The organism is Massilia sp. HP4, from assembly GCF_005222695.1.
In the GTDB taxonomy this organism is placed as follows: Bacteria; Pseudomonadota; Gammaproteobacteria; order Burkholderiales; family Burkholderiaceae_D; genus Telluria.
Map to the genome: position 1 here is coordinate 1 of NZ_STGG01000003.1, position 105,269 is coordinate 105,269.

The 105,269-nt window shown below is 65.6% G+C and carries 79 protein-coding genes, 2 tRNA genes, 1 pseudogene and 1 riboswitch; of the genes and pseudogenes, 46 read left to right on the plus strand and 36 right to left on the minus strand.

Going from position 1 to position 105,269, the window contains the following annotated elements; translation table 11 throughout:
• Positions 1-133: 133 nt before the first annotated feature.
• On the minus strand, positions 134-1,420 hold the full coding sequence (locus E8M83_RS00565; protein ID WP_137171453.1) for an MFS transporter: 1,287 nt from the start codon (positions 1,418-1,420) through the stop codon (positions 134-136).
• 246 nt (positions 1,421-1,666) lie between these two features.
• Between E8M83_RS00565 and E8M83_RS00570 the strand changes: the two genes are divergently transcribed.
• The gene (locus E8M83_RS00570; RefSeq protein ID WP_137171454.1) at positions 1,667-2,104 is read left to right on the plus strand and encodes a hypothetical protein; all 438 of its coding nucleotides are present in this window, start codon (positions 1,667-1,669) and stop codon (positions 2,102-2,104) included.
• A 75-nt stretch (positions 2,105-2,179) separates the two neighbouring features.
• The gene (locus E8M83_RS00575; protein ID WP_137171455.1) at positions 2,180-2,929 is read left to right on the plus strand and encodes an HNH endonuclease signature motif containing protein; all 750 of its coding nucleotides are present in this window, start codon (positions 2,180-2,182) and stop codon (positions 2,927-2,929) included.
• 59 nt (positions 2,930-2,988) lie between these two features.
• On the opposite strand, the gene E8M83_RS00580 is transcribed toward E8M83_RS00575, so the two are convergent.
• Entirely contained in the window at positions 2,989-3,510 is a 522-nt protein-coding gene (locus E8M83_RS00580; RefSeq protein ID WP_137171526.1) for a nuclear transport factor 2 family protein, read from the minus strand.
• A gap of 144 nt (positions 3,511-3,654) precedes the next feature.
• Positions 3,655-4,773 (minus strand): hypothetical protein, encoded by a 1,119-nt coding sequence (locus E8M83_RS00585; protein ID WP_137171456.1) that lies wholly within the window; start codon positions 4,771-4,773, stop codon positions 3,655-3,657.
• Positions 4,774-5,338: 565 nt separating this feature from the next.
• On the opposite strand from E8M83_RS00585, the gene leuA reads away from it, so the two are divergent.
• The gene (gene leuA / locus E8M83_RS00590) at positions 5,339-7,021 is read left to right on the plus strand and encodes a 2-isopropylmalate synthase (RefSeq protein ID WP_137171457.1); all 1,683 of its coding nucleotides are present in this window, start codon (positions 5,339-5,341) and stop codon (positions 7,019-7,021) included.
• Positions 7,022-7,067: 46 nt separating this feature from the next.
• Here leuA and infA read toward each other — a convergent pair whose 3' ends face one another.
• Together infA and E8M83_RS00600 are read right to left on the minus strand one after the other, a co-directional pair.
• Complete coding sequence (gene infA / locus E8M83_RS00595; RefSeq protein WP_005664553.1) at positions 7,068-7,334, minus strand: translation initiation factor IF-1; 267 nt, start codon at positions 7,332-7,334, stop codon at positions 7,068-7,070.
• A gap of 393 nt (positions 7,335-7,727) precedes the next feature.
• Positions 7,728-9,365 carry an ATP-binding domain-containing protein gene (locus E8M83_RS00600; RefSeq protein ID WP_137171458.1) on the minus strand — a complete coding sequence of 546 codons (1,638 nt, stop codon included), beginning with the start codon at positions 9,363-9,365 and terminating at the stop codon, positions 7,728-7,730.
• A gap of 189 nt (positions 9,366-9,554) precedes the next feature.
• Between E8M83_RS00600 and E8M83_RS00605 the strand changes: the two genes are divergently transcribed.
• The 6 genes from E8M83_RS00605 (at position 9,555) to E8M83_RS00630 (ending at position 15,982) form a co-directional block, all read left to right on the plus strand.
• Positions 9,555-12,623 carry a DUF6701 domain-containing protein gene (locus E8M83_RS00605; RefSeq protein WP_137171459.1) on the plus strand — a complete coding sequence of 1,023 codons (3,069 nt, stop codon included), beginning with the start codon at positions 9,555-9,557 and terminating at the stop codon, positions 12,621-12,623.
• Positions 12,620-13,114 (plus strand): Tfp pilus assembly protein FimT/FimU, encoded by a 495-nt coding sequence (locus tag E8M83_RS00610; protein ID WP_267874152.1) that lies wholly within the window; start codon positions 12,620-12,622, stop codon positions 13,112-13,114. The genes E8M83_RS00605 and E8M83_RS00610 overlap by 4 nt, the downstream gene beginning before the upstream one ends.
• The gene (locus E8M83_RS00615; RefSeq protein ID WP_137171461.1) at positions 13,104-13,553 is read left to right on the plus strand and encodes a prepilin-type N-terminal cleavage/methylation domain-containing protein; all 450 of its coding nucleotides are present in this window, start codon (positions 13,104-13,106) and stop codon (positions 13,551-13,553) included. Before E8M83_RS00610 ends, E8M83_RS00615 begins: the two co-directional genes overlap by 11 nt.
• Positions 13,550-14,443 carry a type II secretion system protein J gene (locus E8M83_RS00620; RefSeq protein WP_137171462.1) on the plus strand — a complete coding sequence of 298 codons (894 nt, stop codon included), beginning with the start codon at positions 13,550-13,552 and terminating at the stop codon, positions 14,441-14,443. Before E8M83_RS00615 ends, E8M83_RS00620 begins: the two co-directional genes overlap by 4 nt.
• Positions 14,440-14,964 (plus strand): hypothetical protein, encoded by a 525-nt coding sequence (locus E8M83_RS00625; protein WP_137171463.1) that lies wholly within the window; start codon positions 14,440-14,442, stop codon positions 14,962-14,964. The genes E8M83_RS00620 and E8M83_RS00625 overlap by 4 nt, the downstream gene beginning before the upstream one ends.
• 88 nt (positions 14,965-15,052) lie before the next feature.
• Entirely contained in the window at positions 15,053-15,982 is a 930-nt protein-coding gene (locus E8M83_RS00630) for an AraC family transcriptional regulator (RefSeq protein ID WP_137171464.1), read from the plus strand.
• On the opposite strand, the gene E8M83_RS00635 is transcribed toward E8M83_RS00630, so the two are convergent.
• The gene (locus E8M83_RS00635) at positions 15,979-18,519 is read right to left on the minus strand and encodes a chemotaxis protein CheW (RefSeq protein ID WP_137171465.1); all 2,541 of its coding nucleotides are present in this window, start codon (positions 18,517-18,519) and stop codon (positions 15,979-15,981) included. The two genes, E8M83_RS00630 and E8M83_RS00635, sit on opposite strands and share 4 nt — an antisense overlap.
• Before the next feature lie 127 nt (positions 18,520-18,646).
• On the opposite strand from E8M83_RS00635, the gene E8M83_RS00640 reads away from it, so the two are divergent.
• Positions 18,647-19,282: an HAD hydrolase-like protein gene (locus tag E8M83_RS00640; RefSeq protein WP_137171466.1), complete on the plus strand. Its 636-nt coding sequence runs from the start codon at positions 18,647-18,649 to the stop codon at positions 19,280-19,282.
• 6 nt (positions 19,283-19,288) lie between these two features.
• On the opposite strand, the gene E8M83_RS00645 is transcribed toward E8M83_RS00640, so the two are convergent.
• Positions 19,289-20,527: an RtcB family protein gene (locus E8M83_RS00645; RefSeq protein ID WP_137171527.1), complete on the minus strand. Its 1,239-nt coding sequence runs from the start codon at positions 20,525-20,527 to the stop codon at positions 19,289-19,291.
• Positions 20,528-20,638: 111 nt separating this feature from the next.
• Here E8M83_RS00645 and E8M83_RS00650 point away from each other — a divergent pair, with 111 nt between their 5' ends.
• The gene (locus E8M83_RS00650) at positions 20,639-21,070 is read left to right on the plus strand and encodes a hypothetical protein (protein WP_137171467.1); all 432 of its coding nucleotides are present in this window, start codon (positions 20,639-20,641) and stop codon (positions 21,068-21,070) included.
• Between the two features lie 15 nt (positions 21,071-21,085).
• Here E8M83_RS00650 and E8M83_RS00655 read toward each other — a convergent pair whose 3' ends face one another.
• The 3 genes and pseudogenes from E8M83_RS00655 to folE all read right to left on the minus strand — a co-directional run bounded on the left by E8M83_RS00655 (position 21,086) and on the right by folE (position 22,782).
• Complete coding sequence (locus tag E8M83_RS00655; RefSeq protein WP_137171468.1) at positions 21,086-21,694, minus strand: phosphatase PAP2 family protein; 609 nt, start codon at positions 21,692-21,694, stop codon at positions 21,086-21,088.
• Between the two features lie 165 nt (positions 21,695-21,859).
• Positions 21,860-22,135 (minus strand): annotated as a pseudogene (locus E8M83_RS00660) (transposase); the annotation flags it as partial.
• An 80-nt stretch (positions 22,136-22,215) separates the two neighbouring features.
• On the minus strand, positions 22,216-22,782 hold the full coding sequence (gene folE, locus E8M83_RS00665) for a GTP cyclohydrolase I FolE (RefSeq protein ID WP_137171470.1): 567 nt from the start codon (positions 22,780-22,782) through the stop codon (positions 22,216-22,218).
• A gap of 143 nt (positions 22,783-22,925) precedes the next feature.
• On the opposite strand from folE, the gene E8M83_RS00670 reads away from it, so the two are divergent.
• Positions 22,926-23,846, plus strand: a complete 921-nt coding sequence (locus E8M83_RS00670) for a hypothetical protein (RefSeq protein ID WP_137171471.1) — start codon at positions 22,926-22,928, stop codon at positions 23,844-23,846.
• Here E8M83_RS00670 and nudC read toward each other — a convergent pair.
• The gene (gene nudC / locus E8M83_RS00675; protein ID WP_137171472.1) at positions 23,843-24,664 is read right to left on the minus strand and encodes an NAD(+) diphosphatase; all 822 of its coding nucleotides are present in this window, start codon (positions 24,662-24,664) and stop codon (positions 23,843-23,845) included. The genes E8M83_RS00670 and nudC overlap by 4 nt on opposite strands.
• Positions 24,665-24,878: 214 nt before the next feature.
• Between nudC and E8M83_RS00680 the strand changes: the two genes are divergently transcribed.
• The 3 genes from E8M83_RS00680 to E8M83_RS00690 all read left to right on the plus strand — a co-directional run bounded on the left by E8M83_RS00680 (position 24,879) and on the right by E8M83_RS00690 (position 28,902).
• Positions 24,879-26,510: a carbamoyltransferase C-terminal domain-containing protein gene (locus E8M83_RS00680; RefSeq protein ID WP_137171473.1), complete on the plus strand. Its 1,632-nt coding sequence runs from the start codon at positions 24,879-24,881 to the stop codon at positions 26,508-26,510.
• A 231-nt stretch (positions 26,511-26,741) separates the two neighbouring features.
• The gene (locus E8M83_RS00685; RefSeq protein WP_229491370.1) at positions 26,742-27,719 is read left to right on the plus strand and encodes a glycosyltransferase family 9 protein; all 978 of its coding nucleotides are present in this window, start codon (positions 26,742-26,744) and stop codon (positions 27,717-27,719) included.
• Between the two features lie 358 nt (positions 27,720-28,077).
• Positions 28,078-28,902, plus strand: a complete 825-nt coding sequence (locus E8M83_RS00690; RefSeq protein ID WP_137171475.1) for an AraC family transcriptional regulator — start codon at positions 28,078-28,080, stop codon at positions 28,900-28,902.
• Between the two features lie 90 nt (positions 28,903-28,992).
• Here E8M83_RS00690 and E8M83_RS00695 read toward each other — a convergent pair whose 3' ends face one another.
• From E8M83_RS00695 to E8M83_RS00710, 4 genes are all read right to left on the minus strand, one after another.
• Positions 28,993-30,162, minus strand: a complete 1,170-nt coding sequence (locus E8M83_RS00695) for an MFS transporter (RefSeq protein WP_137171476.1) — start codon at positions 30,160-30,162, stop codon at positions 28,993-28,995.
• Positions 30,163-30,738: 576 nt separating this feature from the next.
• Complete coding sequence (locus E8M83_RS00700) at positions 30,739-31,764, minus strand: alpha/beta hydrolase (RefSeq protein ID WP_137171477.1); 1,026 nt, start codon at positions 31,762-31,764, stop codon at positions 30,739-30,741.
• A gap of 212 nt (positions 31,765-31,976) precedes the next feature.
• The gene (locus E8M83_RS00705; RefSeq protein ID WP_137171478.1) at positions 31,977-32,402 is read right to left on the minus strand and encodes an organic hydroperoxide resistance protein; all 426 of its coding nucleotides are present in this window, start codon (positions 32,400-32,402) and stop codon (positions 31,977-31,979) included.
• 215 nt (positions 32,403-32,617) lie between these two features.
• Positions 32,618-33,628, minus strand: a complete 1,011-nt coding sequence (locus tag E8M83_RS00710; RefSeq protein ID WP_137171479.1) for a LacI family DNA-binding transcriptional regulator — start codon at positions 33,626-33,628, stop codon at positions 32,618-32,620.
• A 276-nt stretch (positions 33,629-33,904) separates the two neighbouring features.
• Between E8M83_RS00710 and E8M83_RS00715 the strand changes: the two genes are divergently transcribed.
• The 6 genes from E8M83_RS00715 to E8M83_RS00740 all read left to right on the plus strand — a co-directional run bounded on the left by E8M83_RS00715 (position 33,905) and on the right by E8M83_RS00740 (position 43,322).
• A complete protein-coding gene (locus E8M83_RS00715; RefSeq protein ID WP_137171480.1) occupies positions 33,905-36,328 on the plus strand; it encodes a TonB-dependent receptor in 2,424 nt (807 codons plus the stop codon).
• Between the two features lie 92 nt (positions 36,329-36,420).
• Entirely contained in the window at positions 36,421-37,764 is a 1,344-nt protein-coding gene (locus E8M83_RS00720; RefSeq protein WP_137171481.1) for a GH1 family beta-glucosidase, read from the plus strand.
• A gap of 33 nt (positions 37,765-37,797) precedes the next feature.
• A complete protein-coding gene (locus E8M83_RS00725; protein ID WP_137171482.1) occupies positions 37,798-38,832 on the plus strand; it encodes a glucokinase in 1,035 nt (344 codons plus the stop codon).
• Positions 38,825-40,165 carry an MFS transporter gene (locus E8M83_RS00730; protein ID WP_137171483.1) on the plus strand — a complete coding sequence of 447 codons (1,341 nt, stop codon included), beginning with the start codon at positions 38,825-38,827 and terminating at the stop codon, positions 40,163-40,165. The genes E8M83_RS00725 and E8M83_RS00730 overlap by 8 nt, the downstream gene beginning before the upstream one ends.
• Positions 40,162-42,339 (plus strand): heme-degrading domain-containing protein, encoded by a 2,178-nt coding sequence (locus tag E8M83_RS00735; protein WP_137171484.1) that lies wholly within the window; start codon positions 40,162-40,164, stop codon positions 42,337-42,339. Before E8M83_RS00730 ends, E8M83_RS00735 begins: the two co-directional genes overlap by 4 nt.
• A complete protein-coding gene (locus tag E8M83_RS00740) occupies positions 42,336-43,322 on the plus strand; it encodes a Gfo/Idh/MocA family protein (protein ID WP_137171485.1) in 987 nt (328 codons plus the stop codon). Before E8M83_RS00735 ends, E8M83_RS00740 begins: the two co-directional genes overlap by 4 nt.
• On the opposite strand, the gene E8M83_RS00745 is transcribed toward E8M83_RS00740, so the two are convergent.
• The 3 genes from E8M83_RS00745 to E8M83_RS00755 all read right to left on the minus strand — a co-directional run bounded on the left by E8M83_RS00745 (position 43,304) and on the right by E8M83_RS00755 (position 47,715).
• Positions 43,304-45,322 carry a hybrid sensor histidine kinase/response regulator gene (locus tag E8M83_RS00745; RefSeq protein WP_137171486.1) on the minus strand — a complete coding sequence of 673 codons (2,019 nt, stop codon included), beginning with the start codon at positions 45,320-45,322 and terminating at the stop codon, positions 43,304-43,306. The genes E8M83_RS00740 and E8M83_RS00745 overlap by 19 nt on opposite strands.
• A gap of 56 nt (positions 45,323-45,378) precedes the next feature.
• Positions 45,379-46,536: a serine hydrolase gene (locus E8M83_RS00750; RefSeq protein WP_137171487.1), complete on the minus strand. Its 1,158-nt coding sequence runs from the start codon at positions 46,534-46,536 to the stop codon at positions 45,379-45,381.
• Between the two features lie 90 nt (positions 46,537-46,626).
• Positions 46,627-47,715, minus strand: coding sequence for a porin (locus E8M83_RS00755; RefSeq protein ID WP_137171488.1), 1,089 nt, complete (start codon positions 47,713-47,715; stop codon positions 46,627-46,629).
• A gap of 256 nt (positions 47,716-47,971) precedes the next feature.
• On the opposite strand from E8M83_RS00755, the gene E8M83_RS00760 reads away from it, so the two are divergent.
• The 13 genes from E8M83_RS00760 to E8M83_RS00820 all read left to right on the plus strand — a co-directional run bounded on the left by E8M83_RS00760 (position 47,972) and on the right by E8M83_RS00820 (position 65,120).
• On the plus strand, positions 47,972-48,868 hold the full coding sequence (locus tag E8M83_RS00760; RefSeq protein ID WP_170976642.1) for a universal stress protein: 897 nt from the start codon (positions 47,972-47,974) through the stop codon (positions 48,866-48,868).
• 60 nt (positions 48,869-48,928) lie between these two features.
• Positions 48,929-51,841, plus strand: a complete 2,913-nt coding sequence (locus E8M83_RS00765; RefSeq protein WP_170976643.1) for a monovalent cation/H+ antiporter subunit A — start codon at positions 48,929-48,931, stop codon at positions 51,839-51,841.
• Positions 51,841-52,185, plus strand: a complete 345-nt coding sequence (locus E8M83_RS00770; RefSeq protein WP_137171490.1) for a Na+/H+ antiporter subunit C — start codon at positions 51,841-51,843, stop codon at positions 52,183-52,185. The genes E8M83_RS00765 and E8M83_RS00770 overlap by 1 nt, the downstream gene beginning before the upstream one ends.
• Positions 52,182-53,852: a monovalent cation/H+ antiporter subunit D gene (locus E8M83_RS00775; protein WP_137171491.1), complete on the plus strand. Its 1,671-nt coding sequence runs from the start codon at positions 52,182-52,184 to the stop codon at positions 53,850-53,852. The genes E8M83_RS00770 and E8M83_RS00775 overlap by 4 nt, the downstream gene beginning before the upstream one ends.
• Positions 53,849-54,379, plus strand: a complete 531-nt coding sequence (locus E8M83_RS00780) for a Na+/H+ antiporter subunit E (RefSeq protein WP_137171492.1) — start codon at positions 53,849-53,851, stop codon at positions 54,377-54,379. The genes E8M83_RS00775 and E8M83_RS00780 overlap by 4 nt, the downstream gene beginning before the upstream one ends.
• Positions 54,363-54,641, plus strand: a complete 279-nt coding sequence (locus E8M83_RS00785) for a K+/H+ antiporter subunit F (RefSeq protein ID WP_137171493.1) — start codon at positions 54,363-54,365, stop codon at positions 54,639-54,641. The genes E8M83_RS00780 and E8M83_RS00785 overlap by 17 nt, the downstream gene beginning before the upstream one ends.
• Complete coding sequence (gene mnhG, locus E8M83_RS00790; RefSeq protein ID WP_137171494.1) at positions 54,638-55,009, plus strand: monovalent cation/H(+) antiporter subunit G; 372 nt, start codon at positions 54,638-54,640, stop codon at positions 55,007-55,009. Before E8M83_RS00785 ends, mnhG begins: the two co-directional genes overlap by 4 nt.
• A gap of 391 nt (positions 55,010-55,400) precedes the next feature.
• Positions 55,401-55,934: a gluconokinase gene (locus E8M83_RS00795; protein ID WP_137171495.1), complete on the plus strand. Its 534-nt coding sequence runs from the start codon at positions 55,401-55,403 to the stop codon at positions 55,932-55,934.
• Positions 55,935-56,062: 128 nt separating this feature from the next.
• A complete protein-coding gene (locus tag E8M83_RS00800) occupies positions 56,063-59,056 on the plus strand; it encodes a TonB-dependent siderophore receptor (protein ID WP_137171496.1) in 2,994 nt (997 codons plus the stop codon).
• Between the two features lie 12 nt (positions 59,057-59,068).
• Positions 59,069-60,382, plus strand: coding sequence for a gluconate:H+ symporter (locus E8M83_RS00805; RefSeq protein WP_137171497.1), 1,314 nt, complete (start codon positions 59,069-59,071; stop codon positions 60,380-60,382).
• Positions 60,383-60,397: 15 nt separating this feature from the next.
• Positions 60,398-63,436: a glycosyl hydrolase family 28-related protein gene (locus E8M83_RS00810; protein ID WP_206077405.1), complete on the plus strand. Its 3,039-nt coding sequence runs from the start codon at positions 60,398-60,400 to the stop codon at positions 63,434-63,436.
• 2 nt (positions 63,437-63,438) lie between these two features.
• Positions 63,439-64,329, plus strand: coding sequence for an alpha/beta hydrolase (locus E8M83_RS00815; protein WP_137171498.1), 891 nt, complete (start codon positions 63,439-63,441; stop codon positions 64,327-64,329).
• Positions 64,330-64,355: 26 nt separating this feature from the next.
• Positions 64,356-65,120: a ThuA domain-containing protein gene (locus E8M83_RS00820; protein WP_229491371.1), complete on the plus strand. Its 765-nt coding sequence runs from the start codon at positions 64,356-64,358 to the stop codon at positions 65,118-65,120.
• Here E8M83_RS00820 and E8M83_RS00825 read toward each other — a convergent pair whose 3' ends face one another.
• The 5 genes from E8M83_RS00825 to E8M83_RS00845 are packed head-to-tail and all read right to left on the minus strand — an operon-like array spanning position 65,121 to position 73,763.
• Complete coding sequence (locus E8M83_RS00825; protein ID WP_137171500.1) at positions 65,121-66,551, minus strand: PepSY domain-containing protein; 1,431 nt, start codon at positions 66,549-66,551, stop codon at positions 65,121-65,123. It lies immediately after the preceding gene.
• Positions 66,552-66,554: 3 nt separating this feature from the next.
• Entirely contained in the window at positions 66,555-68,630 is a 2,076-nt protein-coding gene (locus E8M83_RS00830; protein WP_170976644.1) for a TonB-dependent siderophore receptor, read from the minus strand.
• Between the two features lie 5 nt (positions 68,631-68,635).
• Complete coding sequence (locus E8M83_RS00835; protein ID WP_137171502.1) at positions 68,636-68,968, minus strand: hypothetical protein; 333 nt, start codon at positions 68,966-68,968, stop codon at positions 68,636-68,638.
• The gene (locus E8M83_RS00840; RefSeq protein WP_137171503.1) at positions 68,965-69,408 is read right to left on the minus strand and encodes a MotA/TolQ/ExbB proton channel family protein; all 444 of its coding nucleotides are present in this window, start codon (positions 69,406-69,408) and stop codon (positions 68,965-68,967) included. The genes E8M83_RS00835 and E8M83_RS00840 overlap by 4 nt, the downstream gene beginning before the upstream one ends.
• Positions 69,405-73,763 (minus strand): cobaltochelatase subunit CobN, encoded by a 4,359-nt coding sequence (locus tag E8M83_RS00845; RefSeq protein WP_137171504.1) that lies wholly within the window; start codon positions 73,761-73,763, stop codon positions 69,405-69,407. The genes E8M83_RS00840 and E8M83_RS00845 overlap by 4 nt, the downstream gene beginning before the upstream one ends.
• Positions 73,764-73,932: 169 nt before the next feature.
• A riboswitch (cobalamin riboswitch) is annotated at positions 73,933-74,153 on the minus strand.
• A 149-nt stretch (positions 74,154-74,302) separates the two neighbouring features.
• On the opposite strand from E8M83_RS00845, the gene E8M83_RS00850 reads away from it, so the two are divergent.
• Complete coding sequence (locus tag E8M83_RS00850) at positions 74,303-75,568, plus strand: MFS transporter (protein WP_137171505.1); 1,266 nt, start codon at positions 74,303-74,305, stop codon at positions 75,566-75,568.
• Positions 75,569-75,641: 73 nt separating this feature from the next.
• Complete coding sequence (locus tag E8M83_RS00855) at positions 75,642-76,892, plus strand: ROK family transcriptional regulator (protein ID WP_137171506.1); 1,251 nt, start codon at positions 75,642-75,644, stop codon at positions 76,890-76,892.
• 44 nt (positions 76,893-76,936) lie between these two features.
• Here the strand turns inward: E8M83_RS00855 and E8M83_RS00860 are convergent, their stop codons facing one another.
• Positions 76,937-78,337, minus strand: coding sequence for a PLP-dependent aminotransferase family protein (locus tag E8M83_RS00860; RefSeq protein WP_170976645.1), 1,401 nt, complete (start codon positions 78,335-78,337; stop codon positions 76,937-76,939).
• A gap of 172 nt (positions 78,338-78,509) precedes the next feature.
• Between E8M83_RS00860 and E8M83_RS00865 the strand changes: the two genes are divergently transcribed.
• Positions 78,510-78,752, plus strand: coding sequence for a hypothetical protein (locus E8M83_RS00865; RefSeq protein WP_137171507.1), 243 nt, complete (start codon positions 78,510-78,512; stop codon positions 78,750-78,752).
• 93 nt (positions 78,753-78,845) lie between these two features.
• Here E8M83_RS00865 and ssb read toward each other — a convergent pair whose 3' ends face one another.
• Together ssb and E8M83_RS00875 are read right to left on the minus strand one after the other, a co-directional pair.
• On the minus strand, positions 78,846-79,352 hold the full coding sequence (ssb, locus tag E8M83_RS00870) for a single-stranded DNA-binding protein (RefSeq protein WP_137171508.1): 507 nt from the start codon (positions 79,350-79,352) through the stop codon (positions 78,846-78,848).
• A 169-nt stretch (positions 79,353-79,521) separates the two neighbouring features.
• Positions 79,522-80,247, minus strand: a complete 726-nt coding sequence (locus E8M83_RS00875; RefSeq protein WP_137171509.1) for an acetyltransferase — start codon at positions 80,245-80,247, stop codon at positions 79,522-79,524.
• Between the two features lie 356 nt (positions 80,248-80,603).
• Here E8M83_RS00875 and uvrA point away from each other — a divergent pair, with 356 nt between their 5' ends.
• On the plus strand, positions 80,604-83,453 hold the full coding sequence (gene uvrA / locus E8M83_RS00880) for an excinuclease ABC subunit UvrA (RefSeq protein WP_137171510.1): 2,850 nt from the start codon (positions 80,604-80,606) through the stop codon (positions 83,451-83,453).
• 105 nt (positions 83,454-83,558) lie between these two features.
• Here uvrA and E8M83_RS00885 read toward each other — a convergent pair whose 3' ends face one another.
• Positions 83,559-85,424, minus strand: a complete 1,866-nt coding sequence (locus tag E8M83_RS00885) for a phosphoenolpyruvate carboxykinase (GTP) (RefSeq protein ID WP_137171511.1) — start codon at positions 85,422-85,424, stop codon at positions 83,559-83,561.
• A 355-nt stretch (positions 85,425-85,779) separates the two neighbouring features.
• Here E8M83_RS00885 and E8M83_RS00890 point away from each other — a divergent pair, with 355 nt between their 5' ends.
• Positions 85,780-86,772: a D-2-hydroxyacid dehydrogenase family protein gene (locus E8M83_RS00890; protein ID WP_137171512.1), complete on the plus strand. Its 993-nt coding sequence runs from the start codon at positions 85,780-85,782 to the stop codon at positions 86,770-86,772.
• Positions 86,773-86,796: 24 nt separating this feature from the next.
• On the opposite strand, the gene E8M83_RS00895 is transcribed toward E8M83_RS00890, so the two are convergent.
• Complete coding sequence (locus tag E8M83_RS00895) at positions 86,797-87,552, minus strand: L-asparaginase (protein WP_137171513.1); 756 nt, start codon at positions 87,550-87,552, stop codon at positions 86,797-86,799.
• A 138-nt stretch (positions 87,553-87,690) separates the two neighbouring features.
• On the opposite strand from E8M83_RS00895, the gene E8M83_RS00900 reads away from it, so the two are divergent.
• Together E8M83_RS00900 and E8M83_RS00905 are read left to right on the plus strand one after the other, a co-directional pair.
• Entirely contained in the window at positions 87,691-88,176 is a 486-nt protein-coding gene (locus tag E8M83_RS00900; RefSeq protein WP_137171514.1) for an asparaginase domain-containing protein, read from the plus strand.
• A 114-nt stretch (positions 88,177-88,290) separates the two neighbouring features.
• Positions 88,291-89,928, plus strand: coding sequence for a catalase (locus tag E8M83_RS00905; protein ID WP_137171515.1), 1,638 nt, complete (start codon positions 88,291-88,293; stop codon positions 89,926-89,928).
• 120 nt (positions 89,929-90,048) lie between these two features.
• Here the strand turns inward: E8M83_RS00905 and E8M83_RS00910 are convergent, their stop codons facing one another.
• From E8M83_RS00910 to E8M83_RS00920, 3 genes are all read right to left on the minus strand, one after another.
• Positions 90,049-90,945, minus strand: a complete 897-nt coding sequence (locus tag E8M83_RS00910) for a recombination-associated protein RdgC (RefSeq protein ID WP_137171516.1) — start codon at positions 90,943-90,945, stop codon at positions 90,049-90,051.
• Positions 90,946-91,019: 74 nt separating this feature from the next.
• Positions 91,020-92,045, minus strand: coding sequence for a DNA polymerase IV (gene dinB / locus E8M83_RS00915; protein ID WP_373995024.1), 1,026 nt, complete (start codon positions 92,043-92,045; stop codon positions 91,020-91,022).
• Positions 92,046-92,201: 156 nt separating this feature from the next.
• Positions 92,202-93,230 (minus strand): aldo/keto reductase, encoded by a 1,029-nt coding sequence (locus E8M83_RS00920; RefSeq protein WP_137171517.1) that lies wholly within the window; start codon positions 93,228-93,230, stop codon positions 92,202-92,204.
• Positions 93,231-93,290: 60 nt separating this feature from the next.
• Here E8M83_RS00920 and E8M83_RS00925 point away from each other — a divergent pair, with 60 nt between their 5' ends.
• Positions 93,291-94,301, plus strand: coding sequence for an AraC family transcriptional regulator (locus E8M83_RS00925; protein WP_137171518.1), 1,011 nt, complete (start codon positions 93,291-93,293; stop codon positions 94,299-94,301).
• On the opposite strand, the gene E8M83_RS00930 is transcribed toward E8M83_RS00925, so the two are convergent.
• Positions 94,291-96,102, minus strand: coding sequence for a S8 family peptidase (locus E8M83_RS00930; protein WP_137171519.1), 1,812 nt, complete (start codon positions 96,100-96,102; stop codon positions 94,291-94,293). The two genes, E8M83_RS00925 and E8M83_RS00930, sit on opposite strands and share 11 nt — an antisense overlap.
• A gap of 403 nt (positions 96,103-96,505) precedes the next feature.
• A complete protein-coding gene (locus tag E8M83_RS00935) occupies positions 96,506-98,728 on the minus strand; it encodes a TonB-dependent receptor (RefSeq protein WP_137171520.1) in 2,223 nt (740 codons plus the stop codon).
• Between the two features lie 393 nt (positions 98,729-99,121).
• On the opposite strand from E8M83_RS00935, the gene E8M83_RS00940 reads away from it, so the two are divergent.
• Together E8M83_RS00940 and E8M83_RS00945 are read left to right on the plus strand one after the other, a co-directional pair.
• Positions 99,122-99,197 (plus strand) — tRNA-Val (locus tag E8M83_RS00940).
• Between the two features lie 40 nt (positions 99,198-99,237).
• Positions 99,238-99,314 (plus strand) — tRNA-Asp (locus tag E8M83_RS00945).
• A 74-nt stretch (positions 99,315-99,388) separates the two neighbouring features.
• Here E8M83_RS00945 and E8M83_RS00950 read toward each other — a convergent pair.
• Positions 99,389-100,540: a diguanylate cyclase gene (locus tag E8M83_RS00950; RefSeq protein WP_137171521.1), complete on the minus strand. Its 1,152-nt coding sequence runs from the start codon at positions 100,538-100,540 to the stop codon at positions 99,389-99,391.
• A gap of 245 nt (positions 100,541-100,785) precedes the next feature.
• On the opposite strand from E8M83_RS00950, the gene E8M83_RS00955 reads away from it, so the two are divergent.
• Entirely contained in the window at positions 100,786-101,271 is a 486-nt protein-coding gene (locus E8M83_RS00955; protein WP_137171522.1) for a cyclic nucleotide-binding domain-containing protein, read from the plus strand.
• Entirely contained in the window at positions 101,268-102,458 is a 1,191-nt protein-coding gene (locus tag E8M83_RS00960; protein ID WP_137171523.1) for an AI-2E family transporter, read from the plus strand. The genes E8M83_RS00955 and E8M83_RS00960 overlap by 4 nt, the downstream gene beginning before the upstream one ends.
• Here the strand turns inward: E8M83_RS00960 and E8M83_RS00965 are convergent, their stop codons facing one another.
• Positions 102,459-104,654 carry a YgiQ family radical SAM protein gene (locus E8M83_RS00965; protein WP_229491373.1) on the minus strand — a complete coding sequence of 732 codons (2,196 nt, stop codon included), beginning with the start codon at positions 104,652-104,654 and terminating at the stop codon, positions 102,459-102,461.
• A gap of 178 nt (positions 104,655-104,832) precedes the next feature.
• Positions 104,833-105,117 (minus strand): DUF4404 family protein, encoded by a 285-nt coding sequence (locus tag E8M83_RS00970; protein ID WP_137171525.1) that lies wholly within the window; start codon positions 105,115-105,117, stop codon positions 104,833-104,835.
• Positions 105,118-105,269 lie beyond the last annotated feature (152 nt).

Below are 105,269 nucleotides of genomic sequence, written 5' to 3' on the forward strand. Positions count from 1 at the left end.
AAAGGCGCCCGGCAAGGCGTAAACCGCAGCCATACCGCGTGGTATGGCGAGGATTTACAACGCAGCAGGGCGCTTTTTTCCGTGCCAAGACCGCCGCCATGAATAAATCAGCGCTTCCCTAGAGCACAACCTGTCAGTCCTGCTCTGGAATCGGTCGAACAACCAGGAACTGATACGACATCGCGCCGAGGAAAGCTATACCTGCACCGGTCAGCAAGGCTGGTACGAACGACCAGCTCTGCGCGATATAGCCGGTAAAGATTGGAGCCAGCGCGCCACCGATGAACCCGCCGAAGTTCTGGATCGCCCCGAGCGAGGCAATGCGGCTGCGCGGCGCCACCGCCGTCACCAGCGACCACGAACAGGCCGACGCCGCGTTGGCCAGGAAGATCACGACCGAGATGCAGGCGATGGCTGCGGTATTGCTCTCAACCAGCGCGGCAGGAATCGTGAACGCCACCATCCCCAGCATCGACAGCACCACCGCCGTACGGCGCCCCGCCACCACTGATTTCGCGCGGCGAGTGATCTGGTCGGACGCCCAGCCGGCCGACAAGGCGCCCAGGAACCCGCACACGAAGGGAATCGTCGCCGCCACGCCAACGTAGGCCACATCCATATTGCGTTCGGTTCGCAGATAGCCCGGCAGCCAGGTGAGGAAGACCCAGTTCAGGTAAACCGAACCGAAGAAACCGAGCAGCATGCCCCAAGTGGCGCGCTGGCGGAACAGTGCGCGCCAGGACGCGAAACCGGCCGCTGGCGCCGGCTCTGACGTCTGGCCTTCGTCCAGATAGGCACGCTCCTCGACAGTCAGTTCCTCGCGCACCGGATCGCGGTACAGCATCACCCAGACGATGGCCGCAACGATGCCCAACCCGCCCGTAATGAAGAAGGCCCAGTGCCAGCTGGTCGCGGCAATCAGCGGCGACAAACACAGCGGCGCCAGTGCAAAGCCCAGCGGCGAGGCCGAGTTGTAGATACCGGTCGGCGTACCACGCGCCCGCAGCGGAAACCAGTTGCTCACGACCCGCGCCGCCGCCGGGAACTGCGGCGCCTCGCCGATGCCGAGCACGACACGCGCCAGCACGAACCAGCCAAAGGTCGACACGAGCCCGCCCGCCGCCTGGGCCAGCGACCAGATCACCAATCCTGCGCCAAGCAGCCAGCGCGGCCCGATCTTGTCGACAAGGGCGCCGACCGGCAGCTGGCACAGCGCATAGCTCCACGAGAACGCCGACAGCAGCACACCCATCTCGCCCAGCGAGAGCCCGAGATCGGCGCGGATGAACTCGTTGGCGACAGCGAGCGTGGCGCGATCGAGGTAGTTGATGACGCCGGTAACGACCAACAGGACCAGCGCCAGGTTCTGGCGATGACGGATGCGCGAAGTCGCGACCAGGTGAGTAGAGGTAACGTTCATTTCGGGATGGTATCAAAGCGCGCCCATCACCGGTTGAGCCTTTTTCACCATGGCGAGTTAGCAACACAGCGACTAAAAGACGCGCGACTCGTGATACCATCCGCTCCGGGCTGTGCAGGACGCCCACTCTCGCGAAAGCCAGCGCACCTGCCAACGTCAATGACGTGATCGTCTGTCAGGACTTCATCCCTGTTCATTCACTGATGCCGTAGCGAGAGCGGCCGACACCATGTGAAAGGACTCGGCATGCGCCTCCATCCCCATCGAAACACCCCTCCCGATACCAATACCGATTTCCTGCGCCGCTACGCCCGCGGCATGCTGCGCAGCGCGCATTCAGACCAGCCCAGCAAGGCCTTGCCCATCGTGCGTCGGGTGCATTCTGCGGGCGCGGTAACAGGCTCGCGCGTCACCGAGCTCTATCATGCGCGCACCACACTGCAGCTCAAGCATATGTTCCGCACCCTGGCGGCGGAACTGGGCTATGCGACCTGGGACGCCTGCAAGCGCGATATCGACCGCCGTCCGCCGGAGGTGCTGGATCCTTTCCGGCTCGATCTTGGCGCATTTGGCGACCATGAGCACATTTGGTTCGCGGACAAGCCGACCGCCGCGGCCTGGCAGCGTGAACATGGTGGCCGGATGGTCGAGTATGGGAAGCAGGCTGTTGTAATGCCAGTCTGAACATCAGGATGTTCATATTGTTGTCAAGATATTGAACAATAGCTAGACTGGATGAACTGCTTCGTTCATCCAGTCATGTCCGATCTCTTCCAAGCCCCAGCTGTTCTCAACAATAGTCCGTGGACGGACGATGAGCTCACGAGCGCTATCCAAGCTTATCTCAACATGCTGCGCGCAGAGCTCAATGGTCAAGCATATAGCAAGGCAGAGGTAAATCGGCAGCTTCGGGCGAGTCAGCTACCTACCCGGACCAAGGGGTCAATTGAGTTTCGCATGCAGAATATCTCTGCGGCGCTTTACGAACTAAAAATGCCTTGGATCGCCGGATATCTTCCTGCCAAAAATATCGGCAGTACCGTCAAAGAGAAAATGGTTGCACTGCTGCGCGATTGCGGCATTGATTTCCTCGAATCTTACATTCCAACGTCAGACCATGTGACTTTGGCGACCAAGGTGACCTCGTTAAGAATGCAGACGCTGGGCACGCGGCCAATAGGGAATTTTCAGCCCACAATGGTGTCGTCAATTACAACATCATATGTTCGCGATCCCGCCGTCAAAGCGTGGGTGCTACAAGCTGCAAAAGGCCAATGCGAAGGCTGCGATAGCCCTGCACCTTTTGTCGGCAATGATGGCTTACCTTACCTTGAAGTACACCATGTTATGCCACTAGCGAGCCACGGCTCAGACACGACAACGAATGCTGTGGCTCTTTGCCCGAACTGTCACCGTCGATGCCACTCGTCGATTGATCGCGATAACTTCAAGCTCCACTTGTATCAGAAGATCCCGCGTTTAATCATTGAAGCGCCGACTGCAGATTAAGTGAGTTCGAAACCGGTTGCTGGCTCCAGTTCGAGCGTAAAAAGGCTAGTTCTTTCCTTTTACTGCGAGGCCGGCACACGCCGCAACACATCATCATAAGGCGCAAGATCGAGATAAGCCGTTACCTCGGACGCGCGCCCGCCTTGCATGCGAAAGATCCATACATAACTGTTCCGGTATGGCTTTCCATCTTTCGCCACCGCCTCGCCATCCCATTCGATGATGACGTGATCGCCATCGGCCCACAGGTTGCGGATCGTGGGCCGAATCTGGCGTTGCAGGCGCGTCGACAGCGGTTTGACCGCCTTGTCGATCAACGCCTGCTTGCCACGGTGCACGCCCGCAGTGGGCCCGCTTCCCTTGATAGTCCACACCACATCCGGCGCCAGCATATCGTCGAAGAAGCCCTGCCCGCCCGCCGCCCATGCTGCAAACGCCTTGCTGACCGCCTCCCGGTTACGCTGGGTCTCGGCGCCACTGTCGGCACGCACGTCGGCCATGGCCTGCGCCTGGGTCAGCACCAGCGCGCAAGCCATGAGCCAGCGCCAGAAAACAACCGAACCAATTCGAAAGAATCGCATCACACACCCTCCCTGACGATAGTCGTTAAGTTGGACGGCCCCAAGGCCATCCGCGTCGGGATAGTGTGCGTCGCCCGCGTTGGCAAGCGTTAGCTGGATAGTCCGGAAAGATTGCACGATCATCCGGACCGACGATCGATGTGCTTACGGCAGCCTGATCTTGACCACCGCATTGCCAGAGGTCACATATAAATTGCCCTTGCCATCCGTGACAACGCCGCGCACATCGGCCAGGCTACCCGGCAAGTCGCCGGTGCGCAGCGTCATCGAGCGCGTGGTGCCGGCCACCGTCGTGACCACGCCGGCCGGCGTGATCCTGCGCACCAGGTTATTGATCGCATCCGCCGCATACACATTGCCCTGCGCGTCGACCGTCACCCCCACCACTTGCTCGAAGCGCGCTGCATTGCCGGTGCCGTTGGACGATCCCCGTGCATTGGGCGCGCCGGCCAGCGTGACCAGGGTGTTGGTACCGATCAGGCCATTCGGGTTCCAGCGGCTTATCTCGCGCTCGAGGTCGAACACGAATACATTGTTGTTGCCATCCACCGCCACGCCGCGCGGTTCGAACAGGCTGACGCCCCCCAGGTCGTTCACGACGGACTGGCCTTCCAGCATCAGGGTGTTGCCACCCGAAATCCTGCGCGTACCATAGCCATTGGTGACAAACAAGTTGTCGTTGGCGTCGACCGCGATCGCGCCCGGCACCACGGTGGCCACACGGCCGCCGCTGACGTTGCTGCCGATCGGAATCAGGGCCGTCGTGCTCACGCGTCCGGCAGTGGTAATGCTGCGGATACGCAGGTTATCGGCCACATGGATCGTTCCGTTCCTGCCCACCGCCACCGCAACCGGATTGACGAAGCGGGCATTGCCGGCATTGCCGTCGACGAAGTCGCTGGTACCGGCCGCGCCAGCCACGGTAGTGACCACGCCTGCAGGCGTGATCTTGCGGATCACGAAGTTGCCGGTGTCTGCAACGTACAGGTTGCCATCGGCGTCGATTGTAATGCCCTGTGGCCATTTAAAGCGTGCGGCCGTGCCGGCGCCGTCCATCGTGCCTTCGATCGTCGCATCGCCCGCCAGGATCGAAAGCGCAGCCACCGGCGGTGGCTGCGGATCGCCGCCGTCCTCGTCGTCCTTGTCCTTCGGGATGCCGTCGCCGCAGGCCGAGCACAGCAGCACGAGGGCCAAGGCGCCGCACAGCTTCAGTCGATGGCGAGCAGTGTCGAGGACGGTATCGGTCACGGAACGGCGGGTCATGAATCTCTCCAGAAAGGTCCGTCTTCGATGCTACCACGCTGCTGACTATTCGCCCCTGCTCTCGGCCATGACGAGAGCATAAACTGCCGTCGCCACTGAGGGAGACGGCGGTAAAGCGACACCCTGGATGCGCAATCTGCCATACCAACACAGCAGAATTCCCATACTTTCTTTTCCACAATTGCCAATTGCCCGCTTGACATACGGCCAAGAGTTCCTTAAAGTCGAAATTATGTCTTTCACCCTGCATCTGTCGACCTCCCTACCAGCCGCCGGCGCGCTATCGCCGGCCGCCCTGCTACTACGCGCGTAACTCCGCCGTACGTCCCGGCTCCGCCGGCCCCAACAGCAGTAGGATTCGCACCGATGTCTACCACGCCATTTTTCGCACCATCGATTTTTTCCACCGGGTTCGTCCTGGCGGCCGGCTCACGCGCAGGCATTTGCCTGCTGCTAAAGCTACCGATCGGTTGCCGGGCCTAGCGTTTTCGTGGCCCGCCCGGCAGCCTGTCGCCACCCCTAGGCCCACGAGGCCGCCCAGTGACCAATTCAACAGGAGCACCCGATCATGCTGACCAATCCCGCCACCAAATACCGTCCCTTCCCCGCCGTCCCCTTGACCGACCGCCAGTGGCCGAGCCGCGCCATCACCACGCCGCCGATCTGGATGAGCACCGACCTGCGCGACGGTAACCAGGCATTGATCGAGCCGATGAGCGTCGAGAAGAAGCTGCGCTTCTTCAAGATGCTGGTCAAGATCGGCATCAAGGAAATCGAGGTCGGCTTCCCGTCCGCCTCGCAGACCGACTTCGACTTCGTGCGCATGCTGGTGGACGACAAGCACATCCCGGACGACGTCACCATCATCGTGCTGACCCAGTCGCGCGACGAGCTGATTCGCCGCACCGTCGAATCGGCGGTTGGCGCCAAGCGCGCCATCGTCCATGTCTACAACTCGGTGGCCCCGGTGTTCCGGCGCGTGGTGTTCAATATGGAGCGCGACGAGATCGTGCAGATCGCGGTCAAGGGCGTCCAGCTGATCAAGGAACTCGTCGCCCAGCATCCGCAGACCCAGTGGGGCCTGGAGTATTCGCCTGAATCGTTCTCGACCACCGAACTCGATTTCTCGAAGCAGATCACCGATGCGGTCAGCGCCGTGTGGCAGCCGACGCCGGACAACAAGATGATCGTCAACCTGCCGTCGACGGTCGAAGCGGCCACGCCGAACGTGTACGCCGACCAGATCGAATGGATGTGCCGCAACCTGAACAACCGCGAATCGCTGGTTATCAGCGTGCACCCGCACAATGACCGCGGCACCGCGGTCGCCGCCGCCGAGCTGGCGGTGATGGCCGGCGCCGACCGCGTCGAAGGCTGCCTGTTCGGCAATGGCGAACGCACCGGCAACGTCGACCTGGTCACCCTGGCGATGAACCTGTACACGCAAGGCGTCAATCCTGGCCTGGATTTCTCGGACATCGACGCCGTGCGCCAGCTGGTGGAAGATTGCAATCAACTCCCGGTCCACCCGCGCCACCCCTATGCGGGCGACCTGGTGTTCACCGCGTTCTCGGGCTCGCACCAGGATGCGATCAAGAAGGGCTTCGCCAAGCAGCAGGCGGATGCGATCTGGGAAGTGCCGTATTTGCCGATCGACCCGGCCGACCTGGGCCGCAGCTACGACGCTGTCATCCGCGTCAACAGCCAGTCGGGCAAGGGCGGCATGGCCTATCTGCTGGAACAGGAATTCGGCCTGCAGCTGCCGCGCCGTCTGCAGATCGAGTTTTCGCGCGCCGTACAGCGCGTGGCCGACGAGAGCGGCCGCGAGATCAACGCCGCCGACCTGCATGCGCTGTTCGCGCGCGAATACCTCGAGCAGGACGAGCCGTATCACTACATCTCGCACCGCATGGTCGAAGACAGCGAGCACGAGGTCGAGCTCGACGTGAACGTGGCGCGCCACCATGCGCCGCAAACCTTCGCCGGCACCGGCAATGGTCCGATCGACGCTTTCGTGAATGCGCTGGGCCTGGAGATCCGCCTGATGGACTACCACGAGCACGCGATCGGCTCGGGCGCCGATGCGCGCGCGGCCTGCTACGTCGAGCTGCGGGTGGGGAATGGGCCGACCCTGTTCGGCGTCGGCATCGACAGCAATATCGTGACCGCCTCGTTCAAGTCGGTGCTGTCGGCGGTGAATCGCCATGTGGAGGCCAGTGGAGAGGGTGCGGCCGCGCTGGCGGCCTGAGCTGTTAGCCTGGAATACGCAGCGCCCTGCCGATGCCGCCGAGCGATCAGCGGCGGCGCTGTGGCGCGCGGCGCGGGCCGGCCGGTCCGCGCGACTCAAGATGGCGAAACACGATGCGGCCCTTGGTCAGGTCGTAGGGCGACAGCTCGAGCGTGACGCGATCGCCCATCAGGATGCGGATGTGGTTTTTCTTCATGCGGCCCGCCGTGTAGGCGATCATCTTGTGGCCGTTTTCGAGCTCGACGCGAAAACGCAGCTCCGGTAGCACTTCGGACACGAGGCCGTTCATTTCGATCAGTTCTTCTTTTGCCATGCAAGGTTCTCCTGGTGCGGCGCCGGCAGGCGCCGGGCGTCGTTGATGCGGGGGGTCGTTGATGCGGGGGGTCGTTGGGGCCCAGCATGCGACGCCAGGAGAGGGATGAAAAAAAAGCCCGCATCCTGCGGGCTTCGTTTCAAAGCATTACCGATTTATCGCCGCTCCCGCCCATGCTATCTGCGTGGTGCCGGAGCTGTGGGCGCCCGCGCTATCTGCGCGGTGCGTCCGCTGTACAGGCTGACTGACATACCGAAAACACGTCTCCCGGAAAGTCGCGCACTGCACAGGCGCGGTCACGGGTCGGGAGACCTGGAAGAGACGCTGTCTCATCCAGCGACTGAGTATAACAGTGTTTTTGTGCACCGCACAAAATAATTTACCCAGTCGTTGTCAACGCCCGCTCATCCGATCCAGGATCTGCACTGAAGCCCGTTCGCTCATCACCAGCACCAGCTTCAGGCGCGCGCGCGTCATGCCCACGAAGAGCTTGCGCAGCGCCCGTTCGTCCAGTTCCTCGAAGTCGATCTCGGTGAAGATCAGCGCCGGCGCCGACTGCCCCTTGAAGCGGTACACCGATTCCGCCAGCAGGCCGCCTTCACGAAACACCGGGTTGCCGAACAGATCATAGGCCCCGGTGAACGAACGCAGCGTGTGCGCATCGCTCAGTCGGTCGAGCTTCAGGATGGCCGACTTCTCGCGCCCGCGGAACGCGCAGATCGCGATGTCCTGGCGCCCGAATCCGGCCGCCAGGCATGACGTCACCGCGCGCCGCGTCTGCGCCAGCATCGCTTCTTCATCGCCTTCGGGATACGTCATCTCCTCGATGTCGGCGCCCTTGAACGGGCTGCCCGCCTCCACCGGCTGGCGCGCGGCGCCGATCTTGGTCAGCATGTCGACGATCTGGCGCGGGCTGCGGTAATTGGTGTGCGAATGCAGGGTGACCCAGCCCGGCAGCGGCACCATCGCGCGGCCGTACAGGTTCTGGTCCGGGTCTTCCATCCAGATCGCGCGCCCACCTTCCTTGAGCATGCGCAGCACGATGTCGCGCCAGGCCACCGAGAAGTCTTGTCCTTCATCGACGATCACCACGTCGAACTGCCAGGTCTCGGGCAGCTCGGCGCCCGTCATCGACGTTTCGATCTTGTCCCAGACGTCGGCCGCGCCGTAGTCGGGCGTGACATCCTGCGCGCGCAACCAGGCGTCGGACAGCATGTGGAAGGTGGCCACCCGCCCGCCCGCCGGCACCAGGCGCTCGATGTGGTCGGCCAGCGGCCGATTGAAGCAGACGTACAGCGGCCGCAGGCCGGCGTCGATCGCGGCCGTGTACTCGGCCAGCGCCAGCTGGGTCTTGCCGCTGCCCGCGGTGCCGATCACGTGCAGGCGAAACGGAGAAAAATCGAGCCGCCGCGCCCAGGTGGCCAGGCCGCCCGACAGCCGCGTCACCATTTTCACCGCATTGCCGATCATGGCGCTGGGATCGGGCCGCAGGTTCAGGGTATCGCCCAGGAAGCGCGTGACCTTGTCGAAGTCGTCGCTGCGGTCGGTAATCGGCAGCGCCTCGCGGATCACGCGCGCCAGCTTGGGCTTGTTGGTGGCGTCGATGATGTGGTCCGGGTCGATCCCGGCCAGTTGCTGGTCGCGCACGATGTAGTCGGGGCAGTACAGCAGGTAATCAACGGACAGCGCGCCGTGATAGCGCTTGGCCAGGCCCTCGATGGTCGACAGGATCTGGCTGCGGATCTTGCGTGGCTTGCCCTGGTAGCTTTTCACCAGGCCTTCCGGGGTCTCGTTCAAAAAGCCCGCGACCTGCTCGATCACCAGGATGCGGCCGTTCGGGGCCAGCACGATGAAGTCGACGTCGCCATACACCGAATAGCCCTGCTCCACATTGGTCCAATGCACGCCGTGGTAGATCACGTAGGGCGTGTCGGCCAGGCGCTGCTCGAGATAGGCCAGGGTTTCGATCTCGCGCGCGGCGGCGCCGGTAACGGCCATCTCGCGCCAGCCGGCAGGTTGGATATGAGCCATGATGTCCGCAAGCGTTAGTAAGGTGGAAACTATTGTAAGTCTGTTTCCATCTTAGTCACACACCGTTGTCGGCGGAACGCACTATTGGACAGAAAGACCCCGGAATCATTGCCAGATTGAAAAATTTATTGTCGCCTGGCGGCAATCCAGTGCACACTTTCGGGCATTACGCCCAGCGTCAGGTTCTTCGTGCATTTACCTCCCGTCCTTACCGCCATTCCGGCCGTAGCGCTGCGCCTTTCGGCGTGGCTGCTGCTGTGCGTCCTGTGCCTGATGCAGGCGCCGGCATACGCTGGAGAGGTGCACACCTTCGCTGGCAAGAAAGTCAAGGGTTGCCAGCTCGACGGCAATGCTTACACTTGCGGCAACCTGCCGTCGTCCGCCTGGGACGACTCGATGGCGATCGCCAATGGTTACAGCGTCCACGTCAAATCCGATGTCAGCCCGGGCTGGGACTATGGCTTGTCGATGTCCGGCAGCGCGCGCCTGACGAGTAGCGGCTCGATCGACCTCACCCAGATCAATCCGGCCAAGATCAGCATCACCGGCGGCTCGTTCCACGCGGACGGCGCATTCAAGATAGGCGGGGCGATCCGGGTAAAGGCTGACGTGAATGCCGGTTCGCTAAGCCTGGGCACCGGACCGGAATTCCACATCACCGGCAATATGGTCTCGCGCGGTGCGGTAGCGATCGCCTACACCGTCACCATCGACGGGTCGGTCAGCGGCACCGCCATCACCACCAACTCGCAGGTCAAGATCAGCGGCAGCGTGACCGCCACCGGCGACGTGTGGATCGGCTCTTCGTCGACCATCGGCGGCTCGCTCAGCGGCGCCGCGATCGCGACCGATTCCTCGGTCACGGTCAACGGCGCGGTCAAGGCCAGCAGCACCCTGAAGATCGCCTCCTACTCCACGATCCACGGACCGGTCAGCGGGACCGTCGTGACCACCGATTCGCATGTCACGTTGAACGGCGAAGTCGTGGCGACCACCCGCTTCATGCTGGAGTCGGACGGCAAGGTCAATGGCAAGGTCACCGCGCCCGAAGTCGAGCTGCGCGCGGCCAACAGCGCCGTTACCGGCAAGGTCACGGCGCAAAAATCCCTCACCCTGGGATCATCGGCACGCGTCAACGGCGACGTCGATACAGGCGAACTCAAGCTGGAAGCGTCGGAGGCAATCATCAACGGCAATGCGGCGGTGAACATCGCGACCCTGTTGTGGCATGGCCGCGTGTCCGAGTATATCCAGTGCAAGAAGGGGGCTACGGTTGGCGACTGCAGCTGCGTGAACAACCAGAGCGGCTATGATTTCAATTCCACGCTGGGACCGAAGTGCGGCGCGGCCCCACCAGTCTCGCGCCTGCATCACTTCCGCATCGAACACGATGGCCAGGCGCAGGCCTGCTCGACCGAAAACGTAAAGGTCATTGCCTGCGCCAACGCGAGCTGCACCGAAACCTACACCGACGGCGCAACGGTCAAGTTGTTCCCGGGTGGAGCAACGGTCAACATCGGCAATACCTCTACCGCGTTGGGCCAGGTATCGCGCGATATCGCGGGCATCGAGGCCCTGCGGCTCGAATACAACGGCGCCACGATCGTTCCCGAATGCCGCAATGGCGGCTCCAGCAGCTGCGACATGAATTTCGCCGGCGGCGTCGGACTGACGTTCTCGGTGCCGCATCATCGCGCCGGCAATGACCAGAAATTCGTGATCACGGCGCGCCAGCCTAATCCGACTACCAAGACCTGCGAGGCCGCGTTCAGGACGACCAAGACCCTGGAATACGCCTGCACCCGGGAGCTGCCAACGACGGGTGACCTGAAGCCCAGCATCGCCGGCACGGACCTGGTCTGCGATGGCAAGACGCGGACCGGCATCGCCACGCCATTCAATGACAACGGAAGGGCCGAGCTGACGTTCAACTACAAGGATGTCGGCCGCCTGCGGCTCGACGCCGGCATCGATGACACCAAGACCAATAGTACTTTCACGGTCGCGCCCGACCATTTTGTCGTCAAGGACTATCCGACCACCGCCACCCGCGCCGGAGACCAGTTCGACGTGACCGTCGTGGCGGTGGAAAAGAATGGCGCAACAACGCCCAACTTCGATGACGGCTTGCTCGCGGAAGTGGCCAATACCGTTCTGGCGGCCGAGGACCGCGCCGCCTGCCAGCAGGCCTGGGCGAACGGCACGGTATCCTTCGACAAGCTCAAATTCAAGTCGGGTGCGGCCGCCGCCAGGGCGGCCTGGAACGAGGTAGGCAAGCTCGACCTGAAAGCAAGCCTGGACACGTTCCTGGACAGTGGCCTGAAGACGGTCGGCACCACCCGCACCGCCAGCAGCGCCTGCAGCGGCACGGCCGGCCCATTCATCCCGAAGTACTTCATGCTCGAGCTGGTCGACAATCCCGCCCGCTCGTTCTATTACGCCGGCGAAGAGTTCCCCGTGCGCGTCTCGGCGCGCAGCGCCGGAGGCGAAGTCACCGCCAATTACTCCGATCACCTGAAGCTCAGCGAGCAGCTGGTGCTGGGCGCACGCGACAACGAAGACAAGAAAGACAATCCCGAGGACGGGATCCTGTCCAGGACAACGATCGGCGCCGACCTCTTTTCCATGGGCCAGGCAGAGGTCAAGCCTACCTACACGCACCCCGCCAAGCAGGCAATGGCCCCGACCACGCTGCGCCTGCGCGCCAGGAACGCCGCCGCCGTGAACAATGACGCGCTGCAGGCGGTGACCAGCGCCACTGACAAGGCGCATGAAGTGGCCCGCCCCCTCATCCGTACCGGCCGCCTGCGCATCAACAACCGTTTCGGCTATATCCGCTCGTCGCTCGACCTGCAGCTGCGGGCCGAATACTGGACCGGCAGCAGCTGGGCCCTGCATGCCGCGGATAGCCGGACGACGATCAAGACCGACGCCATCGCCCGCACCTTCCACGGTCCGTCGCCGAACAAGCCCGCGCTCCCGCCGTTCCCCCAGACGGAATACCAGCTTGCCAACGGTGTAGTCAGCCTGCCGATGAGTTCCACTGTCGCCGGCTGGATCGACGTCGCCATCAACCTGGGCCCGGATACCGGCAAGAACCTGTCCTGCCTGGCCGACCAGCCCACCGACACCCCTGGCGCCGCCTTGCCCTGGCTGCGTTCCCTCGCAGGCTGCGCCGATCCTTCCGGCCGCGCCACCTTCGGCATCTTCGAGCCCGAAAACCGGCGCATCATCCACATGCGCGAGGTGTTCAATTGAGGCGCCAGCACGGATTCACGATGGTCGAGCTGATCCTGGTGATCGTGCTGGTGGGCGTGCTCGCCGCCGTCGGCATCCCGCGCCTGATGGGCGAAGACTTCACCAAGGCGGTGGTGTTCGGCGACCAGGTCGCGAGCACGCTGCGCCAGGCCCAGAAGACCGCCGTGGCGCGCCGTCGCCTGGTGTGCGTGGAAACCACCGCCACCACGCTCAGGCTGCGCATCCGCACCAGCCCCGCGCGGCCGCTCGCCACCGATGGCGCGGCCGCCTGCAACGCCGCACTGGCCGGCGTGACCGACGGTGACCGGGACAGCGCCGACGCCAAAGTCACGATGACGAACGCCCCGGCCACGCTGTTCTTCCATCCCGACGGCACCATCGGCAGCACGCCGCTCGGGGCGCCGTTCGGCGCGCGCACCATCGAGATCCGGATGGACGAGCAGACCCGGCGCAACATCGTCTTCGACGGCAGGACCGGCTATGTCGAATAAGCGCATGGCCGGGGTCACCCTGGTGGAACTGATCATCGCGATCGCGATCGTGGGCATGGCGCTGGCCGGCCTGGCGGCCGTCTACAGCCGCGCCAACATCGCCAGCGCCGACCCGGTAATCCAGCAGCAGATGATCGCCATCGGCGAAACCATGATGGAAGAAATCATGCTCAAGCCATTCACGACGGCCGACAACCAGGCCGGCCGCGCCAACTACAACGACGTACAGGACTATGCCGGCTATGCCAGCGCCGGCATCCAGGACGCCACCGGCGCCGCCGTCCCCGGCTTGCAGGATTACGGGGTGTCGGTGACGGTCGGCCCCGCCGCGCTGGCCGGGATCGCGGCCAATGGCGACGCCTTGCGCATCGATGTCACCGTCAGCTACCGCGGACAATCGCTGACGCTGACCGGCTGGCGCACGAGGCCACCGGCATGAACACCATGAAACGCCAGCAGGGATTCACCCTGGTCGAGCTGATCGTCGTCATCGTCCTGATCGGGATCATCGGCGGCATGCTCTCGCTGCAGTTGCTGCCGTCGATCCGCAGCTACCTGCTGGTGGGCCAGCGCGCCAACCTGACCAACCAGGCCGATACCGCGCTGCGCCGCATCGTGAGCGACGTGCGCGGCGCGGTGCCCAATTCGCTGCGCCTGGGCTCCACGTCGTGTCTCGAGCTGGTGCCGAGCAAGGACGGTGGCCGCTACCGCACCGCGCCCGACAGCGCCGCGGGCGCCGCCGCATGGCTCGACGACACCGTCGCCAGGAACAGCTTCGACGTGCTGACCGCCTTCGACGACCCGCCGCAGGCGGGCGATGCGATCGTGATCGGCAACCAGAACCCGGACGACGTCTACAGCGGCCGCTTCACCGCAACCGTGCTGGCGGCCCCGGTCGCACACACCGACCTGAGGCTGGGCGAATCGCGCGTCACGCTCGATACCGGCGCGCCGGGCAGCGACCCGAATGGCATGCGCGTGCCGCCCGGCTATGACGGCGGGCGTTTCATCGTGGTGCCGGCCGGCGAGCGCGTGGTGGGCTATTCCTGCATCGGCGGCGGAACGGATGCTGCCGGCACCGGCCGGGGCGTCCTGTACCGCCTGACGGATGCGAACTTCCACGGCTCGCCCGTCTGCAGCGCGCCCGACGGCACGGCGCCGGCCGGCGCCGCGGTGCTGGCCACCAAGGTCGAGAAATGCGTGTTCTCGTATTCGCCGAACGGGGGGCCGACCCAGGAAAGCGGCTTCGCCCAGCTGCAGCTTACCCTGACCGACAAGGGCGAAGCGGTGACGCTGACGCTCGGCGCCCACGTGGACAACGTGCCATGATGCGCCGCTCGCAATCCGGTTTCGCCTATATCGCGGCCGTCATCCTGCTGGTGGTGGTGGCCGGCATCGCGGTATCCCTGCTGCGCCTGACCGATACCCAGCAGGGCACGGTCAACCAGGCGCTGCTCGGCGCGCGCGCCAACCTGGCGGCGCGCGGGGGCATCGAATGGGCGTTCTTCAGCCTGAACCAGGCATGCGTCCAGCTGCCGACCGCCGCCAATGTCCCGGCGCCGGCAGTCACGCCCACGGTGCTGGGCGACTTCCGCCAGGACTCGGGCTTTACCGTCAGCGTCAGCTGCACCTTCCGCGAATACGCCGAAGGGGAGAACATGGATCTTTCCGATCCGGCCCAGCCGACGCTGAAATCGGTGAACAAGCGCATCTACCGCATCGTCTCGACGGCCTGCAACGGCAGCACGACGGCCTGCCCCGATCCCGGCAGCGTGCCGCTGGCCGACTATGTGGAGCGGTCCCGGGTCGCCACCTTGTGCCAGACGCCTGAGGGCAAATTCTGCAACTAGCCGGAGGATCGTGCAATCCTTGCGGACCATCGCACCGGCGTTTTGCGGTGTAATGGCGATATCTGCCTTTATTGCCAGGAGAAGCCCGATGCAAGCGATCCGCGAACTCGCCGACCTGATTGCCCGCCATGCGCCCGACGAGGGCATGCACCGCGCCGAGGTGCCGGGCATGTGGCTGATCCGCAGCGACCGCACCACCGAACCGCTGCACGTGGTGCATGCGCCGGCGGTGTGCATCATCGCCCAGGGCGCCAAGCTGGTCTCGCTGGCCGGCAACGACTTTCAATACGACCCGGCCAAGTACCTGGTGGTGTCGGTCGACCTGCCGGTGACCGGCTGCGTCACCCAGGCCAGCGCAGAAGAACCCTACCTGTGCCTGCGGGTCGACCTCGATCCGCAAGTGCTGGCCGCCCTCGACCTCGAGCTGCCCTCGCGCCCCACCCCACGGGCACGCGGCGCTGCCCCCGCGCGCGGCCTGTTCCTGAGCGCGACCACGCCCACCCTGGCCGACGTCGCGGCGCGCCTGGTGCGCCTGCTCGACGCGCCAGAGGACATCCCGGTATTGGGCCCGCTGCTGTTGAAGGAGCTCCACTACCGCCTGCTCACCGGCGAACACGCCGACGTCGTGCGCCACATCGCGCGCGGCGAAGGGCGCATGGCTCAGGTCACGCGCGCGATCTGCTGGATCAAGGACAATTTCAATCGCCCGCTGAGCGTGGAGCGCCTGGCCGGCGATGTGGGCATGAGCTCGTCGACCCTGCACGAGCATTTTAAATCGGTGACATCGATGAGCCCCTTGCAATACCAGAAGCAGTTGCGCCTGCAAGAGGCGCGGCGCCTGATGCTCACCGGCGTGAAGGACGCGGCGCGCGCCGGCCATGCGGTTGGCTACGAGAGCAGCTCGCAATTCTCGCGCGAGTATGCGCGCTTCTTCGGCCTGTCCCCGGGCCGCGATTCGACCCGGCTGCGCCAGTCGATGCTGGACGGCGGGGCCAGCCTGTTGCAGGCAATGCGCTAGGCCGCTACTGGCGCGCCGCACACCCGCTCCACGATGCGCTGTGCACTGAGCTCCTGGATCAGCGCCGTGCCAGCGTTTGCCTGGAGCAGGTTAGACGCCAATGCGGCGCCGTCGCTCCCGAGTCCGATCGGGCTCGCTGCCGCCGGATCGAAACGCTGCACCGAATGCACGTCGTCCACCAGCAGGCCGACCGTGGTGGCGCCGTGGCGCACCAGGATCACCTGGCCATCGGCGCGCGGCGCATGCGGGCGGCCGGAGACCAGGCGCGCCAGGTCGAACACCCACACGAAGCCGCGCTGCCCGCCATCGAGATCGACGTCGAGCATGCCGATGCGCGCACCGGCCGCCGGCGGCGTGCGCTTGACCCGGGCGAACGGCAGCGCCTCGATCACGGCCCCGGCGTCCAGCGCCATCAGGGCGCCGTCCACCTGGAACAGGGCGACGTCGCGGCCATGTTCATGCCCGCTGCGCACGGGTTCGACGCCGGCCAGCGCCGCCAGCTCGGCGTCCGCGCGCACCGGCCCGAAGGATTGGAGCAGCACCGACAGCACCGGCTGCTCGCGGCCGGCGACGGCGCGGAATTCGCGGTAGCCGCCGGCGCGCGCGCAGGCGGCCACGCAATAGTGGCCGGCATGCTCCACGATGCGGCGCGCGGCGCCCTGCTGCGCCGCCGCTTCCAGCAGCGAACGATCGAGCGGCAGCCGCGTGCCCGCCGGCCAGGCCGGATCGGTGCCGCACAACACCTGGCCGTCGGGGCTGACCAGGAAGGCCTGCATGTCGGCGCGGCCGGCGACCCCGCTGTCGAGCATATTGCGCAGCTCGACCGCGCTGTCGAACACGATGCCGATGCCGCCCACCACGGCCGCGTCGCGTCCGGGATGGCGGATCGCGGCGTGGTAGACGAAGGTTGGTTGCCCGTCATACAGCGGCGATGGGCCGAACGGCTCGGCGTAATGGTCCATCTCGCTGCGCAGGCCGCACACGGCGCCCAGGGTGTCAGGCGCGATGCGGCTGCCCACCACGTCCTGCGATCCCGTCGCGGCCAGGATGCGGCCCGCGCGGTCGTACACGAACAGCCGGCTGTAGACCGTGTACAGGCCGTTGATGTGGCCCAGCAGCGCCGCGACGGCCTCTGCGCGCTGCGGGCTGTCGCCATGGGCCAGCGCCTGGCGCAGCTGGCCGGCCAGGGCCCACCAGCGGCAATCGTTGGCGCGTTCGTACAGGCTGCGGTCGAGCATGTCGACCAGCAGCTGGGCGGTGGCGCCGGCCGCCTGCAGGCTCGAGGCCAGCACGGTCTGGTACAGGCCCTGGATCGATTGCGAAAACGCCGCGTCGCTGCGCTCGCCGGTCTCGGTGATCTGGTCGAGCACGGGCCCCAGGCGGTCGTCGGTATTGCCGGCGCCACTGCCGGCGACCTTGCCGTTCCAGACGATGCGCCGGATGGCCTGGGTGGCGCCAAGCACCGACGCCATCAGGGCATGCAGCGCCGGGCTGAACGCGTGGGCGTGCGACAGCAATCCCCGCAGCATGCGCGGCGCCAGTTGCGCCGCGGCGTCCGGGTGCGCGCCGCGAAAGGCCAGGTCGAGCGGCGCCATCACCTGGGTCTTCCAGCCGGGCGGGCCGGGATAGCCCTGGTAGCCTTGCGACGCGCTGGTCGCGACCAGGTATTCGCGGCCGGCGAACAGGCGCGTGGCGACACCGCCGTCGGAATTGACCGGCACCCGCACGCCGGGCGCGATCCAGAGCGGATCGAGACTGCCAATGACACGGTCGTCGGCGTCGAGCAGCAGCATATTGGCGCGCAGGTCGGCGCCGCCATAGGCGGTGAAGATCGCGGCCAGTTCATGCTCGAAGCGGAAACTCAGGCACAGCACGCCGAGGATGGCGCCGCTGTCGGGGTCGCGCATGGTGTGCGAGTACAGCAGCGCACGCGGGGCGCCGGGACGCAGGTCGCTGGCGCGGAAGGTCTCCACGTAGCCCGGCGCCGCCAGCGTGGCCGCCACCAGTGGGTCTTCGCTGCGCTCCAGGCGGTCGTCGACATCGGCCCGCAGCAGCACCGCGCCGTCCGGCGCCAGCAGCAGGATGTCGTCGTACACGGTGTACTTGTCGCGGTAGGCCATCAAGCGCCGGCGCGCCGTGTCGCGGTCCGGCGCCTCGCCGGCGGCCAGGCGGCCCAGGTAGCGGCACAGGTCGAGGTCGGCCACCAGGAAGCCGACGTCGGCGGTGCGCTCGAACAGGTTGCGCACCAGCAGATCGAGCGCGTACTGGGCGCGCGTGGACGCCTCTTGCATCACCTGGCGCACCTTTTCGGACACCATATTGGCGACCAGGTCGCGCTCCAGCTGCACCAGGCCGGTGCGCGTGGCGAGCACGGCCGGCAACAGCAGGCGCGCCTCGACCGGGCAATTCATCTTCGCGGACGCCTCGATCAGGCGCCAGGTCTGGTGCAGCTCATGCAGCGCCGCCTGGCGCCGCATCACATCCTGCATGGATGGCAGGAAGGTCTCCACCAGATCGGTATCCGGGTTCTGGTTCATAAGAAAGTAGAATAAAATCTACTTTCTGTTAAGCAAAATACATGCCAATCGGTATTCATTCGAACCTTCCCGGCGCCGCTGTCTCATATAATCGCGCCATGACCCCATCCTTTCGTGCGGCCCGCCCATGAGCTATCGCCTGGCGATCTTCGACTTCGACGGCACGCTGGCCGATTCCTGGCCTTTCTTCCTGAGCGTGTTCAACGACATCGCCGACCAGCACGGCTTTCGGCGGATCGATGCCGAGCAGGCCGAGCGGCTGCGCCACTACGGTCCGCGCGACGTCATGCGCCACGTCGGCATGCCTGCCTGGAAGCTGCCGTTCGCCTCGCGCTCCTTCATCGACCGCATGCGCAGCGTCACCAGGACCGGCCGCATCCCCCTGTTCGACGGCATCGGCCCGACCTTGCGCGAGCTCGACCGGGCTGGCGTGCGGCTGGCGGTAGTGTCCTCCAACGCCGAGGAAAACGTGCGCGCCGTGCTCGGGCCCGAGCTGGCGGCCCTGATGCGGCAGTACGAATGCGGCATGTCGATCTTCGGCAAGGCCGCGCGCATCCGCAAGGTGGTGCGGCTGGCGAGCACGCCACCGGCCGAGGCGCTGTACGTGGGCGACCAGACCACGGACGCCGACGCCGCGCGCCGCGCCGGCATCGCCTTCGGCGCGGTCAGCTGGGGCTATGCGCCGATCGAGACCTTGCGCCAGGTGGCGCCGGAACGCGAGTTCGGTGCGCCGGCCGACCTGCTGTCGCTGGCGCGGGCGTAGTTCGGCTCACCCCTTGACGCACACCACCTGCTTGAGGGTGTGGACCACGTCGACCAGCTCGCGCTGGGCGTGCATGACGGCGTCGATGTCCTTGTAGGCCATCGGGATTTCATCGATCACGCCTTCGTCCTTGCGGCATTCGACCCCGCGCGTGGCGCGCTCCTGGTCGGCCACCGTGAAGCGGCGCTTGGCTTCGGTGCGGCTCATCACGCGTCCCGCGCCATGGCTGCAGCTGTTGAAACTTTCTGGATTGCCCTTGCCGCGCACGATGAAGCTGCGCGCGCCCATCGACCCGGGAATGATGCCCAGCTCGCCTTCGCGCGCCGACACCGCGCCCTTGCGCGTGATCAGGACGTCCTTGCCGAAGTGGCGCTCGCGCTGCACATAATTGTGGTGGCAATTGACTGCTTCAAGATGCGTCTCGAAAGGCTTCTTGATCACGCTGCGCACCGCGTGGATCAGGTTCTGCATCATGACTTCGCGGTTGATGCGCGCGAACTTCTGGGCCCAGCCGACCGCCTCGACATAGTCGTCGTAGTGCTGGGTGCCTTCTTCGAGATAGGCCAGGTCCTGGTCGGGCAGGTTGACCATGTGGCGCCGCATGTCCTGGCGCGCCAGCTCGATGAAATGGGTGCCGATCGCATTGCCCACGCCGCGCGAGCCGGAATGCAGCATCAGCCAGACGAAGTTCTCTTCGTCCAGGCAGACCTCGACGAAATGGTTGCCGCTGCCCAGCGTGCCCAGGTGCTTGTAATGGTTCGCATGGCGCAGCTTCGGATATTTGCGGCAGATGTCGTCGAATTCGTCCTTGAGCCTGGCCCAGCCGGCATCCACGGCGGGCGGCGGGTTGTTCCAGGAACCGACGTCGCGGCCCTTGGCATTGCGCGTCCTGGGCGACATGCCATGTGGTACCGCCTGTTCGATGGCGCTGCGCAGCCGGCCCAGATTATCGGGCAGGTCGTCGGCGCGCAGGGTGGTCTTGGCCGCCATCATGCCGCAGCCGATGTCGACGCCGACCGCCGCCGGGATCACCGCCCCCAGGGTCGGGATCACGCTGCCGATCGTCGATCCCTTGCCCACATGGACGTCGGGCATGACGGCGACGTGGTGGAACACGAAAGGCAGATGCGCCAGCTTCGACAACTGTTCCTTTGCTTCGGGCTCGACCGGAACGCCCTTGGTCCACATCTTGATGGGGCGAGTATCGCGTCCGGCGCCGAGCACTTCATAGTCGTTCTGTTCCATGCGGCGCATGATGGCGCAAATCGGCGAACCATGGTGCCCGCCTGAGCGAATTGGCCCCGCCCTTGTCGCTATTGCTATACTCGGCACACCACACTGTTGCATGAATGAACAATGACCCTGCCGATGCGCCTTCCTTTCATCCTCCTGGCTCCGCTGCTGCTGACCGGCTGCTTCATCGAGACGTCCACCTATTCCATCGATCCCAACACCGATCACGCGATCACGGTCAGGGTCGAGAAGGGAACTTTCTGGGCCAAGGAAGGAACGCTGCGCGTGATCATGTCGCGCCTGCCGGAGTGCCAGCGCCAGCTCGAGCTGGGTTCGGTCTGGCTGTCGGGCTTGCAGGTCGAACTATTTGGCAACGGCAATAACGTCTATACCCTGCGCGCTGACGACCAGGCCTGGCAAATCGACACTACCGATTGCACCGGGCGTGAGGCTCCGGATGCCGATGCGGTCACCGGCCTGCCGCTGGGGATCTTCGAACTCGGCGACGACGACAAGCTGAATTTCGAGAAACCGGAAGCGTCGGCCGACGAATGATTGCCAAGCGCTGCCTCAGGGCCGCAGCCAGCCGCGACCGATCGGCAGCGCCAGCAGCCGGTGATAGATCAGCTCGAGCGCCGGCAAGGTCCGCGCGCAGGCATTGCGCGCCAGCGGCGTATAGGCCAGCAGCGCGAATCCACCCGATACCAGCAAGGCTCCGATCATGTCCTTCGGCCAGTGCACGCCGAGATAGACGCGCGACCAGGCCACGATCAGCGACAGCGGCAGCATCACCAGCCCCAGGCTGCGCGCCAGCCGCACGCGGCTGAAGGCCAGCACCAGCGCCACCGAGAAGATGCTGGTCGCGTGGTCGCTGGGGAAGGAACTGTCGGGCGCATGCAGCAGGAAGGTATGGCCGATCTCGGCCACGAAGGGACGCGGGCTGTACCACAGGTGGCCGATCATGGCGTTCAGGGTCAGGGCGCAGGCCGCCGCCAGGAAGGCGCGCAACGCCACCTCGCGCCCCGGCCCCGTACCGCTGGCCCACAACAGCACCAGGGAAAAAGGCACCAGAAAAATCAGCCACTCGGCTGCAAACATGGCCCCTAGTAATTGCCAACCAGTCAGGCCAGCATGGGCGTTGAGGACGGAGAACAGGATCAGGTTGACATGCTCGAGCATGGTGCGGGCGCCAGTGATGAAATATTGATAACTTTTCGACTAGCTTAGCTCATCCATTCGTGCGCACTCCTGGCAAAGTGCAACAGAATGTGACAAAAAAGTGACAGCGCTCTGCGCCTAGCGTCGATGCAGCAGCGAGCGCAGCTGGGTCAGCTCGGCTTGCCTGCCCGATTTCTCCAGCACGCTTTCGAGTAGCGACTGGCCGTTCTCGCGCTGCATGGTCCACTGGGTGAAATACTCGTGCACCGTGCGCCAGGGTGGAAAGCCGGGCGGCATCGCGCGCCAGGTGGTGCCGGTGTGCAGGAAATACAGGACGGCGCAGAACACATCGTATAGATCGTGCTTGCGCGGACGCGTCTTGCGCCGGGCCGCCTCGAGCATGGCGCGTAGCGCGTCGAACTGCTCGCGGGGAATATCGCTGGGGTAGGCTGGACGATCCATGTTGACCTCCAAAACAACTTGGAGGTCCTGATCTGGAACAGGTTCCCGTTGTATTTACAACTTAACCCATTCCCGGAACATCAGTCGCGCGCCAGTGCGAGGAACTCGGTGCGCAGCGCCAGGTTCGGTTGCAGCTCTCCCAGCAGGGTCGAGGTGATGGTTTCCTCGCCGATGGCGCGGATACCACGGCTTTCCATGCACATATGGCGGCACTTGACGACCACGCCGACCGCCTTGGGTTCGAGCACTTCCATTAGCGCATTGGCGATCTGCATCGTCATGCGCTCCTGAACCTGCAGGCGCTTGGAGAAGATATCGACCAGGCGGGTCAGCTTCGACAGGCCCACGATCTTGCCGTTGGGCAGATAGCCGACGGTGGCCTTGCCGAAGAACGGCGCCAGGTGATGTTCGCAGTGGCTGTAGACCGGGATGCCGCGCACCACGATCAATTCATTGTATTCCTCGGCGCCATCCTCGAACGCCTTGAGTACTTCCACTGGATTCTGGTCATAGCCCGAGGTCCAGTGTTTCCAGGCTTTCGCGACGCGCGCCGGCGTTTCGACCAGGCCCGGCCGTTCCGGATTTTCGCCCAGGCTGGTGAGCAGACGACGCCAGTCGTGTTCGGTGAAAGCTTCTTTGTCAGACATGGTGCACCTTAAAAAAACGATTGCCGCAAGTATATAGAAAAGCTCTGGAGCCAGTCGGCGACTGCCCTGTTCTTGAGCAAAATTAAATCTGTGACGACACAACTGATTTAGCGTTGAGCGTGGTTCCAGCCTGGGAGAGCGCTATGTTCGGCAGCACGGTTCTGGAGGTCGCCATCGGCCTGGCATTTTGCTACGGCACCCTGGCGCTCGTCGTCACCACTTTGCAAGAGGCCCTGGCCGCGACCTTCCGCCTGCGCGCCGGCATGCTGCAAGACGCCATCAAGCTCATGCTGAACGACCCGGGCTTCGACGGCATGGCGCGGGCGCTGTACGCGCATCCGCTGGTCAACCCGCGCGCCGGCGCGACCGATCCGGCAGCGCACCTGCCCGCCAGGCTGAGACCATCGTACATCGAACCGGCGAACTTCGCGATCGCGCTGGTCGACGCCATCCGCGGCAAGCAGGGTTCGCTCGAGGCCGATATCGCCGCGGTCGCCGATCCCCAGCTGCGGCGCACCTTGCAAACCCTGTACCTGCAGGCCGGCGGCGACCTGCAGCGCTTCCAGGCGGCGCTCGCCGGCTGGTTCGAGACCGCCATGGAACGCCTGTCGGGCGTCTATAAACGGCGCCAGCTGCTGATCTCGTTCCTGGTCTCGCTGCTGCTGACGATCCTGTTCAACATCGACAGCATCCACCTGTTCCAGACGCTGTGGCAACACCCCGCCATGGCGGCCCACATCACCGCCGTGCCCGACGGGCTGGACGCCGACGTGATGGCCCAGCTGTGGGTGCTGCCGATCGGCTGGCAAGCCTTCCCGCCGGTGCTGGACGCCGACTTCGCGCTGCAGGCCTCCGGCTGGCTGGTCACGGCCAGCACGACCCTGTTCGGGGCGCCGTTCTGGTTCGACATCCTGCAGCGCGCGATCAACCTGCGCGGCACCGGCGCCAAGCCGGCCCCGCTCAATGTTGAGCAGGCCATGGCGCCTGCACCTGCGCTATCCCCTGCGCTGTCCGCGCGCGCAGCCGATGGCGTGACCGTCGTGGTGGCGCCGGTCCAGTCCTAACGGCCGGGTGGGCGATGGGCATCCACCAGGACGCTCGAGATCGACATCTGCGGCACCCGTTCCGGCCATTCGTCGTCGGGGCCGAACCAGCGCGCCTCGGCGATCTCGCTGGTATCGACCCGGATCTCGCCATCGAGGTAGTCGGCCGTAAAGGCCAGCATCAGCGAGTGCGGGAACGGCCACGACTGGCTGGCGAAGTAGCGCAGATTGTGCACCCGCAAGCCCACCTCTTCGAATACCTCGCGGTGGATCGCTTCCTCGATCGATTCGCCCGCTTCCAGGAAACCGGCCAGCGGCACGAAGCGCTGGGTCGCGTGCTGCAGGTGCTTGGCCAGCAGCACCGAGTCGCCCTTGCGGATCAGCACCATCATGGCCGGCGAGATGCGCGGATACGTCATATGGCCGCAATTGACGCACTTGAAGCAGCGCTCGCCGACGGCCAGCACGGTGCTGCTGCCGCATACGCCGCAGAAGCGGTGGGTGCGCGCCCATTCGGCGACCTGGAAGGCGCGTCCGGCCAAGCCCACCAGCGCATCGTCGAGCACGCCGAACAGCGCGCGCAGGCCGCGCCAGGCATGGCCCGGCGGCAGCACCGGCTCCAGGTCGAACCAGCCGGCCTGGCAATAGCGTCCGTCCAGCATGCCCAGAGGCTGCAGGCTGTCGCGCGCCACGCCCATGCGCTCCAGGGTTGCCGCATCCGGCAAGGCCGGCCCGTCTTCGCGGACCAGGAGCTGCCCCTTATGAAACAGGAAACTCAGGGGTTCCGGGTCGGGCTGCGGTGCGAACAGCGGCGTGAAGGCGGCGGGCGTCTGGAGCATGGTCGATAGCTTGGTGGCGGGGATCCACCGATGATACCGCCTTTCGCGGCCAGCTTCAGGCACCCCCGCCGCGGTCCCCGCCGCCGTGGCGGGGGTCGCCGAATTCGCCGCCCATCCGCGAACTAATCCTGAACGGCCGCGCTCAAAGTATGGCTGACCGTTGCATGCTGCGTTTCGGTCCTTGCTGCGCCGTTGCACCAACCAGGAGACCCCGATGGACGATACCCCCGTTGTGCTCGGCATAAACCGCGACCGGCACGCGAGCGTCTGCCTCATGCACGGCGCGCGTGTGCAATGGGCGATCCAGAAAGAGCGCCTCACGCGCCGCAGGCACCACCCGGGCGGGCCGGGCGACGTCGACGACTTGTACCTGCCGCGCCTGTCCGGGCTCGAGCGTCCGCTCGACGTGCTGGTCGAATGCCATGCCGGCGGCGAGGCGGCTGGCGATGGCGCCGCCCCTGAAGGCGACCGCGCGCTCGCCTTTGCCCATGGCGCGCGCCGGGCCCGCATCTCGCAACACCTGGCCCACGTCTACAGTGCCTTCCACCCCTCGCCCTTCCGCGAGGCCGCAGTCATGGTGCTGGGCGGCCAGGGCAGTGCGGCGCCGGGCGAGCCGCGCCAGGTGGCCTCGTGCTACCGCGTCGACCGCGAGCGCATCGCCTGCATCGGCCAGCAGCTCGCAGACGGCGACCGCCACGCGGCCGGGCTCGGCATGTTCTATTTCCGGCTGACGCAGGCGCTGTTCCCGGGCGAAGGCAACGAGGGCAAGGTAGCCGACCTCGCGCCCTACGGCGATCCGCATGCGCTCGGCCTGCCGCCACTCGAGGTCGAGAGCATGCAGGTCGATGTCCCTCGCGCCTGGCAGTCCCTGCTGGGCGAGGCGGCGCGCTTTCGCTTCGGCGCGCCGCAGGCCAGCTTCACCGACTGCGCCAACCTGGCGGCGGCCGGCCAGCGCGCATTCGAAGACGCCCTGCTGGCGCTGGCGCACTGGCTGCACCTGCGCACGGGCCTTGAAGATCTATGCCTGGCGGGCGGCGCCGCCCTCAATAGCGCGGCCAATGCGCGCCTGCTGCGCGACGGACCGTTCCGGCGCATCTTCGTGCCGCCGGCCCCGGGCGCGGCCGGCGCCGCCCTCGGCTGCGCCATCTACGGCCTGCTCGAACTGGCCGGCCGCAGCGCCGACTTCCGCTGGACGCACGATTACCTCGGCCCGGCGCCGCAGCTGGCCGATATCGAGGCGGCGCTGGATGGCGCGACCGACCTGATCGTCGAGCACCCGCGCGGGCGCGACGCCCTGTGCGCGCGCATGCTCGACCTGCTGTGCTCGGGGCGGGTGGTGGGACTATACCAGGGCCGCAGCGAATTCGGCCCACGCGGCCTGGGCCACCGCGGCATCCTGGCCGACCCGCGCCGCGAGCGCATGCGCGACTGGATCAATGCCCGCGTCAAGGAACGCGAGTGGTTCCGGCCATTCGCGCCGATGGTGGCAGAGGAACGCGCCTTCCAGTATTTCGACCTGCAGGCGCCCTCGCCCTTCATGCAGTTCGCGGTCCCGGTGCGCAGCAGCGTCATGCCGCTGCTGGCGGCGGTCACCCACGTCGACGGCAGCGCGCGCCTGCAGACGGTCGGCCCGAGCGACGACCCGGTGCTGCGCGCCCTGCTGGCCGGCTTCGAGGTGCGCACCGGTGTGCCGGTGCTGCTCAACACCTCCCTGTGCGGCAAAAACGAAGCCCTGGTCGAAACCCCGCAAGAAGCCGTTGCCGTCTTCCGCCGCACGCCCCTGCACGGCCTGGCCATGCCGCCCTACCTGGTCATGAAGCGCCACGAACCGGGGCTGCCGGCATGATACGCGGCTGCGCCATGCCGGCATAGGGCAAGGCAAGACAGGCAAGGCAGGCGAGACAAAGTAAGGCAAGCCAGTCAGTACCAGGCCACAAGCAGGAACCGCGGCGAACGACAAGAATTCGCCGTGACGACAACGATCGTGAGAGGAGAATGTTCCATGCCCCGGCGACCATTGCTGCATCGCCTCCATGTCCCGTCGGTCGTGGTATTTCGTGCACGGCATCTTGGTGACATGCTGTGTGCGGTCCCCGCCCTGCGTGCCTTGCGCACCGCCCTGCCCAAGGCGCACATCGCCCTGGTCGGCCTGCCCTGGGCGGCGCAGTTCGCCCATCGCTTCTCCGCCTACCTGGACGAGTTCCTGCCCTTTCCCGGCCATCCTCTGCTGCCCGAACAAACCGTGCACCACGACGACCTGCCGCCGTTCTATGCCACGCTCTGCGCGCGCGAATTCGGGCTGGCGGTGCAGCTGCACGGCAGTGGCGACATCGCGAACCACATCGTCTCGGGCTTCGGCGCCGCCGCCATGGCGGGCCATTGCCGCGGCAAGCCGATGGTCACCGAAAAAACCGTCCTGGCGCCCTATCCCGAAACGGGCGCCGAACCGGAACGCCTGCTGCATCTGGTCGACCAGCTCGGTGCGCCGGCGGCCGGCGCCCACCTCGAGTTCCCGATCCTGCGCGAAGACGAGGATGAGCTTGCCGCCAGCGGCCTGGCGACAGGGCTCGACCCAGGGAGCTATATCTGCGTGCATCCAGGGGCGCGCCAGCGCGGCACCTGCTGGCCACCGGCGCGCTTCGCCAGCGTGGCCGACCGGCTCGCCGACGAGTTCGGCATGCGCATCGTCCTGACCGGGTCGGCCGACGAGGCGCCGCTCGCCCAGGCGGTCGCCGATCGCATGCACGTGCCTGCCGTTATCGCCGCCGCCCCGATCTCGATCGGCGCCATGGCGGCGCTGATGAGCCGCGCGCGCCTGCTGATCTGCAATGACACCGGGGTATCGCATATCGCGGCCGGGCTTGGACTGAACAGCGTGGTGATCTTCAGCAAAGCCGACATAGCGCGCTGGGCGCCGCTCGACCGCCTGCGCCACCGCTGTATCTGGGACCCTGGCGCAGAACGCGCCACCGTCGTGCTGCAGCACGCACGTGCCTTGCTCACCGGCGCCGAACCCAGCGGGCAACGGGCGGCGGGGATGTGGCCTTATTGGTGAGCGATGGCGTGCGCCGGGAAACGGTTACGGCCCCCAGTCGCGCTTCTGCCTACCGGAATCGACGGCACCGGGCGCAGCATGCGCCAATGAACAGGCTATGAACCGGTGTCTTGCATGCGCTCGATGCCGTGCGTCCGCTTTCCGGGGTATTTTGCATCGCTAATACGGTTTCGCACACGTGGCCGCCCCATCGCGAGAGCTCGTGCCTGTGCGCCAAGTCATTCATGTAGCAAGGAAAATCAGGAATTGCCACAGCCTGCCACAAAGCGTTGTATTCGCGCCCAATTCTATCCAATTCCCACACGGCAAACTATGTTTTCGTCCAGAATAGCTCGATAACATCCAATTTCTCATCACCATGGACAAACTGTCATTACTGGTCGGCCGCCACTCGTTTAACGCCCGCATCTTCTACAACGGGACGTTTTGCGACGGCAACCGCTTTGCCGAAGATGGCATTTCCGGCCAGCTCCATGTGGTGCGCGCGGGTTCCGTGGATTTCATCGATGACGATGGCGCCGTGATCCGCATTACCGAACCGAGCCTGCTGTTCTATCCGCGCGGCACCAGCCACCGCCTGCAGGTAAGCCCTGGCCACAACGCCAGCCTGTTGTGCGCGCATATCGTGTTCCAGGACGGGATCAGCAATCCGCTGGCACGTATCCTGCCGCAATGCCTGGTACTGCCGCTGAGCGAGATTGCCGGATTGCAATCGACGCTCGACCTGCTGTTCGACGAGGCCGCGCGCGCCGAACCGGGACGCGAAGTGATCCTGGACCGACTGTGCGATGTCCTCCTGATCCAGGTCATCCGCCGCGAATTCGAGAGTGGCAGGCTGTCGGTGGGTTTGCTGGCCGGGCTGTCCGACCGCCAGTTGTCGCTGGCGCTAGCCGCCATCCACGAACGTCCGCACGAGCCCTGGAGCCTGCAATCGCTGGCCCAGGTCGCCTGCATGTCGCGCGCCGCGTTCACCGAACGCTTCCGCGACGTAGTGGGCATCCCACCGGGCGAATACCTGACACGCTGGCGCATCGGCGTCGGCAGCCGCCTGCTGCGCCAGGGTATGCCGGTCAAGCAGGTCAGCAGCCGCGCCGGCTATACCAGCCCGTCCACGTTTACGCGTGCCTTTACCATGATGATGGGCGCCTCGCCGCGCGAGTGGCTCAAGCAGGCGACCGGCTGATCCGAACGCCACGAACAACGACGCAGACGGCCCTTGCGGACGCGTCTGCGCTGTGAACTTGCCGGGCGACCGTCGCGGCCGCCATGTCGCTTACTTCAGCAGTCGGGTGCGGCACGCCACCATGGCGATCACCAGGGACAGGCCGCCGACATAGGCGATCGCTGCCTGCATGCCGACGAAGTGGGCGACGGCGCCGATTGCCGGCGGGCCCATCAGGCTACCGCTGTAGGCCATGCTGGCCACTGCCGCCAGGGCAGCCGGACCTTGTGCGCCGGCAGCGCTGAACACGAAGGGGAATACCAGGGCCAGGCCGACGCCGGCGATCGCGAAGCCGCCCAAGGCGATGTGGGCGTTCGGCGCCAGCACCGCGAAGAACAGGCCCGCTGCGGCGACCAGCGCGCCCAGGGTCACCAGGCGCTTGGCGCCGTAGCGTTCCTTCATCTTGTCGCCGACCATGCGCGACATCAGCATCATCAGCGAGAACGAGGCCAGTGCCAGCGGCGCCAGGCCGTCCGACGCGCCGAAGTGTTCTTTCAGGAACACGCCGCTCCAGTCGGCGATGCTGCCTTCGGCCATCGAACCGAAGAAGCCCAGCAGACCCAGCAGGACCAGCGGACCGCGCGGCAGCGCAAATTTTTTCTTCTCGACCTTTTCGACCTTCGCGCCGACTTCATCCGCTTCCAGCAGGTTGACGGCAAGCCACAGCAGCACGGCCAGCGGCCCGGCGAGCATCAGGAAGTGGGTAGCCGGTGCAATCTTCATGCTGGCCATCAGGCTGCCCAGGGTGGCGCCGACCAGGCCACCAGCGCAGCACAGGCCGTGCAGGCGCGACATTTCCGACTTGCCGCTCTGCTTTTCGCGGCGGGCGGCCGCCGAGTTCATGGCGACGTCGAAGGTGCTGGCCGTGATGCCCAGCATCAGCACCGCCATCATCAGGCGCGACACGTCCGGCGCCATGCCGATCGCCACCAGCACGCACAACAGGGCCAGGCCGGCGACCATGATGGTCTTGCGGGCGCCGAAGCGGCCCATCAGGAACGACGAGATCGGGTAGGAAATCACAGCGCCGAGGCCGCCGCACAGCAGCACCATCGACAACGCCGCGTGCGACACATTGACGCCGGCGGCCAGCGCCGGGATGCGCCCGGCCCACGAACCCATGATCAGGCCGAACAGGGCGAACACCACCGGCAAGGAAAACAGCTGGGCTTGTACGAGTACGAAAGAGGAACGGCGTGGAACTGAAACAGTGGTTTGCATGAACGCGAAATGTTAAATTGCTTGAGATGTAAAGGAATTGCCAGACTGCTTTTTACAACCCGGACGCGTTTGAAATATTTACGTCAGGAAGCTGATGGACGGCAATTCTAAACACCTTTCTCCGCTTTTGTTTTCCGTGTGGAAAAATATTTGAAGACGTTGTATTGCGCTGACGCAAAGAAGACAACTTACTTGGCAGGCATACATAGAAAATTTCCACAAAAGCATCAATTTCGCTTGTAGAAGTGAGGAAATAGGAGGAGATGTAAGCAGTTATTACAGAGTCCGGTGTTACCCGGCATAAGCGTCGGAGAGTCCACAGGTTGTTGCAATGCAACAATCTACCGCGATAACAGCCAGTTTTTGCGCCTCAGAACAGCCTGGGCTGAACAAAATGATTTGTCCTCGCAGCCAACGCGCATTCACGATTCCGCTCCATTCTTTTACGGCCGAGCCCGCCAAATAACATCGCTTGAATTGTTAAATCTTGATATGCCGAGGACACCGAATGACGCAGCGGACGCGCACCATACAAAAAGGGCCGCCCTCAGGCGGCCCAAACAGGAGCAGTAACGTTTACTTGGCCAGGTGTTTCTTCAGCTCGGTGCCGGCCTGCAGCACTTGTGAACGCACGCCCGGCACGGTGGCCAGTGGGTTGAGCAGGCCGAAGTCGTGGATCATGCCGTTGTAGCGGGTGACGGTCACGTCCACGCCGGCCAGGTCCAGCTTGCGGCCGTAGGCTTCGCCTTCGTCACGCAGCACGTCGTTCTCGGCGACCTGGATCAGCGCAGGCGGCAAGCCCTTCAGTTGCGGCAGGGTCGCTTGCAGCGGCGAAGCGTAGATTTCCTTGCGCTTGGCGGCGTCCTTGGTGTAGCTGTCCCAGAACCACTTCATCATATTGCGGCTCAAGAAGTGGCCGTCTGCAAACTGCTTGTACGAACCGGTCTCGAAGTTGGCATCGGTCACCGGCCACATCAGCACCTGGTAGCGCAGTTTCGGGCCGCCCTTGTCCTTGATCATCAGGGTCAGCGCGGCCGCCATATTGCCGCCGACGCTATTGCCCGCCACGGCCAGGCGGCTGCCATCGATGTTCAGCTCCTTGCCATTTGTCGCCACCCATTTGGTCGCGGCATAGATCTCGTTGATTGCCACGCCGTAGCCGGCTTCCGGCGAACGGGTATAGTCGACGAACACCGCCACCGCACCCGAGCTCTCGACCACGTCGCGCACCAGGCGTTCGTGGGTCGGGTAGTCGCCCAGCACCCAGCCCCCGCCGTGGACGAACATGAAGGCGGGCAGCTCACCCTTGACCCCTGCCGGACGCACGATCTTGAGCTTGATCTGCTTGCCGTCGACGGTGATCACCTTGTCCGAGACGTCGGCCTTCGGCAGGTTCACCTTGACGCTTTTCTGCGCGCCTTCCAGCACCTTGCGGGCATCCGCCGGCGACAGTTGCTCGATCGGCTTGCCGCCGCCCGAATTGAGGGCAGTCAGGAATTCGGCGGTACGGCGCTCCACGGTGGGGGCGATGTCGGCGGCGGCTGCGGCGCCATAAGTCAGGGCCAGGGAGGCTGCGACGACTGCTTTGCTCAGGGTGTTCATGGTGCTTCCTTTCGGGTTGGGTTTTGCTCGGCGAGGGGGCTGTCTGCCACATTAGCAGTACGCCATGCGCCTTCATTGCATAAACGGATCATTCGGTGGTGGTGCGCGCCTGGTGATTATATTCACGATTAAATCGTGCACTACCTATTCATTATGGCTACTTGCATAAGGCCAGGCCTGTGCTTCCCCCGGCTGCCCGGGGGAGCATTGCGTTACACCAGTTGCAAGGTAACGTCGATATTGCCGCGGGTCGCATTCGAGTAAGGGCAAACGATGTGGGCGCGGTCGACCAGGGTTTGCGCTTCGTCCGCAGGCACACCTGGCAGGCTGATTTTCAGGGTGACTTCGATGCCGAAGCCGGTCGGGATCGCACCGATGCCGACAATGCCCTCGACCGAGACGTCCGGCGAGATTTTCAGCTTGTCGCGGGCGGCGACGAATTTCATGGCGCCCAGGAAGCAGGCCGAGTAGCCGGCAGCGAACAGCTGTTCCGGGTTGGTGCCTTCCTGGCCGGCGCCGCCGAGTTCTTTTGGGGTGGTCAGTTTCACGTCCAGCACGCCGTCCGACGAGATTGCGCGGCCTTCGCGACCGCCGGTGGCTTTGGCGCTTGCACGGTAGAGAACTTGTTCGATTGCCATGATGAGACTCCTTGTCGTAGTCGGCGGCCAATGCCGCCGGATTCCATTAAAACGCTATTATATAGCGCGCTATCTAAATGATTTGCTGCCTTGGCCCGCCGACCCGTTTATTCGTCCGTTCGGCGCTGCCATGGAAAGCATATTACATAGCTCACGATTTAATTGCAAACGATTTATGTTACGAGATGTAACTGCGGCCGGTAACCGCGACGACCTCACAGCAGCCGCACCGACTCCCTGACGATCAGGCTCAACTGCGGAACCTCGCCCTCCGGCTGCTCGTGCGCCAGCATTGCCAGCATCCGGCGCCCGATCCCGATCCCGGCGTCATACAAGGGCTGGCGTACCGTGGTCAGCGGCGGCGTCGTATACATCGAGCTTTCCAGATCGTCGAAGCCGACCAGCGAGATGTCTTCGGGCACCCGGATATTGCGTCGGTACAGCGCGAGCCGCGCCCCGTAGGCGGTCAGGTCGTTGGCCGCGAAGATCGCGGTAAAGCGCTGGTTGGCGGCCAGCAGAGCGTTCAGCGCCAGCAGGCCGCCCGATTCGCTGAAGTCGCCCGCCACCACCAGCCTCGGATCGGACTCGATCCGGTGCTTGGCCAGGGTGTCGTGGTAACCGGCCAGGCGCGCCCGCGCATCGCGGTGGTCGTCCGGGCCGGCGATGTGGGCAATGCGGCGATGGCCTTGTGCGATCAGGTATTCCACGGCCTCGCAGGCGCCGCGGTAGTTATCGAGGCAAAAGCCGTGGGTACGCTCGCCTTGCACCTCGCGCCCGAAGGCGACGATCGGCACCCGCCTGGAGAAATCGAGGATCTGCTGGTCGCTCATATTCCCGGTGAGGATGGCGACGCCATCGACGCGGCGCCCGATCAGCAGTTCGACCCGCTCGGCCTCTTCGTCGGCATGCCAGTGGCCGCTCATGATCAGCAGCGCATAGCCGGCCGCCTTGACCGCATCCTCGATGCCGACCATGGCGCGATTGAAATAACCGCTCTCGAGCGACTGGGTCAGCACCCCGATGGTGCGGGTGCTGCCGATCTTGAGGCTTTGCGCCAGGCGATTCGGCTTGTAGTTCAGTTCATCGATGACCCGCTCGATGATGCGCCGCTTGTCCTCGGACACCTTGGCGGTGCCGTTCAGGAATCGCGACACCGTGGCGGGCGACACGCCGGCGGCGCTGGCGACCTGGTACAGGGTGCTGGTACCGCTTTCGACGTTTTTCATGAAGCGCGTGGACTCATCCGCAGCAGATTGTTGCTTGAAGTATATCACGTGAAATTCACCCGAAAAGGATAGATGCACCCTGCCATGAAAATCTTTCATATAAAGACCGTCGTTGACATGCAACAAAGCCGACAACGCTGTTCGCAAATTCTGATTGACATTTTTTTACGGACGAAACTACTATGAAACCGTTTTCAAGATTGATGAAATCGATTTCTCATCGATCTGCCTGTTAGCGCTCGCATCATCCATAAAACTATATTTCGGAGACAAGCAATGACCAAGACTACGCCCGCGGGGGCCGCAGTTCGCACTTCTTCGTCCGCACCCATCCGCCTCGCCATCCTGACCCTGCTCGCCGGTATCGGCAGCGCCCAGGCCCAGAGCGCATCCGATCCGGCCTCGCCTGCCGCCGCCACGCCGCCGGCCGTCGTCGACAACGGCCAGATCGCCGAGGTGAAGGTCACCGCCACCAAGCGTTCGACCTCGCTGCAGCGCACCCCGATCGCGGTCACCGCGCTCAATGCCGCCACCCTGCAGGACAACCACGTGCAGACCATGCTCGACGTGGTGGCGCTGGTGCCGGGCTTCCAGGCCACGGCCCAGGGCGACCACGGCGTCACCACCATGACCCTGCGCGGCATCGGCAACGACAGCGCCAAGACCGAGTACGCCGATCCTGCGGTCGCGACCTTCGTCGACAACGTCTATTCGCCACGAGCGGAAGGCGCCACCGCCCTGCTGTTCGACGTCGAGGGCATCGAGGTGCTGCGCGGTCCGCAAGGCACGCTGTGGGGCCGGAACTCCACCGTCGGCGCGGTCAATATCCAGACCGTCAAGCCGGAACTGAACAGCCGCTCGGGCTATGTCGAAGGCGGCATCGGCGACTACAACCGCCTGGGCGTGCGCGGCGCGGTGAACATCCCGGTCTCGGACAATGCGGCACTGCGTTTCTCCGTGGTGCACGAGCGCCATGACGGCTACGTCGACTACCAGCGCTTCAAGAACCCGTCGATCGAATCGCAGCGCGCCGCCTACCTGGCCTCGGGCGCCGATCCAGCGGCATTCCGCCCGATCAATCCGAACCACTTTGCCTCGGGCGGCGACAAGTACAGCGCGCAAGACCAGAGCGCGGCGCGCCTGTCGCTGCTGTGGCAACTGGCGCCCAACCTGCGCTGGGACATCGCCTACGAAAAATTCATCGACCGCGGCACGCCGAGCGCCAACCTGATGCAAGTGCCGCGCGCCGGCGAGAAGCACTGGTCGACCCTGTCCGACAGCGCGCCCTGGATCAACCGCGACAGTCACAATGTGCGCAGCCGCCTGAGCTGGGACATCAGCCCGGACATGGCGCTGCAATACGTGGCCGGCTGGTCCAAGTACAGCGGCGACATGCGCTTCGACCAGGATGGCGGCACCGTGGTCCCGACCTCGATCACCACCGGCGGCATCTTCCAGGAACACACCACGACCGACTCCAACTACAAGAGCTACAGCCACGAGGTCTTGCTGCAATCGACCGGCACCCGCACCATCGACTGGCAGGTCGGCGCCTACTATGGCCACGAAAAGAACGACATCCGCTTCGACATCGCCGGCATGAAGGGCACCCCGGACGGCGCAGTGAACTGGCAAGGTTCCTTCATCCAGCCAGAGCAGACCGTGGACACCTCGGCCGTGTTCGGCCAGGCCACCTGGAACATCAACGACGCCTGGCACCTGACCGGCGGCGTGCGCTATACCCGCGACGACCGCGAGCACATCGGCGGGCGCGGCTACACCTGGGGCTATGACCCGGCGGCGCCGCAGCTGCCGCTCAACCCGCAGATCGACCCGCGCGATCCGGCCACCGGCTACGTGGCCGGCGTACCGAACGACGGCAAGTACAAAGGTAACAAGACCACCGGCCTGGTGCGCCTGAACTACGATATCGACCGCAACAATATGGTCTATGCGAGCGTGTCGACCGGCTACAAGTCGGGCGGCGTGCAGGATCGCGGCCTGCCCTACCAGCCAGAGACGCTGACCAACTACGAGATCGGCTCGAAGAGCACCTTCATGGACGGCGCCCTGCGCATCAACAACGCGCTGTTCTACATGGACTTCAAGGACTTCCAGTTCAACTCGCCGGTCAGCTTCCCGGACGGCAGCCGCGGCCTGGCCATCGAGAACGCCGACGGCGCCGAAGTGTACGGCCTGGAAACCGAGATCGCGGCCCGCATCGCCAAGGATGGCCGCCTGTCGATCGCCCTGGCCGTCCTCGATACCAAGCTCGGCCATCTGATCGCCGGCTCGAACGACTACGCGCTGCCGACCTGCACGGTCGACCCGAGCATCTCGAACTGCCTCGATGTCACCGGCCACAAGCTGCCGCATGCGCCCAAGTTCTCGACCACGGTCCAGTACCAGCACACCTTCTACCTGGCCAATGGCGGCACCATCGTGCCGCGCATCACGGCGCGCTACGAGGATGAAGTGCGCCTGAGCGTGTTCGACCTCGGCGCGGAAGACCGCCAGAAGGCCTACGCCAGCGCCGACCTCGGCCTGCGCTATGCGAAGGACAAATGGTGGGTCGACGCTTTCGTGCGCAACGTGAGCGACAAGAAGATCAAGACCAGCGCCTTCAACAGCTTCGGCCCATGGCTGGCGCAGTACAAGCCGCCGCGCACCATCGGCATCAACACCGGCTTCGATTTCTAGGAGCCGCAGCACGGCAGGCGCCCACCCGGCGCCTGCTTTTTTTGTTTTCCCTACGCTTATCAACACGCCGCGCCCTGCGATTCGAGAGTTCCATGACCAAAAGCCCCAATTTCGACTTCAACAACGACTTCCCATCCGATTTCACCTGGGGCGTGGCCACCAGTTCCTTCCAGATCGAAGGCGCGCACGACGTCGACGGCAAGGGCCCGTCGATCTGGGACACCTTCTGCAAGAATAAAGCCAATATCAAGGACGGCAGCGACGGCACCAATGCCTGCGACCATTACCACCGCTACCGCGAGGACGTCGACATCATGGCCTCGCTGGGCGTGGATGCCTACCGCTTCTCGCTGGCCTGGGCCCGCGTCCAGCCTGACGGCAAGGGCGCCTGGAACGAGGCCGGCTTCGGCTTCTACGACCGCCTGCTCGATGCACTGGCCGAAAAAGGCATCCGCCCCCACGCCACCCTGTACCACTGGGACCTCCCGCAGGGGCTGCAGGACGATGGCGGCTGGCTGAACCGCGATACCGCGCACCGCTTCGCCGATTACGCCCATGAAGTCGCGCGCCGTTTCGGCAACCGCATCGAGGCGATCGCCACCCACAACGAACCGTGGTGCACGGCCAACCTCGGCTACGGCAACGCCCAGTTCGCGCCGGGCGTGGTCGACCTGCGCCAGTCGATCCAGGTCTCGCACCACCTGCTGCTGTCGCACGGCCTGGCCATGCGCGCCATGCGCGAGGTGGGCAGCGCGGCCAAGCTCGGCATCGTGCTGAACCAGTGGACCGCCGATCCGGCCACCGATTCGCCTGAGGACCGCGCGATGGCCGAATTCGAATATGCGCGCTCGGTGCAGTGGTTCATGGACCCGATCTTCAAGGGCCATTACCCCGAACTCGCCCTGCGCGGCCATGGCGCCAACGCGCCGCAGGTCCGCGACGGCGACTTCGACATCATCAAGCAGAAGATCGATTTTCTCGGCTCGAATTATTATTTCCGCAGCTGGTGTAGCGCGAGTACGCCGCCGGTGCCGGCGCCGGCCCGTCACGGCGTCACCGACATGGGTTGGGAGATCTTCCCGGAAGGCCTGCCCGAACTGCTGATTAAATTAAAAGCGGAATACCCCGACCTGCCGCCGGTGTACATTACCGAGAACGGCATGGCCAATCCCGACGTGGTCGAGAATGGCCGTGTCCACGATCCGGCACGCATCGCCTACGTGCGCGGCCACCTGGCCGCGCTGAAGCAGGCAATGGATGCCGGCGTCGACGTGCAGGGCTATTTTCTCTGGAGCCTGCTCGATAATTTCGAGTGGAATTCGGGCTATGCCAAGCGTTTCGGCATCGTGCACGTGGATTACGCGACCCAGCAGCGTACCCTGAAGGACAGCGCGCTGTGGTATCGCGAGTTCATCGCAAACCGTATCAAGGCTTGATCGCATAAAAAAACAAGGCGACAAGGAGGAGACATGCAGAACCATCCCTACCCCGACGGCCCGCGCCTGCTGGCCGATATCGGCGGCACCAATGCGCGCTTCGCCCTCGAGCTGGCGCCGGGCGCATTGCACGCCGTGCAGACGCTGGCCTGCGCCGACCATGCCCGCTTCGAGGACGCCGTGCGCGTCTACCTGGCCGGCGTCAATGCCCGCGTGAAGCACGCGGTGATCGCGATCGCCAACCCGGTCGACGGCGACGCCATCCGCATGACCAACCACCATTGGGCGTTCTCGATCGAGGCCGCGCGCCGCGCGCTGGGCCTGGACACGCTGCTGGTGGTGAACGATTTCACGGCGCTGGCGATGTCGCTTCCCACGCTGCGGCCCGGCGACCTGGCCCAGGTCGGCGGCGGAGCGGCGCTATCCGGCAGCGCCGTCGGCCTGGTCGGCGCCGGCACCGGCCTGGGTGTCTCGGGCCTGGTGCCGAGCGGCGAACGCTGGATTCCCCTGCATAGCGAAGGCGGCCACGTCGCTTTCTCCCCGCTCGACGAGCGCGAAGTGACCGTGCTGCGCCATGCCTGGCAACGCCATGACCACGTCTCGGCCGAACGCTTCGTCTCCGGCCCCGGCCTGGTGCTGATCCGCGAAGCGCTGGCCGCGAGCCGCGGCATGGCGCCCGACAAGGCGCTGGCGCCGTCCGACATCGTCACCCGCGGCCTGTCCGGCGGCGACGCCCTGTCGCTGGAAGCGATCGACTGCTTCTGCGGCATGCTGGGCACGGTGGCGGCCAACCTGGCCGTGACCCTCGGCGCGCGCGGCGGCATCTATATCGGCGGCGGCGTCGTGCCGCGCCTGGGCGCATACTTTGTCGCTTCGCCATTCCGCCCGCGCTTCGAACGCAAGGGGCGCTTCAGCGAGTTCACCGCGCGCATCCCGACCTGGCTGATCACGGCGCCATATCCAGCGCTGCAGGGCGCTTCGGCGATTTTGGCAGATCATCTGGCCGATCACCTGGTGCAGGGCCGTGCGACCGCATCGCGTTCGTGCACGGAGGCAGCGCATGCGTAAAGCGTCCTCGCCCCTGCTGTGGGTGCCGACCGGCTACTTCACGATGGCGCTCGGCTACGTGATGCTCACCAGCGTCACCGCCATCATGTTCAAGAACCTGGGCATGGACAACGGCCGCGCCGCCCAGTATTCGAGCCTCTTGATCCTGGCATATACCGTCAAGCCGCTGTTCGCGCCATTCGTCGAGATGTACCGCACCAAGAAGTTCTTCGTGCTGTGCGCGCAAGTGCTGATCGGAGCCGGCTTCGCCGGGGTCGCGCTGCTGATGGAGCTGCCCGGCTACATGAGCTTCCTGATGGCGATCTTCTTCGCCCTGTCCTTCATCGGCGCCACCCAGGACATCGCCAGCGACGGCGTCTACGTCACCTCGCTCGACGCCCGTGCCCAGTCGCTGTACTGCGGCATCCAGAGCCTGTCCTGGAATATCGGCCCGATCGTGGCCGCCGGCGGCATGGTGTATCTCTCCGGCTACCTGCACACGACCGTCTTCGGCCACGACCCGACCGTGTTCGGCCCGGACTGGATCGACGCCTGGCGCATCATCTTCCTGCTGGTCGGCGGCCTGACCCTGTTGATGGCGCTGTGGCACTGGCGCACCATGCCGGAAGGCGCGCGCGCGGCCGATACGCCGTCCTCCGTGAAGGACGCCGGCCGCATCCTGCTCGACGCCTTCGTCACCCTGTTCCAGAAGCGCGGCGTGTGGCGCATGATCGCCTTCGCCTTCCTGTTCCGCTTCAGCGTGGGCTTGCTGGAAAAGATCGGGCCATTCTTCATGGTCGACCCGGCCTCCAAGGGGGGCCTGGGCCTGTCGAACGAGATGCTGGGCCTGATCTACGGCACCTATGGCCTGGCCGCGGTGCTGGTCGGTTCGCTGCTGGGCGGGCTGTACGTCGCCAAACGCGGCCTGAAGGCCACGCTGTTCGTGCTGTGCTGCGCGATCAACATCCCCAACATCACTTTCCTGGTGATGGCGATCTATATGCCATCGAGCCTGGTGCTGGTCACGCTCGGCGTCGCGATCGAGAAATTCTTCTTCGGCTTCGGCGCGGTGGGCTTCATGATCTACCTGATGCAGCAGCTCGCGCCCGGCAAGTACACGACCACCCACTATGCCTTCGGCACCGGGCTGATGGGCTTGTGCGGCATGGTCACCGGCGTGATCAGCGGCCACCTGCAAGAGATGATGGGGTATGTCGCCTACTTCGCGCTGGTGATGGTCGCGACCATTCCCTCGTTCCTGGCGACCTGGTTCGCGCCGTTCTACCACGACGACGGCAGCCAGCCCAAGCCGGATCCCGACGCCCAGGCCGACGGCAAGACGGTGCCGGCATGAAGCGCCTGGCCTTGTCCCTGTTATGCCTGGTCGCGGGAGGCGCATCCGCCCAGGCGATCAAGCTCAATCAGGTCGGCTTTTTGCCGCAGGCGCAAAAGCTGGCCGTCGCGGCGCAGGGGGTGGGTGAGTTCGAGATCCTCAAAGCCGACGGCAAGACCGCATTCAGGGGTACGGCCGGCGCCGCGCTGCGCTGGGAGCCCTCGGGCGAGTCAGTGCGCGTGCTCGATTTCAGCGCGCTCACGCGGCCGGGCACCTACCGCATCAGGATCGCCGGGCTTCCACTATCGGATCCCTTCACGGTCAACGCGGATGGCTACCGCGCGCTGAACAGTGCCGCCCTCAAGGCTTTCTATTTCAACCGCAGCGCGATCGCGCTCGAGCCCCAGCATGCCGGCCCCTGGGCGCGGCCGGCCGGGCATCCCGACGACAAGGTGGTGGTGCATGCCTCCGCCGCCTCTGCCTCGCGGCCCGCAGGCACCGTGCTGTCCAGCCCCAAGGGCTGGTACGACGCCGGCGACTACAATAAATACGTGGTCAACTCGGGCATCTCGACCTATACGCTGCTGGCCGCCTTCGAGCACTTTCCGGCCTTTTTCAGGCAAGACATTGGCATCCCCGAATCGGGCGACGGCATCCCCGACATCCTCGACGAGGCGATGTGGAACCTCGAATGGATGCTGACCATGCAGGATCCGCAGGATGGGGGCGTGTACCACAAGCTCACCAACCTGCGCTTCGACGGCATCGTGATGCCGCATGCGGCATCGACCACGCCGCGCTACGTGGTCGCCAAGGGCACGGCGGCGGCGCTCGACTTCGCCGCCACCATGGCTACGGCCAGCCGCGTGCTGGCCCCGTACGACAGCAAATGGCCCGGCATGTCGGCGCGCATGCTGGCGGCGGCGCAGGCGGCCTGGCGCTGGGCCGAAGCACACCCCGGCGTCGTCTTCAAGAATCCGCAAGACGTCGTTACCGGCGAATACGGCGACGCGACACTCGGCGACGAATTCGCCTGGGCCGCGGCCGAGCTGTTCATCGCCACCGGCGACGGGCGCTACGCCGCGGCTTTGATGAAACACGATGCGCCGCTGTCCACGCCGTCCTGGGGCAATGTGGCGGCGCTGGGCTGGATGTCGCTGGCCCACCACCGCGCGCGCCTGGCGCCCGGCCTGGATCGCGACCTGGTCGCGCGTCGCATCGATGGCCTGGCCGCGCACCTGGCTGGCGCCTGGCGCAGCAGCGGCTACCGCCTCGCGATGAGACCGGGCGATTTCGTCTGGGGCAGCAATGCGGTGGTGCTGAACCAGGGCATGATGCTGCTGCAGGCGTACCGCCTCAAGCCCGAGCCCGATTACCTGCGGGCTGCGCAATCGAGCCTCGACTATGTATTGGGCCGCAACCCCACCGGCCTCTCCTTCGTCACCGGCATCGGCGCGCGGCCTTTCAGGCACCCGCACCACCGTCCCTCGATGGCCGATGGTGTCGAAGCGCCGGTGCCGGGCTGGCTGTCCGGCGGACCGAATCCCGGCCAGCAGGATGCGAAGGAGTGTCCGCCCTATCCGAGCAAGCTGCCCGCGCTGTCGTATATCGACCACGACTGCAGCTACGCCGCCAACGAAGTCGCCATCAACTGGAATGCGCCGCTGGTCTATGTCAGCGCGGCGCTGTCCGTCCTCACGCCATCGACCATGACCCAGGAAACCACCGTCTCGCTCGACGCGCTGCTGCGCGAAGAACAACTGCTGCAATTCGACCGCTTCGACCGCGACACCGCCACCGCGCTCGGCGCCGCACTGGTCGCACGGGCGCGCAGCGCCAGCCGGCCGGTGACGGTCGAGATCAGGCAAGGCGACGAGGTCCTGTTCGCGCAGGCGATGCCGGGCGCTTCGCCCAACCACGCCGACTGGATCCGGCGCAAGAACAACATGGTGAAACGTACCGGCCACAGCTCTTTTTATACGCACAACGAAGTGCGCCAGGCCGGCGGCGACCACGACAAGCTGCCCGGCCTGGACATGCGCGACTACGCAGCCCACGGCGGCGCCTATCCGATCGTCGTGCGCGGCCGCGGCGCGGTCGGCACGGTCACGGCCTCGGGCCTGCCCGGCGCGGACGACCACGCGCTGGTGGTGGCCGCGCTGAAAGATCACCTGAAGATTGGAGAGCAGCCATGACACGCATCATCCGCTGGGGCATCCTCGGCACCGGCCGCATCGCGCGCGATTTCGCCGCCGGCCTGCGCGCCACGCCCGACGCCGTGCTGGCCGCGGTCGCTTCGCGCAGCGTCGAAGGCGCCCAAGCCTTCGCCGGGCAGTTCGACGTGCCCCTGGCCTTCGGCTCCTACGAACAACTGGCGGAGTCGCCCGATGTCGACATCGTCTACATCGCCACCCCGCATCCGATGCACGCGGCCAACGCCCTCCTCGCCCTGCGCGGCGGCAAGGCGGTGCTGTGCGAGAAGCCGTTTGCGATGAACCGGCGCGAGGCGGGCGAAGTCGTGGCGCTGGCGCGCGCAAAAAACCTGTTCTTGATGGAGGCGATGTGGACCCGCTTCATGCCGGCGCTCGGTGAAGTCAAGCGCATCATCGCATCCGGCGAGATCGGCAACGTGACCCAGTTGCACGCCGACTTCGGCTTCTCGGCCACGCCCGATCCAGCCCACCGCGTCAACGACCCGACCCTGGGCGGCGGCGCCCTGCTGGACCTCGGCATCTATCCGCTGTCGATCGCCTGCGCCCTGCTGGGACGGGTCGAGACGGTGCAGGCCCAGGCCATCATGGGCGAGACCGGGGTCGACCTGACCACGGCCTTCACCATGCGCCATGCGGGCGGCACCCTGTCGATCTGCAGCTGCTCGCTGCGGGCGCGCGCGCCGAGCGAACTGGTGGTGTCGGGCACGCGCGGCAGCGTGCGCATGCACCGCATGTTCCACATGTCCGAAAGCGTCACGGTCGACCTGCTGGACGGCCCATCGCGCACGGTCTCGACGCCCTGGCTCGGCAACGGCTATACCCATGAGGCGATCGCCGCCGGCCAATGCCTGCGCGACGGCCTGCTCGAGCATCCGGCGATGACCCACGACGACACGCTGGCGGTCATGGGCTTGCTCGACACGATCCGCCGGCAGATCGGCCTGCGCTACCCGAGCGACGACTGACGCAGTTCGCAAGCCCGCGCCAGCAGCGCCTCGAGCTGCTGCATACTGGCTGGCTTGACCAGGTAGTGGTCGAAGCCGGCGTCCAGCGCGGCCTGGCGGTCGGCGTCGCTGCCGTAGCCGGTCAGCGCGACCAGGAGCGGTGTGCGCTCTTGCAAGCCGGCGCGGATGCGGCTCGCCAGTTCGCGGCCGTCCATGTCGGGCAGGCCGATGTCGAGGATGCAGGCGTGGGGCGCATCGTCCAGCACGCGGCGCAGGGCGGGCGCCGGGGCATGCTCGACCTCGACCCGGTAGCCTTGCGCCTCCAGCAGCAGCGCCAGTGACGCGGCCGCATCGATGTTGTCGTCCACCACCAGCACCTTCGATGCGCGCGCGCCGCTCGCCTGTGTGGCCGGCGCTGCTGTCTCGATGATGGGCGCTGTCGACTCGTCCAGGCGCGGCAAGGTCACGGTGAATGTGCTGCCGTGGCCAGGTCCGGCGCTGTCGGCGCGCACCTGCCCGCCATGCAGCTCGACCAGGTTGTGCACCAGCGCCAGGCCCAGGCCCAGGCCGCCCTCGGCCCGGTCCGGCGTGCGCCGGGCCTGGGTGAACAGGCCAAAGATATCCGGCAGCAGTTCGCGGGCGATGCCGATGCCGTCGTCGCGCACCGCCAGCACGGCAACGCCGCCCACGATCCGCACCGACACCAGCAGCTCGCCTTCCTCGGGTGTGTATTTCGCCGCATTGTTGAACAGGTTGGCCATCACCTGGATCAGGCGCTTGGTGTCGCCCTCGACCAGCGCCCTGCTGTCGGGCAGCTCGGTACGCAGGCGGTGGCGCTTCATTTCCAGCAGCGGCTGCACCTGCTCCAGGGCGGCGGTCACTACCTGGCGCAAGTCGACCCGTTCGCGCTTGAGTTCGATCATGCCGCGCGTGACGCGCGACACGTCGAGCAGGTCGTCGACCAGGTGCACCATGTGGTCGACCTGGCGCGCGATGATCTCGCTGGTGCGCCGCACCGCACCCGGGTCGCTCGCATAGACGCTCTTGAGCAGGCCCGCCGCGGTGCTGATCGGCGCCAGGGGGTTCCTCAGCTCGTGCGCCAGCATGGCCAGGAATTCGTTCTTGCGCTCGTCGGCCAGGCGCAGCGCCTGCAAGGCCTCGTTGCGCTCGCGCTCGGCCATGCCGCGGATCAGGTCCTGGCGGTACAGCTGGTAGGCGAAGCGCCACACCACCGCGATCAGGATCACCAGCATGCCCCACACGAACAGCCAGATCATGGTGGTCAGGTCGATGCCGGGATTGGCCGCGCGCACGGCAGCGGTGGCCACCATGCCAAGTACGATCGGGGCCAGCACCAGCGGCACCATCAGCCGGCGCAAGGTCAGGCTGCTGGGCGTGGAACTGGTCAGCGCCACCACCATGCCCTGGTCCGGACGCAGCGCCAGCACCGCCCCCGACGCCAGCATGAAGGCCAGCGCGGTGCGCAGCGAGGTGCCGCGGCCAGGCAGCAACTGGTACAGGACCGTGTCTTCGGCTGCGAAGCTGGCCAGGGTCAGCAGGGAGAACAGCAGCACGCTGGTGGCCAGCGCCTGGGCCACGGCGACCATGCGGCGCACGCCCACCATCGCCAGGCTGGCGCCGAGCACGACGAACAGGGCATCGGTCAGCGGCGCCGGCAGGCTCCACGCGTTGGATGCGGTGCCCAGGCCGAGCGATAGCGGCGCCGGGGCCCAGCCGGAAAAGCGCATGGCCGCGCCGCCGAGGCCGAGCGCCAGCAGCAACAAGCCAGGCAGGCGGCCGGCGCGCGCGATCGGGCGCACCGGGTGCAGTTGCAGGAGCACGCTGGCGCCGGCGCACAAGAATCCGGCCGCAGTGAGCGGGTACATCTGCGGGGCGCCAATGGCGGCGCCGATCAGCGATGGCGAATGTAGTCCCCAGCCTGCCAGCGTCGCGGTGGCGAGCAGCATGCAGAGAATGGCGGCGCCTGCCGGAACGGCATGCCTGGTCGGAAAAGTCGTCATGGGCTGGCGCCATCCTACCAGTCCCGGCGCGTCGGACAGGCACGGCTGCCCACCCGTCAGGGCGTATCGACGTACCAGCCGTACTCCCAGCGCCACGGCATATCGTTCGCGCCCAGCGCCAGGCGCGCGATCTCGGGGAACAGGCGTTCGGCGCGCACGTCGTTGGACAGCATCACCACGCAGCGCCGGCCTGCCTCGAGGCAGATCGCCATATTTCCGGTGCTGTCGTTATGCCCGCCCTTGAACCAGCCGGTCCCGCTGCGGTCCTGGAAGGTGACCACGCCCAGGCCGGCCGCAAGGTGCGGCACCGGCGCGCCCACCCGCGACACCAGGGTCGGGAACTGGCCGGCGCCCAGGATCGGCAATTGCGGGCGCACCATCTCGGCCCGCACCTCGGGGCTCAAGCCATCGCCGCGCACGATCGCGGCCCACATGCGCGCCTGGTCGGCGATCGTGGTGTCCATCGACCCGGCGGCGGTGACGGCGCTGCGCTGGTCGTGCGGCTCCATCCTGCCCTCGAGCGTATAGCCGTCGGCCAGGTTGGCGGCAAAGTCGGGACGCCACTGCATGCTGGTATTGCGCATGCCCAGGCGGTCGAACACGCGCACCTGCATCTCGCGTCCGGCGTCCAGCCCCTGGCCCTGTTCGACGATCAGCTGCAGGATGTACATGCCTTCGGCCGAATAGGCATAACGTTCGCCGGGCGTGAAATGAAAACGCAGTTTTTCGTCCGGCTCGAGCCAGCGGAAGTTGGCGAAGCCGCCGGCATGCGTGAGCAGGATGCGCGGCGTGAGCTGGCGCCAGCGCGCGTCGCCCGCCAGGTCGCTGAAATCCCTGCGCTCGCCCAGGCGGTAGTCGGGCAGGGGCTTGGGCAACAGCTTCGTGAGCGGGGCGTCGAGGTCGAGCCGGCCTTCGCTCGCCAGCTGCAGCAGCATATAGGCGAAGGCGGTCTTGGTCAGCGAGGCGCCGTACATGACGGTATCGGGCAGCAATGGCAGGTCGCGCTCGAGATTGCGCTTGCCGTAGGCTGACACCCTGGTGACCTGGCCGTCGTCGATCACCGCCAGCGCCAGCCCGACCACCTTCCCGCGCGCCATCAGCGCCTCGATGTCGCGGTCGGCGAAACCGCGAACTGGCGCAGGACTGGTGGCGCGCGGCGCGCCCGCACAGCTGACCAGGAATATCGACACGACTGCCACGCACAACGCTTTCATCGGCTTCTCCTCGGTAAGTTCCCGCACGGGCGACAGGATGACCAAGTGTAGCGCCCGGATGCGCGCCGGACAATCGTCATGCAAGCGGCATCAGAAGCTGTGGCGCAGGCCGAGCGCGGCGCCCTTCAATGTGGCGCCGGGCGCCGCGCCCAGGCTGTTGATGGCGAAGTCGTAGCCGCCGTTGGCCTCGTTGTCGAGGTGGGTGACATAGGCATACAGGGCACTGCGTTTCGACAGCGTGTAGTCGTAGCCGAGCGTGACGTGGGTGGCGCCGGTGTCGGGCCCGCCGCGGATGAAGCCGATCCGGTTGCCACGCGCGCCCTTGCCGTCGCCGGCGCGCGCCACGCCCAGGCGCAGGCCATGCGCACCCATCTGGTGGCTGACCGAGACGTAGAAGGCGTTGCGATCCAGGTCGCCGCCCGCCAGTTCGTACTCCAGGCGCTCGGCCAGCAGCGCCACCCGGGTGTCGCCGAAGCGCCGCGCCACGGCCAGCTTGGTGCCGCTGTCGCTGCGTCCCGGTCCCTGGTAGGCATGGTGCCGCTCGTGCGCCAGGGTCGCGTACCATGGCCCCTGCTCAAAGACCGCCGCGACCGATGTCAGCGACGGCTTGGCGCCACTGGCCGGGCGCTCCTCGGCCAGGCCATGCGTGAGGCGCAAGGCCAGGCCTTTCCACGGCCGGCTCCAGTAATGGACCGAATTGGCCTGGCGCCGGTCGAACGACGACAGATTGCTGACATTGTCGACCGCCGCCCCCGCGCCATTGCCGATGATGCTCATATAACCGGCGGTGGTCGGGTAAAAGGGATCCAGGCTGGCCGTGGCGCTGTTATAGGCGGTCGCCCAGTGGCCGGCGAACAGCGTGCCGAAGCCGCCGTCGAGCCCCACCCGGGTGTCGCGCCGCGCGAGCTCTCCGGCGCCGGTGTCGGGCGACAGCGTGCCCTCGACCTGGAAGATGGCGCTCACCCCGCCGCCCAGGTCTTCGCTGCCGCGAAAGCCGATCACCGAGCGGTTGTTCGATACGCGTTGCTGGCTCAGGCGCGGACCGTCGGCGGTGGCGGACGCCTTCACGTATTCGGCCGCGACGTTCAGCCGGCCATACAGCTGGACACTGGTCTGGGCCTGGGCGCCGGCGGCGCATGCCGCCAGTGCAAGCGCACTACGGCGCAAGTATTTACTCATCAAGATTCTCCTTGCCAGGATTGTCGGCCAGGGGCGCCATCGACGCCTATACCCAATCGTGGGGAGAACTACCCCCTGATAGTGTTGTCTCCAATGCTCGGCTGGTGCAGAATGTGGATCGACGTTGCGCGAAAATGCTGCACCGCACCCGGAGTTATCCGAAGTAAATTCGAAATAACTGAAGAAACGCGTTGTAGTCAGGTCGTCAACTACGGTAGAGTGTCGCCTTCCGAGAAGACTTTCCATGAGGCGGCGCATGCCAGACCGTAGCCCGACTACGCCCCCCGGATTGTTGCTTGCGACGGACCTGAGCGCCCGCTGCGACCGGCCGCTCGAACGCGCCAAGCAGCTGGCCGATGAATTTTCCATACCGCTGGTCGTCCTGACGGTGCACGATGCACCACAGGCGCCCGGCGAAGTGCTCCAATGGCTCGACGGCGATGCCGGACGCGCGCAGCAAGAACACGCGGCGCGCGAGGAATTCGCGCGCGAGTTCGCCGGCTCGCCGCTGCAAGCCACCCAGCGCTTCGCCACCGGCCCGGCCGCCGGCGCCATTGTCGACGCTGCCGCCACCCTGCCCGGCGCCATGGTCGTCGCCGGCGCCTCGCAGCACGACAGCCTGGGCGACCTGCTGCTCGGCTCCACAGTCGAAAAACTGGCGCGCGCCCTGGCCCAGCCGCTGCTGGTGGTGCGCCAGCGCGTGCGCGGTCCCTACCGCCGGATCATGGTCGCGACCGACTTCACGCCGGCATCCACCCTGGCCCTGGAAACGGCCGCCAGCCTGTTCCCCGGGCGTCGCATCACCGTGTTCCACGCCCATGACAGCGGCATGCGGGCGCCTGACGTCCTGGCCCCGGATGCCCCGCCGCGCGCGCAGCTGCTGCGCTTCCTGGATGGCTGCGCGTTGCCGCCCGGCGCCCGCGCACTGCTCGACCCGGTGATCGGCGAAGGCGAACCCGCTTCCCAGCTGGCGCGCCATGTAGTGGATAATAGTATCGATTTGGTCGTCCTTGGCCTGCATGAAGAATCGGCGCTGATGCGCCTCCTGACCGGTAGCCGCAGTGAATACCTGCTGCAGGCAGTCGTGTGCGACACGCTGCTTGTACGTCCCCCTGTGCGCCCTGGAGAAGATGATGAGAATGAGAAAACCTAAAATCGCACTGCGCCTCTGCGCGCGCCGCTACATGTCGCACTGCCCCGAAGGATGATGTCGATGACCTCACTGCCACTGATCCTGCTCGTCCTTCTTCCTTTTGCCGGCGCCTTCGTCTCCGCCTGCCTGCCCACTGGGTCACGCAACCGGCCCGCCTTCGCGGCCGGTGCATTCACCCTGACCGCCCTCATCTTCGCCATCTCCCTGTTCCCCAGCCTCGACGCCGGCGAGGTGCTGCAGTCGCGCCACAGCTGGCTGCCGATGTTCGGCCTCGACATCATCATCCGCATGGACGGCCTGGCCTGGCTGTTCTCGATCATGGTGCTCGGCATTGGCCTCTTGGTGATCCTGTACGCGCGCTACTACATGTCCAAGCGCGATCCGGTCGCCCGCTTCTACGCCTATATGCTGGCCTTCATGGGCTCGATGATGGGCGTGGTCTTGTCGGGCAACCTGATCCAGCTGGTCGTGTTCTGGGAACTCACCAGCCTGACGTCCTTCCTGCTGATCGGCTACTGGCAAGAGAGTAACGACGCCCGCCGCGGCGCGCGCATGGCCTTCACCGTCACCACCGCCGGCGGCCTGTGCCTGCTGGCCGGCGTGCTCACGCTCGGCCATATCGTCGGCAGCTACGAACTCGAGACCGTGCTGGCGGCCGGCGACCAGATCCGCGCCCACGCGCTGTACCTGCCGGCGCTGGTGCTGATCGCCCTCGGCGCCCTGACCAAGAGCGCGCAATTCCCGTTCCACTTCTGGCTGCCGCACGCGATGGCGGCGCCGACCCCGGTCTCGGCCTACCTGCACTCGGCCACCATGGTCAAGGCCGGGGTGTTCCTGCTGACCCGCCTGTACCCGGCCCTCGGCGGCACCCCGGAATGGACCTGGCTCATCGTCGGCGCCGGCGCCACCACCCTGGCGCTGGCCTCGTTCTTCGCGATCTTCCAGAACGACATGAAGGGGCTGCTGGCCTACTCGACCATCAGCCACCTCGGCCTGATCACCTGCCTGCTGGGCATCGGCACCCCGCTGTCGGTGGTGGCGGCGGTATTCCACATCATGAACCACGCGATCTTCAAGGCGTCGCTGTTCATGGCGGTCGGCATCGTCGACCACGAGACCGGCACCCGCGACATGCGCGTGCTGCGCGGCTTGCGAAAAGCGATGCCGGTGACGGCCGCGCTGGCGATCGTGGCCTCGGCCTCGATGGCCGGGGTGCCGCTGATGAACGGCTTCCTCTCAAAAGAGATGTTCTTCGCCGAGACCGCCCATGTGGGCGGTAGCGACGACTGGACCCTGTCCTATGTGGCGGTGGCGATGGGCATCTTCAGCGTCGCCTATTCGCTGCGCTTCATCAGCGTGTTCTTCGGCCGCCTGTCCAAGGACCTGCCGCAAGAGCCGCACGAGCCGGCGCGCTGGATGCGCTTCCCGGTCGAATGCCTGGTGGTGCTGTGCATCGCGGTCGGCGTCATGCCCGAGCGGGTGGTCGGTGACGTGCTGGCGGTGGCATCGGGCTCGGTGCTGGGTGCGGCCATGCCCGAATACGACCTGGCGATCTGGCACGGCTTCAACCTGGCGCTCGGGATGAGCGGCGCCGCGCTGGTGCTGGGCGCCCTGCTGTACTGGGTACTGCTGCGCCGCCACGACCTGCGCGAGCGCACCGAAGTGCCGGTGCTGCACCGCCTGAAGGGCGCGCAAGCCTATGAAAACACCATGCTGGCGCTCAAGCAGGGCGCCACCTGGCTGATCCGCTGGACCGGCACCCAACGCCTGCAGCCGCAGATGCTGGTGCTGATGGCCGTCATGGTCGCCGCGCCGCTGCTGCTGGTCGATCCGCTGCCGGCGATTCCCACCCTGAGCGTGCACTCGCTCGATCCGCTGTTCGCGGTGCTGTGGATCATCGGCGCCGGCTGCGCCCTGGGCGCGGCCTACAAGGCCAAGTACCACCGCCTGGCCGCGCTGTCGATGGTCGGCGGCACCGGCATCGTGACCGCGATTACCTTCGTCTGGCTGTCGGCGCCCGACCTGGCGCTGACCCAGCTGATGGTGGAAACCGTGACCACGGTGCTGATCCTGCTCGGCCTGCGCTGGCTGCCGCCGCGCTTCGCGCCGAAAGAGCTGATGACGAAAGCGCCGGCCAGCACCTGGTTCCGGCGCGGCCGCGACGGCTTCATCGCCGTCGCCGGCGGCCTCGGCATCGCCGCGGCCAGCTATGCGATCCTGGTGCGCACGCCGCCGCCATCGATCGGCGAGTTCTTCGTGCTGCGCGCGATGACCGAGGGCGGCGGCTCGAACGTCGTCAATGTCCTGCTGGTCGACTTCCGCGGCTTCGACACCATGGGCGAGATCACCGTGCTGTCGGCCGTCGCCCTGACCGTGTATGCGCTGCTGCGCCGCTTCCGCCCCGCCACCGAAAGCATCACGATCCCGGTGCAGCAGGCCAGCGACGTCGATCCGGCCGTCAACCAGACGCCGGCCGAGCAGGCTTCGAGCGGTTACCTCATGATCCCGGCGGTCTACCTGCGCATGCTGCTGCCGGTGATGGGCGTGATGGCCGCCTACTTCTTCATGCGCGGCCACAACCTGCCGGGCGGCGGCTTCGTCGCCGGCCTGATCTTCGCCACCGCGCTGATCGTGCAATACATGGTGGCCGGCACCGACTGGGTCGAATCGCACCTGCGCCTGCGGCCGCACCGCTGGATTGCCTGGGGCCTGGCCTGCGCCGCCTTCACCGGCATCGGCGCCTGGTTCCTCGGCTATCCGTTCCTGACCAGCCACACCGCCCACGTCACCTTGCCGATCCTGGACGAGATCCACGTCCCGAGCGCCTTCATGTTCGACCTGGGCGTGTTCCTGGTGGTGGTCGGTTCCACCATGCTGACCCTGGTCGCGCTGGCCCACCAGTCGCTGCGCAGCCATCGCGCGGCGGCCGACGCCACGCGCGCCACCATCCCGCCCGCCAAGGAGATCTTCTGATGGAGCTCGTCATTTCGCTCGCCATCGGCATCGTGTTCGGCTCCGGCATCTGGCTGATCCTGCGTCCGCGCAGCTTCCAGGTGCTGGCCGGCCTGATGCTGATGTCCTACGCCGTCAACCTGTTCATTTTCGTGATGGGCCGCCTGTGGGTCGACGCCCCGCCGCTCACCCCCGCCGGCACGACGCCCAATCCGGCCGTGCTGGCCGACCCGCTGCCGCAAGCCCTGGTGCTGACGGCGATCGTCATCGGCTTCGCCACCACCGCGCTGTACCTGGTGGTCATGATCGGTTCGCGCGGCCTGACCGGCACCGACCACGTGGATGGCAAGGAGCCTGAATTATGAGTTTGCACTGGACCCAGCACCTGATCCTGGTGCCGGTATTGCTGCCGCTGCTGGTGGGCGCCGCCCTGGCCCCGCTGACGCAGGGCTGGCACCGCCTGAAGTACTGGCTCAGCTACGCCTCGCTGCTAGGCCTGTTGGCGACTTCGCTGGCGCTGATCTTCATGACCGACGGCGGCCACTGGCAGGACGGCATGGGCATCTATCTCGCCGCCAACTGGAGCGCGCCGTTCGGCATCGCCCTGCTGGCCGACCGCCTGTCGGCGCTGATGCTGCTGCTGACCGCGGTGCTCGGCCTGGCCTCGCTGCACTTCACCCGCACCCGCTGGGGGCGGATCGGAGTGCATTACCACACGCTGTTCCAGTTCCTGCTCATGGGGATCAACGGCGCCTTCCTGACGCACGACCTGTTCAACCTGTTCGTGTTCTTCGAAGTGATGCTGGCCGCGTCGTATGGCCTGGTGCTGCACGGGTATAACGCCGAGCGCATCCGCGCCAGCATGCAGTACATCGCGATCAACCTGGCCGCGGCCCTGCTGTTCCTGCTCGGCACCGCGCTGATCTACGCCACCACCGGCACCCTGAACATGGCCGACCTGGCCGCGCGCGTGCCGCTGCTGGCGGGCGAGGAACTGGCCCTGTTCAAGGTCGGCGCCACCGTGCTGGCGCTGGCCTTCCTGACCAAGGGCGCCATGTGGCCGCTGGGCTTCTGGCTGCCCACCACCTATGCCGCGGCCTCGCCGCCGGTGGCGGTGATGCTGGTGCTGATGACCAAGGTCGGCGCCTATGTGGTGCTGCGCCTGTGGCTCCTGATCTTCTCGGACAACGCGGGCGCCGCGGCCGGCTTCGGCGGCGATGCGCTGCTGTATGCGGGCATGGCGACCATCGTGTTCGGCGCCGCCGGCATGCTGTCGACCGACACCGCCGGCCGCATGGCGGGCTATGGCGCGATCGTCTCGTCCGGCACCCTGCTGGCGGTGATCGGCTACGGCCAGCCGGCCCTGGTCACGGCCGGCATCTATTACCTGATCGGCTCCACCCTCGCGGTGGCCGCCTTCCTGCTGCTGATCGAGCTGATCGACCGCATCCGCACCCCGCGCTCGGCGATGCTGGCGCTGACCATGGAAGCGTTCGCGGTCGAGGATGCGCCGGACGAGCCGACCGGCCGCGGCGTGCCGGCCGCGATGGCCTTCGTGTCGCTGGCCTTCGCCGCCTGCGCGCTGATGATCGCCGGCCTGCCGCCGCTGTCGGGCTTCGTGGCCAAGTTCAGCATGTTCCATGCGCTGCTCAATCCACAAGCGGCCGCAGGTTCGGGAGTGGCCGCGATCCCGGCGTCCGGCTGGACCCTGATGGTCTTGATCATCGTCTCGGGCCTGATCGCCGTGATCTCGATGATGCGCTTTGGCGTGCGCACCTTCTGGGCCAGCGGCGCGACCGAGCCGCCCAAGGTGCACCGCTCCGAAGTGGCGCCGATCCTGTTCCTGCTGGCGCTGTCGGTCCTGATGACGGTGCAGGCCAATCCGCTGTTCGGCTACCTGACCCGCGCCAGCGACGACATCCACCGTCCGGGCGGCTATATTGGCCGCGTGCTGTCCGAGCCGACCGTGCCGGGCCAGGGCTCGGCCCCTGGCCCGGCGCCATCGACCCTCTCGCCCCAGGAGGCGCCATGACGCGCTGGCTACCCCATCCCTTCGTTTCGCTGGCGCTGTGCGGCCTGTGGCTGCTGCTGAACCAGACCCTGTATCCGGGCCACATCCTGCTCGGCGCGCTGCTCGGCATCGCCGGCCCGGTCCTGACCCGCCACCTCAATCCGCTGGGTTATCCGCGCCTGCGCAGGCCCATCGTCGCCATCCGCCTGCTGCTGTTCGCGTCGGTCGAGGTGGTGCGTTCATGCCTGAACGTCAGCCGCGCCATCCTGTTCGGCGACTATGCGAACATCAATTCGCAGTTCATCCGCATTCCCCTGGACATCCGCGATCCCTACGGCCTGGCGGCGCTGTCCTGCCTGATCAATATGACGCCGGGCACGGTATGGACCGAACTGCAACCCAGGCCCGATACCGACAAACATGAGCTGGTCCTGCACGTATTCGACCTGCACGACGCCGAATGGTGGGTCGACACCATCAAGACCCGCTACGAACAGCCCCTGATCCACATCTTCGAAACGGAGGTCCGCCATGGCGACCCTGCTTGAAATCTCGATCGGCTACGCCCTTGTGTGCGTGCTGGCGGCGATGGCGCTGTGCGCCGGCCGCCTGCTGATCGGCCCCTCGGCCCACGACCGCGTGCTGGCCCTCGACACCCTCTGGATGTGCGGCATGCTGCTGGCCCTGGTGCTGGGCATCCGCTTCGGCACCCAGATCTATTTTGAAGCGGCGATGCTGATCGCGCTGGTCGGCTTCGTCTCGACCGTCGCGATGGCGAAATTCTTGATGCGTGGGGAGATCATCGAATGACCGGCATCGAATACCTGCCCGACTGGGCCGCCCTGCTCGTCTCGCTGCTGCTGATCCTGGGCGCGAGCATCATCCTGATCGGCGCGCTCGGCCTGATGCGCCTGCGCACCTTCTACCAGCGCATCCACGGCCCGGCGATCACGATCACCCTGGGCGCCGGCAGCCTCCTGATCGCCTCGATGCTCTACTTCACGGTGGCGCAGTCGCGCGTGGTGGTCCACGAGATCATCATCACGGTCTTCCTGCTGCTGACCGCGCCGGTGGTGGCGATGATGATCATGCGCGCCGCCGTCTACCGCGACCTGCGCGCCAAGAAGGGCGACGCCGGCGCGACCGCGGGCGAGGTGTACACCATCTCGCGCGAGTAGCCCTGCCGCGCGCCATCCGGACTGCTGTATCACCCTCGCCATCGGCGCACAACTTCGGGTTGGTGCCGGTGGCGATATTCTTCTTATTTCCCCCAAGCGTTCCAGAACGGCCGGCATCGCCAATCATGTGGCGCGCACGCGTCAGCGTAGAGTAAATACAACATCGCTAAAAAATAGATTGCGCGCCGCAACAATGTTAGCGCTATCAAATTTTCTTGCTTCTTTCGCAGTGAAAAAGCGCTGTTGCCTCCAGTCGCTCCGGTTGCAAAGCCGCAAATTCGGTCCATGGTCGCGCTGCATTGCAACATCGATAACGTGTTTACAAAAAATCTTAGCTGAACAACACTTCGAAAAACGCGATGTTAGCGCTAACGGTTTTCGAGGAGAAACGATGTCAGCATCAAGCGTCAATACCCTTTCCGCGGCGCCAGGTTCCCTGCGCTGGGTCGTCATGGGCGTCAGCGGATCGGGCAAGAGCACCGTCGGCGCTGCCCTGGCCAATCACTTCACCGTCCCTTTCCTGGAGGGCGACGCCTACCACCCGGCCGCGAATGTCACCAAGATGACGGCCGGGATTCCCCTCGACGACGACGACCGCGCCGGCTGGCTGGACGCGCTGGCGACCGAAATCGGCCAGGCCCGCAGCGAAGGCCGCGGCCTGGTGCTGTCCTGCTCCGCGCTCAAGCGCCGCTACCGCGACCTGCTGCGCACGGCCGACCCGGCGCTGCGCTTCGTGCACCTGGCCGGCCCGCGCGAACTGATCGCCGTGCGCATGCATGGCCGCCCCGGCCACTACATGCCGCCGTCGCTGCTGGACAGCCAGCTGAGCATCCTGGAACCGCTCCAGGCCGACGAGACGGGCCTCACCCTGGACATCACCCTGGCGCCGGCGGCGCTGGTGGAACGCATCACCCAAAGCATCTGAATCACGACGCCTGACCCCGGCCCTGGCACCGGGACCTGGCGAGATTTCTGCAAGCAGCCAGTGCAAGCTGTCGCGCAGCCCTCCACAGAGACGGCGCGCTCCCATACAACAAGCATCGAGGAGACATCATGCGTACACCAGTTCAACGGACTCTCATCAGCCTGGCCGTGGCCAGCGCCTGCTGGAGCGTAGGGGCAGCCCACGCGCAGCAGACGCAGCCCGAGCCTGCCACCGCCGCCGAAACCACGGCAGACACCCAGGCCGCCGCCGACACCGCGCAGGCGACCGCGGCCCCGGCCGACGGCGCCGCCACCACCGTCGTGCGCATCTCGGGTTCGCGCATCGCCGCGCGCGGCTTCACCATGCCGACGCCGACCACCAGCCTCACCAGCGCCGACCTGGAAAAATCGGCCAAGCCGAACCTGTTCAATACCCTGGCCGAGCTGCCCGCCCTGCAGGGCAGCACCGGCCGCACCACCAGCACCAACAGCACCAGCAGCGGCATCCAGGGCCTGTCTTCGCTGAGCCTGCGCGGCCTGGGCACGATCCGGACCCTGACCCTGCTCGACGGCCAGCGCGTGGTCGGCGCCAACGTCACCGGCGTGACCGACGTCAGCCAGTTCCCGCAACTGCTGGTCAAGCGCGTCGACGTGGTGACCGGCGGCGCCTCGGCGTCCTACGGTTCGGACGCGGTGGGCGGCGTGGTCAACTTCGTCACCGATAAAAAATTCACCGGCTTCAAGGCCCACGTCCAGGGCGGCCAGACCAAGTACGACGACGACCGCGGCGGCAGCGTGCAGGCAGCCTGGGGCAAGTCCTTCCTGGACGACCGCTTCCACGTGACGGCCAGCGCCGAGTTCACGAAAGAAAACGGGATCGACTCGCCCGGCTTCGGCGGCAAGGGCCCGAACGGCCGCACCTGGTACCAGAACCCGGCCTATTCGGTGCGTCCGCTGAACCAGACCGGCGACGGCCTGCCGCAATACCGCGTGATCGAACAGGCGCAGCAATACCAGTACGCCAAGTACGGCCTGATCACCAGCGGCCCACTGCAAGGCACCGCCTTCGGGCCGGGCGGCGCGCCCTACCAGTTCCAGTACGGCTCGGGCGGCCAGCCGACCGGCACCGGCGCGGTCACCAACTGCGTCAATCCGTTCTGCATCGGCGGCGACTTGAGCGGCAGCGTCGGTTCGGGCACCAACCTGGCGATGAACTTCAAGCGCCAGGTGGCCTATACCCGCATGTCGTACGACCTGACCCCGGACCACCAGCTCTACTTCACCGCCAACTTCGGCAAGGTGGATTCGCGCTTCTCGCCCAATCCGGGCGCGGCCAAGAACGCCAACCTGAACATCCAGTGCTCGAACCCGTTCCTGCCCGCCTCGATCGTCGACGCATGCGCCCGCAACAACATCACGAGCTTCCAGTACGGCACCTCGAACGCGATCTTCCCCGAGAATATCGACGTCCAGCCGACCCGCACCCAGCGCCGCTTCGTGCTCGGCGCCGAAGGCAAGTTCGCCCTGTTCGGCAGGGACTGGGCGTACGACGCCTATGTGACCCACGGCGAGAACAAGACCAATCTCGACGCCCGCAACATGACGCTCAACACGCGCTACAACAATGCGATCGACGCGGTGCGCGCGCCCGACGGCCGCATCGTGTGCCGCAATCCGGTGGCGGCGGCATCGGGCTGCGTGCCGCTCAATATCATCGGCGACAACCCGATCGATCCGGCCGCCTGGGCCTATATCGCGCCCGAGAACGGTCCGCGCCAGCGCACCACGCAAAGCCAGGACGTCGGCAGCTTCAATATCAACGGCGAGCTGTTCGAAGGCTGGGCCGGCCCGATCTCGCTGGCGACGGGCGCCGAATACCGGCGTGAGAAATACCGCGTGCGCGGCGACGCCTACGGCAACGGCGTGATGGCGGACTCGCCGAACAACGCGATGTATCCGGCCGACCCGCTGCTCAACACCACGGTCGGCAACAACTGGTACGCCGGTAACTTCCACAACGGCGAAGGCAGCTATAACGTCCGCGAAGCCTATGTGGAGCTGAACATCCCGGTGCTCAAGTCCGAGACCTGGGGCGAGGCCAACCTCAACCTGGCCGACCGCGAGACCAAGTACAGCACCGCCGGCAGCGTCAACAGCTGGAAGATGGGCGCCACCTGGCAGACCCCGATCGATGGCCTGCGCCTGCGCGGCGTGACCTCGAAGGATGTGCGGGCACCGAACCTGTCGGAGCTGTTCGCGGCGCCGGTGGTGGTCAACAACGTGGTCCAGTACCAGGGCAATACCATCAGCGTCCAGGAGCGCACGGTCGGCAATACCGGCCTGCGGCCCGAAATCGCGCGCAACAACACCTTCGGCATCGTCCTGAGCCAGCCGAAGTGGGCGCCGGGCTTTTCGATCTCGGCCGACTATTTCGACATCGAAGTCAAGGGCGTGATCTCGGCGCTGACCATCCAGCAGGAAGTCGACCTGTGCGTGGCCGGCAACCAGGAAATCTGCCAGGCGATGGTGCTCAACAGCCCGGGCAACAACTACGTCACGGTGCAGAACTTCAACCTGGCTTCGCTCAAGGTCAAGGGCTTCGACCTCGAGACCGCTTATCGGACTGGCCTCGAGCGTTTGAACCTGCCTGGCCGGTTTACTTTCCGCGCGCTGGCCACCCGCAACCTGCACTACATCACCGAGTCGGGCGTGGTCGGCACGATCGCGGTGGATTCGGCTGGCTCGAACATGGGCAATACGCCGAAGTGGAAGGTGCTGGCGACGCAGACCTGGGAAAACGACAAGCTGAGCTTCACCTTGACCGAGCGCTGGTTCAGCGACGGCACCTATCGCAACGACTTCATCGAGTGCCAGACCAACTGCCCGGTGTCGACCCTGATCCACCCGACCATCTACAGCAACAAGATGAAGGGCGCGGCCTACCTCGACATCGGCGCCAGCTACAACATCTCGAAGCAGTTGCAGGCCTACTTCAAGGTCGACAACGTGACCGACCGCGCGCCTGAAGCGGCGCCGCAGACCAATGCCAGCTATGGCATCAACCCGGCGCTGTACGACGTGGTTGGACGCACCTACCGGGCCGGCCTGCGCTACGGCTTTTAAAGGAGGCCAGCCGTGTGGAACATCGTTTCCGTACTGCTGGCGGTCGGCCTGCTGACGCTGTTGATCGCCTGGGGCAAGGTCCAGCCCCTGCTGGCCTTCGTGGCGGCATCGATCGCGGCGGCCCTGCTGCTCGGGGTGCCGCCGTCGAAGATACCCGGCGCGATCGAGAAGGGCATCGGCGACCTGCTCGGCTCCCTGGTGGTGATCATCTGCCTGGGCGCCGTGTTCGGCAAGCTGATCGCCGACAGCGGGGCCGCGCGCCGCATCGCCACCTGCCTGGTCGACGCCCTGGGGCCGTCGCGCATCCCGGTGGCGCTGACCGTCACCGGCTTCGTGGTCGGCATTCCGCTGTACTACAACGTCGGCTTCGTGCTGCTGGTGCCGCTGATCTTCTCGCTCGTGTATAGCTCGGGACGGCCGGCGGTGGCGCTGGCGATCCCGCTGCTGGCCGGGCTGTCGATCGCGCACGGCTTCCTGCCGCCGCATCCGTCTCCGGTGGCGCTGGTATCGGCGATCCATGCCGACATGGGCACCACCCTGCTGTACGGGATCGTGGTGGCGATACCGACCCTGGTCATCGCCGGTCCCGTGTTCGCGATGTCGCTGCGCCGCATCCAGGCGCAGCCGGCCGCCATGTTCCAGGATGGCCGTGCGCTGCAAGAGGGCGAACTGCCCGGCGCTTTCAACAGCTTCGCCACCGCCCTGCTGCCGGTACTGCTGCTGGGAGCGACGACGGTGCTCATGATGGCGCGGCCCGACCTAAACGGCAGTGTGTCGTTTCTCGCCAATCCGCTGGTGGTGATGCTGGTGTCCTACCTGGTCGCGATCTACACGCTGGGCCTGGCGCAGGGGCGGCGCTTCTCGGCCGTGATGCAGGGACCGGCGGAGGCGATGCGCGAGATCGCGCCGATCCTCTTGATCATCGCCGGCGCCGGCGCGCTCAAGCAGGTGCTGGTGGAGTCGGGCGTCAGCGCCGATCTTGGCGCGCTGTTGTCCAGCCTTCCGGTGCCGCCGCTGGTGCTGGGCTGGTCGGTCGCCACCTTGATCCGCATCTGCCTGGGATCGGCCACGGTGGCCGGCGTGACGGCCGGCGGCATCGTGGCGCCGCTGGTGCACAGCTCGGGTGTCGACCCGAACCTGATGGTGCTGGCCATCGGTGCGGGAAGCCTGATGTGCAGCCACGTCAACGATTCCGGCTTCTGGATGTTCAAGGAATATTTTGGCTTGTCCCTGAAGGATACCTTCCGCTCCTGGACCCTGATGGAGACTTTGGTGGGCGTGTTCGGCCTGCTGTTCGTGATGCTCTTGTCGCTGTTTCTACAATAGCTGAGGAAAAGATCAATGATGACAACACTTACCGTATTTCCGCGCGCCTTGGCGCTGTCGCTCCTGCTGGCCGGCGCCGCGAACGCCGCATCCATCTCGGCCTACCAGCTCATGCCCGAAGACCCGCGCGCCGTCGTGGTGCGCGCCAAGGGCGACGGCCAGGCCGACGATACTGCCGCGATCCAGCAGGCGCTCGACGCAGCCGCCAACAAGGGCCAGGGCGGCATCGTATTCCTGCCCTCGGGCCGCTATCGCATCACCCGCTCGCTGCTGATTCCGCTGGCCGTGCGCCTGTACGGCGTCGGCCCGACCCGGCCCGTGTTCGTGCTGGCCGAGAACACGCCCGGCTTCCAGAAGGGTGTGGCGAATATGGTGATCTTCACCGGCGGCGACCAGTACAGCGTCGGCAAGGTGCCGATGCCGGTGCCGAGCGCGGTGCCGTTCAGCGCCGAAGAAGGAAAAGCCGTCCGCAATGCCAATTCGTCGACCTTCTATTCGGCGCTGTCGAACGTCGACTTCGAGATCAAGGACGGCAACCCGGCCGCCGCCGCGGTGCGCATGCACACGGCCCAGCACTCGAACCTGAGCCACATCGATTTCCATCTGGGGTCCGGCCTGGCCGGCGTCTACCAGGTCGGCAACGTGGCCTATAACCTGCGCTTCTACGGCGGCCGCTACGGCATCCTGAGCGAAAAGACTTCGCCCGCCTGGCAGTTCACGCTGATGGATTCCACCTTCGAGGGCCAGCGCGACGCGGCGATCCGCGAGCATGAAGCCAGCCTCACCATGATCAATACCGAGATCAAGAATACGCCGGTCGGGGTCGAGATCAACCGCGGCTATGGCGACTGGTTGTGGGGCAAGGACGTGCGCTTCGAGAACGTCAGCAAGGCCGCACTCATCGTCAGCAACGAAGACAATGTCTATACCCAGGTCGGCATGGAAAACGCCATCGCGCGCAATGTGCCGACCTTTGTCCGCTTCCGCGACAGCGGCAAGACGCTGGCCGGCAAGGGCCGCGACTACACCGTCAGCGAATTCAACTACGGCCTGTTCATCAAGCAGATGGGCGAGCCGGGCACCTTCTCGACCAACTACAAGACGGCGGCCCTGTCGTCGTCGACCCAGGCGCCGCACCGCGCCCTGCGTCCGCTACCGGCCGCGAAGGAGTGGGCCAATGTGCACAGCTACGGCGCCAGGGGCGACGGCAAGACCGACGACACGGCGGCGATCCAGAAGGCGATCGACAGCAGCCGCGTGGTCTACCTGCCGCTGGGCTTCTACGTCGTCAACGACACCATCCGCATGCGGCCGGACACCGTGATCATCGCCCTGCACCCGGGCCTGACCCAGCTCCTGATCCCGAACGGTTCGCCCAAGTTCCAGGGTGTCGACAGCCCCAAGGCCTTGCTGGAAAGCGCGCGCGGCGGCGAAGGCATCGTGTCGGGCATCGGCCTGGCCACCGGCGAGATCAACAACCGCGCGGTGGCGCTGCTGTGGCGCGCGGGTGAACATTCGCTGGTGGACGACGTGCGCATCCAGGGCGGCCATGGCACGCGCCTGTATGACGGCCGCCGCGCCGACCCATACCAGAAGGATGCCAAGTTCGACACCACCGCCCACTGGGACCGCCAGTATCCGAGCGTGTGGGTGACCGACGGCGGCGGCGGCACCTTCTCGGGCATCTGGTCGCCCAGCGGCTATGCCCAAGCCGGCTTCTACGTGAGCAATACCAAGACCCCAGGTAAAGTCTACGAGTTGTCGGCCGAACACCATATCCGCGCCGAGATCGTGCTGGACAATGTGGAGAACTGGGAATTCCTGGCGCCGCAGACCGAAGAGGAAATCCGCGACGGCGCCGATGCGGTCTCGCTCGAGATCCGCAACTCGAAGAACCTGCTGTTCGCGAACTACCACGGCTACCGCGTGACGCGTTCCTATAAACCGATGCCGGCCGCGATCCTGATCACCAATTCGAGCGACATCCGCTTCCGCAATGTGCACGTGAACGGCGAGAGCGGCTTTGCCACCTGCGACGACAACGGCTGCACCACCTATCTGCGCGCCAGCAAGTTCGCCTACGAGAACGCGATCCGCGACGTCTCCAACAAGCTCGAGGTGCGCGAGCGCGAGTTCGCCGTGTTCGACTACACCGGCAAGCAGCGCAAGGCGCCGGCGCCGCTGGGCAAGGTCGACAAGCTCGAAGGCGGCTTTTATTCGATCGCCGGCGCCGCCGTCGACGCCAAGGGCAAGCTGTACTTCGTCGACCGCCACTGGAAGCGCATCTACAGCTACAGCAAGGACGAGGGCCTGGTCGTGGTGCGCGACGCCCCGCTCGATCCGGTCAACCTGGCGATCGACAATAGCGGCAACTTGATGGTGATCTCGAACTACGGCCCGCAGGCTAGCGTGTATGCCTTCAAGCCAGGCACGCCGGGCACCGAGATCACGATGATCAAGCCGACGCCTGTCCCTTCCACCGCGCGCCAGGGCGCCCGTGTCGCGGTGCCGGTCAACTTCTGGCAGAACGGCGAATTCAAGGACCAGCTCAACTACGACACCTTCGAATTCACGACCTTGGCCGAGATGTTCGCACGCGACGTCGCCCTGCCGAAGAAAGAAGAGTACGTGTCGCCAGACGGCACCCTGGTGCTGCCCGCCTACCGCGTGCTGCGCCAGGGCGCGGCCGACCACCTGGGCTGGCGCTGGGCCGATTCGCTGCAGGCGCACGGCTTCGTCACCGCGCCGGTCGGCCAGCGCGTGGTGTTCACCAACGGCTCCGAGAACCGCACCTTCAGCGGCACCGTCAACCAGGGCGGCGGCATCACCGACCTCAAGCTGCTGGCCAACCGCGGCGGCGAGAGCGCGGCGGTAGGCCCGGACGGCAACGTGTATGTGGCCAACGGCCAGGTCTTCATCTATGGCAAGGACGGCAAACAGAAGGGCCGCATCGACGTGCCCGAACGCCCGCTGCAGCTGATCTTCGGCGGTGCTGACAAGCGCACCTTGTTCATCCTGACCCATCATTCGCTGTATTCGACCCGGGTCGACTGACGATGCGCGCGATTCTCATCCTGTGCGCCGCGCTGCTGCTGAGCGTCAGCGCGCTGGCGCAACAGCAGCCGGCGCCGCCCGTGATCCAGCTCTGGCCTGATGGCGCGCCCGGCTCCCAGGGCCGCCACAAGGAGCCAGAGACGGTCAAGGATGGCGTCTACTTCAGCAATGTGCACGCGCCCTCGCTGACCGTGGCGCAGGCCGACCGGCGCCACGCCAATGGCGCCGCCGTAATCGTCGTCCCTGGCGGCGGCCACCGCATGCTGGTGTTCCAGAACGAAGGCATGGTGGCGGCGAAGACCTTGAACCGGATCGGCGTCACCGCCTTCGTACTCAAGTACAGGCTGGCGCGCGATGGCGACTCCGGCTACAGCATCGAGGGCGATGCCGCCGCCGACCTGCGGCGCGCGGTGCGCTGGGTGCGCGCCAATGCGGCGCGCCATGGCGTCGATCCCGAACGCATTGGCGTGATGGGCTTTTCGGCCGGCGGCGAACTGGCGGCGCTGGTGGCAAATCATCCGGCACCACCAATCGCTGGCGATGCGCTGGACCGCCAGTCGGCCCGGCCCGACTTCCAGGTGCTGGTGTATCCTGGACCGCTTGGCACCCCGGCCACCGATGCGGCGCACGCCCCGCCGGCCTTCCTGGTCGCCGGCTCGCGCGACGCCTGCTGCATGCCGCCCACGATTACCTTGTACCAGCAACTGGTGGCGGCCGGCGTCTCGGCCGAACTGCACCTGTACGCCGACACCGACCACGCCTTCAATATGGGCCAGCGCGGCGAGCGCGTCTCGCTGCAGCACTGGCCCGACCGGCTGGCCGATTGGTTATCCGACGGCGGCTGGCTGGTGCCGCGCAACGGACGCAAGCCGGAAGGCGTCCCCGCACCATGACAATAACAGGAGACACGATGAAGCAAATGACCCGATCCATGGCACTCGGCGTGGCCTTGATGGCGATCGCCGCACCGGACAGCCTGGCCGAAGACCAGTTCAAGCTGCTGGTGCTGGCCACGCCCGGCAAGTACCACTACGAATACATCCCGATCGCGCGCGACAATCTGGAGCGCCTGGCCAAGCTGCACTCCTTCGGCCTTACCTACACCAACAAGACGCAGGTGTTCGAGGGTGACCTGAAGCAGTACGCGGCGGTGATGTTCCTGAACACGCCGGGCGAAGAACTGAACCCGGCGCAGCGCGCGAAGTTCGAAGACTATATGCGCGGCGGCGGCAATGCCGTCGTGGTGCACCGCGCGGCGATCGCCAAGCCCAACGACTGGATCTGGTTCGAGAAGATGGTGGGCCGCACGGTGGGCCTGCATCCCAAGCTGCAGACCGGGGTGGTGACCGTCGTCGATCAGGACTTCCCCGCCACCTTCGGCCTGCCCGCGCGTTGGGTCTGGAGCGACGAGTTCTATACCTTCACCAATCCCTACAACGTCAAGATCAATCCGGTACTGAACGTGGACGAGTCGAGCTACGACCCGACCCTGATCTGGCCGGGACAGACGGTAAAGGGGATGGGCAAGGACCATCCGATCGCCTGGCACCACCAGCACGAGAAGGGCCGCGTGTTCGTCACGACGCTGGGACACAACGGCGAGATGTACCGCGATCCGCAGTATCTCGGGCATCTGCTGGGCGGGATTTACTGGGCGGCGACCGGGCGCGGAGAGCAGCGCTGATCAGTCCTTCGTCAGGCGCCGCCACCCCAGCACCAGCCCGCTGAAGGTCAGGGCAAAGCCCAGCAGGCACAGCACGATCACGACCACGTCCCACAGCGGCCGGGTGCGCAGGTAGGCGAAGTCGAGCTGGTGCAGGCCGTTGAACAGCCAGCGGTCCCACCGTTTGTCGCGGTCGACGTAGCCGGCCAGGCGGCCCTGGGCCGGGTCGATATAGAACACCGGCGCTTTGGGCAGGTCGAAACGCACGCGCAGGACCGGGAAGGTCGCCTCCCGGTGATGGCTGTAGTAGTAGTCGTCAGGCTCGGTCAGCAATTCCACCTGCAGCCGGGCGCCGGGCCGGATTGCCTGGGCGGCCCCGTCCAGCGTGAGCATGCCGACGCGGGCGCCATCGTGCGCATCGACCAGCGTACGTCCCCCGCGCCCCAGTGCGCTCAGGTACAGCTTGCCGCCCACGCGGCGCCACTCCAGTTCCAGGGTGCCGGGATGCGCGCGCAGCAGCGGCGCCGGGGCCAAAGCCAGGTCATGTGATTCAAACGCGCCGCCCGCGAATGCCAGCCGGTCCTGTGCAGTGATGCCGCCGCCGGATGGGAAGCCGAACGGGCCGACCGATAGCCAGCCGCTGAACAGCCAGGTGATGACCAGCACGCCGATGCCGAGGCCCAGCCAGTGGTGCCATGCCTGCCAGCCGGCATACGGCGACATCCTGCCGCCCGCGTAGCGCCGCCCCTTGCGCACACGCAGGCGCAGGATGCTGATCACCATGCCGGTCAGCGCCAGCAGCAGGGCCACGCCGGACGTCCACATCACGGCCTGGCGCCAGGCCTCGCTGTGCTTGCGCAGCGGCGTCACGTAGATCCAATGGATGACCGAACCGACCCAGTTCCAGGCGCGCTCGCTGCGCGTCGTGTCGCGCACCAGTTCCCCGGTGCGGCCAGAGACGTACAGCACGCTGCCGGCAGCATCGTCGGCCGCGACGCGGTACAGGGGCCGGTGCACGCGCACGGCGCCGAAGGTCCACTGGTCCAGGTCGATGGTGTCGATCGCCAGCGAGCGTGCCGCGGGCGCTGCGCCGCGCGCGCTGCTCGAGACGATCAGGTGATTCACTTCGAGCGGCGTTCCACTGTCGGCCCACACCGAATGCCAGCTGCGTTCGTGCTGGAAGTGCCAGGCCGGGCGTCCCGCCACGGTATTCAGGCGCACCGCATCCGGCATGCCAGGCAGCGCGGTCGTCGCCCAGGCGGCGCCGGCCTGGATCCGGACATGCCCCGGATCGAGCGGCGCCAGCCAGCCCATGCGCTCCTGCTCGGTCAGCTCCGGATAGGGCACGTACATCATGACGATGCCCGAACCGAACCACAGCAGCACCAGCAGGCCGATGACGATGCCCAGCCAGCGGTGCCACAGGTACAGCTGGCGCTTCCAGGAACCCATCGATCAGTAACGCCAATGGACGGTCAGTTCGGCGTGGCGTTCGGCGCCCAGCAGGTATTGCGACGCGCCATACGAGGTGATCGCGTACAGCTTGTCGGTCAGGTTGCGCAGGTTGAGCTGCAGCTGCACATTGCGGCGCAGGGTCCAGCCGATCGAGGCGTCCAGCGTGGTGTAGGCCGGCAGCGTCTGCATGTTGGCATTGCTGATGAAGCGTTCGCCCACGTAGCGCAGGCCGGCGCCCGTGCGCCAGTCGCCGGCGCGGTGCGTCAGCCACAGGTTGGCCGACGTCTTCGGCACGTCGGCCGGACGGTTGCCGGCGCGCGAGATATTGCCCGCCTCGATCAGCTGGTCGAACTCGGCGTCGGTGTAGGCCACGTTCGCATCCATGCGCCAGCCAGGGGCCAGGCTCACGCTGGCGCTCACTTCCGCGCCTTGCGAGGTCTGCGAACCGCCCTGGATCGATATTGCCGGGTTGTTCGGGTCGCGCGTGATGATGTCGTCCTTCTTGATCCGGTACAGCGCGGCGGTCCATTCGGCGCGGCCGCCGGCCAGCATCTGCTTGATACCCGCCTCGACCTGGCGTGCATCGGTCAACTTGAACTTGCTGTTGGCCAGGGTCATCGACAGGATGCTGGTCAGCGGATCGCTGCCGGTGCTGACCTGGCCATACAGTGAGGTATCCGGCGCCAGCTTCCAGCTTGCGCCGACGCGAACCGAATTGGAACGCAGCGTCGTCTGGAAGTGGCCGCTGTCGGCCAGCAAGTTACGACGGTCGACCTTGTAGCGGTCGTGGCGCGCGCCGGCCGTCAGCAGCAGGCGCTCGTTCACGCGCCAGGCATCTTCCAGGTAGAAGGCGTGGGTCGTGGTGTCGGTCGCGAAGTTCGGGCGGAACGGATCCGGGGTGTCCCAGAAGCTGCCCGGATCGAATCCGGTCGGCGCCACGGTCGACGAGCCGCCATAGGGCGAGTTATTGGTGTGCTTGAAGTCGATGGTCGACGCTTCCCATCCAGCTACGACCTGGTTGGCGCCGGCTTTCCAGCGCGCCTCCAGGCGATTTGCGGTCTGCTCCTGGTCGTGGCGGATGCCGATATAGTCGCCGCGGTCGACGACATGACGTACCGGGTCGTAGGCATACGATTCGATATTGCGCCAGTCGCGGCGCGACTTGAAGTAAGCCAGTTCATTGCTGATGTCCAGGTTCGGAGAAACCTGCCAGTTCAGGCGCGCGACAGCCTTGTCGTCCACGAAGCGCAGCACGGCGTCGCCGGCGTTGTAGTTCCCGTCGCGCAGGTGGTCGGCCAGGCCGCCATTCACCAGCGGCGTGCCGAAATAGCGGATCGGCTCCTGTTCTGCGTGGTCGAGCTGGGCGTACAGGGCCACGCCGGGCGCCAGCGTGGTCGTCATGCTGGTCAGGATCTTGCCGTGGCGGGACTCGCCGCGGTCGATGAAGCCGTCGCTGCGGCCGGCGTAGGCGTCGACGCGGAAGGCGCCCTGCTCGCCCAGCGCGCCGGTGGCGCCGATGCCGGCGCGCAGCGCCTCACCACCACCGATGCCACCCAGGATCTCGAGCGACGATTCGCGGCGCGGCGCCTTGCGCACGGCGTTGATGATGGCGCCCGTCGTGCCGCTGCCATGGACCACCGATCCGGGGCCGCGCAGCACTTCGATCGTCTCGTAGCCCCAGGGATCGGCCGGATAGGTCGCGGTCGTGGAACCGACCAGCAGGCGCTGGCCGTTTTCCAGGATCGCGATCGAATTATTGCCGTTGAAGCCGCGCGCCGAATAGCTGATGCCGCTGCCGGGCGAGCTGCTGTCGGTCAGGCCCGTGGTGCGGGTGACGGCATCCTTGACCTGCAGGTCGCCGCGCGCGGCGATGGTGGCGGCGCTCAGGCTCTCGGCGCTGGCCGGCAACTCGAGCGCGCTGATGTCGAGGCGGCTGCCGGTGGCGTTCGGACGGTCGAGCGCCAGGCCTTCGTCCAGCGCGGCGCCGTGAATGGTGACGGTGGGGAGGTCTTGCGCGCCGGCGCCGGCGGCGCACAGCAGGGCGATGGCCGCGGTCAGCGGACGCAGTGGGGTCATGGCTTTCATTGTTTGCTTTTGGCTGGTGCAGGTTCGATCAGCATCAGCTGGCCGGTCTTGGGATCGCGGAACACCTCGCCGACGCGGTCGTAGCCGCTGCCGTCCTGGGTCACGCCGCTGGCGGGACGCTCGATCTGGCGGCCCTTTTCCACCGGCTGCGGGGTTTTCAGGGCGCCTTGCGCGCCGGCGATGGCGGCGATCAGTCCGCAGGCAAACACCAGCATCACGTCGACCAGGTTGACCAGGCTGGCGCGCGGGTCTTCGTCGCCCTGGTCGAAGCGGGCGTCGAGGTGGCGGTACAGGCGCAGCCTGCCACGCCCCGGTTTGGATATATTCATGCCAGCGGCTCCATTGCGTCCAGCGTCTCTTCGTACCAGCGGCGGCGCAGCTTGCCGATCACCAGGCCGCCGATGCCGGCCACCAGGCCCAGCACGGTGGCGTCGAAGGCCACCGTCACGGCGCTGGCCAGCTTGGCCGGATCGCCTTCGCCCAGCGCGGCCAGGCCCGGTCCGAGCGGGATGATGGTCGCCATCAGGCCCAGCATCGGCGGAATGCGCGCCAGCAGGTCGGCGCGCTCCAGGCGATGGCGCGCAATGCGCTGCACCGCCTCGACGTCGCCGCTATCGCGCAGCCTGGCCAGGCCGTGGAAGCGCTCGCCGACGGCGATGCCGGATTCGACCAGCGCGATCGCGCAGCCGGCCAGCAGCGCTACCAGCGATGGCGCGAGCAGCCAGCTGACGGCGTCGTGCAGCCAGGCGTAAGAGAGGGTTTCGATCATGGATGACTCCTTGCAGGTTGAGGGATGTGCCGGCCGCGCCACAGGCCGAGCGAGAACAGAACGAGGCAGGTAGCCAGGATGGCCAGCACCTGCACGATGCGCAGCGCGGCGGGCGGCGCGGGTTCGGCTTGCTGCTTCAATTCGTAGACGCGCATCGGCTCGGGCGGCCGCGCAGGCGGCGCCGGTTCGGCCGCTTCACCAGCTTCCTGCGCTGCCGCCTGCTGCGCCGGGGCTGCCTGCCCGGCGCCGGCAGGAAGAGACGCGGCCACCGCTGGCAGCAGCTCGCCACGTGCCTTGGCCAAGGTCACGCCAAGCTTTTGCGCATCCGCGCCATCCAGTTGCGGCGCGAGCCAGCCCCACATCGGGTGGTCGGGCGTCGTGTGGCCGCTGCCCGGCAAGCCGTTGGCCGACACCAGGCGCGCCAGTTCTCCACCCATCCGGCGTATCGTCTCGGGATCGGTCTTCCAGTAGCCCTTCTCGGCCGCCACCATGAACACCGCCAGCATGTGGGCCTTCACGTGCGCGTTATGGCGCTGGCCCAAAAATTCAGGCAGGCCGAGCTTGTGCCGGTCGTCGAAGTAGACGGCTTTGACTTCATCCCAGGCCCAGTTCTTGACCAGGTCGGGACGGGTCACCTGCCAGCCCCACAGGTTCTCGATGAATTCCTGGCCCATGGTGCGCGCGCCGGAATAGCCGTTGTCCATCAGGGGCCGCAGCCAGGCTGGGTTCAGGAAGCGTCCGCGCAGCTCGCCCAGCAGGGCCGTCGCCAGCGGTTCGACATCGGCCTGGCCGGGCCGCGAGTGCTGCAGGATCAGCGCATCCGGTACGCGTCCGGTGCGGGTTTCGACCGCCAGCGACAGGCCGCCCAGGTAGTCGAAGGCGTCGTTGTTGTCGAGCAGGCCATACAGGTTGCTGGCGCGGCCGTGGTAGGTGCGGTGGATGCCGTCCAGCGCCACGTCGAAGGCGCGGTGGCGCGATTCGCCTTCGGCATCCAGGCCGTAGGCATGGCCCATGCGGTTGCGATAGGCTCGGCCGATTTCCTCGCGCTCGCGCCAGGCGCCGGAACGCTCGGTCAGGCGATTCACGCCGGCGCCATAGGCACCCGGCGCATCGCCGAACACGCGCAGTGCGGCGGCGTGCCCCGCCTCGGCGGCCGGCATGCCGCCAAGCGCCAGTGCGCGCTGGCGCTTCAGCCATTCGCGTGCGACACGGTTGTCGGTCGCCGTCTCTTTGCCCCACGCTGCGCCTTCGATCGGCGCCAGCGCCGCTTGCAGCGCCTCACGCAAGGACGGGTCTTGCTCGACCAGCGTCTGCGCCGATGCCGCCAGCGCCAGCCGGCCGGCGCGGTCGATCAGGCGGATCAGGTTCGGATACAGGTCGCGGAACAGGCCGGACGTGGTTACGACCGCATCGCGCCGGACGGCGCCGGGCGTGAGCTTCACGTCCGTGACGATGCCGCGCGCATTCCACACCGGCTCGGCGCCCATCATGGCCAGCGCGAAGCCGACCATCACACCTTCGTCGCGCACCGCGTCCGAGGCCCACAGGATGATGCCTTCGCTACCCTCGCCTACCTTGTCGCGATCGAAGGCCTTGCCCGCCATCTGCTGGCCCAGGCCATAGCCCAGGCGGGTCGGCAGGATGTCGCCGTCGACCGCATGGAAGTTGCGGCCCGTGGGCAGCGCCTCGGGCGAGCGCAGCGGATCGTTGCCCTTGCCCGGCTCGATGTAGCGGCCATCCAGGCCGGCCAGCAGGGCCGCCATCTCGCGCCGCGGCGAGTCGCGCAGCTTGTGCGCGATGTCGGGATCGTCGATGCCGCTCTTCTTCATCGAATCGAGCATCAGGTCGAGCGATTCGCGGCTCCATGGCCGGCCGAACACGTGCAGGCCGTGCGGCATGAATTTTTCCTGCAGCTTGGTCAAATAATGGCCGATCTCGTGCGCCAGCAAGTCGTCGTCGGCCGCGTCGAAACCGATGCCGCGCACTTCCAGCACATCGGACATCGACGCTTCCAGTTCAGCCCGCAGGTTCAGGGCCACGACCCGCTCGCGCATCAGCTGCGCGGCCTGGGTCTTGAGCGATTCGGACGACGCGGCCTCGAAACTCTCGACGATCTGGCGCAGCGACAGCAGCTCGTCGTACAGCGGCGTGGTGGCCAACGGCGGCGTCAGGTGGTCGACGATGATGGCCAGGCCGCGGCGCTTGGCCTGCGTGCCCTCGCCGACGCCGTCCACGATGTACGGGTAGATGCCCGGCAGGTCGCTCGCGACCAGGCTAGGGTAGTCATCGCTCGACAGGCCCACGGCCTTGCCCGGCATGAATTCATAGGTCGAGTGGCGGCCCACGTGCACCACGGCGTCGGCCTTGAAGCGGTCGCGGATCCAGTGATAGAAGCCCAGGAACTGGTGCGGCGGCGTGATGCTGGTATTCGCATGCAGCAGTTCCTCGTCCACTTCCCAGCCGCGCGGTGGCTGCGGACCGATGAACACATTGCCGAACACCAGGCCCGGCACCAGCAGCTTGCCGCTGTCGACCATCACCTTGCCCGGCGCCGCCCCCCAGCCGCGCATGCCTTCGATGCCGTAGCCGATCAGGCGCCGGTAAAGAGGAGCAAGCGACTGGCAGGGCCGCGGCTTGCTCTCGTCGAGGCAAGCCCGGTAGCCGTCTTCGAGCGCATGCAGGTCGCGCGTGGCTTGTTCGCGCTGCGGATGATCGACGCCCTCGACCAGGTGCAGCAATTCCTCGATCACGGTCTCGGCCTGCTTGCGGCCCAGTGCGCGCTCGCCCGCCTTTTCGGCGGACAGCACGTCGGCATGCAGGCGGCCCAGCAGGCCATCCTGCATCTCGCCGCGCACGCGCGGCGACAGGGTCGCGAACCAGCGCGCGTAATCCTCGGCCTCGATGCCGTTGACGGTGCCGGCCATCTCGCGCAGGGCGGCGCGATCTTCCGGCAGGTTGACGCCGCGCGCCATGATCATGTCGAGCAGCGCCTCGGGAGATGCAGGCAGGTCGCCGACCGTGTAGCCGGCCGCCTTCAGTGCATGCAGCATGCCGAACAGCGAATCCGGCACGTTCAGGTTGTCGGCGCCGATGTTCTGGCGGCCGGGCGGATGGTTGTAGTAGACCATCGCGATTCTTTTGTCGGCATTCGGCTTGGCGCGCAGCGCCAGCCAGCGCGCCACGCGGCCACCGAGGCGGTCGACTTCGGCCGGCAGCACCACGGGCGGACGGTTTTCGATGCCGGTCTGGCGGTCGCGCTGGGCCTCGCCCAGGGCCGCCACCACCATCGGCTGGCCGATGCCCTGCAGCTCGGGCAGGGCGACGCGGTACTGGACCGAATCCGGCGGCAGGCCGTCGGGCGACAACTGCCACTGCATCGCGGTGCGGTCCGACAGGCGGATCGCCTTGAACACCGGTATGTCCAAACGTTTAAAGGCCTCCCCTACCGCTTCGCGGCCTTCAGCGGCGCCGACCACGAAGTCCTGCAGCACCACCAGCGCGGCCGGTTTGGCCGGCGCGACCAGCTCGGGCAAGCGCTCGAGGGCTTCGCGCGAGGCCCCGCCCCAGCGCGTCAGCAGTTGCACGCAGGGCTGGCCCAGTTGTTCGATGCGGCGGCACAGCGCGGCCGGCACCACGCCATCCATATTCGCCAGGTCGAGCACGACCACGGCCGGACGATCGCCCAATCCCAGTCTGGATGCATTGCCCCAGGCCGCGGCGTCCTGCAGCTCGCGCTGTCCGGCGCGCAGGCGCAGGGTCGGCTCGGACTGCGGCGCGCCCAGGGGCGTGGCCGGGTCGAGCAGGTGCCGCATCAGCGCCGTGGTGTTGTCCACGCCGCCCGCCTGCCACACGCGGCGGGCGGCCAGCCAGTGGCGCGCGGCAGGATCGGCCTCGGCCGCCTGCAGCGCGGCCGGCGGCGGCGCCTCGCTCGCCAGCTGGCGCAGCAGATCGGGCGAGAAGCCGGCCAGGCTGCCGTGCCGCGAGCGGGTCATGAGGTTCAGGGTCGCCTCGCCGTTCAGGGCCAGCACGGTGGCGCGCGGCCTGGCGTGGCTGGCCAGTGCATCCTTCATGCGGCGCGCCGGGTCGCCGAACAGCGACACCGCCAGGATGGTGTCGGCGCCGGCGATCCACTGTCCCACCTCGCGCTCGCTGGCGGCCATCAGCTGGGCCGGGGTGCGCAGCAGGATGCGGTCTTGCGGGTGGCTGGCCAGGTGGCGGTGGGCGGCCTCGATGGCGCCCGGCGCGGCGCGCTCGGTGACCACGGCGAGCAGGGTGGCAGCGCTGGCGGAGACGCCGGCCAATGCCCAGGCGAGCGCCAGCGCAACGCCGATGCGGACAAGGAGAAGCATGTTCATGTGAACGTCGACCTTTTAGCTGCGTGCCTGGGCACGCCTGACAACCGGCAGCCGCCATCCTTCCACCATGAACAGGGACGCGTACGCGTACGCCACGGCAGCGGCGCTTGCACGAGCAAGGAAAGAAGGAACAGCGAACAACCAACAGGCACGTCCTCACCCCGGGACGCGCGTATGCATCGTGAATGGCCGGTCTTCTGGCTCGCCGTCTTCCTTCCCCGGTCCTGCCTTCCCGTGCACGGGGCACAGTGGCGTTCAACCGGGGTCGTCAGGCTTACAGCAGCGGGGGCTGCGCCGGACTGGCGCGCGATGGTTATCGCGCACGTCACCGGCTTCCCGTTTCACCTCCCTGCAGACGAGCAGGAAGGCACCATTCACTTGATTGGGCGCGATTCTACCGCCAAGTATGTACCGTTGTCACCGCATTATTTCCCGCCGAGGTGCTGGCATCTCCATCCAACCTCCATGTAAATGTCACCGGATTGCCATCCGCTGCGGTCACAATGCCGGGTTTGAACAGCTTCACCGCACCAGACCCCATGACCTGCGTTTCGCCACCGGCGCCGCCCTCCCCGCCCGTCTCGGGCATCGCCCCCGGCTCGCCCTGGAAGCTGCGCTACGGCCTGGTCTTCGCCGGCCAGTCGCTGTCGCTGCTGGGCTCCGCGCTGACCCAGTTCGTGCTGCTGTGGTGGATCACCGATACCACCGGCGACATCTCGGCGCTGGCGACGGCCGGCATCGCGGCCCTGCTGCCGCAGGCGGTCCTGAGCCCGCTCGGCGGCACCCTGGCCGACCGCTACAGCCGGCGGCTGCTCATGATGTGCGCCGACCTGGTAAGCGCGCTGTGCATGGTGGTGCTGATCGCGCTGTTCCTCACCGACCGCATCGCGCTATGGCAGGTCTACACGATGCTGGCGGTCCGCAGCGCGATGCAGGCTTTCCAGGCGCCCGCGGCCGGCGCCAGCGTGGCGATGCTGGTGCCGCCCGGATTTTTGCCGCGTGCCGTGGGCCTGAGCCAGACGGTGCAGGCCCTGATGACGGTCGCGGCGGCGCCGCTCGGCGCGCTCGCGATCAGCATCCTGCCGATGGGCTGGGCGCTGGGCATCGACGTCGGCACGGCCCTGTTGGGCATCGTGCCGCTGCTGCTGTTTCGCATCCCGCAGCCGCGCGTGGCTGTAGAGGACCGGCAAGGCCTGTGGCGCGAGTTTCGCACCGGCCTGGCGGTGGTCACGTCCAGCCCGGGCCTGCTGCGCCTGTACCTGCTGCTCGGCGCGGTGGTGCTGGTGATCATGCCGGCCTTCACCCTGGTGCCGCTGCTGGTCAAGGAATACTTCGGCGGCGGCGCGCCGCAGGTCGGTTTCATGGAAGCGATGGCCGGAGTCGGCATGATCGCCGGCGGCATGTTCGTGACGGCGCTCGCGCCGCGCCACGGCATGCCGTGGGTGCTGGCGGGCTTCGCCGCCTCGTGCGCGATGCTGGCCCTGACGGCACTGGTGCCGCCCACGCTGTTCGGCGTGGCGGTGTTCTGGTGGGGCCTGAGCGGCGCCGCCTTCATCGCCGGGAATACGCCGCTCACGACCCTGCTGCAATCGACGATCCCGAACCACCTGCAGGGCCGGGTGCTGTCGCTGCTGAACATGGTCATGGCACTGGCGGCGCCGGTCGGGCTGGCGCTGGCGACGCCGCTCGGCGAGGCGATCGGCGTACGCTGGCTGTTCGTGGCGATCGGCGTGGCCGGCACGCTCGTCAGCCTGAGCGGCTTCCTGTCGCCGGCGCTGCGCAACCTGGATCGGCCCGAAAAATAAGCCGCATGGGTTTATTGATGGGAAGGATTTATACTGACAGCCTTTCGCCGTCCTTTCCTTCGAACGCCGCGCCATGCCGCCCCATAACGCACCATTACCCGCCATCGATCCCGCCAATATGCCGCTGCTGCGCACCGTCGGCTCGAACCAGGTCGGCATGCGCGAATTTAACGAGCGGGTCGTGCTGCAGGCGATCCGCGCCCACGGCAGCCTGCCCAAGGCGGAGGTCGCGCGCCTGACCAAGCTCAGTACGCAAACAGCGTCGGTGATCATCAACCGCCTGCTGGACGAGAAGCTGGTGGTCAAGCGCGACTCGGTGCGCGGCAAGGTCGGCCAGCCGTCGCAGCCGATCGCCCTGAACCCGGAAGGCGCGTTCTCGATCGGCATCCAGATCGGCCGGCGCGCGCTGGACGTGGTGCTGCTCGACTTTACCGGTGCGCTGCGCTGGCAATCGTCGACGCCGTACGCCAGCCCGGAGGTCGAACACGTGTTCACCACCATCGACGCCCGGCTGCGCGAGGTGGACGCGTTTCTCGGCCCCGAACTGGCGCCGCGCCTGACCGGCATCGGCCTGGCGGCGCCGCTCACGCTGGGCACCTGGCACGGCCTGGAAAGCCTGTTGCCGGCCGATGCCGAGGCCTGGCGCCGGGTCGATATGCGCCCCCGTTTGCAGGCCATGACGCAGCTGCGCGTCGACTTCGCCAAGGACACGATCGCGGCCTGCGTGGCCGAGCTGGTGGCCGGGCGCGGACGCACGCTGAAAAGCTATCTGTACGTGTTCGTCGACACGCTGGTCGGCGGCGGCCTGGTGATCGACGGCGAGCCGCACAGCGGCCAGTTCGGCAACGCCGGTGCGATCGGCTCGATGCCGCTTGGCCTGGCGGGAACCGAAGAACGCGGCGCCGCACCGCAGCTGCTCGGCGCGGCCTCGCTGGTGCGGCTCGAAGAGATGCATGCCCAGGCCGGCCTGGCGCCGCTGGCGTTCAGCGACGAGCGCCTGCTGTCAGGGCCGTGGGAAGCCGTGACCCTGCAATGGATCGACGAGGCGGCCAATGCGATCACCTTCGGCGTGACCGGCGCGGCCTGCCTGCTCGACCTCGATGGCGTGATCGTCGACGGCGCAGTCAGCCGGCCGCTGCTCGAGCGGCTCATCGCGGCGATGCGGGAGCAGATGACGCGCTACAGCTGGCAGGGCACCGAGCGGCCGCTGGTCATGGCGGGGACGATCGGGATGACGGCCAAGGTCATCGGCGCGGCCTATTTGCCGCTGCACGCCAACTTCGCGCCGGCGCATGGCTTGTTCCTGAAGGCGGCGCGGCGCTAGTCCCGGATCGGTGCTCGCCATCGTATTCGGTGTTTCCTGGACAGCTAGACCACGGCAGCGCTGAACGACTCGGGCCGCCGTGCCAGCAGTTGCGACAGCCGTTGAAGCCCCGCCTGCAAGCGTCCACGATCCTTGATGCTGCCCAGGGAGATCCGGATGGCATTCACGGTTTCGCTGCCGGTTGCGAATGCCTCCGCCGGCGTGACGGCGATGCCCTCGCTGTCGGCTGCGCGCGCAAGCTGCGAGGAGTTCCAGTACGCCGGCAACTCGAGCCAGACATGCAGGCCGTCGCCAAAGCCGCTGTAGCGCCCCGCCAGGATATCCCGCGCCATCCGGTGACGCAGGCGCGCCTCGTTGCGTACGCCTTCCATCAATCGGTTTGCCGAACCGTCGAGGATCCATTGGGTGGCCAGCGCGGCCGTCAGCGGAGCGACCATCAGCGCAAACGATCGTAGCGCGGCCAGGAAGCGTTCGCGCTCGTGCGGGTCGCGTATGAGTACGAAGGCGACACGCAAGCCGGGCGTCAGGCATTTCGACAGGGTCGAGGTGTAGACCACCTGTTCCGGGGCGAACGTGGCAATGGGCGGTGGCGGGGCGTCGGCAAGGAGCCAGTAGGGATCGTCCTCGACGATGCGTACATTGCAGCGCTTCGCGATGCTGGCGAGCTCCTTGCGCCGGCGTTCCGGCATGGTGCTGGCGGTCGGATTCTGCAAGGTCGGATTGAGGTAGACCAGCCGGGGCTTGTGCTGGCGGCACGCTTGCTCGAACCTCTCGGGCACCATCCCGTGCCTGTCCGCGTCCACCGCAACGATGCGCCGGCCGAATTGGGTCGCCGCGGCGCGCAGGCCGGGATAACTCGTCGGCTCGGCCAGGATGATGTCGCCAGGCTCCGTGAATGCGAGAATCGATGCGGCGATCGCCGCTTGCGCACCCGGACAGACCACCACCTGTCGGGGATCCAGGTGGCCGAACATCGGTTCGAGCCACCTGGCGCCAGCCTTGCGGTCGGAATCGCTTCCCCCGCCCAGGTGGTAGGCCATCAGCAATTCATTATCTGCCCGCATCAGCACCTGGGACAAACCCTGTTTCAGCATATCGTCGAAGTCCACGCCTTCAGGTGGCGGTGGGGTATTCATGCTCAGGTCGAGGATCGAAGTCAATTCGACTTTCGGCGCCGCGACATACGTGCCCCGGGCGCCGCGGCCCTCCAGCAGGTGACGGCGCCGGGCTTCGTCGTAGGCACGCGTGACCGTCGTCAGGTCGACGTCCAGCTGCGCGGCCAACTGGCGCTGCGGGGGGAGACGGTCACCCGGTTTCAGCGATCCGTCCACCACCGCCGCCTGCAAGGCATCCGCAATCTGCAAGAACCGCGGCCCGCCGTGCACGGCCAGGCGCGGCGACCAGCTTGGCAAGCCGTCATCTTGTATGGTTTTCAACTGGGACATTTTGTCTCAATGTATGGAAATTGCTTTTAAGTAGAATGCCTCAAAGTATGCTGCGACACCATCCTTGCATGGCAGTCGCTGGCGTTTCTCCTCTCTCATCTGCAAATGAAGCTGCGGAAAGCAGCGTTGAGGTAGTGCTCCTCAGTTTCACCTCATAGCCCGGAAAATACTCATGGAATGGATCCCGATAGTCTTCGTCACGTTCAAGGCGCTCGTGTTAGGCGTGGGCATGTTCTACGCCATCAAGTGGCATTACGACCAGGGAAAAAAGAACCCGGACAAGGCGAAGGAGCAGCGCGCGGTGCTGCGCGCGGGCGGCAAGATCGCCTTGCTCTTCGTGCTGTTGCTCCTGGTTCTGGGGTTTGTCACGTTCTACCTTGCCACGATGCTCGGCCTGGACTTGAACTTCTCCTGACTGGAAAGCCTGGCCGACTGTCTGTCCGGACAAGAAAAAAGCCCGTTCTTCTCTCGAGGAACGGGCTTTTAGCAACAACAAGCAGCTTTGTTGTTAGAACGGAATATCGTCGTCCATATCCGAGAAGTTCGGCGCCGGTTTCGGCTGTGGACGCGCGGCCGGGGCCGGTGGTGCCTGGCGTGGCGCCGGACGCTGCGGAGCCGAGTAATCGTCGTCCATGCCGCCGCCCATGCCACCACCCATGCTGTCGCCGCCGCCCATGCCCTGGCGGCCGCCCAGCATCTGCATGTTCTCGGCGATGATGTCGGTCGCGTAGCGCTCGATGCCATCCTTGTCGGTGTACTTGCGGGTCTGCAAGCGGCCTTCAACGTAGACCGACGAACCCTTCTTGAGGTACTGGCCAACGATTTCAGCCAGGCGGCCGAAGAAGGAAATACGGTGCCACTCGGTCAGCTCTTTCTGCTCGCCGGTGTTGCGGTCTTTCGATTTATACGAGGTAGCGACCGCGATGTTCGCGATGGCGTCGCCGCTCGGCATGTAGCGGATTTCTGGATCGCGGCCGAGGTTGCCGACGATGATGACCTTGTTAACTGATGCCATGATAATTCCTTGGTAATGTGGTGAGCCCTGACTCTGCACTTGACTAAGCGTCGGGGAACGATGTGCTGCAGCCCGATATTATGCCTGTTCAGCAGGATTTATTCGCGGTTTTTCACGCATCGAAACGCGATAAATCGTGGCCGGTGACCTGCCTCAATTGGGCACGATATCAGGTCTGGGGCCCATGCACGGCTTCGTAAGCCTTGCGGCTTTCCATCAACCTGGCAATGCTTGCCAGCGCCGCATCCTCATCCTCGGTCATGTCTTGCAAGAACTCTGCATTATTGTCGCGGATCCAGGCCAGCGGCATGTCCCACCACGCGAGTTCGACCAGCGCGGCGCGCACCTTTTCTGGAAAACGGTGGCGGACCAGGCGTGCCGGAGAACCGGCATAGATGCCATACGGCTCGGAACGGAAGTTCGGCGGCAGGACGGAACGGGCGCCGATCACGCAGCCGTTCTCGATAATGCTTCCACCAAGCACCATCACCTCGTCGCCGATCCACACATCGTTCTTGATGACGGTATCGGCAAACTGCGGCGGCGGGACATTGCGCAAACCCATGCCATGGACCGAGAACATGCAGGTCGAAATAGTCCTCATGTCGTGCTGGCCGTTCAACAGGAAGCGCAGGCGCAGGCCGCCGGCGACGAACCGCCCCACGGCCAGGTTCTGGTGTCCCGCGTCATACTTGGCGATGGAACCGACGCCGAATCCCGAGCAGCGCCCGATATAGCAGTGACCATGGGCGGCCTCCTGGTCAAGCCAGTCACGGAAAAATCCGTGAGGAATGCTGCTGAAGCCCCCGCTTGCATACGACATGACGACGAATTGCGCCGCCCATGGATGGTCCGGCACTTCGCCGCTGAAGTCGTCTTCGGTGTAAATCTGCATCGCCAACATCCTCGCCTAAAGAAGTGAATTGTAACCTGAGGCAACATCATCCCGACTCTACCACGTCAAGAATGACGCCATGGATCATCGCGCCGGGCAACGCCATTTATTTTCGGATCCTGAACGATTTGCCATTGAAGCGCCTGGTGAGATGCCCACATAGCTCGGACGCTATTGTCCTGATGCTGAAGTTTCAGGAAGCTTGCTTTTCAAGCATCGCTGTACGCCAACCACTGGATAGATGTACAGCCGAAACAAAAACGCGCTACACTTACGGGTTCTCCCCGATTGGCCCGCTTACTGCGCTTCTGGCGTCTGCGGCCCCGCAAAAACTGATAGAAAGTCTGCCGAACTTAATGGAAGAAATTCGCATTCGTGGTGCCCGCACGCACAATCTGAAGAACATCAATCTCGACCTGCCGCGCAACAAGCTGATCGTGATCACCGGCCTGTCGGGCTCGGGCAAATCCTCGCTCGCCTTCGACACCCTGTATGCCGAAGGCCAGCGCCGCTATGTCGAATCGCTGTCGGCCTATGCGCGCCAGTTCCTGCAGCTGATGGAAAAGCCCGACGTCGACCTGATCGAAGGCCTGTCGCCGGCCATCTCGATCGAGCAGAAAGCGACCTCGCACAATCCGCGCTCGACCGTCGGCACCGTCACCGAGATCCACGACTACCTGCGCCTGCTGTACGCGCGCGTCGGCACGCCGTATTGCCCGCAGCACCCGCATGAGCCGCTGTCGGCCCAGACCGTATCGCAGATGGTCGATGCGGTGCTGGCCATGCCTGAGGGCACCAAGCTGATGATCCTGGCGCCGGTCGTGGCCGGCCGCAAGGGCGAGCACGGCGACCTGTTCCAGGCCATGCAGGCCCAGGGTTTCGTGCGCTTTCGCGTCGCCAGCGGCGTCAACGCCGCCAAGATCCATGAGATCGACGAACTGCCCAAGCTCAAGAAGACCGAGAAGCACAGCATCGACGTCGTGATCGACCGGGTGAAAGTGAACCCGGACATCAAGCAGCGCCTGGCCGAAAGCTTCGAGACCGCCCTGCGCCTGGCCGATGGCCGCGCCGTGGCCTACGAAATGGACACCGAGAAGGAAACCGTCTTCTCGAACAAGTTCGCCTGCAATGTTTGCGGCTACTCGCTGCAAGAGCTGGAACCACGCCTGTTCTCGTTCAATAACCCGATGGGCGCCTGCCAGGAATGCGATGGCCTGGGCCATATCGAGTTCTTCGATCCGAAGCGGGTCGTGGCCTTCCCGCACCTGTCGCTCGCTTCCGGCGCCGTCAAGGGCTGGGACCGCCGCAACCAGTTCTACTTCCAGATGCTGCAAAGCCTGGCGGCGCATTACGACTTCGACCTCGACAAGCCTTTCGAGCAATTGCCGAAGACCTCGCAAGAAGCCGTGCTCTACGGCTCAGGCAAGACCGCGATCCCGTTCAGCTATGTCAACGAACGCGGCCGCACCGTGATCCGCGAGCATACCTTCGAAGGCGTGGTCAACAACCTGCAGCGGCGCTATCGCGAAACCGATTCGATGGCGGTCAAGGAAGAGCTGGCCAAGTTCATCAACGAAAAGAAATGCCCGGCTTGCGAAGGCGCGCGCCTGCGCACCGAAGCGCGTTTCGTGAAAATCGGCCACGGCGCCCAGCAGCGCGCGATCTACGAAGTGTCGGATCGGCCCCTGCGCGAAACATTGAATTTCTTCGAGACCCTGGAGCTGACTGGCGCCAAGAAGGACATCGCCGAGCGCGTGATCAAGGAAATCATTTCGCGCCTCAAGTTCCTGAACAACGTCGGCCTGGATTACCTGTCGCTCGACCGCAGCGCCGATACGCTGTCGGGCGGCGAGGCCCAGCGTATCCGCCTGGCGTCGCAGATCGGCTCGGGCCTGACCGGCGTCATGTATGTGCTCGATGAACCGTCGATCGGCCTGCACCAGCGCGACAACGATCGCCTGATCGCGACCCTGAAGCATTTGCGCGACATCGGCAATAGCGTGCTGGTGGTCGAGCACGATGAAGACGCGATCCGCACCGCCGACTACATCGTCGACATGGGTCCGGGTGCGGGCGTGCACGGCGGGCAGATCATTGCCGAAGGTACGCTCGAGCAGATCATGAACAACGAGCATTCGGTCACCGCGCAATACCTGGACGGCCGGCGCAAGATCGAGGTGCCGAAAAAGCGTACCAAGGCCGACCCTGCGCGCCAGCTGGTGATTACCGGCGCGAAGGGGAATAACCTCAAGGACGTGACCCTGACCCTGCCGGTGGGCCTGATGACTTGCGTGACGGGCGTATCGGGTTCGGGCAAATCGACGCTGATCAACGACACGCTGTATCCGGCGCTGTCGCGCCACCTGTACGGTTCGCAGACCGAGCCGGCCGAGCACAGCTCGATCCACGGCCTGGAACACTTCGACAAGGTGATCTCGGTCGACCAGGCGCCGATCGGCCGCACGCCGCGCTCGAATCCGGCAACCTACACCGGCCTGTTCACGCCGATCCGCGACCTGTTCGCGACCGTGCCGACCGCCAAGGAACGCGGCTACAGCGCCGGGCGCTTCTCGTTCAACGTCAAGGGCGGCCGCTGCGAAGCCTGCCAGGGCGATGGCGTGATCAAGGTCGAGATGCACTTCTTGCCTGACGTGTATGTGCCGTGCGACGTCTGCCATGGCAAGCGCTACAACCGCGAAACGCTGGAAGTGCAGTACAAGAGCAAGAACATCACCGAAGTGCTGGACATGACGGTCGAGGATGCGCACGAGTTCTTCAAGCCGGTGCCGGTCATCGCGCGTAAACTCCAGACGCTGCTGGACGTTGGCCTGGGTTACATCAAGCTGGGCCAGAGCGCGACCACGCTGTCGGGCGGCGAAGCCCAGCGCGTCAAGTTGTCGCTCGAGCTGTCCAAGCGCGACACCGGACGCACCTTGTACATCCTCGATGAACCAACCACCGGCCTGCACTTCGCCGACATCGACCTGCTGCTGAAGGTGATCCACCGCCTGCGCGACCAGGGCAATACGCTGGCCATCATCGAGCACAACCTGGACGTGATCAAGACCGCGGACTGGATCGTCGACCTGGGGCCGGAAGGCGGCGCCGGCGGCGGCGTGATCGTGGCGTCGGGTACGCCAGAGCAAGTGGCGAAGGTCAAGGATAGCCCGACGGGCAAGTACCTGAAGCCGCTGCTCAAGGGCTGATCGCCATTCCTCGCTCCAAATGAAACAGGGGCAACGCCACCGGCGTTGCCCCTGTTCTTTTTTATATGGCCGCCTTGACGGCGGCTCTCTCCCCCACTCGGCCATTTAATTGGCCAGATGTTTCTCCAGCTTGTCACGCGTATCCACCAGCTCTTGCGGCAGGTGGTAAGCCAGCTTCTCGAACAGCTCGGTGTGCAGCTTGAGTTCTTCGCGCCACGCATCCTTGTCGATCGAGGTGATCTGCTTGAATTGCTGCTCGCTGAACTCCACGCCTTCCCAGTTCAGGTCGGCGTAGTTCGGCGTGGTGCCGAACAGGTGTTCGCTGCCGCCCGTGGCGCCGTTGGAACGATCCAGGATCCACTTGAGCACGCGCATATTGTCGCCATAGCCCGGCCACACGAAGCTGCCCTTGTCGTCGGTGCGGAACCAGTTGACGCAGAAGATCTTCGGCAGCACCGCGGCGTCGATCGCCGCGACTTTCTTGCCCAGGTCGAGCCAGTGCTGGAAGTAGTCGCTCATGTTGTAGCCGATGAAGGGCAGCATCGCGAATGGATCGCGGCGCACCACACCCATCTGGCCGGCGGCGGCGGCGGTGGTTTCCGAGCCCATGGCAGCGGCCATGTAGACACCTTCGACCCAGTCGCGCGCCTCGGTCACCAGTGGCACCGTGGTCGAGCGGCGACCGCCGAAGATGAAGGACGAGATCGGCACACCGGCCGGATCGTCCCAGGCCGGGTCGATCACCGGGTTTTGCGTTGCGGCCACGGTGAAGCGCGCGTTCGGGTGCGCCGCCTTGGTGCCGGAGGCCGGGGTCCAGTCCTTGCCCTGCCAGTCGATCAGGTGGCTTGGCGCCTCCTTGGTCATGCCTTCCCACCACACGTCGCCGTCGTCGGTCAGCGCCACATTGGTGAAGATCACGTTCTCGCGCAGCGAGGCCATGCAGTTCGGATTGGTTTTTTCATTGGTGCCCGGGGCCACGCCGAAATAACCTGCCTCTGGATTGATCGCGACCAGCTTGCCGTCCGCGCCCGGCTTGATCCAGGCGATGTCGTCGCCGATGGTCGTCACCTTCCAGCCGTCGAAGGCTTTTGGCGGGATCAGCATCGCGAAATTGGTCTTGCCGCAGGCCGAAGGGAAGGCCGCCGCGACATATTGCTTGTCGCCGGTGGGCGACTCGACGCCCAGGATCAGCATGTGTTCGGCCAGCCAGCCGGTGCCGCCCTGCTGCGCTTCTTGATAGCCCATATTCGACGCGATGCGCAGCGCGAAGCACTTCTTGCCCAGCAACGCATTGCCGCCGTAGCCCGAGCCGAACGACCAGATCTCTCGCGTCTCAGGATAGTGCACGATGTACTTGGTGGCATTGCATGGCCAGGCGACATCTTGCTGGCCCGCAGCCAGCGGCGCGCCGACCGAATGCACGCAGGGAACGAAATCACCGTCGCTGCCCAGCACGTCATACACGGCCTTGCCCATGCGCGTCATGATGCGCATGTTCACAGCGACATACGGCGAATCGGACAGTTCCACGCCGATGTGGGCGATCGGCGAGCCCAGCGGGCCCATCGAGAATGGCACCACGTACAGCGTGCGGCCGGCCATGGATCCGTCGAACAGGCCGTGCAGGGTGCGGCGCATCTCGGCCGGTTCCATCCAGTTGTTGGTCGGGCCTGCCTGCTCCTTGGTGGCCGAGCAGATATAGGTGCGGTCTTCGACCCGCGCCACGTCCGACGGGTCGGACCAGGCCAGGTAGGAATTCGGACGCTTGGCGGGATTGAGCTTTTTCAACGTGCCCGCTTCGACCATCTGCGCGCACAGGCGGTCGTACTCTTCTTCCGAGCCATCGCACCAGTAGATGCTGTCAGGCTTGGTCAGGGCGGCAATTTCTGCGACCCAATTGATGAGCTTTTGGTGTTTGATGTAAGCTGGAACGTTCAGTGCGGCGACGCCGCCCATCACGGGCTGGTTCATGGGGAGTCCTCCAAATGCCAATAAAGAATTCGGGTGGATCGCTGCTGGATCGTGCATTGACCGGGGCGCCCTGCGGTCGGGATCGACGGGGGCAAGCGGCCGGTGGCAGGATCGCGGTGGGACAGCGGTCGGGTCGGCAGCCTCTGGCAAGGCTGATCGGTGCGTCTCATGAGCACCGTTGGATACGTGTCATTCCCTTAAGTTCTGTGCCGATTGTACACCCGCAAAACCGCATTTCGGGCTCTTCTATTACAAAAAAGTAGGAGAATTGCCCTAGTAATGTAGTAGGCTATTTGGGCATATGCCCTATCCTGTTATTTGTTTACGTTTAATCGATATAACTCTGATAACACCAATGAAAATCGCGATTCTTGACGATTATCAGGACGCTGTGCGCGGTCTTGACGCCTTTCGACTGCTCGATGGCCACAAGGTCAAGATCTTCACCCATTCCCCCCGCGGACTGGGCCAATTGGCGATCCGCCTGGCGCCGTTCGACGCCCTGGTGCTGATCCGCGAGCGCACCGTTTTTCCCGCCGCGCTGCTGGCCAGGCTGCCGAACCTGAAGCTGATTTCGCAGACCGGCAAGGTCAGCGGCCACATCGACGTGGCCGCCGCGACCGGGCACGGCATCGCGATTGCCGAAGGCGTCGGCTCGCCCATCGCACCGGCCGAGCTCACCTGGGCCCTGATCATGGCGGCCAGCCGCAAGATCGTGCCCTATGCCAGCAATCTGAAGGATGGCTTGTGGCAGACCGCATCCGTCAATCCGGTGCTCAATGGCGTAGGGCGGGTGCTGCACGGCCGTACCTTGGGTCTCTGGAGCTACGGCAAGATCGGCAAGCTGGTGGCCGGCTATGCGCGTGCCTTCGGGATGCGGGTAGTGGTCTGGGGCAGCGAGGCCAGCCGCGCAGCGGCAGTGGCCGACGGCCTCGAGGCGGCGCCATCGCGCGAAGCGCTGTTCGAACAGGCCGACGTGCTCAGCCTGCACCTGCGACTGGCGGACGCGACGCGCGGCATCGTCACCGCCGCCGACCTGGCGCGCATGAAGCCGGACGCGCTGTTCGTCAACACCAGCCGCGCCGAACTGGTGGCACCGGACGCGCTCGAGGGGGCGTTAAAACAAGGTCGCCCCGGCACGGCGGCGCTGGACGTGTTCACCAGCGAACCGCTGGCGCAGGATGCGCCCCTGCTGCGCATCCCGACGGTGCTGGCCACGCCGCACCTGGGCTATGTCGAGCAGGACAGCTACGAGCTCTATTTCAAGGCGGCGTTCGAGAACATCGTAAAGTTCGCCCAAGGCGAACCCGCGAACATCCTCAATCCGGCATCGCTGGGCAAGCGCTGAAAATGAAACAGCCCGGCCGCGCGCTCAGCGCAGTTCGGGCTCGCCCGTGAGGTGGATTTTGGGCGCAGGCATCACATGGGTGCCGGTCCAGAGTCCAGCCCAGCCCGGCGGCCAGCCGATGTCGCGCCCGGTATAGGGCTTGAGGCCGGCGCGTACCGGCACGATCGGCACCGCAGGCGCCTCGACCAGTCCGCCGCCCGCGGGGCGCTCCATATTGAGGCTGTACATGTATCCCGGCAGCAGCAAGTCGCAAGCTTGTGCGAACCAGGCGGTATGGTCTTCGTCGCGGCCCAGCGCCTGCGCCAGCCCTTGCGGATCGAATTTCGCCAGCGCATGGATCAGTTCTTCGGTCGTGGCGCCCGGCACATCGCCCCAACCCATCACGGGATTATTGTTGTATTCGGCGCCAGAGCCATACCAGCCTTCGCGCCAGGTGCGCTGCATCCAGTTGCGCGGCCCCGTGAACAGGTGCCAGCGCCAGTGCAGGCCGGACGGCTTGGGCCAGGAATACAGGTACAGCTTCTGGTAGCCGGCCTCATGCAGTGCACGCACCACCGCCATCAGGCGCGCATGCGGCATGCGGTCGGGCGGCGCACGCCGGAACAGGATCGGCTCGCCGTCGGCATGCTGCACCTCGTCGCTCGACAGGTTCAGGTCGAGCGCGCGTGCCTCGTCGTTGAAACGCGCCGAGATCCAGCCGGTCAGAAGGTTAACGTGGGTGATCACGCCATAGCCTCGATGGCGGTGGAAAATGACGGTTCCGGGTGCGACGGTTTTCATGGGAACAAGGATAGTGGAGGAAGAAAATCCGATGAGTGTACTCATCCAATCCTGACGATTCTAGCGCAGTCACAGTCGGATACACTATCGTTTGCGGCTATCATGACGCACCTTTTTTCTGCGAGTGGATAAACCAACATGACTTTGCGAATCATCGCCACCGGTGGCACTTTCGACAAGCACTATAACGAATTGAACGGCGTGCTCGGCTTTGCTGAGAGCCATTTGCCAGGGGTTATCAAACGCAGCCGCATGACGGTGCCGGTCGCGCTCGACGTGCTGCCGCTGCTCGACTCGCTCGACATGCAAGACAGCGACCGCGAGCGCGTACTGGCCTCGTGCAAGGGCGCCAGCGAGAAAGCCGTCGTGATCATCCACGGCACCGACACCATGCGCGAGACGGCTGCCGTGCTCGGCGCAGCCAAACTCGACCAGACCATCGTGCTGACCGGCGCCATGATCCCTTATTCGATCGCCAACTCGGACGCGCTGTTCAACCTGGGCTTTGCCTGCGGCGTGGCGCAGACCTTGCCGGCCGGCGTCTACGTCGCCATGAACGGCCAGGTATTCCCATGGGATAACGTGACCAAGAACCGCAGCGAAGGCGTGTTCCAGCAGCTGTAAGCAGTAGTTCCACGACGTGTTTGACGAGGATTAAAAGCGAAGGCAGCCGCGCGCTGCCTTCGCGTTCGACTTCCTATACTGGCCTTCTCGACACCTGCTTCAAAGGAGAAGACAATGAATGAGAAGCGTCCCACGCTGACCACGCGCCAGGGTCATCCCGTCCGCGACAACCAGTCCCTGCGCTCGGTCGGCGAACGCGGCCCGGCCACGCTCGAGAACTACCAGTTCATCGAGAAGATCACCCACTTCGACCGCGAGCGCATTCCCGAGCGCGTCGTGCATGCGCGCGGCACCGGCGCCCACGGTTATTTCGAAGCCTATGGCAAGATCGGCGATGAGCCGGCCTCCACTTACACGAGCGCACGCGTGCTCAACGAGACTGGCGTACAAACTCCCGTATTCGTTCGCTTCTCGACCGTGATCGGCGGTAAGGAGTCGCCAGAAACGGCACGCGATCCGCGCGGCTTCGCGGTCAAGCTCAAGACCGTCGACGGCAACTGGGACCTGGTCGGCAATAACCTCAAGGTCTTCTTCATCCGCGACGCGATCAAGTTCCCGGACATGATCCACGCCTTCAAGCCCGATCCCGTCACCAACCAGCAAGAGCCATGGCGCTTCTATGATTTCATCTGCAGCCATCCCGAAGCGCTGCACATGGTCACCTGGGTCAAGAGCCCATGGGGCATTCCAGCCAACTACCGCGAGATGGAAGGGTCGGGCGTCAACACCTATAAACTGGTGAACGACCAGGGGCTGGCCCACCTGGTGAAATTCCACTGGCAGCCCAAGCAGGGCGTGCGCAACCTGACGGCTGGCCAGGCCGCCGAGATCCAGGGCCGCGACACCAGCCACGCCACGCGCGACCTGTACGACGCAATCGCGCGCGGCGATTATCCGGAATGGGAATTCTGCGTCCAGATCATGGCCGATGGCGACCATCCCGAACTCGACTTCGACCCGCTGGACGATACCAAGCGCTGGCCGGAAGACCAGTTCCCGCTGCTGCCGGTGGGCCGCATGGTGCTCAACAAGAACCCGGACAATGTGTTCGCCGAGACCGAGCAGTCGGCCTTCGGCACCGGCGTGCTGGTCGACGGCATCGACTTCTCGGACGACAAGATGCTGCAGGGCCGTACCCTCTCGTATTCGGATACCCAGCGCTACCGCGTCGGACCCAATTACCTGCAATTGCCGATCAATGCCCCGCAAGAAAAAGCCAAGGCGCGCACCAACCAGCGCGACGGCCAGATGACTTTTTACGTGGACGGCGTATATGGCGCGCAGGATGAGAACAAGCACATCAACTACGAGCCGAGCCTGATGGGCGGCTACCAGGAAGGGGATACGCCGGGCTACGAATACCGTCCGTGGGTCGAGGGCCACCTGGGCCGCTACCAGACCACGACCACGCGCGACGACTACAAGCAGGCCGGTGCGCGCTACCGCACTTTCGAGGACTGGGAGCGCGACGACCTGGTCAACAATGTCGGCGGCGACCTGAAACAATGCCCGGAACCGATCCAGCTGCGCATGGTGTGGCATCTGTGGCACTGCGACGAGGATTACGGCCGCCGCGTGGCCGAGGTTGCCGGGATCGACCTGGAGAAGGCCAGGGCCTTGCCGCCGTTGCCGAACCGTCCGGCGCCGCATGAGGATCGGCAGGGGGCGACCTATACCAGCGGGGAGCTGGAGAATGGCGGTTCAGGGAGCAGGACGGAACCTGCCACCAGCGAAGAAGTCGCAATGAAGTAGGGTTGGCGGGTTCCCCGCCGACGCGTTCAACCGGCATATGACCGGCCATGCGGCATGCAAATGCCGGTTGACCGCGTCGGCGGCAGAGCCGCGAACCCTACCGGCGGTCACGAATGCAGATTACGCCTTGGCTTCGCCGCCCAGCGCCTCGACTACATCGGCCAGCAACTTGGCCAGCTCACCCGTCATCAGCACGATATCGTTATCGAAACGCTCATCGTCGTTATAGGTCGGGCTCTCGCCTTCCTTGATCACGTCCAGCGGCTTGATGCCCTTGATCGCCAGCGATTCGGTCAGCACGAAGCTGACGCGGTCGTTCCAGGTCATGGCCAGGCGGGTGCACTGCTTGCCGGCGGCGATGTGGCGGCGGATGTCGTCCGGCTCCAGCGTGTGCTTGACGTAACGCACGGCGGCGCGGCTTTCGCCGGTCGCGCGCAGCTCGGTGTCCTGGTCGATCGTGAAGCCATACGGCGCTTCATCGGCTTCCAGCCAGCCGGTCATCACGGCCACCGGCGACTTCTGCACGCGCAGCGACTCCAGCGGCATCTTGTCGACGGCCTTGAGCAGCAGCTTGACCACGTCGTCGGCCTTGGCCGGGCTGGCGGCATCGACCACCAGCCAGCCATTGACCGGATCGATCCAGGTCCAGACATTGCTGCGCAGGGTGAAGGCGCGCGGCAGCAGTTCGTCGGCCACGCGCTCCTTCAGTTCCTTCATTGCCTTTTTACCAGGCGGGAAGCCCTGCTGCTCTTCCATCTCGGCCGCCTTGGCCTTGGCCACCTGGTTGATGACCGATGCCGGCAGCAGTTTCTTCTCGGTGCCCAGCATGATCAGCATCTGCTTGTTGACCACATGGACCAGGCCGCCGTTTGGACGCGGTGCATCCCAGCCCTGGCGCAGCAATTCATTGCTGGTGGCAGGCACAAAGCTCTGCGGCTCGAGGGCTTTTTCCAGTTGTTCAGGGGTATAGGCCCATGGGGCCGGCAGACGGTAGATCTGTAAATTCTTGAACCACATAGATTATCCGATTGTTTCAGTATTTCTTGGGAACGACATTTTACGCTGCTGAGCAGCTTGAACGACCAAAAATGTCAGCTTGTTGTCGAGTCGTCCAGAGAATCGTCGAACAGCCGCAGCTGCTCGACGATTTCGGTATCACTCAGGCGTACCCCCACGCCCAGCAGGCGCACCGGGCGGCTGGCTCTCGCCCAGCCGGTTTCCATCAGGCGCGCATAGGTCGGGATATGTGGCGCGTAGCCCACGCACTCGACCGTCGTCTGCTGGAAGTCCGAAAATTTAATTTTTACAAACAGCTTGTTGATGAATTTTTCGGCATTCGCCCGCTTGATGCGGCCCAGCAGGTGCTCGACCAGCTCGGGCAGCAAGGCAAGGCAAGCAGCCAGGTCGGGCACGTCGGGCGTATAGGTTTCTTCGGTGCTGATCGACTTGCGCTCGCGCGAGACGTTCACTTCGCGATGGTCGATGCCGCGGCTCAGGTCGTATAAACGGGCCCCGAAGCTGCCGAAGTGTTCTTGCAGCTTGTCCATGCTCCAGCCGCGCAGGTCGGCGCAGGTTTGCAGGCCGAGCCGGTTCATCTTTTCGGCCGTCACCTTGCCCACGCCATGCAGCTTCTTGACCGGCAGCGCCGCAACAAACGCGTCGACCTCGTCGGGCCGCACCAGGAACAGCCCATCCGGCTTGTTCCAGTCGCTGGCGATCTTGGCCACGAACTTGTTCGGCGCCACGCCGGCCGAGGCGGTGATGCCGACGGTGTCAAAAATGCGGCGCCTGATCTCTTGCGCGATCAGGGTCGCGCTGCCCTTGCAGTGCGGCGAATCGGTGACGTCGAGATAGGCTTCGTCGAGCGACAGCGGTTCTACCAGCTCGGTGTAGTCCTGGTAGATGTCCATGATCTGGCGCGAGGCGATGCGGTACTTCTCCATCGCCGGCGGGATCACCAGCAGATCGGGACACAGCTTGATGGCGGTGGCGGTGGCCATCGCCGAATGGATGCCGTAGCGGCGCGCCTCGTAATTGCAGGTCGCGACCACGCCGCGCTGGTCGGGCCGGCCGCCGACCGCCAGAGGACGGCCGCGCAACGATGGATCGTCGCGCATCTCGACCGACGCATAGAAGCAATCGCAATCGCAGTGGATGATTTTTCGGGCTGGGGCGTTCACGCTGGCGAGGCCGCCCCATGGCGAGATATACCTGATGGGGACGATACTGTAATTGCATACAGTATCGTCCGAAATCCCGTTTGGCGCAAGCCGCTAGCGCGCCAGGAAGCCGTCGCGGTGGACGTTGGTCATCGCCTGGACCCAGGCCGGGTAATACGTCGGCAGGCTGCTGGCTGCATCGAGTTCCGCCATGTCCTGCTCACCCAGCGCCAGCCCGAGCGCCCGCAGATTATCCTGCAACTGCTCCGGACGGCGCGCGCCGACGATGGCGGTGGTCACGCCGGGCCGCGCCAGCAGCCAGGCCAGCGCCACCTGGGCCGGCGTGGCCTCGAGCCGCGCCGCCACGCGCTTGACGGCGTCGATCACGGTGTAGCCGTGCTCCGGTTCGATCGGCGGGAAGTCGATGTGGATGCGGCGCGCCGCCGGATCGCTGCTGCCTTCGCGATCGAACTTGCCCGACAACAGGCCGCCGGCCAGCGGGCTCCAGGCCATCAGCCCGAGTTGCGCATCCTGCACCTGCGGCAGGATCTCGCGCTCGATGTCGCGCACCGCCAGCGAATAGCAGGCCTGCACCGACACATACGACGACCAGCCATGCAACCTCGATACGCCGAGCGCCTTGGCGGTCTGCCAGGCGGACAGGTTCGAGCAGCCGATGTAGCGGATCTTCCCGGCCCGCACCGCGTCGTCCAGCGCGCGCAGGGTTTCCTCCATCGGCGTGAGCGCATCGACGTTATGGATCTGGTACAGGTCGATGTGGTCCGTTTTCAGTCGCCGCAGGCTGGCCTCGAGCGCGCGCGTCAGGTGCAGGCGCGACTGCCCGGCGTCGTTCGGCCCCTTGCCCATCGGGGCATGGAATTTAGTGGCCAGCACCACCTGTTCGCGCCGGCCCGCCAGGGCCTGGCCCAGCAGGCTTTCGGATTCGCCGTCGGCATACACGTCGGCGGTGTCGATGAAGTTGATGCCGGCATCGAGCGCCGTGCCTACCAGGCGTTCGGTGGCCGCCAGGTCCAGGCCGCCCACCTTGTCGTAGGGCGGCGTGGCTGCGCCGCCGAAGGTCATGGCGCCCAGGCACAGGCGAGAAACGATGATGCCGCTATTGCCGAGTCGTCGGTATTGCATGAGAGAGACCTTTCCAAAAAAACGATCAGGCCAGTGTAGAATCGGGCGGCGCGGCCCACCATGCTGCGTCCTCCACCGTTCATGCGCGACCGTCCAGACCTCCCTTCCGATCCCCTGTCCGACGTGCTGGCCCTGCTCCAGGTGCGCAGCGGCGCCGCGCTGCGCATGACGGCCGGCGGCCCGTGGGCGCTGCGCTTTCCGTCGTATCCCTACCTGAAATTCATCGCCCAGCTGCGCGGCGCCCTGCTGGTGCAGGTCGAGGGCGACGCGCATCCCTACCGCCTCGAGGCCGGCGACTGCCTGCTGATGCGCAGCGGCCGGCCGTATATCGCGGCGACCGCTCTCGCCTTGCCGGCGCAGGATGGCCCGGCCCACTTTGCGGCGCTGCATGGCGACACCGTGACATGGGGCGATCCGGATGCCGCGGACGGCATGGAGATGCTTGCCGGCCGCTTCGAATTCGACGCCTTGCAACGCGACCTCCTGGAGCAAGTTGTGCCGCCCGAACTGCACATCCGCGCCGATGCGCAGGCCGCACCGGCGCTGCGTGCGCTGCTGGCTTTATATGGCAACGAGGCAGGCGCGCCGGATGCAGGAGCCCGCCTGGTGACCGACGGCCTGGCGCGCATCGCGCTGGTCCAGGCCTTGCGCGAGCCGGGCGGCGCGCAACACGGCTGGCTGGCTGCCATGGCCGATCCCAGGATCGGCGCCGCGCTGCGCCTGCTGCACGGCGCGCCCGAGCGGCGCTGGAGCGTCGAGGAGCTGGCGCAGGAAGCCGCGATGTCGCGCTCGGCCCTGGCGCTGCGCTTCCGCCAGCTGGTCGGCATGGCGCCGCTGCAGTACCTGCAGGCCTGGCGCATGCGGCTGGCGCGCCAGGCGCTGCGCGATGAAGAAACGCCGGTGGCGACGATCGCCTGGCGCCTTGGCTATGCATCCGAAAGCGCATTCAGCGCCGCCTTCAAGCGCAGCAGCGGTTGCGCGCCGGGCCTGTACCGTCAAAAAAAACGCGCGGGCGATGCCGCGCGTTTTCACCAGCCGGACGGCGGGCTGATAGACCGGATTACCAGCTGAGATTCAGCGTGTACTTGCCGTTGGTCGCGCCGGTACCACCGCTGTAATAGGTCACGCGCACATAGCGGGTCGCCGTGCTGCTGCCGCTATTGGCCGAGCTGACGCTGTCGGTCGCGCCGGCGCCGTTCTGGCTGGTGCCCAGCTGCGTGCCCGAGGCGTTGTACACGTACAGGTCGTAGTCGGCAGTGCTCGCCCCCGGGGTCAGGGTCGCGCCCAGGGTGCGGCCGGCCGGCAGGTCGACGCGGAAGTAATCCGTGTCGGACGTCGACCCCAGGTTGCCGGTCACGGTCGTGTTGCCCGCGCTGACGACATCGGCGGTGGCGATGGTGTTGTTCGCCTCGCTCTCGGCCAGGGTGGTGGAAGGCGTGCCGCCGGTGGTGGCCGCATTCACGGCCGCTGTGGCGTCCACGATGCCGGTGCCGCAGCCCGAGCAGCTGGCCGGGAAGGCGCGCGCGGTCGACTTGAGCTTCGATTCGATATCGTCCGGCGTCAGGTTCGTGTTCAGCGCCAGCATCAGCGCCGCCACGCCGGCCACGTGTGGGGTCGCCATCGAGGTGCCCTGGTAGGCTGCATAGCTGTCCGAGGCCGGCGCGCCGGTGCCGGTGTTGAGCGTCGACAGCACGCCATACGCGCCGTCGCCGCCCGGCGCCGCGACGTCGACCAGGTTGCCATAGTTGGAGTACGAAGCGCGCCCGCCGGTGCGGCCGGTAGCGGCCACCGCGATCACCCCCGAGCAGTTGGCGGGGCTGGCGTTGCTGACGTTGATGGCGTCGTTGCCGGCCGCGACCACCACCACCGCGCCGCGCGAGCGGGCGCCGTTGATGGCGTTCTGGGTGGTTGCGCCGCAGGCGCCGCCGCCGCCCAGCGACAGGTTCAGCACGCGCGCCTTGTTGGCATTGGCCGGCACGCCCGACACGCTGCCGCCCGATGACCAGGTGATGGCATCGGCGATGTCCGAGGTATAGCCGCCGCATTTACCCAGCACGCGCACCGGGACGATCCTGGCGTTGTAGGCCACGCCCGCCACGCCGGCGCCGTTATTGGTGCGCGCCGCCACCGTGCCGGCCACGTGGGTGCCGTGCCAGCTCGAGCCCTGGTCGCGGGTCGGCTGGCCGTTGCCGCATTCGCCCGCCACCACGGCGTCGCCCGGGTCCAGGGCGTCGCTGTCGCGGCCATTGCCGTCGTTGCCGATGGCGGCGGTGCTGATGAAGTCATAGCCGGCCAGCAGCTGGCCGGAGAGGTCGGCGTGCGGGCGGTAGCCGGTATCGATCACCGCCACCACCACCCCGCTGCCGGTCGACTTGTCCCAGGCGGCCGGCAGGCGCAGGCCACCGGCGGTTTCATAATAGTGCCACTGGTCGGTGTAGCGCGGATCGGTCGGCGTCGCCAGATGGGTCATGATGCGATCCGGCTCGGCGTATTCGATCGCCGGGTCGCGCGCCATCATCTCGGCGGCCAGCGATTCCACTTCCTTCAGGTGGCGCTTGCGATCCAGCTTGAACACCTGGGCGCCGGTCGAGATGGCATGGCTTTCCCTGACCACCACGCCGAACTGCTGGCCGGCGCGGTCGAGCCTGGCCTTGCGGTCGCTGCTCAGGCTCGCCACCCGGGCCATGGCGCCGTTGGCGGCGGCCTTGGCGTCGCGGTATTTCACGATGATTCGGTCTGTCTCCACGACGAACTGCGGTGCGCCGCCGCCGGCGCCGCCAGCGGCCGCGAGGGCCGAGGCGGAAGCCAGCGCCAGCGCGACCGCTGCACACATCTTCAACACGGTTGGATGAGTCGAATGCGTTTGCTTCATGGTTCTTCCTTCTTCAAGGTTTTCCGTCAAGCGATGGCTCGCTTGTGTCGTTGTAGGACCGGCAGTGCCGGTGCCGTCTCGAGGCGGCGAACCCAGCGTAGCGCGAAAGGAAGAAGGGACTATGGGAAATTCCAACCGTTTTCAGCGTCGTTACAACGGTTAAATCGGTGTGAATTCGAAAAAAATCACTTATTCGGCAATTATTTCTGAACACAGAATAATTGACGCCATATTTAGATATTGAACAATCATGCAACTTGAATAATAGTAATTTTCAGATAAATATTCATGTGACATTTTTGGTATGTATGCTTATGTCGCGTGCATGGCGCCAAGGCGCAAGATGAAAAAAAGGCCGCGCAATGCGCGGCCCCTTCGGCTCGAGAGCAGGTTTTCTAAACGCTCAGAAATTGCCCTTGAACTGCATACCCCACTGGCGCGGCTCGTTGGTAAAGCCCGTCAGGTTATTGAAGTCGATCGCGCCGGTGATACGGCGCTGGTCGAGGATGTTGCGGCCGAACGCGGCGACTTCGTACTTGCCGTTGCCGAAGATATAGCCGACGCGCACGCCGCCTTCGGTCAGCGGGGCGCCGGTGAACTCGGTCGCCTCGTACAGGAAGAAGTTGATCTTGCTGCGGTACGACCAGTCGGTGAAGACATACAGCTCGCCGTCGCGGAATGGCACGCCGTAGCGGGCGGTCGCGTTGAAGGTCCAGCGCGGCGCCTGCGGCAGCGGGTTGCCGTCGATGATCACGCGGCCGACGGCGTTCAGCGGATTGGTGATGGTGCACTGGGCGCACTTGTTCACCGACAGGCTGCCGTCGCGGATCTGCGTGTAGTTGTAGCTGGCGCCGGCGCTCACGCGCAGGGCGGTGCTGACGGCCGCTTCGAAGTCGAACTCGGCGCCCTTGCCCTTGGTCTTGTCGGCATTGATCAGGCGGTTGACGTTCGAGTTACCACCGACCACGGTCAGCTGCTGGTCTTCGATCGTGTAGTCATAGATCGAGAACGAGGTACGCGCGCGGCGGTCGAACAGGTCGGCTTTGACGCCCAGTTCGAACGACTTGATGGTTTCCGAATCGGCCACGGTGATCGGCACTTCGGCCGAGGCGGCGGCGATACTCGGCGCGCGGAAGCCGGTGGCGGCGCGGCCATACACGTTCACGCTCGGGGTCACTTTATAGGTGGCCGACACGTCCCAGCTGATCTTGTCCTTGTTCTCTTTGACCGACGACGGGCCGATCTGGACAACGTTATCCGCTTCGATGGTGCGGAAATCCTTCTCGTCCTTGGTGTAGCGCAGGCCGCCGCGGACGGTCCAGTCCGGGGTCAGGTCATAGCTTGCCGATGCGAACGCAGCCCAGGCTTCGTTCTTCTGGTTCGAACGCAGGCGCGAGGTGCGTGCGTAGGTGGTGCTGTTGAAATTGTCGCTGCCGCCCGTCACGTCTTCATCGAAGAAGTACAGGCCGGTCTGCCAGTTGAACGGGCCGGTGTATTGCGACTCGAGGCGGAATTCTTGCGTGTACTGGTCCAGGTTCTCGATATAGCCGTTGGTCTCGACCTGGAACGGGATGACGCCCGGGCCGGCCGGCGTACCGCCGTCGATGTCGCCGCGGCTCGAGTAGTCGACGATGTGTTCATAGCCGGTGATCGAGTGCAGTTTGTAGTTGCCCAGGTCCCACTGCAGGCGCAGGTTGATGCCGTTGGTCTTCAGGCTCTGGAAGTTCTGGGCGTTGGTGACGATGTCGTCCAGGTCGGTGCCGTCGGCGAAGGTGTTGCTGCCCTTCTTGATCAGGTTGGCGCGGAACAGGCGCGCGCTGCCATTGGTCTGGCGCTGGTGGAAGCCCAGGAGGCCGCTGAAGCCGTCCTTGCTGTACAAGAACTGCACGCGTTCGGCGTGTTCGTTGTAGCCGTCCAGTTCACCGGTCTTGCGGGTCTTGGCGACGTCGCTGAAGTTGTTGACGTAGTCGTCGCGGTGCTGGCCGACGGCCGACACGCGCATCGCCACATTGGTCGACAGCGGCACGTTGACGGCGCCTTCGGCGTTCATCGTGTAGTGCGAGGCGGCCGACAGGTTGTAGTAGCCCTCGACCTTTTTCAGGTTCGGCTTCTCGGATTCGAATTTCACGACGCCGGCCGGGGTGTTGCGGCCGAACAGGGTGCCCTGCGGGCCACGCAGCACTTCGACGCTGGCCAGGTCGAAGATCGGGAAGCCTTTCAGGATCGGGTTCTCTTGCACGATGTCGTCATACACGAGCGAGACCGGCTGCGAGGCGAAGGTGTTGAAGTCGGTGTTGCCGTAGCCGCGGATATAGAAGCGCGGGAAGGTACGGCCATTCGACGATTCGACGTTCAGGCTCGGCACCTTGCCGGCCAGCAGGCGGATGTCGTCGCCGCCGGAGACCAGCACGTCAAGTTTATCTCCCTTGAGGGCGGTGACGGAGACCGGCACGTCGCGGATGTTCTCGGTGCGGCGCTGGGCCGTCACGGTCACGGACTGGAGTTGCAGGGATTGGGGCTCGGTCGTCTGGGCGATCGCCGGTGCGATCGGCAGCGCGGCGGACAGCGCCAGCATTGCGCCATGCGCGCGGATAACGCGCTTGTGCATCTTGGACATCTTGGTCATGGAATGTTTCCTGGTGATTAAAAAAAGAACCGATGTCCCCGTTCCTCTTCTTATGGACGCTACCCCCGCCGGGAGCGCGAGCGGATATGACCCGCCCTCGGCAACGCGCATCTCTGGCGCACATCTTTGCGATGTTGTAAGGTTGCCGACTTGTCAAAGGCGGTATTGTCCGTGAATGGTCCATGCAACGGCAAGTAAATATCGCGTGTGTCGCCTTGATTACAACACATGCAGATGTGCCGGTTCGGGCTCCGCCTTAGGGCGGTGCTTCCACGCCCGCACAAAAGGTTTTTGAATTTTTTTCGAAAAACCCTTGCAGACCTTGAAACCCAACCTCTATAATTCGGGCCTCTTCGGACGCAATGACAAGCGTCAGATAGAAACCACCGAGATGGGCGCTTAGCTCAGTTGGTAGAGCGGATCCCTTACAAGGATTAGGTCGGGAGTTCGAGCCTCTCAGCGCCCACCAAGCATCTCGATGGTCGATCGAAGTAATGATCAGAGTAAACGGAGCGGTAGTTCAGTTGGTTAGAATACCGGCCTGTCACGCCGGGGGTCGCGGGTTCGAGCCCCGTCCGCTCCGCCAGCATCAAGGAAGAAGGGTCCGATTCGTCGGGCCCTTTTTCTTTTTCCGCATCCGTTTCATCGGCGGCATGCCATTCACGCCCGGCGCCGCACCGGATCGCCCACTTCCACCCGATCCCTTCCTGCGCGCTTGGCCGCATACAAGGCATGGTCGGCGCGCGCCAGCGCCGCGCTCAGGTCTTCGTTCGGATCGAGCACCACCACGCCGATACTCACCGTCATCGTGTAGCTCGGCCCGCTGGTGATCACGGTCGACGCGCGCACGGCCAGGCGCAGGCGCTGGGCGGCCTGCACCGCGGCGTCGATGTCGGCGCCGGGCAGCATCATGGCGAATTCCTCGCCGCCCAGGCGGCCGATGGTCTCGTGCTCGCGCATCACATCGCGCGCAGTGCGGGCGAACACCTTCAGGGCATCGTCGCCACTGGCATGGCCCCAGCGGTCGTTGATCTGCTTGAAGTGGTCGATGTCGATCATCATCAGCGCCAGGCATTGCCGCTGGCGCTGGGCAGCCAGCCGCGCGCGCTCGGCGCGCTCCAAAAAGGCATGGCGGTTGGGCAGGCCGGTCAGGCAATCGGTCGAGGCCAGCCTGGCCATGCGTGCATCGTCCTTCTGCTTGCACAGCAGCATGAAACCGAAACCGTTGACGATCATCAGCAGGTAGCCGGCCAGGTAGGCGGCTTCGCGCGCCAGCGTGTGATCGAACTGGCCCTTGCCCAGCAGGGTCGAGCCGGCCCACAGCGAGACCGCGACCGCGAACAGCGCATCGTTGATGCCGATGATCCGCTGCAGCAGGGACGCATGGCGCCGGCGCAGCAGCACCCAGGCCATGGCCGCGGCGAACAGCGCCACCACGCCGGCCACCAGCGCGCTCAGCTGGGCGTGGGTGGCGCCGTGGCTGCCGGCCGCGATCACCACCGCGGACGACAGCACGGCGATCGGCAACACCACCCGTCCCCAGCGCGCAAAGCCGAAGAAGACACAATAGGCCGCCATCTCGAGCGACACCGCGAGGATCCAGCCGATACCTTCGAGGCCGGCCAGGAACGGCAGGTCAAGCACGGGACGAGCCCAGCCTGCCAACTGGCTCAACCCCATGCCCAGGCGCGCCCACATCCACAGCGTCAAACCCGGATTACGGACGGCGCCATGGGTATATCCCGCCATCAGGATCGCAAAGCCGACGTTACCGATCCCGAGCGCAAGAAGAAAAGTCTGAATATCGATCACTGCCTGTCCTCTTCGGAACGTTGGCCAGGCCACACGCGACGGCTCGCATGGCGCATATAAATTCAACAACTACTGTTTCCGTAAAGAATTTATGTTACACGCTTTTCAAAAGTATGGAGCGCACGTTTGCGGCTGGTTGGACAAGTTGCCACACTGGGGTGCTCGGGTGCAGCTTTTTGATGCGTAGCAGCATCCGATCAGGGATAATCAAACAGACAACACACCGCACCACGCCGGAGCACCACGTGATTTTTCGTTTCCTCAAACCCCCTCGGATGTCGCCGCGCCTGCACCGGCTGAAGAGTTCATCCCTGTTCAGTGCGCTAACGCCGCTGGAACTGAAGATTGTCGACGGATTGCTGCACGAACGCCGCTATCTAAAGGATGAGATCGTCTTCGACGAAGGCGAGGAAGGCCAGGCGCTCTACCTCCTGATGAGCGGCCGGATGCGCATCAGCCGCCTGCACGAGGGCGAGACCCAGATCGTGGCCGAGCTGGAACCGGGCGGCTTCTTCGGCGACCTGGCCCTGCTCGACAACTCGCCGCGCAATGCCCAGGCACGCGCGATGGAACCATGCGAGGTGGCGGTGTTCTTCCGCGCCGACTTCCTGGGCCTGATGGAAACCGACGCCGTCCTCGGCTACAAGATTTCGCTGGCCCTGGCGCGCCACATCGGCCTGCGCCTGCGCGAATGGATGGGAACCGGGCGGCCGCAGCTGGAAGCGCTATGAGCCCGGTGCCCGGCATCGTCAACGGTCCCGAGCGCGCCGGCCCCGTCGTCTGGACCGGGATCGTCGCCGCCACCTGCCTGCTGCTGCTGGTTGTCCAGCAATTGCTGTGGCTGGCCCTGCCCTTCATCTTCGGCACCGTGCTGTACTACATCCTGCTGGGCCCGACGCAACGCATGGTGCGCGCCGGTTTCAGCCGCAATGCGGCCACGAGCTGGGTGTGCACGCTTTTCTTCTCCCTGTCCGCGCTGGTGCTGGCGGCCGCGATGACCTGGAGCGACGGCCCCGAAGAAGATTCGTGGGAAGCGACCATCGGCCTGTACCTGGACGGCGGCGTCGCTTTTGTCCGCAATACGATGGCGATGCTCGAGGCGAAGTTCCCGATCCTGGCCGAGATGCGGCTGACCTCGACCGTCGACATGGCCTTCACCACCTATACCAACGACTTCGCGCAAAACCACCTGGGCGATATCGTGGTGGGCGTCGTGACCTGGGTGCCGTCGCTGCTGCTGGCGCCCTTCCTTACCTTCTTCCTGCTGCGCGACGGCGTGCGCTTCAAGAAGTTTTTGGCGCGGGCGGTGCCGAATGCGTATTTCGAACGGGCGCTGTACCTGCTGCACGAGGTCGACCAGACCGCGCGCCGCTATTTCGAGGGCTTGCTCAAGCTGACCGTGCTCGACACCCTGGTGCTGGCGCTGGGGCTGTGGGTGATCGGGGTATCGTCGCCCTTGTTGCTGGGGCTGATCTCGGCCGTGCTGGCCTGGGTGCCGTTCGTCGGCTCGATCGCCGGCTGCGTGCTGGTGGTGATCGTGGCCTCGACCGATGCGCCGGGCAATCCGCTGATGGCCTATGGGGCGATCGGGGTGTTCGTGCTGGTGCGGCTGCTGGACGATTTCCTGTTCATGCCGCTGACCCTGGGGCGCAGCCTGCATATCCACCCGCTGGTGACGGTGCTGATGATTTTTATCGGCGGCATGCTGGCGGGCGTGGTCGGGCTGATGCTGGTGCTGCCGCTGCTGGGGGTGGTGATGGTGATCGGCGAGACGCTTGGGACGCTGGTGACCAATCCACGGTTGCGGGCCAGGCATCGGTATGCGCGGGCGTTGAGGACCAGGCAGGCCAGTGTCGACCTGGACATCGCGCGCGAAAGGCGCGGGGCGCCTACGCCGAACGCGACGTCCAAGGAGTAGTTACTTCCTGACGGTCTTGGGTTTGGACTTGATGGTCGCCAGGATCGACGGATTTACCTTGCCTGACGGTGCGCTGGCCGGGCTTGCCGCCGGGGTACGCTGACCGCGGCGGTCGCTACCTGGCGCGGCACGACGTGGCGCCACCTCGACCACGCGGCCTTTCGGCGGCGCACCCGCCGGACGACGTTCCTCGCGCGCCGCGCCCGGCAACTCGCCACCCGGCGGCGGAATCAAATGCCGCTCGCCATTGCCGATCAAATCACCACGCCCCATGCGCTTGAGACCTTCGCGCAGGATCGGCCAGTTCTCCGGATCGTAATAGCGCAGGAATGCCTTGTGCAGCTTGCGCGTCTTGCCGCTCTTGGCGGTTTCGACGATCTCCGAATCCTCGGTGACCTTGGCCAGCGGGTTCTTGCGCGAGTGGTACATGGTCGTTGCCATCGCCATCGGCGTCGGCGTGAAGGTCTGCACCTGGTCGAGCTTGAAGTTGTTCTTCTTGAGCCATAGCGCCAGGTTCAGCATGTCCTCGTCGGTCGAGCCGGGGTGGGCCGCGATGAAGTACGGGATCAGGTACTGCTTCTTGCCCGCTTCGAGCGAATACTTGTCGAACAGGCGCTTGAATTCGTCGTAGGCGCCAATGCCCGGCTTCATCATCTTCGACAGCGTGCCCGCCTCGGTGTGCTCCGGCGCGATCTTGAGCAGGCCGCCCACGTGGTGGGTCACCAGTTCCTTGACGTACTCGGGCGAGCGCACTGCCAGGTCGTAGCGCAGGCCGGAGCCGATCAGGATCTTCTTGATGCCGGGGATCGCACGTGCCTTGCGGTACAGCGAGATCAGCTTGCTGTGGTCGGTGCCCAGGTTGGAGCAGATCGTCGGATACACGCACGACAGGCGGCGGCAGCTTTCCTCGATCTTCTTGTCCTTGCAGGCCAGGCGGTACATATTCGCCGTCGGGCCGCCCAGGTCGGTGATGGTGCCGGCGAAGTTCTTGGTCGTGTCGCGGATCAGCTCGATCTCACGCAGGATCGACGGCTCCGAGCGGCTCTGGATGATGCGGCCTTCGTGCTCGGTGATCGAGCAGAAGGTGCAGCCGCCGAAGCAGCCGCGCATGATGTTGACCGAATACCGGATCATTTCCCAGGCCGGGATATGGGCCTTGCCATAGCTCGGGTGCGGCGCGCGGGCGTAGGCCAGGTCGTAGACGTTGTCCATCTCGTCCATCGCCAGCGGCAGCGGCGGCGGGTTGAGCCAGACGTCGCGGTCGCCGTGGCCCTGCACCAGCGCCCGGGCATTGCCCGGGTTCGACTCCAGGTGGAATACGCGCGAAGCGTGCGCATACATCACCGGATCTTCACTGACGGTTTCGAACGACGGCAGGCGCACCACGGTCTTGGCGGCTTTTTCGCGCGCCGCGGCCTGGCGCTGCTCGCGCGTCATGATGACCACCGGCTTGACTTCAGGCTCGGGCGCGGCATTGTCGAGCGCGCAGGCCTTTGGGTCTTCCAGCGCCATCGCGTACGGATTCGGCTGCTTGTCGATGCGGCCCGGCACGTCCACGCGGGTGGAGTTGTGCACGCTCCATTCTTCATCCGGCAGCCAGCCCTGCGGCACCAGGAAGGCGGTGCCGCGCAGGTCGCGGATATTCTTGATGTTCTCGCCCGCCGCGATGCGGCGCGTGACGTCGACCAGGGCCCGTTCGGCATTGCCGAAGATGAGCAGGTCGGCCTTGGATTCGAACAGCACCGAGCGGCGCACCTTATCGGACCAGTAATCGTAGTGGGCGATGCGGCGCAGCGAGGCTTCGATGCTGCCGGCGATCACCGGCACGCCGGGGAAGGCTTCGCGGGCGCGCTGGCAATAGACGGTCACGGCGCGGTCGGGGCGCTTGTTCGGCTCGGCGTTGGCGGTGTAGGCGTCGTCGGAACGGATCTTGCGGTCGGCCGTGTAGCGGTTGACCATCGAGTCCATATTGCCGGCGGTGATGCCCCAGTACAGATTGGGCTTGCCCAGCGCACGGAACGGCTCGACCGAGGTCCAGTCGGGCTGGCTGATGATGCCGACGCGGTAGCCTTGCGCCTCGAGCAGGCGGCCGACCAGGGCCATGCCGAAGCTCGGGTGGTCGATGTAGGCGTCACCGGTAACCAGGATGATGTCGCACGAATCCCAGCCCAATGTGTCCATTTCGGCGCGGGACATCGGGAGAAAGGGTGCGGCAGCGGCGCGGCTGGAGCGCTTGGCGACCGTCGCAAAGAGATTGGCTGGGGAGTTCATTGGCCGGCATTGTACCGGAAAACCATTTTTGGGGCACCGAACCGCCCCGAAAAATGGCTTAAAATCAATGACTTGTGGCGTGGATGCCTACGAGGCTCGGACGCTAGATGCCCATATTCGACAGGATCTGCCCCAGTTCACGCAGGCCGGACTCGACGCGCGGGTGGCGGGCGGCGAAGCGGGCCGCCAGTTCCTGGGTGCGCGAACCCAGGCCGTAGGTATTGGCGTCGAGCTGCTGCTCGGCGCGGCGTTCCAGCACTTTCTCGATATCGCCGTCGAGCTGGCGCAGCAGCGTTTCGAGTTCGACATCGGTCTCGCCCGTCTCTTGCAGCTCGCGGTGCAGGGCTTTCAGGCGTGCCTTCAGGTCGGCATCGTGTTCTGGTTGCATCGTGTTCTCCGGTGTTGGCTCGATGTCATTGTAAGGCATGGGAGGCGGGAGGAGGAACACGGCACTGGTGGGTGGGTCGAACGCAGGTTGAACGCGTCGGCGGCGCAGCCGCCAACCCTACCACCACGACCGTAGGGTTGGCGGCTGCGCCG

Excerpts from the sequence above, each read along its gene's own strand:
- E8M83_RS00565 (WP_137171453.1), bottom strand. The coding sequence starts at position 1,420 with ATGAACGTTACCTCTACTCACCTGGTCGCGACTTCGCGCATCCGTCAT.
- E8M83_RS00570 (WP_137171454.1), top strand. The coding sequence starts at position 1,667 with ATGCGCCTCCATCCCCATCGAAACACCCCTCCCGATACCAATACCGAT.
- E8M83_RS00575 (WP_137171455.1), top strand. The coding sequence starts at position 2,180 with ATGTCCGATCTCTTCCAAGCCCCAGCTGTTCTCAACAATAGTCCGTGG.
- E8M83_RS00580 (WP_137171526.1), bottom strand. The coding sequence starts at position 3,510 with ATGCGATTCTTTCGAATTGGTTCGGTTGTTTTCTGGCGCTGGCTCATG.
- E8M83_RS00585 (WP_137171456.1), bottom strand. The coding sequence starts at position 4,773 with ATGACCCGCCGTTCCGTGACCGATACCGTCCTCGACACTGCTCGCCAT.
- infA (WP_005664553.1), bottom strand. The coding sequence starts at position 7,334 with ATGGCAAAAGAAGAACTGATCGAAATGAACGGCCTCGTGTCCGAAGTG.
- E8M83_RS00600 (WP_137171458.1), bottom strand. The coding sequence starts at position 9,365 with ATGGCTCATATCCAACCTGCCGGCTGGCGCGAGATGGCCGTTACCGGC.
- E8M83_RS00615 (WP_137171461.1), top strand. The coding sequence starts at position 13,104 with ATGTCGAATAAGCGCATGGCCGGGGTCACCCTGGTGGAACTGATCATC.
- E8M83_RS00620 (WP_137171462.1), top strand. The coding sequence starts at position 13,550 with ATGAACACCATGAAACGCCAGCAGGGATTCACCCTGGTCGAGCTGATC.
- E8M83_RS00625 (WP_137171463.1), top strand. The coding sequence starts at position 14,440 with ATGATGCGCCGCTCGCAATCCGGTTTCGCCTATATCGCGGCCGTCATC.
- E8M83_RS00630 (WP_137171464.1), top strand. The coding sequence starts at position 15,053 with ATGCAAGCGATCCGCGAACTCGCCGACCTGATTGCCCGCCATGCGCCC.
- E8M83_RS00635 (WP_137171465.1), bottom strand. The coding sequence starts at position 18,519 with ATGAACCAGAACCCGGATACCGATCTGGTGGAGACCTTCCTGCCATCC.
- E8M83_RS00640 (WP_137171466.1), top strand. The coding sequence starts at position 18,647 with ATGAGCTATCGCCTGGCGATCTTCGACTTCGACGGCACGCTGGCCGAT.
- E8M83_RS00645 (WP_137171527.1), bottom strand. The coding sequence starts at position 20,527 with ATGGAACAGAACGACTATGAAGTGCTCGGCGCCGGACGCGATACTCGC.
- E8M83_RS00650 (WP_137171467.1), top strand. The coding sequence starts at position 20,639 with ATGACCCTGCCGATGCGCCTTCCTTTCATCCTCCTGGCTCCGCTGCTG.
- E8M83_RS00655 (WP_137171468.1), bottom strand. The coding sequence starts at position 21,694 with ATGCTCGAGCATGTCAACCTGATCCTGTTCTCCGTCCTCAACGCCCAT.
- folE (WP_137171470.1), bottom strand. The coding sequence starts at position 22,782 with ATGTCTGACAAAGAAGCTTTCACCGAACACGACTGGCGTCGTCTGCTC.
- E8M83_RS00670 (WP_137171471.1), top strand. The coding sequence starts at position 22,926 with ATGTTCGGCAGCACGGTTCTGGAGGTCGCCATCGGCCTGGCATTTTGC.
- nudC (WP_137171472.1), bottom strand. The coding sequence starts at position 24,664 with ATGCTCCAGACGCCCGCCGCCTTCACGCCGCTGTTCGCACCGCAGCCC.
- E8M83_RS00680 (WP_137171473.1), top strand. The coding sequence starts at position 24,879 with ATGGACGATACCCCCGTTGTGCTCGGCATAAACCGCGACCGGCACGCG.
- E8M83_RS00685 (WP_229491370.1), top strand. The coding sequence starts at position 26,742 with ATGCTGTGTGCGGTCCCCGCCCTGCGTGCCTTGCGCACCGCCCTGCCC.
- E8M83_RS00690 (WP_137171475.1), top strand. The coding sequence starts at position 28,078 with ATGGACAAACTGTCATTACTGGTCGGCCGCCACTCGTTTAACGCCCGC.
- E8M83_RS00695 (WP_137171476.1), bottom strand. The coding sequence starts at position 30,162 with ATGCAAACCACTGTTTCAGTTCCACGCCGTTCCTCTTTCGTACTCGTA.
- E8M83_RS00700 (WP_137171477.1), bottom strand. The coding sequence starts at position 31,764 with ATGAACACCCTGAGCAAAGCAGTCGTCGCAGCCTCCCTGGCCCTGACT.
- E8M83_RS00705 (WP_137171478.1), bottom strand. The coding sequence starts at position 32,402 with ATGGCAATCGAACAAGTTCTCTACCGTGCAAGCGCCAAAGCCACCGGC.
- E8M83_RS00710 (WP_137171479.1), bottom strand. The coding sequence starts at position 33,628 with ATGAAAAACGTCGAAAGCGGTACCAGCACCCTGTACCAGGTCGCCAGC.
- E8M83_RS00715 (WP_137171480.1), top strand. The coding sequence starts at position 33,905 with ATGACCAAGACTACGCCCGCGGGGGCCGCAGTTCGCACTTCTTCGTCC.
- E8M83_RS00720 (WP_137171481.1), top strand. The coding sequence starts at position 36,421 with ATGACCAAAAGCCCCAATTTCGACTTCAACAACGACTTCCCATCCGAT.
- E8M83_RS00725 (WP_137171482.1), top strand. The coding sequence starts at position 37,798 with ATGCAGAACCATCCCTACCCCGACGGCCCGCGCCTGCTGGCCGATATC.
- E8M83_RS00730 (WP_137171483.1), top strand. The coding sequence starts at position 38,825 with ATGCGTAAAGCGTCCTCGCCCCTGCTGTGGGTGCCGACCGGCTACTTC.
- E8M83_RS00735 (WP_137171484.1), top strand. The coding sequence starts at position 40,162 with ATGAAGCGCCTGGCCTTGTCCCTGTTATGCCTGGTCGCGGGAGGCGCA.
- E8M83_RS00740 (WP_137171485.1), top strand. The coding sequence starts at position 42,336 with ATGACACGCATCATCCGCTGGGGCATCCTCGGCACCGGCCGCATCGCG.
- E8M83_RS00745 (WP_137171486.1), bottom strand. The coding sequence starts at position 45,322 with ATGACGACTTTTCCGACCAGGCATGCCGTTCCGGCAGGCGCCGCCATT.
- E8M83_RS00750 (WP_137171487.1), bottom strand. The coding sequence starts at position 46,536 with ATGAAAGCGTTGTGCGTGGCAGTCGTGTCGATATTCCTGGTCAGCTGT.
- E8M83_RS00755 (WP_137171488.1), bottom strand. The coding sequence starts at position 47,715 with ATGAGTAAATACTTGCGCCGTAGTGCGCTTGCACTGGCGGCATGCGCC.
- E8M83_RS00760 (WP_170976642.1), top strand. The coding sequence starts at position 47,972 with ATGCCAGACCGTAGCCCGACTACGCCCCCCGGATTGTTGCTTGCGACG.
- E8M83_RS00765 (WP_170976643.1), top strand. The coding sequence starts at position 48,929 with ATGACCTCACTGCCACTGATCCTGCTCGTCCTTCTTCCTTTTGCCGGC.
- E8M83_RS00770 (WP_137171490.1), top strand. The coding sequence starts at position 51,841 with ATGGAGCTCGTCATTTCGCTCGCCATCGGCATCGTGTTCGGCTCCGGC.
- E8M83_RS00775 (WP_137171491.1), top strand. The coding sequence starts at position 52,182 with ATGAGTTTGCACTGGACCCAGCACCTGATCCTGGTGCCGGTATTGCTG.
- E8M83_RS00780 (WP_137171492.1), top strand. The coding sequence starts at position 53,849 with ATGACGCGCTGGCTACCCCATCCCTTCGTTTCGCTGGCGCTGTGCGGC.
- E8M83_RS00785 (WP_137171493.1), top strand. The coding sequence starts at position 54,363 with ATGGCGACCCTGCTTGAAATCTCGATCGGCTACGCCCTTGTGTGCGTG.
- mnhG (WP_137171494.1), top strand. The coding sequence starts at position 54,638 with ATGACCGGCATCGAATACCTGCCCGACTGGGCCGCCCTGCTCGTCTCG.
- E8M83_RS00795 (WP_137171495.1), top strand. The coding sequence starts at position 55,401 with ATGTCAGCATCAAGCGTCAATACCCTTTCCGCGGCGCCAGGTTCCCTG.
- E8M83_RS00800 (WP_137171496.1), top strand. The coding sequence starts at position 56,063 with ATGCGTACACCAGTTCAACGGACTCTCATCAGCCTGGCCGTGGCCAGC.
- E8M83_RS00810 (WP_206077405.1), top strand. The coding sequence starts at position 60,398 with ATGATGACAACACTTACCGTATTTCCGCGCGCCTTGGCGCTGTCGCTC.
- E8M83_RS00815 (WP_137171498.1), top strand. The coding sequence starts at position 63,439 with ATGCGCGCGATTCTCATCCTGTGCGCCGCGCTGCTGCTGAGCGTCAGC.
- E8M83_RS00820 (WP_229491371.1), top strand. The coding sequence starts at position 64,356 with ATGACCCGATCCATGGCACTCGGCGTGGCCTTGATGGCGATCGCCGCA.
- E8M83_RS00825 (WP_137171500.1), bottom strand. The coding sequence starts at position 66,551 with ATGGGTTCCTGGAAGCGCCAGCTGTACCTGTGGCACCGCTGGCTGGGC.
- E8M83_RS00830 (WP_170976644.1), bottom strand. The coding sequence starts at position 68,630 with ATGACCCCACTGCGTCCGCTGACCGCGGCCATCGCCCTGCTGTGCGCC.
- E8M83_RS00835 (WP_137171502.1), bottom strand. The coding sequence starts at position 68,968 with ATGAATATATCCAAACCGGGGCGTGGCAGGCTGCGCCTGTACCGCCAC.
- E8M83_RS00840 (WP_137171503.1), bottom strand. The coding sequence starts at position 69,408 with ATGATCGAAACCCTCTCTTACGCCTGGCTGCACGACGCCGTCAGCTGG.
- E8M83_RS00845 (WP_137171504.1), bottom strand. The coding sequence starts at position 73,763 with ATGAACATGCTTCTCCTTGTCCGCATCGGCGTTGCGCTGGCGCTCGCC.
- E8M83_RS00850 (WP_137171505.1), top strand. The coding sequence starts at position 74,303 with ATGACCTGCGTTTCGCCACCGGCGCCGCCCTCCCCGCCCGTCTCGGGC.
- E8M83_RS00855 (WP_137171506.1), top strand. The coding sequence starts at position 75,642 with ATGCCGCCCCATAACGCACCATTACCCGCCATCGATCCCGCCAATATG.
- E8M83_RS00860 (WP_170976645.1), bottom strand. The coding sequence starts at position 78,337 with ATGTCCCAGTTGAAAACCATACAAGATGACGGCTTGCCAAGCTGGTCG.
- E8M83_RS00865 (WP_137171507.1), top strand. The coding sequence starts at position 78,510 with ATGGAATGGATCCCGATAGTCTTCGTCACGTTCAAGGCGCTCGTGTTA.
- ssb (WP_137171508.1), bottom strand. The coding sequence starts at position 79,352 with ATGGCATCAGTTAACAAGGTCATCATCGTCGGCAACCTCGGCCGCGAT.
- E8M83_RS00875 (WP_137171509.1), bottom strand. The coding sequence starts at position 80,247 with ATGCAGATTTACACCGAAGACGACTTCAGCGGCGAAGTGCCGGACCAT.
- uvrA (WP_137171510.1), top strand. The coding sequence starts at position 80,604 with ATGGAAGAAATTCGCATTCGTGGTGCCCGCACGCACAATCTGAAGAAC.
- E8M83_RS00885 (WP_137171511.1), bottom strand. The coding sequence starts at position 85,424 with ATGAACCAGCCCGTGATGGGCGGCGTCGCCGCACTGAACGTTCCAGCT.
- E8M83_RS00890 (WP_137171512.1), top strand. The coding sequence starts at position 85,780 with ATGAAAATCGCGATTCTTGACGATTATCAGGACGCTGTGCGCGGTCTT.
- E8M83_RS00895 (WP_137171513.1), bottom strand. The coding sequence starts at position 87,552 with ATGAAAACCGTCGCACCCGGAACCGTCATTTTCCACCGCCATCGAGGC.
- E8M83_RS00900 (WP_137171514.1), top strand. The coding sequence starts at position 87,691 with ATGACTTTGCGAATCATCGCCACCGGTGGCACTTTCGACAAGCACTAT.
- E8M83_RS00905 (WP_137171515.1), top strand. The coding sequence starts at position 88,291 with ATGAATGAGAAGCGTCCCACGCTGACCACGCGCCAGGGTCATCCCGTC.
- E8M83_RS00910 (WP_137171516.1), bottom strand. The coding sequence starts at position 90,945 with ATGTGGTTCAAGAATTTACAGATCTACCGTCTGCCGGCCCCATGGGCC.
- dinB (WP_373995024.1), bottom strand. The coding sequence starts at position 92,045 with ATGCGCGACGATCCATCGTTGCGCGGCCGTCCTCTGGCGGTCGGCGGC.
- E8M83_RS00920 (WP_137171517.1), bottom strand. The coding sequence starts at position 93,230 with ATGCAATACCGACGACTCGGCAATAGCGGCATCATCGTTTCTCGCCTG.
- E8M83_RS00925 (WP_137171518.1), top strand. The coding sequence starts at position 93,291 with ATGCTGCGTCCTCCACCGTTCATGCGCGACCGTCCAGACCTCCCTTCC.
- E8M83_RS00930 (WP_137171519.1), bottom strand. The coding sequence starts at position 96,102 with ATGAAGCAAACGCATTCGACTCATCCAACCGTGTTGAAGATGTGTGCA.
- E8M83_RS00935 (WP_137171520.1), bottom strand. The coding sequence starts at position 98,728 with ATGACCAAGATGTCCAAGATGCACAAGCGCGTTATCCGCGCGCATGGC.
- E8M83_RS00960 (WP_137171523.1), top strand. The coding sequence starts at position 101,268 with ATGAGCCCGGTGCCCGGCATCGTCAACGGTCCCGAGCGCGCCGGCCCC.
- E8M83_RS00965 (WP_229491373.1), bottom strand. The coding sequence starts at position 104,654 with ATGTCCCGCGCCGAAATGGACACATTGGGCTGGGATTCGTGCGACATC.
- E8M83_RS00970 (WP_137171525.1), bottom strand. The coding sequence starts at position 105,117 with ATGCAACCAGAACACGATGCCGACCTGAAGGCACGCCTGAAAGCCCTG.